Source organism: Bacillus sp. DX3.1 (assembly GCF_030292155.1).
Classification (GTDB): Bacteria; Bacillota; Bacilli; order Bacillales; family Bacillaceae_G; genus Bacillus_A.
Map to the genome: position 1 here is coordinate 3,938,286 of NZ_CP128153.1, position 115,343 is coordinate 4,053,628.

Below are 115,343 nucleotides of genomic sequence, written 5' to 3' on the forward strand. Positions count from 1 at the left end.
ACTTCATCATTCAACTGTATATTCTATCGAATAATCCGATATGACTCAAGGCTAACTTTCTTTTATGTAATCCAGTTCCACCGTTATAATGTCATCACAAGCTATCGAAATAATGGTTCCTTTTTGATCAATCGCCGTTACTTGCCTGTTATCCATCACACGATGCGCCACACGTTCTAACATTTTTCCATGATCCCGATAATAAAATTCTTTTATATCTTTAATGGTTTTTCCATTTTCTAAATGATACACCATCCTGTAACGTTTATAGCTCATTCTCCCACCCCGCCTTGTTCGTTTTTTCACATATACGTAAAAATGAGTTATTTCCCCTCATTACACCCTCTTAATTTCAATAAAATTCTACCAAAAATACACAATTTTATCAAACTGACTTTTTCAACAAAAATGTTGCGAAAATCCCTTTCTTCTTCAAAATTACATAAAATATAAGAATTCTTAACATTATTTTCATAATTTCCGCGCAATTTCTGCTACATTTCTCCACAAAAAAAGAACTCGCACATGGCGAGTTCCTTCTGTTATCATTTTACCCCGCTATTTGAGGGCAGTAACCCCCACCTCAAAGTTCTGTAGGAAGAAAAGAAGTTGGATGCGAGATAAACTGCCCGTTAAAGCCCAATTGTGAGGGCTAATGATCAGTAGGGATGAAGCCTCCTACTGATCAAAGTTCCACTTTATATTTGCTCAAACTTGTACAGGAGCTGGCTTTTGGTAGCGTAAAATTGGTTTACGAGCAGCCATTGTTTCATCAAGACGCTTAATCACTGTTGTATGGGGTGCTTCTTGTACAATTTCTGGATTTTCTTCTACTTCTTTCGCAATTTGAATCATCTTATCGATAAAGCCATCTAACGTTTCTTTCGATTCTGTTTCTGTCGGCTCAATCATAATACATTCTTCCACATTTAATGGGAAGTAAATTGTTGGTGGATGGTAGCCGAAATCAAGCAGACGTTTTGCAATATCAAGCGTACGTACGCCAAGTTTCTTTTGACGGCGGCCAGATAAGACAAACTCATGCTTACAATGTCTATCAAATGGAAGATCATAGAATGGCGCTAATCTTCTCATCATATAGTTTGCGTTTAATACTGCATATTCTGTTACCGCACGAAGGCCGTCTGGGCCCATAGAGCGAATATACGTATATGCACGAACGTTTATGCCAAAGTTACCATAGAACGGTTTTACACGTCCAATTGCTTGTGGACGATCGTAGTTAAAGTGGTAACCACTTTCTGTTTTCTCTAAAATTGGTTTTGGTAAAAATGGAATTAAATCAGCTTTTACACCTACTGGACCCGAACCTGGGCCACCGCCACCATGTGGACCCGTAAATGTTTTATGAAGATTTAAATGCACAACGTCAAATCCCATATCTCCTGGGCGTGCTTGACTTAGTACCGCATTTAGGTTTGCACCATCATAATACAATTTACCGCCTGCATTATGGACAATTTCTGCCATCTCTAAAATGTTTTCTTCGAATAAACCAAGTGTGTTTGGATTTGTTAACATAAGTGCTGCTGTTTCTTCATTCACAACACGTTTTAAATCTTCTAAGTCAACAAGGCCATGTTCATTTGATTTTACTGTAATCGTTTCAAAACCAGCTACCGTTGCCGATGCTGGGTTCGTTCCATGTGCAGAGTCAGGAACGATAACTTTAGTACGGTTATGATCACCGTTTGCTTCATGATATGCACGAATTAACATTAAGCCTGTCCATTCGCCATGTGCACCAGCTGCTGGTTGAAGTGTTACCGTATCCATCCCTGTAATTTCGATTAAATGTTCTTGTAAGTCATACATTAATTCCAGTGCACCTTGCACCGTCTTTTCATCTTGAAGTGGATGAATATGTGCAAAGCCAGGGAAACGAGCTACATTTTCATTGATTTTTGGATTGTATTTCATCGTACAAGATCCTAATGGATAAAATCCAGAATCAACGCCGTGGTTACGGTTTGAAAGTGCTGTGTAATGACGCATAATATCCAGTTCAGATACTTCTGGAAGCTCTGCATCTTCTGTACGAATATAATCGCTACCAAACACATCTTCTAATTTTACTTCTTCTACATCTAATTTGGGTAAGCTATATCCTACTCGGCCTTCTCTACTCATTTCAAAAATAAGTGATTGATCTTGGTTCTTCATTGGATAGCCCCCATTTCGTCTACAAGTGTGTCAATTTCTTCTTTTGTGCGAAGTTCTGTTACAGCTAGAAGCATATGATTTGCTAGTTCTGCATAATCACGACCAAGGTCATAACCACCGATAATATTCTTTTGTACTAATGCATCATTTATTTCTCGTACTGGACGTTTACACTCTACAACAAATTCATTGAAGAATGGGCCAGCAAATGTTACCGTGAAACCTTTTGCTTCAAATTGGCGTTTTGCGTATTGTGCTTTAGAAATGTTTTGACGCGCCATTTCCTTCACACCTTGTCTACCAAGAGCCGTCATTGCAACAGAAGCTGCTAATGCATTTAACGCTTGGTTTGAACAAATATTAGATGTCGCTTTATCACGACGAATATGTTGTTCACGAGCTTGTAGTGTTAATACAAAGCCACGTTTTCCATCTGAATCTACAGTTTGTCCTACAAGACGCCCTGGAATTTTACGCATAAATGCTTTTGTTGTTGCGAAATAACCGCAGTGTGGTCCACCAAATTGTGTTGGAATACCAAATGGTTGTGCATCACCGATGACAATATCAGCACCAAATTTTCCTGGTGGTGTTAATGCACCTAGTGATAATGGGTTAGAAGAAACGATAAATAATGATTTTTGCTGATGGACAATTTTCTCAATATCAGCTAATTTCTCCACTTGTCCGAAGAAGTTCGGATATTGAACGATTACGCAGGCTACTGTATCATCTACTTCGCTTTGTAATACATTTAAGTCTGTTACACCATCTTTATAGTCAATTTCAACAACTTCAAGACGTTGACCTTTTGCATATGTTTCAAGAACTGCTCTTGATTCTGGATGAACTGCTTTAGAAACAAGAATTTTCTTTTTACGTGTATGTCCTGCCGCTAGCATCGCCGCTTCTGCTAACGCTGTACCTCCGTCATACATAGAGGAGTTTGCTACATCCATTCCAGTTAATTCACAAATCATAGTTTGGAATTCAAAGATTGCTTGTAATTCCCCTTGTGAAATTTCCGGTTGGTATGGTGTATAAGCTGTATAAAATTCTGAACGGGAAAGAACATGATCAACAATTACTGGTGCATAATGATCGTATACACCTGCTCCTAAGAAGGAAGCATAGTCTTTTAAATTCGCATTTTTACGAGCAAGCTCAGACAGTTCTTTTAAAAGCTCTGGTTCTGATTTTGCTTGTTTAATTTTTAGTTCCCCTTTAAAACGAACACTTTCTGGAATATCAGAAAATAGTTCATCAATCGATTGAACACCGACCGTTTGTAACATTTCTCTTTTGTCTTCTTCTGTCATTGGAAGATAACGATGCAACATGAAATCTACCCCTCTCCATGGTTACTTTGAACGTTTGTAAAATGGTGTTGGAACGACTACTGCTTTCACGCGTTTGTTACGAATTTCAATTTCTACTTCTGTATCAACTGCTGCGTATTTTACATCAATTAGTGCTAAACCAATATTTTTCTTTAACGTTGGAGATTGTGTACCACTTGTTACTTCCCCGATTTTTTTATCGCCGACATATACCGGATAATGAGTGCGAGGGATACCGCGTTCAATTACTTCGATACCGACTGATTTACGAGGTGCACCATTTTCTTTTTGTTCTTTTAATGTTGCTTTTCCAAAGAAGTCCGCTTCTTTGTTCGGTTTTACTGCAAAACCAATTCCAGCTTCGATTGGTGTAATATCTTTTGATAGTTCTTGACCATACAGCGGAAGTGTTGCTTCAAAGCGAAGTGTATCACGTGCCCCTAAACCACATGGTTTTAAGCCGTCTTCTGCTCCTACTTCAAGAAGTTTCTCCCAAAGTTTCGCAGCTTCTTCACTCTTACAATAAATTTCAAAACCATCTTCACCTGTATAACCAGTACGAGATACAAGCGCTTCAATGCCGTCTACAAGAACAGGATTCTTGAATTTAAAGAACTTAATTTCTTTCAAATTTTCTGACATAACTTTTTGTAAAATACTTTCAGCTTTTGGTCCTTGAATTGCAAGCTGTGCAATTTCACTAGAAACATTAACTACTTTCGTATCACCAATTACATGGGATGCTAACCACTCATAATCTTTTTCAATGTTTGATGCATTGATTACTAATAAGTAGTCTTCTTCACCGCGTTTGTAGATTAATAAATCATCTACTGTACCGCCATTTTCATAACACATTGCTGTATATTGTGCTCCTCCTACCTTTAAGGTAGAAACGTCATTTGTAACGACACGTTGTAAAAATGCTAAACTATCTGCACCAGTTACTTCTACTTCTCCCATATGAGATACATCGAAAAGACCTGCTGCACTACGAACAGCCTCGTGTTCTTCTTTAATGCTTGAAAACTGAACTGGTAGCTCCCAACCACCGAAGTCAATTGTTTTCCCGCCATACTTCGCGTATACATCAAATAGCGGTGTACGTTGTAATGTAATCATGTTCTTTCCCCCTTATGCTGTCTATGACAAATCAATAAAAGTTGTTTTCCCATATCTAAACATTTTTAATTCTGAAAAGATAGGATATACGGAATCTCACGTTATTTTTTAATGAAAGCGTAAATAAAAACATACTTTCTTGGATAAAATACGAAAGATTCCACACATTTCACATCATTATCCTAACATTTTTCGATCTATTTCATCAATATTCTAGCATAAAAAATAATTTGGAATTTTTTATTCTTATACTTGCAAAAACGACTTCACCAAAAAATGCTAGAAATTATATTTTTTGGTGAAGGGTATAATAATAACCGTTTTAGTTTACAGAAGGTGGGAGAGTTTTAATGAATGTCGATATTTCCGTAGATCGGACATGGCAAAATAATTTTTTAAAACGAATTGATGAAGATGGCCCTTGGACAAATTGGGAACTATATAATTTAGCATATGAAACAGAAAAATCATTGCTTGTCCCTACATTTGATGGTTTACAAGCACCGAAACATTTATCCCATTTCACACCGCTCCCTCATCAGTTAGAAGTAGCACAAACTGTAATTGAACAAATGAATGGAAAAGCGATACTAGCGGATGAAGTTGGACTTGGAAAGACAATTGAAGCAGGTCTTATTTTAAAAGAATATATGGTGCGTGACCTTGTGAAAAAGGTGCTTATACTCGTTCCAGCTTCTCTCGTTTCACAGTGGGCATATGAACTCAACACAAAGTTTTTTATCCCTGCAGTTGCCCAGAGAAAAAGCTACTCATGGGAACAAGCTGACGTCATCGTTTCATCGATTGATACAGCGAAGCGTTCACCGCATCGTGATATCGTTTTAAACTTGGAATATGATCTCATCATTATTGATGAGGCACACAAACTTAAAAATAATAAAACAAAAAACTATGAATTTGCACAGCGTCTCAAAAAGAAGTTTTGTTTATTACTAACTGCAACACCTGTCCAAAACAAAATCGATGAAATCTTTAATCTTGTTTCCTTATTAAAACCCGGTCATTTAGGGAATCAATCTAACTTCGAAGAATATTATGCTTCTAAAAATCGCTCTGCAGAATCAGATGAAGATTTAAAAGCACTCATTAACAAAGTGATGGTAAGAAATCGGCGAAATGGTACAGGGATCGAATGGCCTAAAAGACATGTCCGAACAATATTTATTGATTTTAATGAGGAAGAGCAATCTTTATATGATGCAATTGAAAATTGGAAAGGACGAGATGCTTTTACCTCTGCCTTTTCATCATTAACTTTGAAACGAGAAGTATGCAGTAGCCGTGAAGCCGTTTATTACTCACTCAAAAAGCATGTAGAAAAAAGACAAAAAGAAAATGAGAATTATATCCCAGACCCATATATCGATGTTTTAATGGATAAAATCAATCATATTCCTTTTAATTCAAAAGCAAATCAAGCACTAGATCTTATAAAAGAAATTGACGATAAAGTCGTCATCTTTACAGAATACAGAGCAACGCAAATGTATTTACAATGGTTTTTAAAACAGCATGGGATTTCATCAGTTCCCTTTCGAGGTGGATTCAAACGCGGGAAAAAAGATTGGATGAAAGAACTCTTCCAAAATCATGCACAAGTGTTAATCGCAACAGAAGCAGGCGGTGAAGGGATTAACTTGCAATTTTGTAGTCATATGATTAACTACGATTTACCATGGAATCCGATGCGGCTTGAACAGCGGATTGGACGTATTCATAGGCTTGGTCAAAAAAATGATGTTCACATTTATAACTTAGCAACGAAACATACAGTTGAAGAACATATTTTGAAACTTCTATATGAAAAAATTAACTTATTTGAGCAAGTAATTGGCGAACTAGATGAAATTTTAACAAGAATCAATATGAAAAATATCGATGCTCATATTCAAGAAATTTTCGCACAGTCAAAGAGCGAAGGAGAGATTCGAATCAAAATGGAAAACTTAACATCTATCATCGACTTTGCAAAGCGAAATGAAGCTGAGGTGCAAGGCTATGCAGCAACATGAAATTCATGATTATTTATGGAACTTTTTCGAAGCAAACGACTGTGAAATTTCCCGGCGTTCCCGGCATCTACTAGATGTACAATTAACAATTGAGATGGATAAACTATTGATGAATCGCCCTTTTTATTGGCATTACCTTGAAAAAACAGGTGGCATCCCAAATCCGATGCGCCTCACTCTCATTACAGATCCAGAGAATGAAGAAGAAGAAGGTGAGCTTATTCACTACGGCTCTCCTCGCCTACATCAAATCTTTCAAACAACAAAAGAGCTCGGATCTTACATACGTTTATTCGAAGAAGTGAATTCAGGTAGTACAACTCATACACCACTTCATCCATGGCTTGGCGTCAATGTAAAAGTATGTTATCAATGTGATCGAAAGAAAGACATACTTCATTCTATCGGGATTCATCTTATTTCTGGAACAATGATTACAAACTTTCACGAAACATTAGCAAAGATTCGTCTCACACCTAAAATACCAGATTTCTGCTTTACGCTTACTCCCATTATTAAACCACAAAGCGGATTAAGTCGGGTGGAAGACGCACTGAAAGGACTTATTGAAGCTGATGATCATACATGGGCTGAGGAAGCAAACTTACGCTGGCATCACGATTTACAACTTCTCAACCGCTTTTACGAAGAAAGTGAGGAACTTCCAGAAAGCTATGAAATCGAAAAACAAGCACTACAGGAACAATATGAACCGCGCATTACGATGCAAATTATGAATGGTGGACTCTTTTATGTAACAGCCAATCATTTTCTTTCATAGAAAAACAATCTAGTCAATAGACAAAACCTGAAAATTTCGATAAAATCTCCTCGTGAATGAAATGAAGCGAGGAGATTTTTTATGTACGTTACATATTCCATGAAAGAAATTGAAGAAAATCGAAAGTACTATGAAATGATGTATGATGCTTCGCATCATTTAGTAAAGATGGATCAAGTGATGGATTGGGATTTTGTGACAAGGCGATTGGAAGTGTTCTATCCACATCGTATCGGTCGACCAACGAAAGATCCGATTATGTTAGTGAAAATCTTATTAATTCAGTATTTGGAAGGCTTTCGCTCGGTTCGTTTTACATGTAATCAAGTAAAACAGAATGCGACGTATCGTTGGTTTTTAGGGATTTCCTCGAATGAGAAGATTCCAGATCACTCAACAATCTCTAAGTTTCTCTCGCAACGTCTACGAAATGCGACGTTTTGGGAGGAGCTTTTTCAGCATTGCCTTCGTGTGATTCAACAAGAAGGGTTTATCGCAAACGAAACATGGGTGGCGGATGAAACAGAATTAAAAGCGAATGCGAATAAGCGTGTACGCGAAATCTTGGCGGAAGAAAAAGTAATAGAAGAAAAAGATGAGGATTTAGTGATGATTAACGATCACCGTGTGCGTCATGGGAAGAAACCTTTACAAGCGAAAGGCTCAAAAATAGAAGAAAAACAGACAAACATTAGCCCTGTAGATTCTGACGCTCGCTTGTCCGTCAAACACGATCAACGCGGACGCTTTGCCTATTTTGAGCACCGTATCGTGGATTCGCTTCATAACTTTATCATCGCCACAGATGTCACCGCCGCGAATGTGCCTGGGCATCGTAAATTGATCGGACAAGTTGAACGGTTAAATCAATTATTGGGGAAGTATGCGAAAGAAATCGCCCTTGATTCAGGCTACTACAACGCTTCCCTCGCGCGAAGGTTGTTTCAACGTGGCTTCTTCGTCTACATGTCTTATCGTCGATTTACAACGAAGGATCATCCAAAGTGCCGTCGTTATCAATTTAAACAAGTAAACGAGGATCTCTACGCCTGTCCTTGCGGTGTACCGTTTTATTATAAAACAACGAATCGTCAAGGTTATCATGAATTCAGACCACCTAAAGGAAGTTGTCAATCCTGTCCATTTGCGAAAAAAGAAAACCAAGATCGTGTGTTGCGAATTTCTATCCATCAAGAAATTTACGATCAGTTAAGAGAACAGCGCTTATCAATAAGAGGAAAAATTCTCCGTTCCGTTCGTCCGTCTACGGTTGAACTGAGTTTCGCACATAGTAAAGAACTCCACGGTTTGCGCTATGCACGATACCGTGGAGTTCAAAAGGTTAAAGTACAAGTTTTGATGACCGCCATCATACAAAACTTAAAAAAGTGGACCAAACTACGCTCGCTTAAGCAAGTTGGTTTACACCTAACACATCAAATTATAGAAGAAACCATTCTATAAAACAAATAGAAATCAAGAAAATGCCAAAAAAATTCGGCATTTTCTTAACATAATCTTTTTTCAACAACGTGAAAAACTCCTTCTCAAAGAGAAGGAGTTTTTCCTATATTTTCCCGTTATACTTCCGTCCATCATTATGTTCTTGCTGTTGTTTATTCGTCATACGCTTTTGATATTCTCGATCTTTCGCACTCACATGGTTTGCATCTGTTGGAAGATTTTTTTTCGAACGACCTACTCCATTACTCATCTCTTTCACCCCTTACTCTTCTATAGCAAAACTTCCCTACTTAGGGTTATTTGAACCAATCGGATTTTTACGGGCAGTTACCCTTCTTCACTTCCCTTGAATTTTAAGGTGAAAAATCTTATTACCCGTTAATGCACGATAGATTTCCTTTTATTTTCAGCTAGATACGTGTTCCTTATACAAATAAATAAGAGGAGCCTTTTGCTCCTCTTATTCCTTCACATATTTTTGAAACATATCATGTAAGCCTTGATTTACAAGATCAGAAATCTGTTCGTCAGATTTATGCGGATAACGATCACGCAATCTGATAGATGCCTTCACCATTAAATTTTCTAATACAGAACGGCCACCTTCTCCATAAATAATTTCAGCGTATTCTACAAGCCTTCCGTCTTCTAATGTTGCTGGATTATGATTAAAGAAAAATTTACTCATTGTCTCCACCTCTCTTATTTTGATAACGTTTACATTTATCTAGATTTTATATGTTATTTATTTCACAATATTGTATGCATGTATAGATGATTAGTTTCATTATAAAACAACATCGCCATAGGAATAACCTGAATTTCCGTCAAATTTGTGAACAAATTCAACAAAATGAAAGCGTTTTATTTATTATATAATAAAAGCGATTGCCACGCTAGAGGCAATCGCTTTTATTTCTCTTATTGTACTAACCGGTTTACGCTTCGTTTAGTACACGCTCCAGGCGTTTACGAAGCATTGGCATACCACTTCCACCTGCTTGGAAATGACGAAGTTGACCTTCTTTATCAAATACATAGTAGGCAGGAACATATTTGTTTTCAAATGTATCTGTAATCGTATGTTTGCTATCAACTAAAATCGGTTGAATAATATCGTGGCTTTCTGCCATTTTTTCGATTACTGCTAAATCTAAATCTTCTTCTGAGCGAGGCATATGAATCGCTACAACATTTAGACGATCATCGTACTCATCACGTAGTTCATTTACTTCTGGCATTGCTTCTTTACATAAGTAGCAACTTACAGACCAAAAGTGAATAAGTGTTGGCTTTTCCCCGATTAACTCTTCGCGCTTTACTGCGCTATTTAAAACTTCTGTTGCACCTTCTAATGCTGGCATTTGTTCACGTAATTTCATTCGACTCATTCCTCCTATCACTTATAGTGTTTCTTGTCCTGGTTTCCAGTTTGCTGGGCAAAGTCCGCCTGTTTGCAATGCTTGTAGCACACGTAGAACTTCGTCTACTTCACGTCCGATATTGTTATGGTGAACAACTTGGTACATTAATTCACCTTCTGGGCTAATGATAAATAATCCACGTAGTGCAATTCCTTCATCTTCTAATAACACACCGTAATTGCTTGATACAACATGATTTGTATCAGCAGCTAATGGATAGCGTAAGTCGCCTAAACCATTTTTTGTACGCTCTGTGTTGATCCATGCTAAATGTGTGTGAACTGTATCTGTAGAAACGCCGATTACTTCTGCGTCTAAATCTTCGAATTCATCGTAACGATCAGATAGTGCAATAATTTCTGTTGGACAAACGAAAGTGAAGTCCATTGGATAGAAATATAATACTGTCCATTTATCATTTTTCATATTTTCTTCTAAACTAACATTTTTAAATTCTTTATTTGGCATCACTGCATTCATTTCGAAACGCGGTGCTTGTTTTCCAACTAAACGTTTTGTCATATCTATATTCATCCTCCAAAAGTTAATTGAGATTTATTTCTAATTTATAATGATTACAATTTGTATTATAAACAAGTTATTAAATTAAAGTCAACACTAAATTAAAATTATTTTAATTTAGTTTCGATTATCAACTAATATTGTACAATATTCAGACATCGTATTGTACAATATAACCTATACTAAGGAGGCCTATTATAAAATGAAGCAAAACAAGAAAGTCTTATTTGATATAATCTTTTATCTCGTCTTCCCTTTTGTCATTTGGAAATTTGCTAAAACATATATTGATCCCTATTACGCGATGCTGATTTCTTCTGTACCTGGCATTCTTTATACACTCTATTGTTTTAAAAAAGAAAAGCAGTTTCACGTTACTGGTTTTTTTATTCTTATTACCCTTATCGCCAACACTACCGTTGACCTACTGTCTGGTTCTGCTGAAAAGATGCTTTGGAACGACGTATATTATCATATCGCGCTCGGATTGATTATCATATGTACCATTTTCATCAAAAAACCGCTTATGCTATACTTTGCAGCGGATCTTGCTGTACTGCAAGGATACGACCGAGATGAAAGCCGCACCCTCTATCGTGACAAGCAGATCCTTCCATCCCTTCAATATTTCACCTTGTTTTTCGGCTTACAATTTATTGTAATGAGCTGTATAAAAATCTATTTCATTTCTGTTTTCGGAGTAGATGGATATGGTGAAATGAAAGCTATTATGACGGCAATCGGCTGGGGTGTTTCCATTTGCATGGGCGCTGGATTCCTCTTAGTTGATCATAAAATTAAAAAAGTAACGGAATCAAAAGAATCAGTATAATAAAGTGAAACTTTGATTAGTGGGGGATTTTCTTCATTCCCCACTAATCATTAGTTGAACCAATCGAGGTATTACCCGCAAATAGCGGGATAAAAAATACCCCTGCACGATAACTGTGCAGGGGTATTTTTTATAGGGTTATTTATCGAATCGATGACGAGTATACACTCATCACAAAAATTTTACTATACCACTTAGTTTAATTACTAGCGGTAAATCATTCCAATTTATATTAACTTGATTTCTTTCTCTTTGTCTTTACTTTTTGATAAAACAAAGCTGCACTGAGCGGCATAACACCAAACCATTTGTTTAAAAACGGTTCTTTTTCAGCACGGCGCTGCTCTTTTTTTTGCTTTCGGTCCTCTTTTGGAGCATCCATATACGATACAAATTGTTGCGTAATAAAACGCACATAATCATTAGTAGACATATCATCACCTCTACTTGATTAGTATGCCCACTTTTTTATTCATTAATCTTGCGTTGCATTTCTTCAATAATCTCTTCCACTTTTTTATTCGTTGTATCAATATGCACAGTTGCTTCTTCATAATGGAATCGACGCTTCTCAAACTTCTGGGCAAACGCTTCTATATTCTTTTTTTGAAACAAAGGACGTGTCGTATCTTCACTCAGACGCTCTGCAATCACATATGGATCACAATATAAATACACAACGATTCCATTCTCTCTCATCCACTGTCTATTATTCGTACTTTCAACGATGCCCCCACCAGTTGTAATGATGATATCGCTTGTTGGTAAAGCTTGAAGCATTGCGCTTTCATATTGGCGAAAACTGATTTCTCCTTCTTCAGCAAAAATATCACGAATCAATTTCCCATATTTCTCTTCAATTCTTTGATCCGTATCCACCACAGGAATTCCAAGTCTATCACTTAACGCTTTTCCAATTGTTGTTTTTCCGACTCCCATAAAACCTGTTATATAAATGGCCTGCATTTCATTCCCTCTCTTCTACCCAATTCATAACGCTTTTGTTCTTTGTATTATAACGAAAACTCGCTTTATATGCTCGCTTTTGCTTTGTCACACATTGAAACGTAACAAAGACAACTTCGTCTTCAAATACATAATTCCCATTCGCTTCCCCTTTTTCATACAGGAATGAAAACACACCATTTTGTTCTTTTTGCTGCAAATCTTGTTTTATATCTGAAGCCGCTTGATCTATAAGTTCTTCCAAGGCAAATTTCTGTTCTGCTTCCGCATAAAATTTTTGATCTGACAGCAACATATTCGTCTCATAGATAAAAAAAGAAAATAGTAAAAAAAGAAGAATTAATGTTCCTGGCATTGCAAATCCATCTTGCTTCTTCATGTCAGCACCTTAATTGCAGCATAACGTGTCACTACACCACGGTGCACCTTACCGCTTATATCCTGCACATGTATGGATAACACATATGGCGTCAGTTCATAAGAAATCGTGCTTACTTTTTGCAATAACACTTCTCTACCTGCTCCATTTACTTTTCTCACAACATCATTTCCAGATATTTCATACGTTACGGTACCATCATTACTTATTTTAAAAAACATTTTCTCTAGTTCATTGGGCATTATTCCCTTTTTTGCAACTTGTACTTCTCGAAACTCTAGCTGTACTTGTTCTAGAAACACATCCCATTCCCAACTATTCATTTGTTTCGAGTATGGTTTTTCAATAAATAAACTGTGAAGACGCGGTACAAGAAGAACGAAAACGGATAAAAACAACAAACATAACACCATTTCCAACAATGTAAATCCTGCCTCTATCGTTCTACTTTTTCGCATAGCGGCATTGTTCCATCCTTCTTTGTTTGACATCTTTCCAAAACGTACAGACCTCTTCCCCTCGCCAATTCGTTCTATATACGATACCATCTATCGTCGTTTCTTTTTGCTGCGCCTCATGATTTTGATACGTATAGATGGCAGCTTCTTCTTTCAACAATAGTTGGGCTTTATACCGAAACTGGATATTTTTTCTTTCTTGCATGATAAGAAGTGTCTGCGGAAGTAATAGCGATACTGTCATCATTAATAAGCTCAAGGATACGAGCATTTCGAGCATAACTGATCCTCTTTGGCACTTCACGATACGTAAATCTCCCTCTTCCAAGCTGAAATACAATTTCATATGTGCGCGTGCGATAAGTAAGCAAGATTGTACCACCTTGGTTTATATTTCCACTTGCATTATAGGTCATAGGATTTGGAAAGGTATGTAAATCAACCTTTATATCCGCTTCATAATCTCGAACAATAATGGGTCGTTGCTCTACCGCTCCCCCAATGCTATACATGTGTTGTTCAGGAAACCATCGTAATGTATGACGGCTACGATGGCTCATTGCTAACTGCTGCATAAAAAGAATATCTTGAGAAAATTGTTTCAGAAACTGCTCCACTTTTTGTTTTTCATATAAAGGAGAAACATTAAAATATGTGACAACGCTTAATATGGAAATAATAAACAAGACGAGAAGCATTTCTAAAAACGTAAATCCATTTTGCTTCATGACTTAACAACGGATACTGTACCGTCTTCACTCGAAATGGTAATTTCCTCCCCTTTTGGACAAGTTTTAGAAGTAATATATTTTTCTTTTACTAAATCATCTACTGTTGGCACTTTATTATTTTGCAACTGATAGGATTGTACTTGTGCTTCTACAGACTTCACGTAAGCTTCACAACCTTTTCCTTGTACAGAAGAACGCTGCGTCACCACATTCGGAATAATCAGCAATAATAATACAGAAATAACAACCATGACTAATAACATTTCTAATAGGGTAAACCCTTTTTCATTATTCATTCAAGTCGCCTCCTAAATAGAATTCATCATTTGAAACATCGGCATAATCATGGCTAAGTACATCAGGACAACAATCACGCCAATACATGTAAACAAAAGCGGTTGAATAATGACTAAAATACGATTGACCTTCCCTTCCATTTTTTCAATTGTTAATTCACTATAATCACCTAATTCTGTCGCTAAGTTTCCATTTGCTTGCCCATGTGCAATGACATAAGACAGTTCACGCTCATAATAACGACTCTTCATAATGATAGAGTCCAACTGTTCTCCCGCTATTAATGACTCTTCAATACGAGCAGCTTCGCATTGAAAAAACGGATGATGTTTTTGTTCAATCATTAAAGTAAGAGCCTCAAGTACTGATAAACCACCTTGTAATAATCCGCTTAATTGAACGGAAAAATAATGAGAATTTATTAAAATAAGAAATGGTTTTATGATGGGAATGCGAATAAAAACATTCATTCTTTGAACCGGAGGAAGTTTTTTTATATAAAATACATATATGCATGTTCCAAGGACAATTAAGAGAAAAAAAACAGCTATCATATATGGGAGCACTTGAATAAACAACATAATGTAATCAGTAAAAGAAGAGGAAGAAGCTTGCAAAGAGCTGTACAAGGTTGAAAATTGCGGAAGTAAAACAAGATTGAACACAAGGAGAATTCCCACTAAGAAAAGAGATAAGAAAATGGGATAACGGAGCACTTTCATCATATCTTTTTGATGTTTATCTTTCCTATGCAGTAGTACACTTCCTTGTTGCAACGCAAAAGAAACGTCACCATGTCGTTGTGCATAAAATAAATAGCTTAGTATGTCTGGATGAAACATAAGTTGGTGAAAAGCATCATGCAAACTCTTCCCCTTTTTTAGTTCTTCGGCAATATACTGCAATTGTATTTGCTTTTGAGAAGATAACTGAAACTGAAGAAACTCTAATGCATGTAGAAGTGAATAGCCCTTTTCTAACAATTCTCCAAGTCTTTTTAATAACAATACTTGTTCATGTAACCTCCATACTTTTCGTTCAAACATACATATCCTCTTCTAAAAAGCCTAAGGCATACCCTTTTCTCACACACTCCTGTAGTGTTTCATAATGATACGTTACATGTTCTCCATTTGCTTCGCGAATGACTTGTTTCAGTTCATGACCATACAATAGCTCATAAATACTCGCCTGCCGTACTTGACGCATTCCTTTACATAACGGCGAACATTTTCCTTTGCAAAATGGACATTTTAATTCGACGAGACGCTGTGCTGCTACTGCGAGTAATGATTGTTCAATTTCTTGTAGCGTAATCCCATAATCCATGAAACGTAACACCGCTCCTTTCGCATCATTTGTATGCAGCGTTGTCATAACTAAATGACCCGTTAAGCTAGCACGCACTGCTACCTTTGCTGTCTCTTCATCACGAATTTCGCCAACTAAAATAATATCGGGATCATGACGCAAAATTGCTTTTAGACCTGTTGTATACGTGATACCTGCCTTTTCGTTGATTTGAATTTGTAATAACCCCTCCTTTCGTTTCTCAATCGGATCCTCAAGCGTAACGATACGACGCGTTTGTTGTTTTTTCGCTACTTCTAAAAGAGCATACATCGTTGTTGTCTTTCCTGATCCTGTTGGTCCAGTAAAAACTAACAGCCCGTGAGAATGATGTAAAAAAGAGAGAAGTGTTTTTGCTGAGCTTGGAAATAAAGAGAGGTGGGAAAGTGGTTGAACTGACGCTTGTAAGTGCAAGCGAATGACAAGACTTTCTTGATAAACCGTCGGCAATGTAGAGAGGCGTAAATGTACTTCTTGTCCATCAATTTGTAAATACAGTGACCCATTTTGTGGCTTACGCCTTTCACCTATATCCATGGACGCTAAAAATTTAAAATGCGAAACAAGTCTTTCTCCAAATTCTTTTGCAATACAATGCTTCTTTACTAAATCTTTTCCAATACGCAATTGTATAACTGCATCTTCCTGCCGCGGTACAATGTGTAAATCTGATGCTTGTAATACACACGCTTCTTTCATAATCGTATTCGCAAAACGTTCAATGGCATTCATCATCATCTCCTCCTCACTATGTATATATCATGAGAATTCTAAAAAGAAAAATAATGAATTTTGTTTTTTCAAAGCTTACTTTCCCTCTTTTGCTATAACAAAAAAGGAAATACACTTGTGAAATTATGAACAATTTCCGAATTATCGCCTGAAATTACCTATATGTAACGTTATCTATATTATAATGTTAATATCTTGGATAAAGTAATAAAAGGTGGAGATTCTTATGGAACAAGCTCTAAAAATTACAGGCGTATTATCTGATCCAACTCGTTATTATATTTATAAATATATATCTCAAAAACATAATTACGTAACAGTACAAGAAATCGCAGATGAATTTACTATACATCCAAACGTATCCCGTTTACATTTATCTAAATTAGAAGATGTAAATATGTTGAAATCGGAAACAAAGAAAACTGGAAAAGGTGGTAGACCCAGCAGATTATATGCATTATCTGACGACTTGATTCAGCTACAATTCCCATTCCGTGATTATCAATTACTTGCAAAAATTGCTTTTAATACATTAATTAGCCTTGGTGCAGCTGGTGAAAAAGCTTTATATGAAACTGGTAAACAATTTGGTACAGAGTTAATGGAACAGCATATGCAGCGTTTAAATATTAGTGAGGCCTCTTTAACGCTAGAGCAAAAAGTACAAATTGCCAAAGAGGCATTAGCAACTGCTGGTTTATCACCTTCTTTTGAATTAAGCACAGATGGCACAAAAATTTTCTATGATGTTTATAACTGTCCATTTAAAGAAGTTGCCATTCATCACCCAGAAGAAATTTGTAACATGCATGGTGATATGATGAAAGGAATCTTTGAAATCCTATTCCCAAACATGGAATTAACACGAAATGAAAGCTTATTAGACGGATGTAAATCATGTAATTATAAGATCCATCTATAAAACTCATTCTCCGGTAGAGTGAGGGGAAAAGGAGTCAACTTCATTTGACTCCTTTTCTTTTTTTTGCAAATGTTTACAATAGTAAGAAAAATAAACTATAATGAGGAGAGGTTTACTTTTATAGAAAAGGAGGGGAATTGCATGGAGCGCATGTTTCGCGTTCTCGGCTTTTGGACTGGAATTTTCTCGGTTATGTTTTACTTAGGGGATATGTACGCAACTGCACTATTGTTTCTAGGACAAACAGGATTCTTTGTACTTTTAAGTTATTTAAAATTGACAGAACGTATGTATATATACGTATTTGGGGCATATTTAACCGTCTTCTTCATTGGATTTACATACTATACGACATTTCTTCTTACCCCTGGTGCAGCACATTAAAAAGATGGCAAATTGCCATCTTTTTAATTTTTTAATTCCCTAGTTGACTTATAGGTTTTCTTGAAATATAGTTTATATAACAGATCGGAAAGAGGGGAAACAACATGAATACACTGTTAGTTGGAATTAACATTGCGGTCATGCTCGTATTAGTTGGCTTATTATATTATATGCAGCGCAAGCATGTATCTTTTAATAAACGAGTATTTACTGCATTAGGAGTCGGAATTACATTTGGACTTATATTACAATTTATCTATGATCCTACTTCTAAAGTCATTATTGAATCTAATAACTGGTTTAGCCTAATCGGTAGTGGTTACGTGAAATTGCTACAAATGATTGTTATGCCACTTATTTTAGTCTCTATCATTTCAGCTTTTACGAAATTAAAGTTAACAAAAAACCTTGGTAAAATTAGTGGTTTTATTATTGGTATTTTAATACTTACAACTGGTATTGCTGCTGCGGTTGGTATCGCAGCAAGTGCAGGGTTTGACGTACAAGCAACTGGATTGCAACAAGGTGATGCAGAATCCGCTCGCTTAAAATTAGTGGAAGAGAAATTTACTTCCATCGAACAAACACCAATTCCACAAAAATTATTAGAACTATTACCTACAAATCCATTTCTTGATTTAACAGGTGCACGTCCAACATCAACCATTTCGGTTGTAATCTTTGCAGCTTTTATTGGAATCGCTTTTATCGGAGTAAAAAGAAAATATCCAGAACAAGCAGAACTATTTGCAAAGATGCTAGATGCTGTGTATGCAATTGTGATGCGTATGGTAACATTAATTTTACGCCTTACTCCATACGGCGTGCTTGCTCTTATGACAAAAACAGTCGCTGGTAGTGATGTGGGTGCGATTTTAAAACTCGGTAACTTCGTTCTTGCATCTTACGTAGCACTCATTGTTATGTTTATCATTCACTTATTGTTAATTGCTTTATCTGGTTTAAATCCAATTCAATATTTAAAAAAGGTATTCCCGGTTTTAACATTTGCATTCACTTCTCGTTCTAGTGCTGGTGCAATGCCGTTAAATATTGAAGCACAAAAAGAGAAACTTGGTGTTTCAGAAGGAATCGCAAACTTTGCAGCTTCCTTTGGGGTATCCATTGGTCAAAACGGATGTGCAGGTATTTATCCAGCCATGCTTGCTATGATGGTCGCTCCAACTGTTGGAATCGATCCATTACAGCCTCAATTTATTTTAACGTTAATTGCCGTTGTTGCTATTAGTTCATTTGGTGTTGCCGGCGTTGGTGGTGGCGCAACCTTTGCAGCCCTAATCGTACTTTCTACGATGAATTTACCAATCGGCATTGTCGCTCTTGTAATCTCTGTTGAACCATTAATTGATATGGGACGTACTGCTTTAAACGTAAGTGGATCAATGACAGCTGGTCTTATTTCTAGCAAATGGCTTGGTGAATTAGACCATGATACGTATAATCAAACAGATGTAAAAACAGAAGAAGTTGCATCCTAATAAAAAACACTTGGATAAACATATCCAAGTGTTTTTTATTGAACGATTTACTTTATCTTCATCAATTAGTTTGCCTCAGCCGCCTCTTTTACAACTTAAGTAAGGAACATACCATCCTATTTCATATACTTGCACTCACGAAAGAAACAGCCACACTACAGGAAAACCTCCTTTATGTTTTTAAAGTATGCGCTCCATTTAAGCCCGTCCCTTTTACAAATAGCCATTTTGATCGCACCATTCATGAAATTTCCGCACATCTACACCTACTAAAACGATATCTTTTAATTCTACATCAATGTTTTGACCGTCAATGACAATGATAAAATTCGGTTCTTCCTGCGTTCCTTTTCGCTTCACAACCCCAATTTGATTCCGATATGGTCCGTCCTTTACGTATGCTTTTTGTCCTGTAATGTCAAAATTCAAGATTCTCACCTCTTTACCACGCTCAAATGGGCAGTAATACCCCACCTCAAATTTCTGTAAGAAGCAAAAAAGTTAGGTAGGGGAAAACTGCCCATTTGAGCGCTATTAGTTTCACTTTATTTGCACCATTTCTGTATATATATGATGAAAAAAGAAAAAAGTCCCTACTTTTTTCTTTTCCTCGTACTAACTGTCAGTAAGCCCCCACCCTCAATTCAAAAAAATCACACATTGAAGAAAAAATGTCCGCAAGAGCTCAATTCGTTCAACTAATCATCTGCCGGGATGAATCCTTTTCACAGATGGAAACTTCATTTTATTACAATTATTTTTTATTTATTTCATTTTGTTAAGTATACGTAAAAATTGCAGATAAACACCGATGATAACGCTTTCTTATTTGTAGTTTATGTTATAATAAACGAGGATAACTTCGCAAAGAGGGAGAAAAATGAATACAACAATTATTACAAAAATCATTGAAGCACTAAAATCATATGGATTTCAAGAAGTAACATACTGCGAGGAGACAAAGCAATTTTTGTTTCATAATTATACCGATATTATGAGTGGCTATGCTGAAATCACATACAGCAGTCAATTTGAAAAGTTTAATGTGCAAATTCATCCCATTGAAACGCATCATCAAGCAGAGTTACAAGAGGTCGAAAGGCACATTCAGTCCTGCATACGAAAAGTGGAATATTTAAATGCAATTCTTGCTGGAAAACGGAGACTAACAGACAAACTTATTATAATGTAAAAAAGAACGTGATGAGCACGTTCTTTTTCATTTACCCCCCACTACTGGAAGGCTCACTATATATTCATCTTTTCTTTCAACTGTACACCCGTAATATTTTCTAATAGGTCCATCGCTTCGTCTACTGTCATATCGAAAATCGTTTTATTCTCCTCTACATATGGAAACTGACGTAAACGTTTCTCTAACATTTTCACTGCGTCCGATGTAAATAAAGCACTATCAATGCCGAATTCTGTTTCAAGAAGAACAATCCAATCTAAAACGTGAAACCCTAATCCATTTAGAAATGAAATTAGTTTTTCTTCAGACTGTGCAGATAAGAATACGTGACGTTCCATTTCACTAAAGAGCTCATCTCCTAAAATTTCCGCTACTTCCTCATCATGTTCACGATTTATGATTTCTTCATATCCATAATCATCAACAAGCTCTTCTACTTCTTCTCCATCCATAAATAATAGCTGACTACGAAGTGCATCTTTTTTAAATTCGCTTTGTTGTACGACTGTTAAGAAACTTGTTTGCCATCCTTGCTCTAATTTCATATTTGTAACTCCTTTTTTCTTCTTAATTTTCACTACAGTTTTCTTTTATTTTCTAATTATATTCCCTCACATACCGCGATATAAGGGCTAGGTTCTTCTAACAGCGTCCATTGTTCCCACTTTTGAAACGGTTTATAATCATATCCATACTTTTGTAAAGTACGAGGTATATGAATCTTTTGAGTCGCTGTTATTATACCCCTTCCTTTTCCACTACATATGAAATAAACTGCTCTACTTTCCCTTGAAACATATTCACTTCTGGTAAATGATAAAACGTTGTTTGCAGTGGATTATTTTCATGATACACATATATTTTCTTTTCCCAAGCAAGTGCCATACCAAACTCCGTATGACTCCCATTTCCTCCATCCAATAAAAGCAGAAAAACATCAGCGTCTCTTATCGCTTGTTTTTCTGCTTGACCAATTTCCTGTAACTGCACTGCATGTGTTGCTTTTTCATTTTTTGTCCAATCATATGTATGCTGCCATCCTGCCACTTTCAATTTGCTCGCCACAAACTGAACAAGATGTTTATTTTGAAAGCCTGATGCAATATAGAAATTCATACGGATTAACTCCTTAATTGTATAAAAACAGAAGGGAAACTCCTTGTTAGCGCTCACGACAACAAAAGAGGATGATCTTTTACCAACTCCCCGAAAGAAGTCCCCCACCTTCAAAGCTTATTAGCGTTTAATTGGTGAGTAGTTGAATGATTCTCTCTTATTTTTTGTTTTTTATCACTTTCATCGGCTAACATTTCTAACTCAGCTGTTATTTCCGATTTTTCTAGATTTCGTTCTTGTGAAAATTTTCTTGCAATGTAAATAATAACACTACCAACGTACAACACAAAACATACAATAAGAGCAGTATTTTCATAGAGGCTCAGCTCCAACACAGTCACTCCTAATCCATTCGTATTTTTACGCCTAAGTAACTGGAATTCCCCTGTCAAATCTTTGTTATTGTAACATAAATTCAGTAATCCTTCGAATCTTTTGTTCTACTAAAAAAAGACATGATTTTTTTCAAAATCATGTCTCTGTAATATATTTAATGATTGTTTGCACTGCTTCTTTTCCATTATACTTTTTCATGTCTTTTCTGTAATTTTCACGATTACGATATAATTCTTCTATATGTTTCATAAGAGATGTAACTGTTACATCTTCTTCATATAAAACTGTTGCATAGCCTCGTTTTTCAAATGACTTTGCATTCAAAATTTGATCCCCTCTACTTGAAGCCTTAGATAAAGGGATTAAAAGCATTGGCTTTTGCAACATTAGAAATTCAAAAATAGCATTTGATCCCGCACGTGAAATCACAAAGCTTGTCGCTGCTAATACATCTGGTAGTTCTCCGTGTACATATTCAAATTGCTTATACCCTTTCGTATCATGCAACTGCTGGTCCAGGTTTCCTTTTCCGCACAGATGAACAATTTGATAGTTTGCAAGAAGCTGTGGCAATGCCTCGCGGACAGTCTCATTAATCTTCTTTGCCCCTAGACTTCCTCCCATTACTGTAATAACAGGTTTTTGAGAATGGAATCCTAGAAAACGCAAACCTTTTTCACGATTCCCTTGCAGCACTTCTTCACGTACTGGCGATCCTGTATAGATGACTTTTTCTTTTGGCAAATGCTTCCCAGCTTCTTCAAACGTAACAAAAATCTTAGAAGCAAAACGCAGTGCAATTTTATTTGCAAGCCCAGGCGTCATATCTGATTCATGCAAGAAAACAGGCACACGGTTCAACCATCCACCAATTACCACCGGGACAGAAACAAAACCACCTTTTGAAAAAATAACATCAGGTTTTAGTTTTCGAATACGTACATACGCATCCATTACGCCCTTCATAACAAGAAAAGGATCTTTTATATTTTTTAAATCAAAATAGCGGCGTAGCTTACCGCTTGCTATACCATAATACGGAATCCCTTCTTGTTCTATAATCATTTTTTCAATCCCTTGATGAGAACCAATATAAGAAATTTCCCAATCCATCTTTTGTAAATGTGGTATAAGTGCTAAGTTTGGTGTCACATGTCCTGCTGAACCGCCACCTGTAAAGACTATCTTTTTCATACGTCTCCCCCTTCTACACTATAGTACACTAAAATATCGTGCTTCGGGGTGAGCAAATACCATCGCCGTTACGGATGCTTCAGGCTCCATCATAAATCCTTCTGTTAAGGTAATTCCAATCTCTTCTGGAAGAATTAAACGAAATAGTTTTTCCTGATTAGCAAGCTCTGGACAGGCAGGATAGCCGAAAGAAACACGAATCCCCTGATATTTTGTACGAAATCGTTCATCCATCGTCATCGACGGTGAATCTGGAATTCCCCACCGATCGCGAATTAACATATGTGTTTTTTCTGCTAGTCCTTCTGCTAATTCCAGGGCTAATGATTGAATCGCATGACTGCGTAAGTAATCTCCTTTCTCTTTCCACTCTTCAGCAATGTCACGAACTCCTTGTCCAACTGTGACAGATAAGAATGCGACATAATCCATTTCGTCTCCAACTGGACGCAAGTAATCTCCTAATGTACGGTACGGTGCTTTTCCTTGTCTTGGGAAAGTAAAGTGCTCCAGTACACGAGTATGATCTTCCGGGTCATAAATGATAATATTTTGTCCATCACTTTGTGCAGGAAAGAATTGATATACCGCTCTTGGACGAAGCCAAGATTGACCTTCTTGTAATAATTCATCAATTAAATTATTTAATTCGTTCGCTCGTTTATCGCCTTCTTGTAACAATTTTTTTACACTTCCTTTTAAACCAAGGTGGTGTCCAATTAACATTTGTCGGTTTAAAAATGGCGCAAGATGCGAGACCGGAATATCACGAAGTACGACTCTTTTTGTTGAGTCTGGTACCATCACTTGCGCCGGCGGCAGTTTTTCAATCACAGCTGGTATTTCGATCTTTTTCTCCACTGGTTTCACAACATGAAGGTGACGTTCTTTTTTATCCTGCTTCATTTTTTCTCGTTCATCTTCTTTTTGTAATCGATTCATAAGATCCAATCCCGTCATTGCATCGCTCGCATATAACACGAGACCATTGTAGGAAGGAGAAATACGATTATCTGTAAACTTTCTCGTCAATGCTGCACCACCTACTACAATGGGAATATCAATATCCGCAGCCTTTAAATCTTCAGCAGTTGTTACCATCTGTTGCGCTGATTTTACCAGTAAGCCCGACAGTCCGATAATATCTGGTTTCTTTTCTTTTACCTCTTGAACAATGCGATCAGAACGAACATTAATGCCTAAGTTCACAATATCATAGCCATTATTAGATAAAATAATTTCCACGAGATTTTTACCAATATCATGCACATCACCTTTGACAGTCGCTAGCAATACCGTTCCCTTTTTTGCGCTGTCACTCGATTCCATATAAGGCTCCAAATATCCCACAGCTGCCTTCATGCTTTCCGCACTTTGCAATACTTCGGCAACAATTAGCTCATTGTTATTAAACAAACGACCTACTTCATCCATCCCAGTCATAAGTGGTCCATTAATAATATCGAGCGGCTTTCTCCCTTCAGTAAGAGCAAGCTGTAAGTCTTCGTGTAACCCTTGCTTCGTTCCTTCTATAATATAATTTGCTAGTCGTTCATCAAGCGTTAGTTTCTCCTGTACAACGGTTTCTTTCTTCTTCGTATTGCGGTAAAAGTTTGTAAATTCTTCTAATGTTTCTTTCGTTGTTTCAAATAATAAGGCATCTGCCATTCCTTTTTCTTTTTCTGAAATCGAAGCATATCGCTCTAATTTTTCTGTATTCACAATAGCATAATCTAATCCAGCTTTTGTCGCATGATATAAAAAGACAGAGTTTAACACTTCACGGCCCGCTGGTGGCAAACCGAACGATATATTACTTACACCTAAAATGGTTAAACACTCGGGCAATGCTTCTTTAATGAGGCGAATCCCTTCAATTGTCGCTGCCGCTGAACCGATATATTCTTCATCACCCGTTCCCACTGGAAAAACGAGGGCATCAAAAATAATATCTGATGGACGTATACCATATTTCGTCGTTAACAATTCGTAGCTTCGTTTTGCAATTTCCAATTTTCTGTCTGCACTTACTGCCATTCCTTCTTCATCAATTGTTCCAACTACAATAGCAGCACCGTATTTTCGAATAAGTGGTGTAACCTTCTCAAAGCGCTCTTCTCCATCTTCTAAATTAATAGAGTTAATGACACCCTTACCTTGTATATATGTAAGTGCTTTCTCCATTACATTTTCATCTGTTGAATCTATCATAATTGGAACCTTTAATACTTTCGTTACCTCTGCCAAAAAGTTTTCCATATCTTCTATTTCATCACGATCTGGATCAGCCATACAAATATCAATAATATGAGCATTTTTCTTCACTTGTGTTCTCGCTATTTCAGCCGCTTCTTCAAATTTCCCTTCTGCAATTAATCGTTTAAACTTTCTTGACCCAATAACATTTGTTCTTTCGCCAACGAATAGTGGCCGCATGGAATCATCATATTGCATTGCTTCAAGGCCACTAATCCCATGGCCTTTTCGCACATGATTCACGCGTGGCTGTAATGTTGCAAGTGAAGTTTTGATCGCTCGTATATGATCCGGCGTTGTTCCACAACACCCGCCGACAATATTTACCCAACCTTCTTCTGCAAATAATTTCACTTTTTCGGCAAGTGATTTTGGCGATTCATGATAATGTCCATCTTCATCTGGAAGACCTGCATTTGGATAACATGAAATGTGACACTCCGATAATTCAGAAAGAGAACGAATATGCTCTCGCATAAACTCTGGACCAGTTGCACAGTTCAAACCGACAGATAGTGGCTTCATATGCTCAATTGATAAATAAAATGCCTCAATCGTTTGACCTGCTAAAGTCGTTCCCATCGGTTCAATTGTTCCCGAAATCATAAGCAGCACCGTTTGTTTTGTTTCCGCAAAGGCTTGCTGGATTCCTAAACAAGCAGCCTTCACATTTCGCATATCTTGACTCGTTTCCACAAGCAATACATCCACGCCGCCTCGCAATAACCCTCGCGCTTGTCTCTTATATGCTTCGATTAGCCCATCAAATGTCACCCCACCTGTCACACTAATCGCTTTCGTTGTTGGCCCCATTGCACCGGCGACATATACTTCCTTACTGCTCTCTATCACCGCTTGTTTTGCTAGCAGCGCTGCTATCTCATTCAATTCTTCATCTAAATGAGATAACTCATAGTCGCTTAATACAATATTGGTCGCTCCAAATGTATTTGTCTCAATGATATCCGCACCGGCTTCTATGTATTCTTTATGAATTTGTAAAATGACATCCGGGCGCGTTTTCACTAAATATTCATTACATCCCTCATATTCTTCTCCTCCGAAGTCTTCCGCTACCAAATCTGCTTGCTGAATCATCGTTCCCATCGCACCATCTAAAATTAAAATTTCCTGTTGTAATCTCTCTTGTATTGGTCTCATAGATTTATTCCTTCTTTCGCTTTTTGCTTCTCTCTTACATACCCAGTAAGCTGCTCTGTAATTTCGTATTTTAAAAATGGTGTAATGAGGTAAATCCCGTTAAAGAATTCCATAGCAGCATCGATTAACTCTTGTGAAATACGGATTCCTTCTTCAATTGCCGCCTGCGATGTTTCATGACCCTCCATTCTTGTTCTGATTTCTTCTGGGAGCGTGATTCCGGGAACTTCAAAATGTAAAAAATCGGCATTCCGTTTACTTACTAGTGGCATAATCCCAATAAAAATTGGTTGTTCTAAATGTTTTGTAGCTTCATATACTTCCTCAATTAATGCTGCATCGTAAATTGGCTGTGTCAAAAAATACTCTGCTCCCGCTGCAATTTTTCTCTCCATTCGCTTTACAGCGGCTTTCAAATGTCTCACATTTGGATTAAAAGCTCCTCCAACTGAGAATCGTGTAGCGGGACCAATCGACTTCCCTAAAATAGAACGTCCGTCATTCATTTCTTTAATCATTTTGGTCAATTCAATGGAAGACAAATCATATACTGAAGTCGCTCCAGGGAAATCACCGACGCGTGCTGGATCACCTGTTAAAGCCAACACTTCTTCCATACCTAATGCAGACAACCCAAGTAAATGAGACTGCAGACCAATTACATTATGATCCCGGCATGTTAAGTGCGTCAGCACGGGGATATTATGTTTCGTTAATAATGCGCCCATGGCCATATTAGAAATGCGCGGTGATGCTAAAGAATTATCCGCTAATGTAACAGCGTCTGCCCCAGCTCTTTTTAATGCTCTTGCTCCTTCAAAAAAGCGTTGTGTATCCAGTGTTTTTGGTGGATCTAATTCAACGATAACCGTCGTTTGTTTCTTCGCTTTCTCGGCAAGCGTAACATGATTACCAGCGCGTTTCGTTTGCGTATGAATCACTTGTGGCCGCTGGACAACCTGCTTTTCTGTAACGGGTATTACATTTTCAAGAGCACGTTTCATCCCCTGGATATGTGCGGGTGTTGTTCCACAACACCCTCCCAACAAACGGATACCTTGCTCAATAAACTTTGGTGTCATCTCTTCAAAATACGCTGGACTTCCTTCATATACATAACGCCCTTCTACATAGTTTGGAAGACCTGCATTTGGATAAGCTGACAAATAACCTTTTTTCGGAATCGATATCATTTTGAAAGCTTCCGTCATATGAAGCGGCCCTAATTGACAGTTTAGCCCAACAACATTTGCTCCGTGGTCTAGAAGCTGAGCTAACATTTTATTTACATCATTGCCGTTTTGTGTTGTACCAGCTTCATGAAGAGCAAGCTGTGCAATAATTGGAATGGTTGTTTGTTTCCGCAACACTTTAACAGCATGCAGCAATTCAAACTCATCATAAAATGTTTCTAATAACAGTCCATCAACCTCTCCCTCAAGCAAGGCACCCGCTTGCTCAAGTAGCATAAACTCACGTTCCATATCAGTCGTTGTAACCGCTCCAATATGCTTCATCCCACCAATTGTCCCTAAAATTGCATTTCTATCTGTCACTGCCGATTTTGCAAGTTTAACCGCTTCCTTATTAATTTTGACAACCTGGTTCTCCAAACCATACATGCGCAGTTTAGCTTCATTTGCACCATACGTATTTGTTTGAATGATATCCGCACCAGCAGCCACATATTGTTTGTGAATTGATATAATACGATCTGGATCAGAAAGATTTAACTCTTCAAAACTACTTTGCAAACCATGAGAATGTAACAATGTCCCGACTGCTCCATCACCGATAACAATTCCTTTTGACAATAAATCTAGTAATTTCACCTGTCTCCCTCTTTTCTATCAATATAAAAACCCCCTCTTCGCCTTGAAGAGGGGGACATCATTAATCCTCCTCTTATCATGCAAAACAAGTTGTTTTGCAGGTATTAGCACCGTTTCAAACATTCTGTTTGAAGGTTGCCGGGTTTCACAGGGCCTTTTCCCTCCACCGCTCTCAATAAGAGTTCGTCTTTATTATTTAATTATGTAACTAAAAGGAAATACGTGTACCTTTTAACAATCTTTGTTAATTTTCTCATAAATTTAGCATGAGAGAAAATAAAAGTCAATAATTATAGAGAGAAAATAAAAATTATTTAAAATAAAGTTGCAATTCTCATAACTTTTATTGTAAAGTTAAAAACATAATAAAATTTCATACAAAATATTCTTATCTAGAGAGGTAGAGGGACTGGCCCGTTGACACCTCAGCAACCATTAACGTGACCGTTAATAAGGTGCTAATTCCAGCAAATTGTGAAAAGATTTGACAGATAAGAAGAAGACTATATTCGCATAAAAGCCTTCTTCTTAGAAGGCTTTTTTTATTTTTTCCCCACTAACGGGCAGTAATATCCCACCTAAATCAAAGCAGTTAGGTGGCGGATAAACTGCTCGTTAAAGCCCGATTGATGAGGGCTAATCATCCATGAGGAATACAGCCCCACTGATGAAAGTCTAACTTTATATAAGGAGGAATTATACATGTCAACAATCGAAACAAAACTTGCCCAAATTGGAAACCGGAGTGAAAAAACAACTGGAACAGTTAATCCACCTGTTTACTTTTCAACCGCATATCGGCATGAAGGAATTGGAAAATCCACTGGCTTTGACTATTCAAGAACAGGAAATCCAACACGTCTTCTATTAGAGCATGCCATCACTGATTTAGAACAAGGTAAGCAGGGATATGCCTGTAGTTCTGGAATGGCAGCTGTTCTTCTCGTTCTTTCACTGTTCCGTTCTGGTGATGAGCTTATCGTATCAGAAGACTTATATGGAGGCACCTATCGTCTCTTTTCTGAACATGAAGACAAGTGGAATATTCGATGTAGATACGTAGATACACAATCTATCGAGCAGATAGAACGAGCAATCTCTTCTCAAACAAAAGCTATTTTTATAGAAACACCAACGAATCCGTTGATGCAAGTAACAGACATTGCTGCTGTTGCAGCTGTCGCAAAGCGACACGGTTTACTTCTAATCGTGGATAATACGTTTTATACGCCATATATACAACAGCCACTAACAGAAGGTGCTGATATTGTATTGCACAGTGCAACGAAATATTTAGGTGGTCACAATGATGTTTTAAGCGGACTCGTAATTGCGAAAGGCGAATCTTTATGTGAAGAACTTGCTCACTATCATAATGCTTCCGGTGCTGTTCTCAGTCCATTTGATTCTTGGCTACTCATTCGTGGCATGAAAACATTGGCACTTCGCATGAAACAACACGAGGAAAATGCGAAAAAACTCGTTTCTTATTTAAATAGTGAAGACGGTGTAACCGATGTTTTTTATCCAGGAAGAGGAGGTATGATTTCATTTCGCCTTCGCGATGAAAAGTGGATTGATCCATTCTTACAATCTTTATCCCTTATTACATTTGCAGAAAGTCTTGGCGGAGTCGAGAGCTTAATGACATATCCCGCGACGCAAACGCATGCTGATATACCAGAAGAAGTACGAACAGCACGTGGCGTGTGTAATCGCCTCCTTCGTTTTTCCGTCGGCATTGAAAATGGCGATGATTTAATTCGAGACTTACAACAAGCAATTAAACATGTAAAAGAAGGTGTGAGAATATGAGTTATTCACTAGATACACTCTTACTTCATAACCAATATAAACATGATTCACAAACAGGTGCTGTTAACGTTCCCATCTATAATACATCGACATTTCATCAATTTGATGCAGATACGTTTGGAAAATACGATTATAGTCGATCTGGTAATCCAACACGTGATGCGCTTGAAGACATCATTGCTTTATTAGAAGGTGGATCAAAAGGATTTGCCTTTTCATCTGGAATCGCAGCGATTTCTACGGCCTTTCTACTTCTATCACAAGGAGATCATGTTCTTATTTCAGAAGATGTATACGGAGGAACTTATCGCATTGTAACTGAGGTGCTCTCTCGCTATGGTGTTTCGCATACATTCGTTGACATGACAAATATAGAAGAAGTGGAACGCAAAATTCAACCAAATACAAAAGTACTTTATGTTGAAACACCATCAAATCCATTATTAAAGGTGACTGATGTTCGCGCTATTTGTGAGCTAGCAAAATCCGCTGGGGCACTTACCTTCGTTGACAATACATTTTTAACGCCACTATTCCAAAGACCGCTTGAACTCGGAGCAGATGTTGTACTCCATAGTGCAACAAAATTCATTGCTGGTCATAGTGATGTTACAGCCGGATTGGCCGTTGTAAAAGATGAAGAGCTTGCAAAAAAACTTGGTTTTTTACAAAATGCATTTGGCGCTATATTAGGCCCACAAGATTGTTCTCTTGTACTTCGCGGTCTCAAAACATTGCATGTTCGGCTTGAACACTCTGCAGAAAATGCCAGCAAAATCGCACATTATTTACAACAGCATCCGAAAATACAAACTGTATATTATCCTGGTTTAGCATCTCATCCAGGATACGAAACACAGCAAACCCAAGCAACATCTGCCGGTGCTGTTCTATCCTTTACGCTGCAGTCTGAAGATGCCTTGCGACAACTTTTATCCCAAATTAAGCTTCCTGTATTTGCTGTTAGTTTAGGAGCCGTTGAATCCATCCTCTCCTATCCTGCAAAAATGTCACATGCAGCACTATCACAAGAAGCCCGTGATGAACGAGGCATTTCTAATTCATTGCTTCGCTTATCAGTCGGTCTCGAAAATGTAAATGACTTAATTGCCGATTTTGAACATGCCCTTTCTTATATAGAAGAGCCTGTAAAAGCATAAAGCCATTCTAATTAAATTCATTTGAACATAAGGATAAAACGGTAAAAAGAACCTGAGTTTTCCAGGTTCTTTTTAGATTTCAATCTGCATCGTATCATATGCAAAAACAATATTGAGGCCTTCTTTTTGAAGATCCTCCGCTATCTCTTGTAACTCATCATGGCCAAGATTATCAACTTCCTCAATATGTGTAATAATCGTTTGTTTTGCTTGTAACTGTTTTGCAACCGCTAATGTATCTTCAAAAGTCGCCTCACGTATACTTTCAATAAAAGCACGATCTTGCAGGCGTTCTTTCGTTTTCCAATTAAATTCGACCATTCCCATTGGCAACACTGCCAAATCTAAATTTCCAATCAAATGTGTTGGGGGCTCCCATCTATATAATTCATCAGGTGCTATCAACACCTTTTTATCATCTTCTTCTAATAAAAATGCATACACATATTCTTCATATAGACGAAATGGTGTTACTTTTATCTTATTCTTTACGAAAGATTGTCCATCTTGTAGTACGTTCAGATCAATCCATCCCTGTTGTTGCATAAACTGTAAATGATCCCATGATCCTAAAAATTGTTTCATATCTACCGCTACTTGCTCTGGTATATAAACCGTTGTTCCCCATGTTCTATTTATTTCAAACGCCATTGTTTCCCAAATTCTTCTTCCCATCGTATGATCAGGATGCCAATGCGAATAAATACCTGCTTCTACTTTTTCAATATGTGAACGCTCTAATTGCAGGCGTATCTCTTCTGGTGTATCAATTAATAGACGGAGATCATGAACAAATACACTAGGGCCCATCCGGCTATAAGGAACACCTTTTTCCCGCGCTTCCTTACTTACTTTACTATAGCTACCTGGTCTTGGTATCGGTATTGCTCCGCCTGTTCCTAAAAACTCAATTTTCATGCTATCCCTTCTTTCTATCCAGATTTATATTCTATAAAATAATAACAAATCCCTTTTTCTTATTATTTAAAAAATTTTGTATATTAATTTGAAAGAACGAAAAAATCATGATAAAATCGTGATATAAGTGTAGCTATATCGTCTCACTTTCAAAACATATTTTTCCTTTTATTGAAAAAAACAGCTTGTTACAAAACCTACAAATTTATCTAATTTATTTACATCATGTTCTCTTTTCTTACAGTTTCTTTACTTTAGAGCATTTTTTCTGCAACAACTATTTTCTTTTCTTTAGATTTTTGGTATGTATAGTATGGTATAACAGCCACATGGAGGTGGAAAAGAACATGTTAGAAACCTTTCAAAAGGAATTAGAAGTATATGAAAGCAATGCAGAACTATTGAAAGTTCTTGCTCACCCTGTTCGCTTATGTATTGTAAAAGGATTAATTGAACGTGGTCCAAGCAACGTTTCTACAATGTACACTGGCTTAAACATGCCACAATCCACAATTTCACAACATTTAGCAAAATTAAAAAGTGCTAAAATTGTTTCAAGTGAAAGAAAAGGATTGGAAATTTACTACAAAGTAGAAAATGAAACAATTATTCAACTTGTTCGTGTATTACTAGGTTAGGGGTAACCAAACAAAAAAGGGGCGTATTCTATATTTTCTATCTCATATCTTTAATATAAATATATATCATGAGAGAAAATATACAATACTGTATATCCTAAAGTCGTATCAAAAAAACAAGACACAGCAAGTTTCTGTGTCTTGTTTTTTTACTATACATACAAATAACGATTCAAATTTAAATGTGGCATACCTTTTTTCTGCACAACAACATCAAAGGCGTCACTCATCCCACCTTGCAAAATCATGGAACGAATCGCTCGATTTTGTTTTTGTTTCTCAGAAAAAGGATCAAGGTCTTGATGATCCACTAGCTGTTCAAATATACCCGCTGCTAGTAAAAATTCTCTTTGCTTTGTATGCCATACTGTATGAAGGCCTCGCTCTTCTCCAATTTCTTTCAATTCATCCCAGTGAATATGTGTTGTTACATCTATCTCTCCTGGATATCGAAGTGGATTATGAACAAGCCTGTGCTTATAATATCCACGTAAGCTCCCCTGTCGGCGCGCAGGATGCATCCATTCTGCATTTGTATACCCATAATCAACCGTTATGAAAAGTCCTTCTGCGAGCCATTTTGTAATCCCTTGTATATAAAATCCCATAGCAACTGGCACTTCAAAGCGCTGCCCTTCATAGAGTTCTATATGATGCCTTTGTAAATAACACCGTATTGCTTCATCTTTAAGCGGTCGTAGCACTTCCGTAAGCTCGCCTTCATCATTATAAGTAACGCGCACTTCATACAAGTTGCTCTCTCGCTTCTCAATAACTTCAACAGGAAACGCATCAAACAATTCATTTGAAAAAACAATACCCGCAAAAGAATCCCCTAATTCCTCATAGGATGTATATTGTGAAACATGTTGAAATGAGGAAAGTTGACGTTTTTGTAGCTTTCTATGAAAGGGACTCACTTCAATAATGGAATAACGTAAGTTCGCAAACGTGTCCAGGGATAGTGCTTGCCATTCCTGTAAAACATCATAGGCAAATTTCCCTGTTCCTCCGCCAATTTCACAAAAGTGAGGAGGAACTTCCCCGTTTTCTACAAGCCGAATAAAAAAACGAGCGAACGTCTTCGCAAATACAGAAGAGACATTACTACTTGTAAAAAAATCCCCTTCTCTCCCGATCTTCTCACGTTCTTTCATATAATACCCGTGCTCAGCATCATATAATGCAAGGCTCATATATGTACAATATGAAATTGAGTAATCTATCTCTCTCTTCATCGCTCCTCTTAGAACGTGCTCCATCCCCCTGTGCTCCTTATTGTAAAAATGGATTATTTTCTTTTTCAAAACCAATATTTGTTTCTGGACCATGTCCACATAATACTGCGGTATCATCAGGTAATACAAATAATTTTTCTTCAATACTTCCAATTAATTCGGCAAAACTACCACCCGGTAAATCTGTACGACCAATGCTCATTTGGAATAATACATCTCCTGAAAATACGGCATTTGCCTCTTTACAATAATATGAGATACTTCCTGGAGAATGCCCTGGTGTCTCAAACATTTCAAATGTAAAAGATCCAATGGTTAACGTTCCTTCTTCATCAATCATATGGTCAGCTGGCTTTGCTGTAATACTACGATTCATCATAAAGATTTGTGAACCATTTACAGCACCATCTCCTAACCAATCCGCTTCTACTTTGTGCACATATACCGGAATTTGAAAGGCATCTCGCACTGCATCGACCGCACCAATATGATCAAAATGAGCATGTGTTAACAACACAGCTAGCGGCTTTAATTGTTCTTCTTTCAAATACGTTACAAGTTTCTCACCTTCACTACCTGGGTCGAAAATAATACATTCTTTTTTTTCATTGCTTAAAATATATGCATTTGTTTGTAATGGGCCTAATGGCATTTGTATCCACTTCATTTTTAAATCTCCTCCAGTTATTAAACTTACTTTTATGATACAACATTTCTTTCTCTTAGGAAAAGAAACGATGTTACCTCGACAATCATTTGTAAAACATGTACAATTAAAATGAAGAAATATTACAAAAACTCAAACGAAAGAATGAGAGAGCAGAGGGGGATATGTATGGGTCTAGTTATCATTTTTGCGTTAGTCACTCTGTTAGCTGTCTTCGCTACTCTTAGAACGTTACGTGAAAAAAATATGCTGGCAGGTGGCTTTTCTGTCGCAACCGTACTTGTTTTCGGGTGGTTTACAATCATGACTGTCCTCGGTAATGGCTACCCACCAACTCATTAATTCACTTACAGTTCTACTATCCATCATGATTTTTCGCATAAAAAAAGGAAGGGTTCTCCCTTCCTTTTCTCATTATCCCGCTATTCGCGAGCAGTAATACCCCCACCTTAAAGTTCAGCAGACAGCAAAGAAGTTAGGTAGGGGATAAAGCCCCCTACTGAGTAAAATTTCACTTTATTTTGCTTCATACATATGTTTCTTTACAAGCCAAGCTCCACCGATCACACCTGCATCGTTACCAAGTGTTGCAATTGCTAACTTCGTGCTCTTAACAGCACGTGAGAATGCATATTGCTCAAAATAACGTTGAATTGGTTGTAGTAATGCATCGCCTGCTTTCGATACGCCACCACCAATTACAATCTTTTCTGGGTTTAACGTACTAGAAAGGTTAGCTACTGCTAGTCCTAAATAAGAAGCTACTTTTTCAACAACTTGAGTTGCTAATGCATCACCTTGTCCAAGCGCTTCAAAAACATCTTTAGATGTGATACGTCCCTCTTCTTCTAGCATAGAGCGAAGTACACTTTCTTCTTCTGTCTCCTTTAATTTTTGCATGGCAACCCGTACGATACCTGTTGCGGAAGATACCGTTTCTAAGCATCCAGATTTGCCGCAGTTACAAGGAAATGCATTTTCTGTCACCACTGTAATATGCCCGATTTCACCAGCAGCACCGCTTATGCCGTGTACAATTTCACCATTTGCAATTACACCGCCGCCAACACCTGTTCCAAGTGTCATACAAACAAGGTCTTTCGCTCCTTCGCCAGCACCTTTCCACATTTCACCAAGCGCTGCAAGGTTTGCATCATTATCAACAACAACAGGTAAACCTGTTTCTACTTCTAATAAGTCTTTTAACGGATAGTTTTTCCACCCTAAGTTAACCGCTTCATAAATTGTTCCAGAAGCTACATGCACAGGACCAGGAGCACCCATACCAATACCAATTAGCTTGCTTTTTAATTCTCTTAGTTCTTCTAACTTTTTATCAATTGCCTTCGCCACATCTAATGTAATATGTTTCCCTTGCTCACTTGTATTTGTTGGAATTTCCCACTTATGTAAAATTTCACCGTATACATTAATAAATGCTAATTTAATCGTTGTCCCACCGAGATCAACACCAACTAACCATTTCTCTTCCATTTCGTTAACCTACCTTTATCTATTTCTTGTTCGTCTCTTTTTGAATCTCTTGCTTCAATAAAAATAAGGCTGTTTGATAGTCTTTTGGCTCGATCAGCTGTGATTGATTTAATTCACGAAGTTCATCTTGCATCAATTGTAAATCTGCAATTCGATCCCCTGTATAAATGATCGTCCCAAATTTTTTTAGTAATTGCTGAATATCATAAATAGATATCATGTCATCACCCTCTATATCCACTTATTATAGAAATATAATAAGAAAACGTTCACATATTTTATTATAATCAACAAGAAAAAGCCTCGTCAATTTTTATTTGTCTACACAAGTCAAAATTGAACAATTGTTTCTTTTTCTGTAATAATTTTTTGTACAACTTGATCAAATGGTTCCATTGGAATATTTTCGACAATTTGAAATTCGAAAGCCAATGATAACGTTTTCCCTTTATAGTTTACAAGGTAACGATCATAATAGCCTCCACCGTATCCAATACGATCTCCTCGTCTTGTATAAGCAACCCCAGGCACAAAAAGAAGATCGATCTCTTGCGCTTCCACTTCTTTTGTTATAGAAGGTATCGGTTCGCGTAAATTCATATATACTGTTTCTAACTGTTCAAAGTCTGTAATCTGATGAAAGGTCATCGTTCTTGTCTTTCGATTGCACTTTGGGACAACAACCTTTTTCCCTTCTCGCCATGCCTTTTCAATCATTTCGTATGTATTCACTTCGTGTTCCATTGAAAGAGTAATCCCAATTGTTTTTGCTTCCATCCATTCTTTTTGTTCATATAAAGAAGCCACAATTTGTTCTGATAAAGTTTTGTACTGTTCTTTCGGTAAAGAATTCATTTGTTTTAATATTTGTTTACGTAATCGTATTTTCTCCTCTTTCACACGATCCTCCCCCTATAAAGTGAAACTTTTATCAGTGAAGGTTTTCTTCATTCCTCACTGAGAATTAGCCCTCACCAATCAGGCTCTTATAGACAGTTTATCCCCCACCTAATTTTTTTGGTTTCTCATCAATTTTAGGTAGGGAATTACTGCCCGTTAGTGCAAGATAAAAAAGAAACAGTAGGAAAATATTCCTACTGCTTACTTTGTTTCACGGTGTAACGTAGACTTCTTGTCACGCTTGCAATACTTTTTAAGCTCAAGACGCTCAGTGTTGTTACGTTTATTTTTCTTTGAGATATAGTTACGATCTCCGCATTCTGTACATGCTAGAGTAATATTTACACGCATTCTTATTTCCCTCCAGTCACTAATAACTTAAATCAGACTATACCATAATACCACTTTTAAAATAAAATTTCTACACCTTTTGATATTGTCTAATTTTTTCTATAAGAGTTTTCATATTTTCCTTTGCTATTACTGGGTTTCTCGCATGAGAATATACAAGAAATTTAGGTTGTTTTGTATCAGAAACTATATACGACCACTCTTTTTCTGTATATTTGAACTGTATTCCTTCTAATATTTCCACCTCTTTTTTTTCCGTATCTTGTAACAACATTCCCATTACTTTCCCTTTTTCTTTCCACGTACACACAACTTCATCACATAATAAATATAGTGGCGAAGATTGCTCTAACATAACGGATACAGTTTTCCCTTGCCTTGCAATCAATTCAAATAATTTTCCGATGCGATATAAAATATCTTGCTGCCACCTCATCTGAGACTCATTTTTCTCATTATGCATATAAAAAAGAAGATAACACTCTTCTAGTTTTAGTGATAATGGATATACACATTCGGCTGTCTCAAGTAATAAATCCGGTACATCTATTTCTTCACAATTTGTATTCCGGTAAATTTTACCTTGATTATCATATAATTCAAACGTGCTTCCTTGTTCGTAAACCATAAGGGCCATATGAGCTCTGCTAGACTTCATTAGTAATTTAATGTGGTCTTTTTGTCCATCCGCATAAATCCACGTTATCGTGCAACCAAGTTTCTGCAAGAAAGATAACAGTAACGGTTGAAACATTTCATCCCGTTTATTAACGAGTAAGTGAAACTGTTGCTTTTGTATGCTAGCAATATTTAAATAAGAAGCTACTTTTTCAACATACTTTTCTAAACAGACATGCACCACTTCATTTCGTCCCATTTCTTTATTGTATACGTAATGAAATGACTCTGACATATACAAGTGCTCGATTTCTTTTTGCTGTTTATGCGATAACCTCGTCCCTTGCTTCCCATACAACTCTATCACAATTCCTTCCTCTTGCTCTTGACGAACAAAAACTCCTCCTGAACATCCCAATTCGCTAATCGTATATCGAAAGGCCGAGTCGTTCATTTCTTGACACTCCATCGTATACACGCCGACACTATGAATCGCATGTAAAAATAATTTTTTATAAGCATCTGTTGCTACATCCGTTTGACTCCCAACCAGTATACGTTCACCTTTTGAAAAAAGAGAACCATATGCCATTGCTACTTTCACAACGACTTGAGGTGTAATCTCTATATTACTCCTGCCTACTACACGACTTTTTTGTAACCAACCCGATGTATTCTCACGTTCAGTAATCCCAGATGAAGCAATAATAGAATGACTATCAATGACTTTATAGGGCCATACCTTTCCATTTTGTTTTATCACTGTATTTTTTCCAATCCGGCAACGATCCGCTACAACACTTTTTTCAAATAAAGTAACGTCTTCTTCAATAACTGCACTTTCTCCAACAGTCGTTTCCAACAACTCACAGCGTTTTCCTACATACGTATGCGAAAGTACAATACTTTTTTTAAGGTGCGTGTAATCTGCTATAATACTTTGCTTACCAATGATAGAATAAGGTTCAATAATAACACCCGTTCCAATCGTTGCTCTTTCTCCAATAAAAGCAGGTCCGTGAATTTTCGTTCCCTTTTCAATCGTTACCTCTTCGCCCATCCACACCATTGGTAGCACTTCGGTATAAGAAATCGGCACTTGTACTTTCTTCGTAAGTAAATCAAATTGTGCTTGTCGATATTGATCAAACGTACCGATGTCTAACCAATATCCTTGTGCTACATATCCAAACATCGCTTTTTTATTTTCTAATAAAGGAAATACATGATGACTAAAATCAAAAAATTGGTCCGGTGGAATGTAAGAAAAAATTTCGGGGTTCATAATATAAATTCCAGTATTTACAACATTTGAAATCACTTCGTTCCAACTTGGCTTTTCAATGTATCGTACAATTTCATGTTGCTCGTTCATAACAACTAAACCAAATGAAAGTGGATTTGGTACTTCCTTGACAAACATTGTAACCATTCGATTACTAGATTGATGAAATTCAATTCCTTCTAATAAATCAAAATCAGTTAATGCATCTCCGCTAATGATAACAAAAGGTTCATCTAAAAACTCCTCAGCTTGTTTGATACTTCCTGCCGTACCAAGCGGTGGAGAATCTTCAAAGTAATGTAACTTTACTCCCCATTTACTACCATCACCAAAATAATGTTGAATAGCGGTACTCATATACTGAACAGTAATCGCGATTTCTGTAATACCATGACATTTTAATAATTCAATGCTATATTCCATTACCGGCTTTTCGATTAACGGTAACATTGGCTTTGGAAGATTACATGTTAATGGTCTTAGGCGCCTTCCTTTTCCTCCTGCTAAAATAACCCCCTTCATATACATTCATCCTCCACTTTTATAATGTTGAACGACTTTGTATAACATATGTATGTCACTTATGAAGAAATTAACTCTTTCGTTTTATTCTGTTGCATCCTTAAAAAAAAGTAAACGCTTTCTTTTTTCTTCATCTTCCTCTTACAAAGTGAAACTTTGATCAAGTGGGGATTTTCTTCATCCCCACTGATCATTAGCCCTCACCAATCGGGCTTTTACGAGCAGTTTATTCCCCACCTAGCTTCTTTGCTTCTTGCAGAACTTTGAGGTGGGGATATTACTGCACGTTAATACGGGATAAATAACATATATTTAGTTGCTGTACTCATAAAAATCCGATTCCTTAAGCTAACAATCACCTTGCTATATCACACATTATCATACATCTTATCATCATAGATAGCAGGAGACAACGAGCTTTTTTTGTCATGTTTTGACTAAAAAAAGCAGGTGATAGAGCATCACCCGCTAGAAACCTCCTATTATTCATTTAACAGATAATGTTTCCCTTTCACCAAATAGAAAACATTTTCAGCAATATTTGTAGTATGATCTGCTACTCGTTCCATGTAACGCGCAATAAAAGATAGCTGTGTAATTTGTGTAATCGCTTCAGGATGCTGCGGAATGGAAGATATAAATTCACGAATCGCTTTCCCGTATATTTCATCAACGAAATCATCCATTTCCGCAATTTTTTTAGCGTATGTTAAATTCTCTTCTTGATACGCTTTCAATGCCAAATCTAACATATCCGTTGCAATCGTATACATCTCTTCTATACTATGCAGGCTCACAGATACATCTTTTTCTCCAAGTCGAATGGTTGATTTTGCAATATTTACCGCATGATCTGCAATTCGCTCTATATCCGTTGCTGTTTTAATCGAAATAAAAATTCTTCGTAAATCACTTGCAACAGGTTGCTGCTTTGTAATTAACATAAGTGCAAGATCATTAATCTCCTCTTCCAAATTATCCATACGATAGTCACCATCAATTACTTCAAGTGCTTTTTCTACATCTCTTGTACGAAGTCCTTCCATCGCAATAGAAAGTGCTTCTCTTGCTAATTCACCAAGTTCAATAACCTTTTGTTGCAATGTTTGTAAGTCGTAATGAAATTGTTCACGTACCACGTTATTTCCCCCTTTAACTGTTAAAAGTAATAAATGCCCCTTAATAATAAGAGGGGCATTTTCTCTCATATCATAGAAAGGACCGTATTAACCGAATCGTCCTGTAATGTAATCTTCTGTTCGTTTATCTGTTGGAGTTGTAAATAATTTATTCGTATCTGTATATTCAACAACCTCACCACTTAAGAAGAAAGCTGTTTTATCAGAAATACGTGCCGCTTGTTGCATATTATGCGTTACAATTACAATACTAAAATCTTTCTTTAACTCTTGGATCAATTCTTCAACCTTTGATGTAGAAATTGGATCTAACGCTGATGTCGGTTCATCCATTAAAATTACATCTGGTTCAATCGCTAAACAACGTGCAATACATAAGCGTTGTTGTTGTCCACCAGACAAGCCATATGCATTATCATGTAATCGATCTTTTAATTCATCCCAAATCGCCGCACCACGTAAACTTTTTTCAACAATTTCATCAAGTGTTTTTTTATCACGAACACCATGAATTTTTGGCCCATATGCAACATTTTCATAGATGGATTTTGGAAATGGATTTGGTTTTTGGAATACCATTCCAACATGCGTACGTAGTTCTTCAACAGGATATGATTTTTCAAAAATATTTCGATCTCGATACTCAATTACTCCAGTTGTTCGAACAATCGGCACTAACTCTACCATACGATTTAATGTTTTTAAATACGTTGATTTCCCACAACCACTTGGTCCAATAATTGCCGTTACTTCATTCTCATGAATACTTAAGTTCACATCTTTTAATGCATGATCTTCCCCATACCATAAGTTTAAATTTTTTGTATCAAATACAACCTTCTTCGTTGCTGGTGTAACTTTCTCTTCATTTTTCACCTGTACATTTACTACCGTTGCTACCATTTTGAATTCCCCTTTCATCCACTTCCTGCTTACTTACGATTTCGTAACCATATGGCAACTGCATTCATGAAGAGCAACAATATTAATAAAACAATCATACCTGCTGCTGCTACGTGCTGAAATTCCTCTTGTGGTCTACTCATCCAATTAAAAATTTGAATTGGTAAAACAGTAAATCTATCAAACATATTAAGTGGGATATAATTTGCAAAAGCAAGTGCCCCAATAACAAGAAGCGGTGCAGCTTCTCCAATCGCCCTCGATAATGCCAAAATACAGCCCGTTAAAATCCCCGGCAAAGCGGTTGGCAACACAATACGATACATCGTTTGCCATTTCGTTGCCCCTACTCCATACGAAGCCTCTAACAAGGAATGTGGCACCATACGAATTGCCTCTTGTCCCGCCACCACAACAGTCGGTGACACGAGCAGGCTCATTGTGAGCGCTGCTGCTAATATACTCTCACCTAACTGAAAACCATATACAAAAATGGTTAAACCAAGCAATCCAAACACAACAGATGGCACACCAGCCAGTGTTTGAATATTTAATTGTATGATCCTTGTCGATACAGATTGCCTCGCATAATGCTCCAAATAAAGAGCTGTTCCTACACCAAATAAAAAAGAAACCGGTATAACAATACTCATAAATAAAATTGTTCCTGCCAATGCAGCTGCAATACCAGATTGCTTCGGATTACGTGAAGCAAAGTTCATCAAAAATTCCAATGAAAGGTAACCCATACCCTTCTCAAAAATTTGATAAAGCAACAAGATCAATATGCAAATCGAAAACAACATTGTCATATAAAAAAGCGACTTATACATTCGATCTTTCCAAAAACGAGCTACCATATTTTCTTTTATTCTCTTATGATTTAACATTCCCATCTTATATCGTCCCCTTAAAGCGACGCATAATCTGCTGTGAAATCATATTCATAATTAGTGTAAACATAAGTAACGTCGCTCCTACAGCATACATGCTATAGTATGTGATCGTTCCATGAGGTGCATCTCCTAAACTCACTTGTACAATGTAAGCTGTTAACGTTTGAATGGAATGCGTCGGATCAAGCGATACATTCGGCGTTGAACCACCTGCAATCACAACGATCATCGTTTCTCCAATTGCACGTGAAGCTGCTAATACGATAGCTGCCATAATGCCAGTGAAAGCAGTTGGAAATATAACCTGTCGCATCGTTTCAAAACGAGTCGCTCCTAAAGCAAGTGAACCTTCTCTTATCCCGCTTGGCACAGCCCTCATCGCATCTTCTGAAAGAGAAGCGATCGTTGGCACCATCATAAACCCAACGACGATACCGGGACTAATCGCATTGAAAAACTGTAAGTCTGGAATAATAAGCTGTAAGCTAGGTGTTACAACCGTTAAAGCAAAAAAACCATATACAATTGTAGGAATGCCCGCTAATAGTTCCAACAATGACTTTAGTACTTTTCTTACAAAGCTTGAAGCATACTCATTTAAGAATATGGCACACCCCAATCCAATTGGAATCGCAACAACCATAGCAATGGTTGTTACAAGTACCGTTCCACATATGAGTGGTAACACACCAAACTTTGGATCTTCAAAAAAAGGTAACCATTCTTTCTCTGTGAAAAAAGAATAGATCGGTATTTCACGAAAAAACATGACTGTTTCATTCGCTAACGTAACAATAATTCCAATTGTTGTAACGATAGATACGCTAGCAATGATCTTTAATAGGAACGGAACCATTTGATTGATTCGCTGCGCTTTTTTTCTTTTGATTGTATTTCTTTCAATCAAATGTTGAACAGAAATTGTAATCTGACTCTTGTCATTACGAGCCAAAGATGAAAACCCCTTTCCATCTCGACATTATCTTTGTATTTCTGTTAACATTCGCAGCTGTTCATTATATTTGTATTGCGGTAACTTTACATAACCAACTTCTTCAACAAGCCTTCCCCCATGTCGCATCATAAATGATACATAATCTGCCACACCATTCTTATTTCGAATAGAAGCATGATTTACATAAGCATATAATGACCTGGACAGCGGTTTATATGTCCCAAATTGAATGGTTTCTTTTGTTGGCAATACACCGTTTACTTTTATTGCTTTTACTTTATCTCGATTCGCCATATAGTACGCATATCCAACAAATGCAATTGCATTTTGATCATGCATCACACCTTGAATGATTACTTGATCGTCTTCAGATAAAGAAACCGTTTTTGTAAGACGATTGTTTTGCAAGACGGTACTTTGAAAATAATCATATGTGCCTGAATCTACACCTGGTGCGTAAAATTGTACCTTTTCATGCGGCCATTTCGGATGAATATGTGACCATCGTTTCGTTTTTCCATTTTCGCTCCATAACAGGCGTAACTCTTCTATCGTCATATTATCTGCCCATGTGTTCTGACGATTCACGATCATTGTGAGACCATCATAAGCAATTTCAAACGGTGTATACAAAATAGATTTTTCTTTCATGAATTTCTTTTCGGCTTGTTTCATCGAGCGTGAAGCATTATTAATATCCACTTCACCTTTTCCAAAACGATGAAACCCTCCTCCTGTCCCAGATATACCAATAGAAATTTTTACACGTGGCTCTTTCTTTGTATATTCTTCTGCTACTGCTTCCATAATGGGGAAAACGGTTGAGGATCCATCAATCTTCACTTCCCCCATTCCATCAGTCGCATATGCGATAGGTAGACAAGAAAAAATAAAACATGTTGATACCACCAGAACCTTTATATGTTTCCTCGTGCATTTCACGCGTGTTTCCTCCTAGAAGTATCCTGAATAACAGGGTTACAAATATAAGAATAATGCCGAACTATTAATTCGGTTTTAATAGTTTGTAAAAGTTTTGTAAAGTTCAACATAGCGTACTACAATAAAACTTCTCATTTTCTATTTCAAAACTGCTGCGCTTACGCTATCGGCTTGTCCACCACTACTAAAATATATGCAAGAAATAAAAAAAAAGCACACTATCTTTTCAGATAGTGTGCCAAATTTATATATTTTTTACTCTTCTTCGTTCGCTTTTTTTCCTTTTTCTTCTTTTGGCGCTTCACCTGTTACTTCTTGTTTTTTCAAGTCGAAGTAGGCGTCTGTAATTTCACGACTAATTTTTTTATTAACTGGGTTTTGATCATTAGACAGCCAAGGAACAACAACCGAGAAAGCAATTTCAGGATCTGATGCAGGAGCATATCCAACGAACGTTAAGTTAAATGTTGTTGGTGATTGACCACCATTTCGCTCTCTAACAGTTTTATCTGGACCTGCATACGTAGCCTGCGCAGTTCCTGTTTTCCCAGCCGGATCATATGTCGCACCTGCAAAGCCACCATTACTGTAACCTGTACCATCACGTGTTTGCGTTACCATCTTAAATCCATCTTGAACTCGTTTAATGTAATCTGGGTTCATATCGATACGATTTAATATTTGCGGTTCCACAGACTGAACAACTTTGCCTATATCTTCTGGTTTCGTCGTTGGTTGGCGTACTTCTTTCAAAATTTGCGGCTTCATACGATATCCACCATTTGCAATTGTAGATACATATTGTGCTAATTGAAGCGGTGTATACGTATCGTACTGTCCAATCGCTAAATCAAGTAATTTACCAGCTTGTCCATTTATACCTTTTACACCTGCTACTTCATTAGGCAAATCGATTCCGGTTGGAACTCCTAAACCAAATTGACTAAAGTAATAACGCATTGTATCGAAATCCTTTTGTTTAACACTAAGCGAACCATTTGGAACATAATCTACGCCAGCCATATTCATAGCAATCTTAAACATGTATACGTTAGAGGATCGCTGAAGAGCTGTTAAATCATTAATTGCACCAAATGTTTTCCATGATTTCTTCACCTGAGTACCTTTGAATTTAATCGGTTCATCGACAAGCACGGATCCCGGTTGAATCGCATCCGTTTGATAACCCGTTAACACTGTTGCCCCTTTTACGGTAGAACCCATTTCATATGAGCTTGTCATCGTACCAAGTGCATAGTCTTTTATTTTCGTTTCTCCATCTTCATTGACAAACTGCTTTCCAGCCATCGATAATACTTCACCATTTTTCGGATTCATCATCACGACGAAAGCACGATCCATATAAGGAGCCGTTCCCATCGCTTTTGCTGCTTTCATTTCTTTTTCAATAATTTCTTCAACCTTTTTTTGAAGCTCCATATCAATCGTTAACGTTAAGTTATTACCACTTTGCCCTTTTGAAAGATACGTTGTTTCCAGAATATTACCGTCTTTATCTGTAATATTTTTCACTTCTGCCTTCGTACCATGAAGCGTATCCTCATATTGCTGCTCAATATAACTTTTACCAACGCGGTCGTTACGATTATAGTCTCGAACAAGATAATAACCTAACCGTTCTTTTGGTAAACCTTCATCTGAGCTTGTTACACCACCAAGTACCGTTCGGAACATATCATTATACGGGTAATTGCGATCCCAATCGACCGTCGTGTCCACGCCAGGTAGCGCTGCTAAATTTTCACTAACGACTGCATACTCTTCTGGTGTTACATCTTTTTTAATAATTTGCGGCGTCATCGCATATCCGCTATCCATCTTGCTCTTAATCGCAAGTACTTCTAAATCTGCAGGTGTTAATTCATTCAAATCTATTTCTGTGACGCGATTACGTTGACGCTCTGCCATTTGTTTATCATCAATTTTTTTCTCTTTAAATTCAGCTTCATCTTTCGCTGTAATTTTCGCTTTTGCTTCCTTTTCATGTAAAGAAATCCAATAGTCTTTTTTATCACGCTCTGTTAATTTATCTGGCGCTACTTCAATTAGCTTCGCAAGCTTTTTCGCTGTTTCTGAACGTTCTTCTGAAGTTGATCCCTTCATTCTTGTATACGTAATAGTACGAAGAGGAGTATTATCCACAACAGCACGACCGTATCTGTCAAAGATTTTCCCACGCGGGACCGGGTTACTTACCGTTAAGTTTTCCTTTCGCTCAACCTCATTTTTATAATCTTCACCATGTACAATTTGTACCATTCCTAGCTTTACAATAATCGCTGAGAACATTAAAAACACACACAAAAACAACACGTTTAGCCTAAACGGAACGTGGGTCTTCTTTTTTTTCTTTTTCTTACTCATACGAACCCCCCTCTACCAACAGCTATGTAATATGAAAGGGACACCTTATTACAGGTGTCCTCACTACTGTTTTACATGTCCTTTTATTCTAGCATAAAATTGCAGGGAAGTTAACCTTCTCGTTCGGTATGATTTAGTGTTGTTTCAGGGGCTGGAATACTTGTTCCATTCCTGTTTTGATCCCCATATTTGACATTTCTAACTGCAAAATAAATGAGGAAATGTCCAACTCCGAGAATACATAATAAAACCGGCAAACTTTTTTCTGGCGGAAAAAATGATACTGCACATAAAAAACTTAAAACCGAGCATATTCTTCCTCCATTTAACCATAGTTCACGAACAACAATATACTCGACACGCCACTCTTTTGCCTGCTTCGCTCTTCCAATCACATCATATGTCATGGATCCATATGGAACGAGTAGAATTGGATAAGCAATTGCGATACATGCTGCGTAAATGAGCAATTTTACATATGTAACTTGAAAAACAACTAAAAATACAACGGCGTATAAAATAATTCCGCCCAGCAAAATCGCTTTTTTTCTCCATTCCTTTTTTAACATACGAGCAACCAAATAGTAGCATACAAACGATACAGCTGAATTAACTAAGCTATACTTTCCTAAAGCAAACTCACTTCCTGATGCTAAATAGACGTATACGGAAATAACAAAGATGAAAGTTCCTTCTCTTAAGCCTTGAAAAAAGTGAGCAAGTGTAATTCTCCCCCAGTTTTTATCGTGCTTTCGCTCCTTTAACACTTGAACAATTTCATAGCGCCCTTCACATTCTCTTTTTGATAAAAAAAAGCTTATGACAATGGCAATTGTAAATAAGGTTAATGAAAGAACAAACACAACGGTATAGCCACTCCACTTATCCATACGCGAAATCATATATCCCGCTGCAATCGGCCCAATCATTCCAGAAAAGGATGTCAGTAGACCGAGAAAACCATTAAAAAAATCACGTGTTTCGGGCTCAGTAATTTCAAATGTAAGCAAATTAAATGCAAGCCAATAAAAACCATATCCAATTCCAAGAAGACTGCCAATTAATAAAATATATTGCGAGGCATGTGTTCCAGTTAGTAAAACAACAATAAAAAAAGCGGCTAATGTTCCTACACCGATTCGCAGTAAAATTGCACGATCAATCCGTTTTGCCAATTTTCCTGCAAGGAGAAATGTTAACGGCTGCATTACAACACTTGCCAAATTGTACAATCCAATATTCAAATAGTTTTGCGTTTGCTTCCATAAATAAATGTTAACAAACGTATTGGATAAGGAAATTGCTAACGTGTATAATCCCCCCATAACAAGTAACAATACTAAATCACGATTCACCTCAACATCGCCAATTACATGTTTCCACTTCATAGCTAACTCTCCTTTACTTCATGTTCTATTCTTCCAAAGACGAACACAATTATGTAAAAGAAAGTAAACAAAAAAGCTAGGAGAAAATGCCTCCTAGCTTTTTTAATATTCGTTTTAAAAAATTATAAAGCGATATTATTTAGCGTCTTGGTAACGTTTTTCAGCTGCGTTCCAGTCTACAACGTTCCAGAATGCACCGATGTAGTCAGGACGACGGTTTTGGTAATGTAAGTAGTAAGCATGTTCCCAAACATCTAAACCTACAACTAGAGCTTTACCTTCTGTTAAAGGTGAATCTTGGTTTGGTGTGCTAGTTACTTCTAATTCACCGTTGTTTACTACAAGCCAAGCCCAACCAGAGCCGAAGCGAGTTGCGCCAGCTTTAGCGAATTCTGCTTTGAATGCATCAAAGCTACCAAATTTCGCTTCAATTGCAGATGCAAGTTCACCTACTGGTTGTCCACCACCGTTAGGTGATAAGATTGTCCAGAAGAAAGAGTGGTTTGCATGTCCGCCACCATTGTTGCGTACTGCTGTACGAATTGCTTCAGGCACTTCGTTTAAATTTGTAACTAATTCTTCTACGCTTTTGCCAGCTAATTCTTCATGACCTTCTAATGCAGCGTTTAAGTTTGTTACGTAAGTATTGTGATGTTTTGTATGATGGATGTTCATCGTTTCTTTGTCGAAGTGAGGTTCTAAAGCATCATACGCATAAGGTAAATTTGGTAATTCATGTTTTGCCATTGTTACATTCCTCCCATTTATATGTATTGCCGAAAAATGACTTGGCATACGAATTCATTTTACCCCAATTATGATGGAGTGAAAACAAATTAAATCATGTTGCCTTGCTATCATTAACGTAGCAAATTTTCCATTTCTTTTCAAACAAAATGCTCAAACATTTCGTAAAAAAAGCTTCCTTCTACAAGGAAGCTTATTACCTATGTCATAAAAATTTGAAATGGACATGGACCCTGTAGGACTCGAACCTACGACCGGACGGTTATGAGCCGTCTGCTCTAACCAGCTGAGCTAAGGGTCCAAGAAATATGTATAGAGTAATTGAACCTAAATTCTCAACACTCTAATCAGCTGCGTTACACCGCAACAACTCCACAGGTAGAACTCGAACCTACGACCACTCCCTGTTTAACAGCCGATAGCTCTATCACTAAGCTACTGCGAAGTATATGGATAAGAAATGTAAGATAAATTTACCATATAAAAAAGAAAAGTGTCAATCGTATTTTCATCTTTCACGAACGGACACTTGGATCTAAGCTCCACATAAAGTCAAACTTTGATCAGTGGGGGACAAACTGCCCGTTAATGCGGGATAAATGAAAGTTCCACTGTATACCAGACATGATATAGCTTGTGATTCCTTAGATACGTAAGTTACAATGATTTTATACATTAGTGCATAATACACAACAAAGGAAGTGAATGTATGTCCATATTTACACAACTATTTAAAAGCTTATATTCGCCAAAAGATATGGCGCTTTTTCGTTTTCAAAAAATCGGGAAAACGATTCTTTACATAATGTTACTGTGCTTAATCGCTGCCGTACCACAGACTCTATCAACTGGAAGTGCTATTCAAGATCTTTTTAATGTTGTGAATCGAGCGATTGAAAAAGACATTCCTGATTTTAAAGTTGTGAATGGTGAGCTACAAGCAGATATTGACAAACCCATTGTAAAAGAAGATGGAAACTTCATTTTCGTATTTGATCCTAAAGCAACGGATACGAATGAATATACCAATCAACAAGGAATATTCATTTTGAAAAATAAGGTTGTAACTAATAATAATATCCAAACACAAACTTATTCTTATGACGAATTGGGAGGCATTACTTTTGAGAAAAAAGATGTTCAGGACATTGTTTCTTTTGTGGATAGTATCTATCCAATTCTTATATTCGTTATAGGAGCATTGATCTATCTCTTCCAATTATTCATATCTTTCCTTGGAGTTACATTATTAGCGTTTTTCGGCTCTGCGATGAGTGATCAACGTAAATTATCTTATAAGCAAACTTGGACATTAACTGCTTACAGCTATACAATTCCAACCGTCTTCTTTATGATTATGGACTTATTAAAAATAAATGTACTAGGAACACTCTTTATTTACACCGCTGTTATTCTAACCGTCCTTTATTTAATAATCAAAGAAATACCAAAACCAAAAGAAAAAGCTGAACTATAAAAAAATGCCATTTTGGCATTTTTTTTTTGGACAAGCATATATTTCTCAACAAAGGAGTGAGAAATATGAGGCGACTTGGTATGCTTTTATTTGTGTTAGTTCTTGGTTACGTTTTTTATTATGATATAAAAATTGGTACCTTACCGATGTTAAATACATACAAAAAAACGACTGCAGCTCAACCAGTAAAAAAAGAAAAAGAAACTTCAAAAAAAGAGATAGATACATCCTATAAAATGATTGAAGTAAAAACAGGTGATACCGTTTTATCAGTTACAGAAGCAATTAATAAGAAAAAAGTTCCTTCTATTGAAAAAGTAATCGATGATTTTAAACAGTTAAATAAAAATACGTCTGCTACTAAAATACAGATTGGGAAATCTTACAAATTCCCATTATATTAATGAACAATCACATAATCCTTGTCAATTGTATAAAACCGCTGATACAATAGTAAAAGTGAAACCGAGCAATTGGGTTTTAATTGTCTTATATCACATACAATATACTCGATATTAGGCTGTAAAATAAGAAACTTCTTTTATAAGGAGAGCGATCTATTCGTGAATGAAATGACTCATCGTACAAAAACACGTCCTGTTAAAGTCGGCAATTTAACAATTGGCGGTAATAATGAATTAATTATACAAAGTATGACAACAACAAAAACGCATGATGTAGAAGCAACAGTTGCTGAAATTAAACGTTTAGAAGAAGCCGGTTGTCAAGTTGTCCGCGTAGCCGTTCCAGACGAACGCGCAGCAAATGCAATTGCTGATATTAAAAAACAAATTAATATCCCGCTTGTTGCTGATATTCACTTTGATTATCGCCTAGCATTAAAGGCAATTGAAGGCGGTATTGATAAAGTACGTATTAACCCAGGTAATATTGGACGCCGCCATAAAGTTGAAGCGGTTGTAAATGCAGCAAAAGAACGCGGCATTCCGATTCGTATCGGCGTAAATGCTGGTTCATTAGAGCGTCATATTTTAGAAAAATATGGATATCCAACAGCTGATGGCATGGTAGAAAGTGCATTACATCACATTAAAATTTTAGAGGACTTAGATTTTCATGATATTATCGTATCAATGAAAGCATCCGATGTAAATTTAGCGATTGAAGCATATGAAAAAGCAGCACGTGCTTTCAATTATCCTCTGCACCTAGGTATTACAGAATCCGGAACACTATTTGCAGGAACAGTAAAGAGTGCCGCTGGTCTTGGGGCCATTTTAAGTAAAGGTATCGGGAACACACTACGCATTTCATTAAGCGCTGATCCCGTTGAAGAAGTAAAAGTAGCACGCGAACTATTAAAATCATTCGGCCTTGCATCTAATGCCGCTACACTAATTTCTTGCCCAACTTGCGGTCGTATTGAAATTGACCTTATTAGCATTGCAAATGAAGTCGAGGAATACATCTCCACACTTAAAGTACCAATTAAAGTTGCTGTACTTGGCTGCGCTGTAAACGGACCTGGTGAAGCTCGTGAAGCTGACATCGGTATCGCAGGCGCGCGCGGAGAAGGTCTATTATTCCGTAAAGGGAAAGTTGTTCGAAAAGTACCAGAAGAAACAATGGTAGAAGAACTGAAAAAAGAAATCGATGTCATCGCTGCAGAAATGGCTGCAAATCTTGAAAAAGAAAAACAAGAAAAATAATAAAAAGCTTGTCAGTTATTAAACTGACAAGCTTTTTATTTTGCACATTTCGGACAACGTCCATATATCTCAAACTTATGTCCTGTTACTTCATAGCCCGTAAAGTCTTTATTCATAAACTCCATTGGACATGATGTAATTTCTTTCGTACCACCGCAATCTAAACAAATGAAGTGATGGTGATGTTCCATAACAGAACATGTAAAGCGAAAATGTTTCTCTCCCTTTAGCTCCGTTTGTTCTAGCACACCAATTTCAGCAAATACAGTTAGATTTCGATAGATTGTATCAAAACTTAATCCTGGATAATCATCCTTCATGTGTTCTAAAACGTCCTTTGCAGTTAAATATCGATTGTGAGCCGCAAATAAACGTAACATTTCTTCCCTTTTTCCAGTGTGTTTATAGCCTTTCTCTTTCATAAGGCCTAAAGCTTGTGTCAGATTCATAACTATCCCTACTTTATGCAGTTTTTTTCTTCTTCCATAAGATTGCACCGATTAAAATAAGAACCGCTAACATAACAATTGTACCACCTGGAGCTAAATCGAGCTGATAAGAAGCGAACATGCCACCTATTACAGCAATTTCACCAAATATAATGGAATAGAAAATCGTTTGTTTAAAGCCTTTTGCAATGCGAATACTTGCTGCAACCGGTAATGTCATTAAGGATGATACGAGAAGAATTCCAACAACACGCATCGATACCGCAATGACAAGCGCAACTAAAATAATAAAAATAAAGTGAATCCACTTTGCACGAAGACCTGTTGCTACAGCATATTCTTCGTCAAACGATAATAAGAACAGCTCTTTATATAATAAAATAATTGTTGCAATGACTGCGATTGCCACAATACCGATAATGATTAAATCACTGCTCGTTACAGCACTTACACTACCAAATAAATAACTAAATAAGTCTGTATTAAACCCGTTCGCAAGTGAGATAAAAATAACACCAATCCCAATACCTGCTGATAATATAATCGGAATTGCCAATTCTTGATAATGCTTATAGACAGTGCGCAGCTTTTCAATCAGCAAGGCACCACCAATCGAAAAGACCATTCCCATATATAAAGGATTCAAAAATCCTGCTGTAAAAACCGTTTTTTCCAGTAATAAACTCGCTGCAATCCCTGATAGCGTAACATGACTTAACGCATCCGCGATAAGCGATAAACGACGAATCACAACAAACACACCAAGCAACGGAGCAACCAATCCAATTAAAATACCAGCATATAAAGAATTTCGTAAAAAATCATATTGCAAAAAATCCTGTATCATCGTATCCCTCCGTGATGCTCATGATCATGCTCTAAACGATGAACATGATGTCCATATAAAAGCGACATTTCCGCATCTTCTAACTCTCGAAACTTCTCTACATTCCCATGAAAATGTAAGTGCTGATTTAAACACGCAACATGTGTCACTTTCTCCGTCACAGCTCCCATATCATGGGTAACAAGAATGAGGGTAATACCGAGATGTTTATTTAAACCTTCTAGCATTTCATAAAAGCTTTCCACATTCTTCACATCAATGCCGACTGTAGGCTCGTCCAAAATGAGCAATTCCGGATTGCTTACAAGTGCACGTGCAATAAATACGCGTTGTTGCTGTCCGCCGGATAACTCCCCAATATTTCGATTTTGAAACTCGCTCATTCCTACATCAGCAATCGATTTTGCTACTTTCGCCTTATCCTCTTTTGTTAAGAATCGAAACAGTCCTTTTTTTGAAACAAGCCCCATTGAAACAACTTCAAACACAGTAGCGGGAAAACCGGAGTTAAAACTGTTCGCCTTTTGAGACACGTAGCCAATTTTATTCCACTCTTTAAACTTCTTACTATCAATGTCAAATAACCGAATACTTCCTTTCTTCGGCTTTAAAACACCTAATATGCATTTCAATAACGTCGATTTCCCAGACCCATTCGGCCCAACTAAACCTAAAAAAGCTCCCTTGGGAACTTGTAACTTAATGTCCTCTAATACATTTCGTTCTTCATACCGAAATGTCAATCCTTCAATTTCTAATATATTATTCATAGCATCTCACCTATTTTAATTCAGAATGATTCCGATTTACTTCTATTTGAATTATAGTATAGCTTATCACGAGTTGTAAACCAATCTGCCCTAAAATTTATCCTTTATTTTAAGTAGATGTTCAAAAACTCCAGTAAAGATAGCTATCGCATTTCTTCGTTGCGTCGCCACTTCGGTACTCATGTAGTTCAATCTACACTCCGTATCCTCCTGGCTTCCGCGCCTCAAACTGCTCGGCTCTCTTTATCCTCCTTTTTGAACAAGCACTTTAAGCAACCTTATTATTATAACAAAAAGCAGAGAAAATCTCTCTGCTTTTAGAGAATGTTCAAAAACTCCAGTAAAGATAGCTATCGCATTTCTTCGTTGCGTCGCCACTTCGGTACTCATGTAGTTCAATCTACACTCTGTATCCTCCTGGCTTCCGCGCCTCGAACTGCTCAGCTCTCTTTATCCTCCTTTTTGAACACGTACTTTTTAGTGAATTGCTGATTTAAATTTCCCACCATTTGTCTCTTGTGTATTCATAATCGTAATAAAGGCATTTTCATCAATTTCATGAACAATTGCCTTTAATTTTGTTACTTCAAGACGCGTAACAACTGCATAAATAACTTCCTTCTCGTTGTCCGTATAACCACCTTTAGCAACAAGCTTTGTTGTCCCACGACCAAGGCGATGTAAAATGGCATTCGATACGTCTTCATAATGATCCGATACAATCATGACTGCTTTTGTCTCATCTAATCCTTGAATGACGGTATCAATTGTTTTAAATGCGATATAGTACGTCATAACGGAATACATTGCTTGTTCGACGCCAAATACAAAAGCTGCCCAAGCAAAAATAAATAAGTTCACAAACATAACAAATTCGCCAACAGAAAACGGTAATTTCTTTGTTAATAAAATTCCCATAATTTCTGTTCCATCTAATGAACCACCATGACGAATGACAATCCCCACACCAATTCCTAAAATAAGACCGCCAAAAACAGTTGCTAATATAGGTTCTGTCGTAAATGGTTTAACTGAATGTAGTGTCGTCTCAATAAAAGCTAAAGCGACAATTGCAAAAGCAGAGGATAACATAAACGTCTTACCGATTTGTTTATAACCAGAATACATAAACGGTATATTGAGGATTACAACCAACGTAGAAAAACTTAACCACCATATATTAGGTGTGAGATAATCTAGTATGAGGGAGATACCGATAATGCCACCATCAATAATTTTATTTGGCATTAAAAATAGTTCGATTGCTACCGCGGCGCATGTTGCTCCAAAAACAATCATAATTAAACGATACATAAGATGAATAATACTTTCTTTTCGATGTTGTTTCTGCGACATAAGCCCTCCTTATAGTTTCTTTATGTAGTTTTGTAGTTTTGCAGTTTTGTACTTTCATTATAGCATATTCTTCTTTTCTCTATGAAAAAAAACAACTGCATCGTGAATATATACAAGCTTTCTATACATATATTTCGATATAAGAGCGACTGAAGGAGGGCTACATAATGAACCTCATCAAGCACATTGTAAACAAAAAGCTAAATCATATTTCAACAAAAGAATTATTGAAATATAGCAAAGAATATGAAGTTCCCATTACAACGGAACAAGCAGATAAAATCGTCATTTTAATGAAAGGAAAAAATATTAATATTTATGATACACAGGAAAGATTGGAACTTTTAAAGAAAATCGCAAAAGTAACTTCTCCCGCTACCGCTCAGCAAGTAAACATTTTATTTCAGCAACTATTAAAATAATAAGGAGGGGATCCCCCCTCCTTTACTATCCTTTAATCTTCTCAAGAAGACTTTCATCAAATGTACCACTCTTCAGCATTTCAATTTCGAACTTATATGGTGGTTTTTTATCTTTCTTATCTTCACCGACATACGGCGTTTCAAGAATTTTCGGTACATGCTGTAATTGCGGATGATGCACAATATGATGCAGTGCCTTATAACCGATATAACCGAAACCAATATTTTCATGACGGTCTTTTCCCGCACCACGTACATTTTTACTATCATTAATATGCAATACTTGCAAGCGATCAATCCCAACGATTTTATCAAATTCATTTAACACGCCATCAAAATCGTTAACAATATCATAACCGGCATCGTGCGTATGACACGTATCAAAACATACAGACAGCTTTTCATTATATTTTACACCATCGATAATTTTCGCAATTTCCTCAAAGTTACGTCCACATTCCGTTCCTTTTCCAGCCATTGTTTCTAGCGCGATATTCACCGTTTGTTCTGGCGTTATTACTTCATTTAACCCTTTAATAATTTGTTGAATACCAGCTTCAGCACCCGCGCCAACGTGAGCACCTGGATGTAGCACAATTTGCTTCGCTACTCCTAATGCTGACGTTCTTTCAATCTCCATCCGAAGAAAATCGACGCCTAATTGGAATGTTTCTGGTTTTGTTGTATTCCCAACATTAATAATATACGGTGCATGGACAATAATTTCCTCAATACCATGTAGCTCCATATGTTTACGTCCTGCTTCTATATTTAAGTCTTCAATTGGTTTTCTTCTCGTATTTTGCGGTGCACCTGTATAAATCATAAATGTTGTAGCACCGTATGAAACAGCCTCTTCACTGGCTGCTAATAACATCTTCTTCCCGCTCATGGAAACATGAGACCCAATCTTTAACATATAATCACCTCTTCAATATGCAATAGCTATAATAATAGCATAAGTTGTAGAAATATGTAGTGAATTGTTCACTCACAAAACGAAATAAACCAGCAGTAAATTTCCCTACCGATGGCTAGAATCAAGCAAGTTCTTACAAGCCGAGATTCCACTTTCCCCATATAAGATAAAAAAAGATAAGGAATGCCCTTATCTTTTTTTATTACTATACTTGTTCTTCACTTTTTCACGTTCAGTCGCAAGTTTTCTCTTATAGTTAGGCTTTACTTTTTTCGGTTTCTTAACAACTTTTGTTGCCATAACATCTAGTTCATTATTTGGTTTTTTACGACTTTTACGACGACGACGTTCACCTAAGTCTATCCATTCATCTCCACGTAAGTCTACATGATTAAATGTGATATTACGTTGTTTTTCTAAACTGTCTAACGCTTCTTCATTTGCTGGATCATAAATAGTCGCTGCAATGCCAGAATATCCTGCACGAGCTGTTCTTCCTACGCGGTGAACGAAGAAATCTAGATCGGATGGAAGTTCATAATTAATGACATGGCTAATTCCTTCAATATCAATACCACGTGCTGCTAAATCTGTAGCAACAATGTATTGAAATTCTAAGTCACGAACTTGTTTCATCATTTTTCTACGATCACGCGGCGATAGATCTCCATGAATTCGTCCGACTTTTAATCCACGCTCGGCTAATCCGTCTGCAACTTCGTCAGCCTTCTTCTTCGTATTTGTAAAGATAATCGCTAAATACGGCTTATATTGAAGCAACATATTTTTCACTAATTCAATCTTGTTACGATGTCTAGAAGGAATTAAATAATGTTCAATATTCCCTGCTGCAACTTGCTTTGGATTAATATGAATATGCTCTGGATTTTCCATATACTTCTTCATAAAAGGCTTTAATTTTTGCGGAATTGTCGCAGAGAAGACAAGCATTTGTAAATTTCTTGGCATACGAGCTGCAATTTTATCTACATCTTGAATGAATCCCATATCAAGCATTAAATCTGCTTCATCGACAATAATAGTAGAAGCCGTATGCACAAATAGCGCCTGCGCTTCTACTAAGTCTTTAATACGCCCCGGCGTTCCAACGACAACATGCGGTTGCTTTTTAAGCTTTTCGATAGATCGTTGTTTGTCCGTTCCTCCGATAAGGCAACGTGCTGTAATCAGTTGATCTTCTGCACAAAACTTCGTAAGCTTTACAATCTCTTGATAAATTTGTTGTGCTAGCTCACGAGTAGGAGCTGTAATGACAAGCTGTACTTCATCTCGACTTGCATTGATTCGATTTAAAGTTGGAAGTAAGTATGCATGTGTTTTCCCAGAACCCGTTTGGGACTGCCCGATTACACTCACACCTTTTTTCACGACCGGAAAAATTTTCTGTTGAATTCCTGTCGGTTCTGAAAAGCGTAGTTCACGAATTGCATCTATTAAAAATGGTTGAAAATTATATTGTGTAAATGTTTGTACTGTCATAAGTTCCACCTTCTTTCTTAAATTTCTACTGCGCGCACAAATCAGTCAAGTCTCCATTATATCGAAGTCTAATAGTAAAATCCATCTTTAGTTTAGGTTTTCCATCCAAAAACTAACCTTCTTTCTTTTCACTGCATACTGTATGTGTATATACCTAACTGAAGAAAGGAGGATTTCTCGTATGTATCCGAAATCCCCTATACAACAAATGTATGTACAGCAGCGCCAACAGCACTATACACCGTACCCAATACCCAATTTACCTCCTATGATGCAAAAAAAGAAAGGCTTTCTCTCTAAGCTATTCAAAAAACAAGATCCCACCCATTCATATATGCAAATGGTCCCGCCCTATCGACAAATGGAGCAACAACCAACGATGCACTATCAACAAAACCAACCATACATGCAACATCAGCAGCAAATGATGCCCCCACAAATGAACGCACCAAATGAAATGCGTGGTCCAGCAGAAGTCGCATCTGGTGCTGGTGGCATCGGTGGCTTCTTTTCTAACTTGCTTTCCAATCCTACCGGTATGTTAAATAACGTCGAGAAAGTTGTCCAAGTAGCCCAATCAGTCGGTCCTGTCGTCGAACAATACGGTCCCATCGTTCGCAGTATACCAAGCATCGTAAAAATTCTCACTTCTAGAAAAGGTGCTACGGAAGAACAAACGGAAGAAGTGGAAGTGATAACTATACCACCCCCTCATAAAAAAAAGAAAATGATAATGAAACCAGTTGTTGAAAAAGAACATCCCGAAGAGAATATTCCACTTCCGACACCTAAGCCTAAACTATATGTCTAACAACAATCCTTTGTTTTCTGTCCGCTCCTCCTTTATAATGTAATGGACTATGCACAAAAGGATTCCTTGTTTAGAAGGAGAGGATTACTCATATGAAGATTGTTAAAATTTCCCCTCGTGGTTATTGCTACGGTGTTGTAGATGCGATGGTCATTGCACGCAACGCGGCACTAGATAAAACATTACCTAGACCTATTTATATTTTAGGCATGATCGTTCACAACAAACATGTAACAGATGCATTTGAAGAAGATGGCATCATTACATTAGACGGTCCAAGTCGACTAGAGATTTTAGATCAAATCGATTCCGGCACGGTCATTTTCACCGCACATGGTGTTTCTCCAGAAGTAAAACAGCGTGCAAAAGAAAAAGGCTTAACAACAATCGACGCAACGTGTCCAGATGTGACAAAAACACATGACCTAATTGAAGCAAAAAAAGCAGAAGGCTACCATGTGATTTATATTGGAAAAAAAGGGCATCCAGAGCCAGAAGGTGCAGTTGGAATCGCTCCTGATATCGTTCATCTCATTGAAAGAGCAGCTGATTTGGAGACACTAGAAATTCCAGGTGACAAAATTTTAGTTACCAACCAAACAACGATGAGTCAATGGGACGTTCAGCACCTTATGGAGGACATCCAAGCAAAATTTCCAACCGCTGAATTTCATAAAGAAATTTGTTTAGCAACGCAAGTACGTCAAGAAGCAGTAGCGAAACAAGCGGATGTTGCTGACCTAACAATCGTTGTTGGTGATCCAAAAAGTAACAACTCGAACCGACTAGCTCAAGTATCACAAGAAATTGCTGGTACAAAAGCATACCGCGTTGCGGATGTAAGTGAAATTCAGTTAGAGTGGCTACAAGGTATCGAAAATGTTGCGATTACAGCAGGTGCTTCTACACCAACGCCAATTACAAAAGAAGTAATTGCCTTTTTAGAACAGTACGATCCAATGAATCCAGCTACGTGGGAACGCAAACGAAACGTACCGCTTCAAAAAATCTTGCCACGTGTAAAAGTAAAAAAACAATAAAAAATCCGTTGCTATGTACATAGCAACGGATTTTTTTATACAAATGTAAACGGATCTGTATGTAATCTAGAAGCATGAATTTGCACAGCAAACTTTTTCTCATTTGCTTTTTGTTGCAATTGTTTTTGTACACCTTGTTTCATAACTTTTTCAACGTTATGGCCCGGATCAACAATATTTAGTCCAAGCATCATCGCATCATGTGCAACATGATAATACATATCGCCCGTCACATACACGTCGGCTCCTTTCATTTTCGCTTGATTGATATACTTATTCCCATCACCACCAAGCACCGCTACTTTTCGTACTTTATCATCTAATGCTCCAACAACTCGTGCACCTTTTACATCAAGTGAATGTTTCACATGCTCCGCAAACTGCTGTAGGCTCATTTCCTCTTGTAAATATCCAATCTTACCAAGCCCTAATGTCTCACCTTTATTATCAAGCGGATACACATCATACGCAACCTCTTCATACGGATGAGCAGCTAACATCGCTTTCACCACTCTTCGTTGTAAGGACGCTGGAATAATCGTTTCAATCCGCACTTCTTCCACACGTTCTAAGCGTCCTACCTCGCCGATATACGGGGTTGTTCCTTCTTGGGGTATGAAAGTTCCTGTACCTTCACTATTAAACGTACAATGGCTATAATTGCCGATATGACCCGCTCCAGCGTCACCAAGAGCCGTGCGCACAGCATCTACATGCGTTACTGGAACAAACACAACAATTTTTTTCATTTCTTCTGCATATGTTGGAACAAGCACTTCTGTACGTTGTAATCCCAACGCTTCAGCAAGTAAATCGTTAACGCCACCTTTTGCCACGTCCACATTTGTATGCGCTGCATAAACAGCGATATCATGTTTAATACATGTTTCAATGATTCTTCCATACGCTTTGTCTGTATGAATTGCTTTTAGTGGATTGAAAATAAGCGGATGATGGGCAATGATTACATTTGCTTCTGTGTCAATCGCTTCCTCCACAACCTCTTCCGTTACATCAAGGGCAATGAGCACATTCCGGACAGGTTTATTTAATGCACCGATCTGCAAACCTATTTTATCGCCTTCCATTGCTAAATGCTTCGGATACATCCCTTCAAATAAAGAAATAATTTCATGACCATTTGGAATTTTACTCATGATAAGACCTCCTCTATCATTTTCATTTTCGCTAATACTTCTTCACGTTTTACTTTCGTATCTTCTGATGCTGTCGCACGCTCTAACTGCTTAATAATATTTTGGAAATTTTTCAGTTCACTCTCCCATTTCTCTACAAATGTATCGCTCTTTTCTTTCATTAAAAAGGGTCCGATAAATAAGCTGGCCTGTTTGTTTTCATGATAAGGGGCTAGCGGATCACCTTTTTCTCCAACTACAATCTCATAAATCTTACCGTCTTCTTTTATAATTTTTTCATGAATAAGCTCCCAACCATTTTCGACAAACCATTCACGAATGTGATGTGCAGCAATATTCGGTTGTAAAATTAACCGAGTCACACCGTTTAGCTTTTCTTTTCCATTTTCTAAAATGTCACGAATTAATGCTCCGCCCATACCAGCGATTGTAATGACATCTACTTCTCCCGGTGTAATAACTGCTAAACCATTTCCTTTACGAACATCCACTTTCTCTTGTAATCCACACTCCGCTACTGTAGCCTGTGCAGAACGAAATGGTCCATCTACCACTTCTCCTGCCACTGCCTTTGTAGCAATGTTATTTATAATCGTATAGCACGGTAAATAAGCATGATCTGAACCAATATCCGCAATCGTAGATCCAACTGGAATCTCCCGTACCACTTCTTCTAGTCTTTTTGAAAGCTTTACTTCATTCATTTATTTCCATTACTCCTTCTCTTATCAGTCTTTCTCCATGATAATGAATTAACAGTAGTTGTTGCAAGTAAAGAAACAAAACTTCAATTCCTTTATAAGTACATGTTCAAAAAGGAGGATAAAGAGAGCCAAGCAGTTCGAGGCACGGAAGCCAGGAGGATACGGAGTGTAGCTGGAACTACATGAGTACCGGACTGGCGACGTAACGAAGAAATGCGACAGCTATCTTTACCGGACTTTTTGAACATCCTCTATTAATCGTATTTTAGAAAGAAAAGAAAAACAAGCCCTTTGCTTATAAGCAAAGAGCTTCTATGTATAAACCTTTATTTTTTCTTCGCTAACCAATCTGCCACTTTAGAAGCTTGATCTGCTGGAATTAAGTTTGCAGGCATATTTCCTTTTCCTTTTGAAATTACTTCTTTAATCTCATCCTTTGAAAGTTTCCCACCAACTTTTTGTAAGTTCGGTCCAACTGCTCCTTGCAACTGATCCCCATGGCAGCTCGTACAGTTTTGCTTAACAATATCTTCCGGTTTTGATACCGCTTGTGTTGTTTTTCCCCCATTATTTTTCGCATCAGCTAGCTCTTTGGATTTATTCAATCCCTGAAACGAAAAGACAAACATAATGACAATACCTAGCGCAGCAATGAGAGCAAATGGAATCAACGGATTACGTTTCATATTTCTTCTCCCCCCTCTATACCCCCTAATAATTAGATGATTCAGTTATTTCTATTGTACTTGAAAACGTTCTATCAGAAAAGACAAAACTGTCAGTTGTTTCAAATATTACATAAATTCTGTTTATTGATTCTTACTATTTTATCACATATTATTTTGATAAATCTCAACGTTTCTCATCATATTTTTTTCTTTTCTACATATATTTTTGTATAGAATAAACGAAATTAATCGAAAAATCGAAAAATGAGTATTTGCAAATCAAAAGACAATTCTGTAAAATAAATTACAAGAATTGTAATCGCTACCGATAGCTAAATTTTAACAAAAATTAACAAATTAAAAAAGTTTACTTCACAATTGTGAAGTAAACTTGAAAAGAAACCTATTCTAAGAAATCCTTTAGACGCTTACTACGGCTTGGATGTCTTAGTTTACGAAGCGCTTTTGCTTCAATTTGACGAATACGTTCTCTCGTTACGCCGAATACTTTCCCAACTTCTTCAAGCGTACGAGTTCGTCCATCATCTAAACCGAAACGAAGACGAAGAACATTTTCTTCACGATCTGTTAATGTGTCTAACACATCTTCTAACTGTTCTTTTAGCAATTCATACGCTGCATGGTCCGCAGGTGATGTTGCTTCTTGGTCTTCAATAAAATCGCCTAAATGTGAGTCATCCTCTTCACCAATTGGTGTTTCAAGAGAAACTGGCTCTTGGGCAATTTTTAAGATTTCGCGTACTTTTTCTGGTGCAAGGTCCATTTCTTCTCCGATTTCTTCTGGAGATGGTTCACGTCCTAAATCTTGTAACAATTGACGCTGTACACGGATTAATTTATTAATTGTTTCAACCATATGAACTGGAATACGAATTGTTCTTGCTTGGTCTGCAATGGCACGCGTAATTGCTTGGCGAATCCACCAAGTCGCATACGTACTGAATTTAAAGCCTTTACGATAATCAAACTTTTCAACAGCTTTAATCAGACCCATGTTCCCTTCTTGAATCAAGTCTAAGAACAGCATGCCACGGCCTACATATCGTTTAGCAATACTTACAACAAGACGTAAATTCGCTTCTGCAAGACGGCGTTTTGCTTCTTCATCGCCTTCTTCAATACGTGTTGCAAGTCGAATTTCTTCTTCTGCAGACAGTAAGTCGACGCGACCAATTTCTTTTAAATACATGCGAACAGGGTCATTAATTTTCACACCTGGCGGCACACTTAAATCATTTAAATCGAATTCTTCTTCTGTCTTTGTTATCTGGTGAGTATTAGGACCTTCTTCGTTGTCGCCAACTAGATCAATCCCTTGTTCACCTAAATATTCGTAATATTCATCCATTTGGTCGGATTCAATTTCAAATCCATTCATGCGTTCTGCAATCTCTTCATATGTAAGAACGCCACGTTTTTTTCCGAGCTCAGTGAGTTGCTCTTTCACTTGCTCAAGGGTCATATCAGTTTCAATTTGTTTAGAACGAGCTGGTTTATCAGCCATCTGTTCCCCTCCTTACGCGAGATACAAACATTCATTATAATAAATTTTTATACAAAAAGCTATCTTCTTGCTTTCTGATTTTGTAAATACGCTGCATAAAATTTAGCAGCTTCCACTGGATCTGCTTTTTCCATTTGCTTTAATGCAAAGATGGTTTCCATCTTCTTAAGTTTTTGCTTGTGGCGCCGCAGCGCTTCTAAATGACCTTGCAATACTTCATCTGCATATTCTGGATTAATAAATTCATCCGTTGAAATATTGGTTATAATATTTTTCAATTTCTCATCAGAGAGCCAGCTCAAAAAATTACCGACTGAAGGTTCATTTCCCTTTTCATAATATGCGTATAGTTCATATAAAATCCCTTTATGTTCTTCCGTATGGAAATCTTCTATATAAGGTTCAATACGGAAAGCAACATCTGCACTTTGCAACATATGGTAAATGAGCTCTCTTTCCGCTCTTTCAAAACCTGAAAACTTTGGTTTAGCATGAACAATTTGAGGAGGCTTAGAAATTTGCTTCGTTTGTTTTTGCTGTATCTTTTGTTCTTTGCGATATTGGTGTAATTGACCTAAAAGAGTTTCCATTGAGTAAGCAAACTCTTGCGATAATGATTTTAAATATGACTCTGCTTGCATGGCATCTTGTAATAACGCCAACTCTTTTAAAACACTTTTTACATAAGCTTCTTTACCAGACTCATCTTGCAAATTTTTCCCTAAACGAAGGTAATTTATTTTGAAGCCTACAAAGCTTATACTCGCTTTTACAAGATTTTCAAAAGCCGCTGTTCCATATTGTTGTACGTATTCATCAGGATCAACTTTATCTGGCAATGAGACAACCTTTATTTGACAACCAACTTGCGATAACAATTGCCCTGCTTTCATCGTCGCTTCTCGTCCTGCTTTATCACCATCATAGCAAAGAACAACAGTTTCAACATTGCGTCGCAGAAGTTTCGCCTGTTCTTCTGTTAGAGCTGTTCCCATTGTTGCAACGGATTCTTCAACACCACTTTTTACAGCAGCTAATACGTCAGCATAGCCTTCAAATAAAACAACTTGTCCTCGTTTTCTGATGAACGGCCGGGCTTGGTGGAAATTGTACAGCAACTTACTTTTATAAAAAATAGGTGTTTCTGGGCTATTTAAATACTTTGGGGTATCATCCCCTAACGCCCTTCCACTAAACGCTGCTACTTTTCCTTGCAAGGTGTGAATCGGAAATATAATTCTTCCTCGAAAACGGTCATGATGACTACCATCTTTTTCACTCCGCACAAGCAATCCAGCTTGTTCCATGGTTGATAGCGAAAATCCTCTTTTTTGTAATATTTTCGCCGCAGCATCCCAAGCAGGAGATGCATAACCAATTTCAAACTTTGCAATCATCTCTTTTGTAATACCTCGATCTAGCAAATAAGCAAGAGCTTGATTTCCCTCTTCTGTATTTACTAAAAGATGGTGATAGTATTTTTTCAAGAGTTCATGCGCCTGTAGCATAATGACGCTACCATCAGATATATTTTCTTGCTGTTCTTGCCCTGACGTATAGTCGACAACTGGAATATTATTTCTTTCTCCAAGCTTTTGCACAGCCTCTATAAAAGAGAGTCCTTCCATCTTCATGAGAAACGAAAAAACATTTCCTCCTTCTCCACATCCAAAACAATGAAAAATTTGCTTGTCAGATGAAACAGAAAATGAAGGTGAGTTCTCGCCATGAAATGGACAAAGCCCAAAATAATTGCGCCCTTGCTTTCTGAGCTGAACATATTCACCAATCACTTCCACAATATCAGATGATGTCCGAATCTGTTCAACAACTTCTTCGGGAATTCTGTTCCCCATAACTCCATCTCCGTGTCGTATTTTGTATTCGATACAAATTAAAGAATTCCTTTATAATTCGACAATATTTTTTCCGAATTTGTTAAAAAACATTGCCGGTCATGCTTAGAAAATGATTTTGGACCTTTTGTATAGGTCCCATGTCTACGTAATTTCGCAGATACATATCGACTATATAAAATTGTATCCATTTGCTCATCTGTCACAAATGTGCCTCGTGGAGATAATACATATACTCCTTTTTTCACCAGAAGACCAGCAAGCCCCATATCCTGTGTGATCACGAGATCTGTAGCTTTAGCGAGTTTATAGATATGAAAATCCACCTCATCTTGCTCAGAATCTACATAGATCCAATTACCTTGCTGTTTTCTCGACCGATGGGCATAGGATGCGACAAACAAAATTTCGACATGAAATTTTGTTCCAACTTGCACAATTTCATCCTTCACAGGACATGCATCTGCATCAACTAAAATTTTACTGATGTTTTGCATATTTCTGTATTCTACATCCCTTCTGTGAATCCTTCCATAATGTGCGTTTTCTTGATTAGATTTTTGTCGATTTTACGTAAATGAGATCTTTTCCGTAAATCCTATCCCTAGTTTATTCTGAAAAATTAAAGTCTAAACGTAAAATATACGTTTTTATCACAATTTTTTATTATAATATATTTCCCTCAACTTCGCTACATATCCTTTAAAAAATTATTATGAGCGAAAAAAGCACATTCACCTTTGGTAAATGTGCTAAAACATTTTTTGGTTTTGCACTGCATTCACAATGATATTCGCCGTTTCCTCAATCGCCTTGTTTGAAACATCAATTACTTGACAGTTTATTTTGCTTACCACTCGCTCAAAGTGATCTATTTCTTCTTTAATACGATTAATGTTAGCATAAGTTGCTCCATCACTCAGACCAAGCGACTTTAATCGTTCTTTCCGAATATGATTTAACTTATCCGGTGTAATTTTTAAACCGAAACATTTTTCTTTTGCAACGCGGAATAATTCTTCCGGAGGATCCACTTCTGGTACAAGCGGTACGTTTGCAACTTTTAATCTTTTATTATGAGCAAGATATTGCGAAAGTGGTGTTTTTGATGTGCGTGATACACCAATCAAAACGATATCTGCTTTAAGAATTCCACGTGCATCTCTTCCATCGTCATATTTGACAGCAAATTCAATTGCTTCAATCTTTTTGAAGTATTCTTCGTCTAATCTTCGAACAACACCTGGTTCATGTCTTGGAACTTGACCTGTGATTTCTTCAATTTGATCAATAAGAGGCCCTATAATATCATAAGCCTCTACGCCTTCTTTCACTGCTTCTGCTAACAAATACTGACGCATTTCAGGCTTTACTAACGTAAAGCAAATAAGCGCTCGATTACTTTTAGCAATCGAAATAACCTCTTTTAACGTCCCTGTATCTTCTACATACGGTACACGTCTAATATCAGGAGCAAATGGAAACTGGCCCATTGCAGCTCGAACAACTAAATCAGCCGTCTCTCCCACAGAGTCAGATACGACATATACGATCTTATTCTTCATTACATTACCTCACTTTAAACAAATTACACTTATTCATTATTTACTAAATTTACAAACGCACCCGTAATATTTGTTTTTGTAATTCTACCGACAACTTCTAAACCTTGTTTCGTGTCTTTTACAACTGGTACAGCATCAATCTGTCTTTCTATTAATTCCATTGCTATATCATATAGACTATCTTCCCGATGACACATCGCAATATTTGGCATCCTTGTCATGATAATATTAACCGGCAACGATGTTAAATCCTGCTTTCCTAAGCTTGCTCGTAATAAGTCTTTACGAGAAACTACACCGACTAAAAACGTAGCTTGATCTACAACAAATAAAGTACCCACATCTTCTAAAAACATGGTACAAATCGCATCGTATACCGAAACATTTTTATCGATAACGACTGGCCTAGATTGATAATCTTGCACCTTAATTTTTTTGACAGCTTCTGATAATAGCTGCCCTCCGGTTTTTCCTGTATAAAAATAACCGACACGTGGACGCGCTTCTAAATAGCCAGCCATCGTTAAAATAGCTAAGTCGGGCCGAAGCGTCGCTCGTGTTAAATTTAATTGTGCAGCGATTGCCTCCCCAGTAATAGGACCGTGATCTTTTACAATCTGAACGATATGTTCTTGCCGTTTATTCAGTTCTATGATAATCACCACCTTCAATACAAAACGAAAAAAGTTATACTATCTCTTAAATATTATATACTAAATATGCTTTTCGAAAAAGAAAGTATGTAAAAAGGACCCGTTTATGGTCCTCATTATATTTGAAATTTATCAAGTTGCTCCAGAAAACGCCTTGATTTCAAATAAATTCCACAATATTCATCATAATATGTATTTAATACTGTACGCATTTGCCGTTTTGTTTCATCTTTCACTGACACATTACCAAGGCGAGCTAAATCAAAATGATAAAAAAGGCGCAGTAATTTATGAACAGCCTCCCCAACCGGAATGCGATATGGATCTTGTTCAGCATGATGCTTACACAGAAAACCGCCTTCTCGAACGGAGAAGGCGACAAAATCTGCTTCTTGGTGACAAATAGCACATGTATCAAAATAGGGTTGCATACCTAATACTGGAAGCATTTTCGTTTGATAAATTAACGCTAAAACTTCAGGATCGACACCCTCACACATGTAATGCAGTGATTGATATAGCATCTCAAATAAATATGGGTTATGCTTTTTATCTTCCGTTGCTTTATCAGTCAACTCAACAATAAATGATGCATATGCAGTTAAAAATATATCTTCACGAATTTCTTTCATGGATGAAATTATTTCACCTTGTTGCAAAGTCCCAAGTCCAGACCCCATTTGAATTAGAAAGTAACCATGAGTCATAAGTTGCGAAATAGACGCTAGCCTACTTTTTGGTTTTTTCGCACCTCTCGCCATTGCACTTACTTTTCCAAGCTCACGAGAGAATATCGTGACAATTTTATTTGTTTCTCCGTAATCTGTGGTCCGGATGATAATTCCTTCAATCTTTTGAAACATGTTCATCACCATCCAAGGTTTGAACAAAACGGGTCAAGAAATTGGAGAGTCTAGATGCGCTAGCTCCTCGTCATGTTGATCCATTTCATCATTTACGTCTTTTTCCATTTCCTTCAAAAGCAAATACGTTTCAATGCTTCCTGTCTTGGAGAAAAACTTCCAGGTAAAATCTAGCATAAGAATCCACCTTTCTCAGTAAGCGTAGCATATAAACCAATTTCTTTTGTTGTTATTAAAATGACCCATTTTGTCCATTTTCATGTGAGAAAAATTTTTCTAATTATTAGTGGAGATTTTCTTCATCTCCACTAATAATTAGCCCTCGCCAATTGGGTAGTTAATCCCCCACCTAAACGCTTTGGTTACTCATCAGTTTGAGGTTAAGGTATTACTGCCCATTAGTGCGGGATAAAGCTCTTTATTAATATTCATCTTCACGGAAACCAAGATCGCGAAGATGGGACATTTTATTACGCCAATCTTTTTGCACTTTTACCCATACCTCTAAAAATACTTTTGAACCGAGAAGTGATTCGATATCAAAACGAGCTCTCTTCCCAACTTCTTTCAGCATCTTTCCTTGCTTCCCGATAATAATTCCTTTTTGTGATGGACGCTCTACAATAATTGTCGCATTTACATAAACTGCTCCGCCTTCACGCTTTTGAATCGCATCGATGACAACCGCTACCGAGTGAGGTACTTCCTCGCGTGTTAAGTGCAGCACTTTTTCACGAATAAGCTCCGAAATAATAAATCGTTCCGGATGGTCCGTCACTTGGTTTTCTGGATAGTATTGCGGTCCTTCTGGTAAATATTTTTTAATTGCTCCAATTAACGCTTCAACATTGTTACCATCTAACGCTGAAATCGGTACAATTTCTGCAAAATCATACAGCTTACGATATTGATCAATTAATTCTAGCAATTTTTCCGGATGAACTTGGTCAATTTTGTTGATCACTAAAAATACAGGTTGCTTTGTTTCTTGTAATTTTTCAATGATAAACTCTTCACCACGACCATAACCTTCAGCTGCATTGACCATAAATAAAACAATGTCAACTTCTTTTAATGTCGTTTGAGCCATCTTCACCATAAAGTCGCCTAGCTTATGCTGTGGCTTATGTATTCCTGGCGTATCAATAAAGATTACCTGCGAATCATTTTCTGTATATACACCTTGAATTTTATTACGTGTTGTTTGTGGTTTGTCACTCATAATCGCAATTTTTTGACCGATAATACGGTTTAAAAATGTTGATTTCCCCACGTTGGGTCTTCCGATAATGGAGACAAAACCTGATTTATAACCTTTTCTATTCATGTAAATCCTCCGCTAAAAATGCTCCTGGTAACAATTCTCCGACTGTCGTCTCTTCTATGTCACCATTTAAATTTGATAAGTATACTTTCGTATCCTGTTTACATAATTCTACCATAACTTGACGGCACGCTCCACAAGGAGGTACCGGACGTTTTGTATCCGCTACAACCGCGATTGCTGCAAATGCTGTATCTCCTTCAGAAACCGCTTTAAATAAAGCTGTTCTTTCTGCACAGTTACATAATCCGTATGACGCATTTTCAACATTACACCCACGGTATACTTTTCCCTCTGCTGTTAATAAAGCAGCCCCAACTTGAAACTTAGAATACGGTACATACGCCTGTTTCCGTGCTTCGATTGCTTCTTGAATTAATTCTTTATTGTTCATACTCTCGCGTCCTTTCCGTTCACGATGTGAAAAGTTAAAGAGGATATTCAAAAAGTCCGGTAAAGATTGCCGCCCTATTTCTTCGTTACGTTGCCACTCCGGTACTCATGTAGTTCCATCTACACTCCGTATCCTCCTGGCTTCCGCGCCTCGAACTACTCGGCTCTCTTTATCCTTCTTTTTGAACATGCACTTAAATTGAAAACTTCCATCAGTGGCGATTTTAACGCCCTCCCAAAGCGTTATAAAGGCTTTGGAATGCAACTATACCATATAAGGCAAAAAGATAATAGCACCAATTATAACGGCTATAACTGCAAATAATAACACTGCACCTGCAGCAACATCCTTAGCAATTTTAGCAAGCGGTTTAAAATCCCCTGTAGCTAAATCGACTGTTTTTTCAATCGCTGTATTTATCATTTCCAAACTCATTACAATTCCAATCACAATTAATAATATAAGCCACTCTAGTGTCGTGACATGGAAATAAAAGCCGCAGCATATAACAATAACTGCGGCCAAACAATGAATTTGCATATTTCGCTCATGACGAAGGCAAAAGAATATACCCGCTATGGCATACCCAAAACTATTTATAAGTTTTCCTTTTTTCATCTACCTAATCCAAAAGCCTGTAAAATTTCTTTTTGCTTTCCAAACATTATCTTTTCATCTTCTTCCGTCATATGGTCGTATCCAAGTAAATGCAGAAATCCATGCAACGCTAAAAATCCTAGCTCACGATCAAAGGAATGTCCATATTCTTCAGCTTGTTCTTTCGTTCTTGGAATCGAAATAATAAGATCCCCTAGCATACGGGGCATTTCCACACCGACAATTTCTATTTCACCTTCACCCATATCTTCCATCGCAAAGGAAATAACATCTGTTGGCTGGTCTTTATCGCGATAGTCACGATTGATTTCTTGAATGCGTTCATTATCAACAAATGTAACAGAAAGCTCTGTTCCATCTTCTATATTTTCCATTTGCGCAGCTTTCTCTAGCAATTGCCCAATCATGTTCACATATTCTTCTTTTACTTCTTCTGTTTCATCAAAAAAATCAATTAATAAACTCATTCTGTCACCTTTTCTTCCGGCAGTTCCGGATACTTAATACGAGAATGGAAAATTCCATTTAATGTTTCACATAATGTTTTCCCAACAATTTGTAATTCTTTAAATGTCAAATTACATTCACTAAATTGTCCATCCTGCAAACGATCTTTAATGATACTTTGAACCAAATTATTAATCTGCTCTGGTGTCGGTCCATTCATAGAACGTACTGCTGCTTCTACACTATCCGCAATCCCAACGATAGCGGATTCTTTTGATGTCGCTTTTGAACCTGGATAACGGAACATTGCTTCTGTATATTTTTCTTTATCTTCTTTTATTGCTTTATAGTAGAAATATTTCAGTAATGTCGTCCCATGATGTTGCCCTGCAATATCGATAATCTCTTGCGGGATATGATGTTCTTCTAGCATTTTCACTCCATTTGTAACGTGAGCTATAATAATGTCTCTACTCGTTTCAGGATCCAAATTATCATGCGGATTCTCAATGCCCATTTGATTCTCAATAAAGAAACGCGGCTGCAACGTTTTACCAATATCATGATAGTATGCACCAACACGTGCTAACACACCATTTGCACCAACAGCCTCACAAGCCGCTTCAGAAAGGTTGGCAACCATCACACTATGATGATATGTTCCTGGTGCTTCTAATAAAATTTTACGAAGGAGCGGATGGTTTGGACTAGAAAGCTCCATCAGCTTCATACTCGAAACAATTCCAAGACCACTCTCTAAATATGGTAAAATTCCCATGGCTAAAACGGATGAGATAATTCCGGAAGCAGCAGCCATTAATAATTGCGATCCAATTTCAAGAGGCGAAAAATTACCATTACGTATTAATAATAACGCTGCCAACACAACTACATTTAAAACAGACACAAGTATACCTGCTTGTAAAATCATTGTGCGTCGATTTTTTTCTCGCAAAAAGATACTAACAGATAAAGAACTTAGCAAAACATAGATTCCAACATTGTAATTCAGCGTACTCGTCACGCCTTCGTTAAACAAGATACTACCGCACACTGAGAAAATCACACTCGTTATGAAAACAAAGCGATCGCCAATCATTAGCTTGACAAGTATGGTCCCCATTGCAACCGGAGCAATATAAGCGATACCAGCGTATTCTAATTTTTGAAACAAACTAATAATCTTCATCAATACAACTGTAATTGCTACAATTGTTGTATAGGCTAAAATATATGGTTTTTCTTCTCTTTTTAATTTTAAAAACGATTCAAACTGCTTATGCATGAAGAATAAGAGTACACCAATAAAGAGTGCTAATCCTACAAATGGTTGGAATGTATTCCCTTGTTCAAGTAGCCCCACTAATTTCAACTGATCATACACTTCTCTTGTAATTGTGTCGCCTTCCTTCACAAGGATTTGCCCTTGAAGAATATAAACTGGCGCAACTGCGTCTTCTGCTAATTTTTTCTGTTCTTTTGTAGAAGTTGAATCATAGAAATAATTTGCTGTAATTGCATATTTCCCAAGCACGTTAAGCGCTTCTTTTAAATCGCTACTCACATTAACATTGCTTATTTCAGTAACAAAACGTTCTCTCGCATCATTTTCTTCGTCCATTTTAATATGTGAAGTCATTATACTATTAATTGCTGTCACCGCTGCATCCCTTGCCAATGTCAACTGATCCGGTTCTGCATTCACAAAATTTAATAAGACTGAATCTGACAAGCTTTTTGTTAAATCCGTAGGCAATTTCTTTTTCAACTTTTCTAATCGGTCCGCAGCAGAAATCTTTTTCTGTTCATCAGGACCAGTAGCCTTTATCTCAGCATCTACTTCTTTTATCGCATCAAATACAGAATTTACAATATCGACTTTATTTTGCTTGTAATCACTTCGATATGTATATTGATCCTCAACCTTTTGAGCTGCTTCTCTCTTCTTCTTGTCCGTCGTTACTTTATCTTCAATTTTGACAGGAGAGTGGATTGTTTGTTTTGAAATAGATAGCATTTTAACATCTAGTTGTTCTGGTTTTACATTGTTCATCAGTGCAAAAAACAACACTGCCCCTAATAAAATGTAAGAAATCCAGCTTAGTTTTTTCGAATGTTGTATATTACGAAACCACTTAGAAATTTCTTGAGACCTTGACATGATTGCAATACCTTCTCCTCTCCAGACATAAAGTGAAACTTCCTTCAGTATAAATTTTCTCCATGTCCTACCGCAGGTTAGCCCTCACCAATCGAGCTCATAGATACAGTTATCTCCTACCATACCTCTTTGAGCGGGAGCTTTACTGCCCGTTAGTGCAGGGACCATTCTTTAATGATAGTAAAAAACAAGCTATTCGCCAACCTTTTCATTTATCTCTAACATACAAAAAGAAATGATCCTTTCAAATAGGATCATTCCATTTTATCATATGCCTCGATAATACGCTGCACAAGCGGATGCCTTACAACATCGGATTGTTCCAATTTAACAAATGAAAGACCTGACACGCCAGATAATACAGTTGCCGCAACTGACAGTCCAGACTTTACACCTTTTGGTAAGTCGACCTGCGAGGGGTCTCCCGTAACAACCATTTTCGAACTAAAACCTAAACGAGTTAAAAACATTTTAATTTGGGCCCCAGTTGTATTTTGCGCCTCATCTAAAATAACGAAAGAATCATCTAGAGTCCGGCCTCTCATATATGCAAGTGGAGCTATTTCTATTGTACCTCTTTCCATCATTCGCTGCGTGTATTCTTGCCCAAGAATATCATGAAGCGCATCATAAAGCGGACGTAGGTATGGATCTACTTTTTCTTTTAAATCACCTGGTAAAAAACCTAAACTTTCTCCAGCTTCTACAGCAGGTCGTGTTAAAATGATTTTTTTAACATAGCCTTGTTTTAACGCACGCACAGCCATTACCACAGCTAAATACGTCTTCCCTGTACCAGCAGGGCCTATTCCAAATACAATATCATTCTTCTTCATCGCATGAATGTATTGCCTTTGTCCCATCGTTTTCACACGAATCGATCTGCCCTTTGCTGTTTTAAAAATTTCCTCTTCGTATAATTCTTCAAAATGAGCTATTTTTCCTTGCCGCCCAAGTTGAATTGCATATACTACATCCCGTTCAGAGATTGACACACCTTTACGAATAACAGCAAGGAGTTGCTCTAATATCCCTTCAACAAGGATCACAGCTTCATCCGTTCCAGATACACGAACAGATTCACCTCGGGTTACAATAGTTACAGCAAGTTCTCGTTCCATTACTTTTAAATTTGCATCGTTTACTCCAAACAGAGCAATTGCTTCATTATGGTTCTCTACTTGTTGATTCATTTCTACTAATTGTTCTGCCATTAGTCATTCTCCTTGAATATCGGATTCAGATATCGGTTGTGGCTCTGCGATATTTTCAATCACTGTATAATGTAATGCTACTCTTAGATGACCTGCCTCAACCTCTTTATGCAAAATCTTGTCACTTACAATCATAGCATGTTCATCCAATTTTTTCTTTAGTTCTTTTTCCCCCATCTCTTTTGCTTCTCGCATCGCTTGTTTTTCTGTATATTCACGGTTCACTTCTTCCTCTTCGCGCACAATTTCCTTCTCATAGGAAACAGGTAGTGTAAAACCAAAAAGTTTTACATCATGCTTCACTTTTTCAGTGCGAGACCGCTTATACTTATCATGCTGAAATCCCCATATTTTTATTTTAGCACTCCCAAATCGAATATAATGTTCATTATATGAATTTCCTGTATACACTTGAAATGTTGTGTTCAAAGGAACTGTCACTTCAGACTTGTACCAAGTTTCCCCAAATACAATCCCTTTTGCAGAAACAATTGTTGGATTCTCACTATTTCCGTACACCCCTGATACAAGAAGTTGTCCTTTTTGTACATAATCATTTTTCATTACAACCGATTTTCCTATTTCCACAAATGTTTTTGTGATAACTGCCTCTTTTTTTGCAACTAAATTTTGTGGTTTCTGTTCTTTTTCCTTCTCTGGTTCATTTTTTTCAACTATTTTAAAGTGATATGTTGTCCCTTTTATCTCTAATCCAGCCCATGTAATTGCATTAATATTATCCGTCAAATGACGCTGAACATCTTCTACACTAGGCATTTGAAATTGCAGTCTGCCTTTTTTCACTCCCATTTTGTCCAATTCTTTCATGAGAATATATTCTGTTTCTGGCTTTGCCCCTGTAATTTCAATTTTCCATACCATATTCGATAACACTATCACACCGAAAAAAAATATGAGAAAACCAATTAGAAAACCGCTATTCCGCAGCAAACGTTTATTCCAAAAAGGGAATCCGTAACGACCAATAAAATATAACTTACATTCATTTTTTCGATAAATCGGCCTCAGCCGCTTCACATCACGAAGTAATATACAAAATACCAATGTATCTTCCGCAACCTTCTTCACATCCCACACAAGCAAGTTTCTGCGCACACACTCATTAATAAAGCGTTCCGCTCCCCTGCCTTCAATCCGCACTTTTACATACCCAAGCCATCGTGTAAACCATTGATTTTTCATCGCTCGCCCCCACTATTTTTCTAGAGAAGGTACAGAATCTATTCAACGCTTACCTGCACCCTCTTCACTTTCCCATACTCAAATAAAGTGAACCTTTAATCAGTGGGAGGGCTTCATCCCCACTGATTATTAGCCCTGACCAATCGAGCTTTTACGAGCAGTTTATCCCCCACCTAACTTCTTTGCCTTTTGCTGAACTTTGAGGTGGTGGTATTACTGTCCGCGAATAGCGGGATAACTAGTAAGAAGCAAAACAAGAAGAAAAACACACTAGCCGCATGCACTCATTTCATTCAAATATCCCCAACTCTTACGAGTAATAAGCCCTACATCAAAATGCAGAGGAAACAACGAAGTTAGAAGGAGAATAGCTTCTAATTGATGAAAGCCAACAACAAATTTAGGATGAATCGGCACCCACTACTTCTGGACGTTTCACTTTATTTATCTGTCTTCTCATTTTCTAAAAACGTCACTTGTTCAATTATCCCTTCCAGCAAAAGCTCTTCCGGCAGAATCGTTTTTATAACAAATGACTGTCCTTTAATTAATAGTTGCCCCTGCTTTAATAACAATCGGACTTCTCTATCTGTAAACACTAATAACCCTCGATGATTTTCTATATAAATATGTACTTGCCCGACAAGGGTAATACGAGGTAGATCCATTAGTACATCCACTGGTAGGTCTATCTGCTTTGTAAGCCAATTTTTCATTTGTAATATTTTCTTCATCCCCAAGACCCCCCTCTCATCCCATATGTATGAAAAAAGAACTTGTAATATCACGTCCAAACAGAAAAAAGCATAAAAAAGCGTCTCATTTCTCATGAGACGCTTTTTTATGCTAATAGCTGTGAAACAAGCTTATTTACTAGTGATCCGTCTGCTTTGCCTTTTACTTTCGGCATAACAGCACTCATCACTTTACCCATATCAGCTTTAGAAGCAGCACCAACTTCAGAAATAGCTTGCTTGATTACGCTTGCTAATTCTTCTTCCGTTAGTTGCTCTGGCAAATACGTGTCTAAAATCTGAATTTCACTTTTCAGTTTATCAACAAGGTCATCACGACCAGCATTTTTAAATTCAAGGAGGGAGTCCTTACACTGTTTTACATGACGAGTTAAAACTGTTAATTCCTCTTCTTCAGTAAGAGGGTGTTGCAGTTTAATACTTTCATTTTGCAAAGCAGCCTTAACCATACGAATGACGGTTAATTTTTCTTTTTGTTTACTCTTCATCGCTTGTTTCATATCATCGTTTAAACGACCGAGAAGACTCATAACTTACACCCTCTCTTAGAACTTACGCTTTCTTGCCGCTTCAGATTTCTTCTTACGTTTTACACTTGGTTTTTCATAAAACTCGCGTTTTCTTGCTTCAGCAAGTGTACCAGTTTTAGAAACCGATCTTTTAAAACGGCGAAGTGCATCCTCCAAAGACTCGTTTTTACGAACGACTGTTTTTGACATTCTCTTTCCCTCCCTCCGAAACATCACACTTACATACTAAATTCAGCATGCAAAAAGAAACACTTCTTCAGCATGTCTTTTACGATTATAATACATTTTGTCACTTCAGGTCAACTATTTGGCAGAATAAAAGAAGAGCAAGTGCTCTTCTTTTTTCAAAATACATACATATAAAAGATAAAAATCTATTACAATGTAACTTGATTTTGCACAAATATCCGGATTTCTTATACAAAAACAAAAAGCTCTCTCTATATGAAAGGGCTTTTGACTTTGAAACCAAATAATCACTTTTACATGATTCAGAACACAAGAAGGCAAAGAACGCCTTCTGCGCGAAAGAACTTTAGCCGCTGGGACTGAAACAGTCGGATTCGCTTTTAAACCTACCCAGCTACAGTGCCTAGACCCTCGTGTCAAAGAGCCTTCCACACAAGAAAGAACCTTGCCTGTCGGGTGTTCCAATGCCCTCCGATTCTGAACGAGCGGCTTCCGCTTTTAAATCTATCCAGTTCCAGCGGCTAGAACAATCGGTCGTTTCACTCTTTCCTACGAGGCAAAAACGCCTCTACGTCAAGAGCTCCAACGTCCTCATGTTCTAATCGAGCCGCTTACACTTTTATTTTAATAATCAGTCGTTGCTGTTTTCCCACTTACAAGTGCTACGCCAGCACTTGTACCGATGCGCGAGGCACCTGCTTCTACCATCGCATCCATGTCTTGTCCATTACGTACGCCGCCAGATGCTTTTACACCGATTTTCGGTCCAACTGTTTTTCTCATTAGTGCTACATCTTCTACTGTCGCACCGCCTGTTGAGAAACCAGTTGATGTTTTTACAAAGTCTACGCCCGCTTTTACAGAAAGTTCACAAGCACGAACTTTCTCTTCATCTGTTAATAGACATGTTTCAATAATTATTTTTACAAGCGCTTTTCCTTTTGCAGCTTCTACAACCGCGCGAACATCACGCTCTACTAACTCATCATTTTTATCTTTTAATGCACCAATGTTAACTACCATATCAACTTCCGTTGCACCTTTTTCAATTGCATCTTTTGTTTCAAATGCTTTTGTTTCTGGTGTACTTGCTCCAAGCGGGAAGCCAATTACTGTACAAACTTTTACATCTGTACCTTTTAATATTTCAGCTGCTGTTTCTACCCAAGTAGGATTTACACATACAGAAGCGAAGTCATGTTGCTTTGCCTCTTCACATAGCGTAACAATTGCTGCTTTTTTTGTATCCGGTTTTAGTAATGTGTGGTCAATTAATTTTGCATAGTTCATTCTTAATATGCCCCTTTCTCCACCAACAAGCTTTTATACCTGTCGGTTGTCTGACGACCATAAACGTTAGCATTATATCATAAAAAATTGTGATTTCATATCTTAACTTCTCCACCAAAGAAAAAAGCATGCAAATCCTTTTTATTTGCATGCTTTTTCATTACGCACTTGCTGATTCTTTTTTATTTGTATCTTCAAGAACACGAACAAATTGCGCTTCATTGTATGGATAACCAGCTTTTGTAATTTTCACTTTTACTAATTGACCAATTAATTCTTCAGATCCTTCAAAGACAACTTTTAAATAGTTATCTGTATACCCTACATATAATCCTTCACGATCCGCTTCTTTAAATGACTCTTCTGGAATAATTTCAAGAACCTCTCCTTCAAATTGAGAAGCATATTCCTTCGCTAACTGATTAGATAATTCAATTAAGCGGTGTACACGATCATTTTTTACATCTTCAGGAACTTGATCATCCATACGTGCTGCTGGTGTTCCAGTACGTTTTGAATAAGGGAAAACGTGAAGTTCAGAGAAACGATTTTCTTTAATGAAATTATACGTTTCCATAAACTCTTCTTCCGTTTCACCAGGGAAACCAACGATTACATCTGATGTAATTGCTAAGCCCGGTAACGCTTCTTTTAATCGATCTAAGCGCTCTTGGAAAAACTCCATCGTATATTTACGTCGCATACGTTTTAATACCGTGTTAGATCCAGATTGTAACGGAATATGCAAATGACGTACAACTGTTTCAGAATCATTTAACACTTGAATCACTTCATTTGAAATTTGGCTCGCTTCGATTGAAGAAATACGCAGACGTTTTAAGCCGTTCACCTGCGCTTCCATATCTCGAAGTAATCCAGCTAGGTTATAATCTTTCATATCTTCTCCGTACCCACCTGTATGAATCCCTGTTAAGACAATCTCTTTATAACCAGCGTCTACTAATTGCTGTGCTTGGTGGATTACTTCTTTACCATCACGAGAACGCATTAAACCACGCGCCCAAGGAATGATACAAAACGTACAGAAATTATTGCAACCTTCTTGTATTTTTAAAGATGCACGTGTACGGTCAGTGAAGTATGGTACATCAAGTTCTTCGTATACACGCGTTTTCATAATATTACGGACAGCATTGATTGGCTGACGTTCTTTACGAAACGCTTCGATATACCCTAGCATTTTTTCACGATCTTGCGTACCAACAACGATATCCACACCTGGGATCGCCATAATTTCCGCTGGAGATGTTTGTGCATAACAACCTGTTACACAAATAACCGCATCTGGATTTTGACGTACAGCACGTCTGATTACTTGGCGACTTTTTTTATCCCCAGTATTTGTTACTGTACATGTATTAATTACATACACATCAGCTTTCTTTTCATATTCAGTCCGCTCATAACCACCTTGTTTAAACAGTTGCCAAATTGCTTCTGTTTCATAGTGGTTTACTTTACAACCTAACGTGTGAAACGCAACAGTTGCCATCGATAATCACCCCATTAATTCAAAATGATACGAAGCAGCACTTAACGCGTAAAGCGGTGCCGTTTCTGTTCGTAAAATCCTTGGTCCTAAACTACATGCTACAAATGTATGTTCACGAAGCGCAGAAATCTCTTCCTCTGATAAACCACCCTCTGGGCCAAATACAAGCAATAGTTTTTGACCAGACTCAAGTTTCGCTAAAGCTTGCGCAAAGTTAGATTTCTCACCTTGTTTTGCCTCTTCTTCATACGCAACAAGACAAACATCATAATCATTACTCATCGCAAGAAGCTGTTTAAATGATACGGGGGCATATACATCCGGAATTTCACTTCGATGTGATTGTTCTGCTGCTTCTTTCACAATTTTTTTCAAACGCTCAACTTTTTTATCTGCTTTTTTTGCATCCCATTTTACAATAGAACGAGATGCTTGAAATGGTAAGAATGCGGCCGCTCCAAGCTCAGTTCCTTTTTGAAAAATTAGCTCAAGCTTGTCTCCTTTTGGCAGTCCACTTGCAATCGTCACGAACACCGGAAGTTCGCTTGACATCTCTACCCATTCTACAATAGCCGTATCCACAAATTCACTGGTAATTTCAGCAATTGTACATCTTGCTGTTTTCCCGTTAACACAGCAATAAACGTAATCTCCTGCTGACATGCGCATCACTCTGGCAATATGATGTACATCATCACCTACAATACGAATGCTTGCATCATTTACATGTCTCTCTTCTACAAAATAACGTTGCATCTCATCACCTTAGTAGAGTTTCGTTCCTTTCGTAAGTATTCACTTACGAAAGGAACGAAACGTTATCATTTTTACATAACAAACGGCAAGTCCCTCACTACACAAAGCGAGAGACTCTTCCGTTCATTATAAAATACACACTATATATTACGCGTTACGTGCAATGATTGCTACCCAATCTTCCACTCTTAACACTTCTTCAATTGTGAAACCTGCTTGTTCTAACGCTTCCGTTATAACCTTTTCCTTCATCTCAATAATGCCAGATGTAATGAAAAACCCACCTGGCTTCACAACTTTTGCTGCATCTTCTGGGAAGAGAAGAATAATCTCCGCAAGTAAGTTCGCTACAATTAAATCAACAGGACCTTCAATACCTTCCAGTAAACTATTTTGTCCAACTGTTACAGTATCTTCCGTGTGATTTAAACGCACATTTACCTGCGCACTTTCTACTGCAACTGGATCTAAATCATATGCCTGAATAGATGATGCACCTAGTTTTGCAGCCGCAATACTTAATACACCAGAACCTGTTCCAACATCAATCACTGTATCTCCAGGCCTAACTGTCTTCTCTAACGCACGAATACACATTGTTGTTGTCGGATGTGTTCCTGTACCAAACGCCATACCTGGATCTAATTCAATAATTTTTTCTTCTGCTGAAGAAGGTGTATATTCTTCCCAAGTTGGTACGATTGTGAATGTATCAGAAATTTTAACTGGATGATAATATTTTTTCCAAGCAGTAGCCCAATCTTCTTCATCTACTTCATTAATGGATATGTGTCCTGTACCGATTTCGATGTCGTAAGAAGGAAGTGCATCAATAGATGATTTTACACTTGCAACTGTTTCATGTAAAGAATCCGTTTGTGGGAAATACGCTTTTATCAAAACGCCTTCTTCCGGATATTCAGCTGGATTAAGCGCATAAATTTCACCATATTGTTGTTCACGCTCTTTTGTTAATTCTGCCGGATCTTCAATCGCTACACCACTTGCTCCTGCTTCGTGTAAAATATGAGAGACTGCTTCCACTGCTTCCTCTGTTGTATGAATACTAATTTCTGACCATTTCACAATTTACCAACTCCATTTTTTATTTCCATTATTCCCCTTTAAAAGCTCGTTTAAGCTTTCTAAATAGGCTATCATCTTGATCTTCTTGACCAGCAAATTCACGCAGTAGTTCTTTTTGCTGTGATGTTAATTTCGTTGGTACGACAACACGAACCACTACATACTGATCACCTTGACCGTATCCGCGCACATTTGGAGCTCCTTTTCCTTTTAAGCGGAATTCTGTTCCTGTTTGTGTTCCTGCCGGAATTTTTAATTTTACTTTTCCATGAACAGTCGGAACTTCCACTTCAGCACCAAGTGCTACTTGCGCAAACGTTAATGGCATTTCACATATAATATGATCACCATCACGCTGGAAGAATTCATGATCTCGTACATGAACTACAACATATAAATCCCCAGCCGGTCCGCCGTTCACACCAGCTTCACCTTTACCAGTCACACGAATTTGTTGACCATTATCAATACCTGCTGGAATTTTAACGTTAATTTTTTTACGCTTACGTACTTTTCCAGAACCATGACATGTCGTACACTTCTCTTTAATAATTTGACCTGTTCCTGAACAATGTTTACAAGCTTGACGATTTACAATACGACCGAAAGGCGTATTTTGTTCTACACTTACTTGCCCTGTTCCTGAACAATGCTTACATGTGTCTTTTGAAGTTCCTGGTTTCGCTCCGCTACCATGACATGTATCACAAGGATCTTCCGCCGGAATTTCAATATCGAATTCCTTACCAAAAATGGCTTCATCAAAGTTTAAAGAAACTTGATATTGTAAGTCAGCTCCTTGACGCGGTGCATTTGGATCACGGCGTCTACCGCCACCGCCACCGAAGAATGAGCTAAAGATGTCTTCGAAACCGAAGCCCCCACCAAAGTCGCCACCGCCGCCAAAGCCTTGATTTGGATCGACATGACCAAATTGATCGTACTGCGCACGTTTTGAATCATCACTTAATACCTCATACGCTTCTTGTACTTCTTTGAATCTTTCAATTGCATTTTCTTCTTTACTTACATCTGGGTGATATTTCTTCGCCAAACGACGATATGCTTTTTTAATCTCATCTTTTGAAGCACCCTTGCTAATGCCTAGTACTTCATAGTAATCTCGTTTACTCATAAGTTTGCAACCCCCGAATCCTTTCACATAAACGTAATTTTAACACCGAAAGAAAGTGCTTTGCAACACTGTTTCCTCACTTACAGTCTGCAAAAAGAAAAACATTAGACTCTCACGCGAAAGATTTGGCATACACCAAGTACTCTGTTCGTGAAAAAAGCCAAAGCCAAGGCACGCTTGACTTTGACTTTTTGTCATCTTATTTATTTTCTTTTACTTATTACTTGTCTTCTTTTACTTCTTCAAACTCAGCATCGACTACATTGTCATTTTTTGCGCCCGCATTGCCTTGTGCGCCTTCTGCTTGCTGTGCTCCTGCAGCAGCTTGAGCTTGCTCATATAATTTTACAGTTAATTGTTGTACGATTTCTTGAAGTGCATCTTTTTTCGTACGGATTTCATCAAGATCATTTTTCTCGATTGCCGCTTGTAATGCCTCTTTTGCTTCTGTTGCTTTCGCTACTTCAGCTGCATCAACTTTACCTTCTAAATCTTTTACAACTTTATCTGTTTGGAAAACAAGTTGATCAGCTTCATTGCGAAGCTCAACTTCTTCTTTACGTTTTTGGTCAGCATCAGCATTTGTTTCTGCTTCTTTTACCATGCGATCTACTTCTTCATCAGAAAGACCTGAAGAAGATTGAATTGTAATTGTTTGTTCTTTACTTGTTCCTAAATCTTTTGCACGTACGTTTACGATACCGTTCGCATCAATATCGAATGTTACTTCGATTTGCGGGATACCACGTGGTGCTGGTGGAAGATCTGTTAATTGGAAACGACCTAGAGTTTTGTTATCTGCTGACATTGGACGCTCACCTTGCAATACGTGAATGTCTACCGCAGGTTGGTTATCAGCAGCAGTTGAGAATACTTGTGACTTACTTGTTGGGATTGTTGTGTTACGTTCGATTAATTTTGTGAACACGCCACCCATTGTTTCAATACCTAATGAAAGTGGAGTTACGTCTAATAATAGAACGCCTTTTACATCACCAGTAAGTACGCCGCCCTGTACTGCAGCACCTAATGCTACAACTTCATCAGGGTTTACACCTTTATATGGTTCTTTACCAGTTTCACGTTTAATTGCTTCTTGTACAGCTGGGATACGAGTAGAACCACCAACAAGAATAACTTTATCTAATTCGCTTGGAGCAAATCCAGCGTCTTTTAATGCGCGACGAGTTGGCTCTAATGTTCTTTCAACAAGGTTAGCTGAAAGCTCTTCGAATTTCGCTCTTGTTAAAGTTAATTCTAAGTGTAATGGGCCAGCAGCTCCAGCACTAATGAATGGTAATGAAATTTGTGTTTGCGTTACACCAGAAAGATCTTTTTTCGCTTTTTCAGCTGCATCTTTCAAACGTTGAAGTGCCATTTTATCTTGGCTTAAATCAATGTTATTTTCCTTTTTGAACTCAGCTACTAAATGATCGATGATAACTTGGTCAAAGTCGTCACCACCAAGACGGTTGTCACCAGCAGTAGAAATAACTTCAAACGTTCCATCTGCTAATTCAAGGATAGATACGTCAAACGTACCGCCGCCTAAGTCATATACTAAAACTTTTTGTTCTTCGTCTTGTTTTTCTAGACCGTAAGCAAGCGCTGCTGCTGTTGGTTCATTAATAATACGTTCTACTTCTAAACCAGCAATGCGACCTGCATCTTTCGTTGCTTGACGCTCTGCATCGTTGAAGTATGCTGGTACAGTAATAACTGCTTTCGTTACTGTTTCACCTAAATATGCTTCAGCAGAAGCTTTTAAGTTTTGTAAAATAATCGCAGAAATTTCTTGAGGTGTATATTCTTTACCTTCAACATCTACTTTGTAGTCTGTACCCATATGACGTTTAACAGACATGATTGTATTTGGGTTCGTAATTGCTTGACGCTTTGCAACTTCCCCAACTTGACGTTCTTCATTTTTGAAAGCTACAACAGAAGGAGTTGTACGATTACCTTCTGGGTTTGGAATAACCTTTGGTTCTCCACCTTCCATAACAGCTACACAAGAGTTTGTTGTACCTAAGTCAATACCGATAATTTTACTCATGGCGAAACCTCCTACATTTATGTAATTATTGATTTACTTTTACCATTGATGGGCGAATCACACGATCTTTTAACTTGTAACCTTTTTGGAATTCTTCCACGACCGCGTTTGATTCGAATGCACTGTCTTCTACTTGCATGACAGCTTGATGTTCGTGCGGATCAAACGGTTTTCCAACCGCTTCAATCGCCTCAACACCTTCTTTTGTCAGCGCTTCTAGCAATTGACGATATACCATGTCCATTCCTTGTAATAAGGACTTCATCTGCTCATCATTTGCTTCCACTTGCATTGCTCTTTCAAAGTTATCAAGAGCTGGTAAAATATCTGACACAAGACTTTGTGATCTATATTTTTCAGCCGCTTGCTTATCAAGTTGAACGCGGCGCTTATAGTTTTCAAAATCAGCTTGTAAACGAAGCGTGCGACCTTCCGTTTCCGTCAGTTTCGCTTGCAGTTCATCTACTCTTTCTTGTAAAAGAGCAGCTTCACTTTTTTCTTCTACTACAGTTTCTTCACTGTTTTCTGTTGTAACAGCTTCTTCTGTTTGTGCTTCTTTTACTTCTTTTACTTCTTCTACCACTTGTTCATTACGCTCTTCCACAAATTTCACCTCCTTAAAAAGCACAGGACCCGCACAAAACGCGCGAATCCGAGCACAATTTGTATACTTACACACCAACAGTGAAAAAATGCACTGCCAGTAGTTTTTATTATTTTGATTTATAAAATCCATTTAAACCATCTGTAAATTGTCTTGTAAACAATTGTAACAAACTAATCACGCGAGAGTATTGCATTCTCGTTGGTCCTAGAATTGCAATTGTTCCAAGCTGTTCCTCTCCAATGGAGTACGTTGCAGAAATCAAGCTGCAATCTTCCATAGCTGTCGAAGAATTTTCACGGCCAATTTTCACCTGAATGCCCACTTGCTTGTTGCGCAAAATATCATAAAATTCAGCTTCATTGTCAATCATTGTTAGCAAGGAGCGCATTTTTTGAATGTCGTGAAACTCCGGCTGTGAAAGCATATTTGCTTTTCCACCAAAATATATTTTTTCCGACAAAGGAACTTGAAATGTACCATCCAACATTTTCATAGCACTATCATAATTGTGGACATATTGACGCAGAACCATCACAATTTCTTTAAAGATTTTGTTATGCAATTCTGCCATCGGTACACCAGATAGCTTTTCATTTAAAATGTTAACCATTTTTTCTAAATCTGATAAATCAACAGATTCCGGAACGGTAATCGTTTTACTTTGCACATGTCCTGTGTCAGTGACAATAATTGCGACCGCTGTTTGATGACCCAGTGGAACAATTTGTACATTTTTTAACTTATTTGTACTCACTTTTGGCCCAAGAACAATCGCCGTATAATTCGTAAGTTCTGATAAAATTTGAGCGGATTGCTGTGCAATTTTTTCCGCTTCAAAAATTCTTTCAGCAAACAGGTCTTTAATCTGTACAATATCTTCACTCGGTACATGTTGCGGTGCTAAAAGATGATCCACATAAAATCGATACCCTTTCTCGGAAGGGACACGTCCAGAAGAACTGTGTGTCTTTTCAATAAACCCAAGTTCTTCTAAATCAGCCATTTCATTTCGAATAGTAGCTGAACTAAATGTAATTTCTTCTTTCTTAGCCAACGTTCTTGATCCAACAGGTTGCGCTGATCCGATAAAGTCATCGATAATCGTCTGTAAAATTAAGAGCTGACGTTCCGTAAGCATCTCATCATCACCTCTGTTAGCACTCTTTGTCTTCGAGTGCTAAATCTATTAATAACTTACCAAAATTGACATTCAATTGTCAACGGAAACGTCATGAAATAAAGTGAAACTTTTAGCAGGGGTGATTTTCCCACTGCTAATTAGTTGAACCAATCGAGCTCTTACAGACGATTCCCCCTCGCTTCACTTCTTTGTACCGTCCGTTAGAGCGGGGGAAATGAAACTTTTTACCAATCGCTTTATACCAAGTTAATCCATTAAAAATGATTGAAACACTTCATTCCCGAGTAGCTTTCCTTTTCTTGTTAGGGAGACGTGTGTATTTGCTTCCTGAAGCAATCCATGTTCTTTATTATCGAGCAACTGCTTCCCAAATATTTCATTCATCTCTACGCCAAATTTCTTCATAAATTCTAACTTAGAAACTCCTGCTATTTTTCGCAATCCTAAAAATAACTCTTCTTCCATTTGTTCTTTTCTTGTTACTTCATGGATATCTAAATACGGGAATCCTGTCTCATCGATTTTGGAGAAGTATTGTTTCAACGGTCCAACATTTTGAATTCGTTGACCATTTACGTAACTATGGGCTCCAGCTCCAAAACCATAATACGCTTCATTATTCCAGTATGTGAGATTATGTCTACTTTCATAGCCTTCTTTTGAAAAATTACTAATCTCATACTGTTTATAACCATGTTTCTCCATTTCGTCCATCACAATTTCATACATTTTTGCTTCGTGATCTTCTCCTGGAAGTCTCAATTTTCCTTTATTCATTAAGTTATAAAAGACCGTTTTCGGTTCAACAATAAGGGAATACGCAGAGAAATGTTGTACACCAAGTGTGAATGCAATTTCCAACGTTTCTTTTACATCTTCTATCGTTTGTGTTGGCAGTGCATATATTAAATCGACATTAATATTTGTAAAACCAACTTCCTGCGCTTCACGAATCGCTAAGAATGCATCTTCCTTCGTGTGTCCCCGCCCAATTTTCTGTAACAATTCATCTCGGAAAGTTTGAACACCAAAACTAACCCGATTTACACCGCCATCCAGTAGCAGATTTAGTTTCTCTTTTGGTAAATCTCCCGGATTTGCTTCAAAAGTTAATTCACAATTCGGAGCAAATGGACGTAAACGACGATTAATAATGGCAAGGAGTTTTTCAGTCTGTTCCATATTTAGTGCCGTTGGCGTTCCACCGCCAACAAAAATTGTCTTCATGTTCTCAAATGGTACCTTTTCGACTGTATTTATAATTTCTTTCTCTAAGTATTGTAAATATTGATCAACCGGCTGACGTTCAATAAATACTTTGTTAAAATCACAATAGTGACAAATATGCTGGCAAAATGGGATATGAATATATGCAGCTTGTATCAAACTATGCTCCTACCTTTCTAAAAAGAAACCTCTGCACTTCGGAGGCTTATTTACTTCTGTAATCCTGTGCAAATTTGTTCCATTCGCATTTTTCCCCAATCATACATCATTTCAACGATTGGTAAAAGTGTCGTGCCTAGGTCCGTCATAGAATATTCTACACGCGGAGGTACTTCCGGGTACACAGTCCGATTAATGATTCCATCTTCTATTAATTCTTTCAATTGATTGGACAATACTTTATGTGAAATATTTGGAAACAAACGTTGTAATTCACTAAAACGATGAGATCCTTCTACTCCTAAATGCCATAAAATCACAACTTTCCACTTCCCACTAATAATAGAAAGCGTCAATTCCTTCTCACAATTAAAATCACCATTTTGAATTTTATCTTGAATTTCTTTTCGAATGTTCTCAGACATCGATAGTCTCCTAACTTTCAGCATACTAACAAAAAGAAGCCGTACAAACGGCTTCTTTTTGTTTTATTAATTATCATCCATTTTCAATACAGCCATAAATGCTTCTTGCGGTACTTCTACAGAACCAACAGACTTCATACGTTTTTTACCTTCTTTTTGTTTATCAAGAAGTTTACGTTTACGAGAAATGTCACCACCGTAACATTTTGCAAGTACGTTTTTACGCATCGCCTTAATTGTAGAACGCGCTACAACTTTGTTCCCAATCGTCGCTTGAATAGGCACTTCAAACTGTTGCCTTGGAATTAACTCTTTTAACTTTTCTACGATTACTTTACCACGGTCATATGCAGAATCACGATGCACAATGAAAGATAAAGCATCCACATTTTCGTTATTTAATAAAATATCCATCTTCACAAGTTTAGACGGTTTATAACCGATTAACTCGTAGTCAAATGATGCATAACCTTTCGTATTAGACTTCAATTGATCAAAGAAGTCGTATACGATTTCAGAAAGTGGAATTTCATATGTCAACGTAACACGTGTTTCATCTAAGTATTGCATATCAAGGAATGTACCACGTTTCCCTTGGCAAATTTCCATTACAGCTCCAACGTAATCGTTCGGAACCATAACAGTCGCTTTTACAAATGGTTCTTCCACACGATCGATCGTTTGAGGATCCGGCATATTAGATGGGTTATCTACAATCATCTCGTCTCCATTTGTTAAATGCACTTTGTAAATAACGCTTGGTGCAGTTGTAATTAAATCAATTTTAAATTCACGCTCAATACGTTCTTGAATAATTTCCATGTGAAGTAATCCTAAGAATCCACAGCGGAAACCAAATCCAAGTGCTTGAGATGTTTCTGGTTCAAACTCAAGAGCAGAATCGTTTAATTCTAGCTTTTCTAACGCATCACGTAAATCATTATAACGTGCAGAATCAATTGGATATAAACCACAGAATACCATCGGGTTTAATTTACGATAACCTGGTAACGCTTCTGCAGCTGGACGTTTTGCATGTGTAATCGTATCACCAACACGCGTATCGCCTACGTTTTTAATAGATGCTGCTAAGAATCCTACATCACCTACTGTTAACTCTTCACGTTGCGTTGTTTTCGGTGTGAATACACCTACTTCCGTTACTTCAAACTCTTTACCAGTCGCCATCATACGTACTTTATCGCCAACTTTTACTGTACCGTTTACAACACGGATGTAGGCAATTACACCACGGTATGGGTCATATAAAGAATCGAAAATCATACATTGCAACGGTTCTTCAGAGTCCCCTACTGGAGCTGGTACTTTTTCAACGATTTGTTCTAAAATCTCTTCGATTCCGATACCAGCTTTCGCTGAAGCAAGTACAGCTTCTGATGCATCTAAACCAATTACATCTTCTACTTCTTGACGTACGCGCTCTGGATCTGCACTTGGTAAATCTATTTTATTAATAACCGGTAAAATTTCTAACTCGTTATCAAGTGCTAAATATACGTTTGCTAACGTTTGCGCTTCAATCCCTTGCGCTGCATCGACAACAAGGATCGCACCTTCACAAGCCGCTAAACTACGAGATACCTCGTATGTAAAATCGACGTGTCCTGGTGTATCAATAAGGTGAAGAATGTACTCTTCGCCGTCTTTCGCTTTATACGTTAATTGAACTGCATTTAACTTAATTGTAATTCCACGCTCGCGCTCTAAATCCATAGAGTCAAGTAATTGAGCTTTCATTTCGCGCTGTGTTAACGCGTTTGTTTTCTCCAAAATACGATCTGCCAACGTTGATTTTCCGTGATCAATGTGAGCAATGATAGAGAAGTTACGAATTTTGGACTGCCTTTTTGCTCTTTCTTCTTTATTCATCTATGTTCTCAACTCCTAATAGTCTCGCCAATATACACTAGCACTGATTATATCAATACAACAGCAAAGATTCAATGAAAACTCGTGCCATGCGAAAGACAAATCATTCTATTTTTATCATATGCAAGTAAAGGACAAGAGACAAATCTTTTTCCAACAGAAAAACGGTTGTCTTACAATTAAGATAAGACAACCGCTTTTTATTCTTCAAATTGGTAGAAAATCTCTTTTATCTTTCCAATTACTGTGTCTGTGCCAAACCGAGCAATATTTTGAGTGAATGATGCGAGTCCTCTCCCAAATCCTTCTATAACATTAAAGCTCCTCAGACCTTCCAGCTGTTTTTGCTTTTCAATAGCCGAAAACGCCCCTCCTAAAATCTCTGTCTCTACGCTCCCATTCGCTGTTCCTGTCATTTGAGAAATTTGTTCATACGTTGGATTACGATAACCCTTCATGCTTTTTAAACCATAGTTCGTGATTCCCATACCAACGAACATGACAAAAAGAAAGAGAATGACCATACTCATACACTGGAGCGTAAATCGACTCAAATTTGTTCGCTCCTTTTCGTCAATGCGTGTATGCACCTGTATTATCTTGATCGACCTGATGATGCAGCGCCGCATTTAAACCGCTCGCGATTACATTTGCCATATCTTCAATAAATGCGTCCACTTCTTTTGGTGTCACCATTAAATTATGACCAAGTGGCGCTAATACTTCATATATCAATTTTCGCTTTTCTTCGTCTTCTAACGTGCCTACTGCTCCTAAAAACATATTTCGGCTTTTTGCATCCGGCATATCTTCTTCCGTTAATTTCTTCTTTTCTCCAAATGTAAAACCAGCTGGTAATAAAGAACGAGACGGCTTGTCTCCTTCTTTCAGTTCACGTCCAAAATGCTTTAAAATAAAATCAATTGTATCACTCGTAATCGAAACCGCATCAACAACCGTCGGAACACCAATTGCGATAACGGGGATACCAAGCGTTTCTTTACTCAACTCTTTTCGTTTATTACCCACGCCAGATCCCGGATGAATACCTGTATCTGAAATTTGTATTGTACTATTTACACGTTCAATGGAACGTGCAGCAAGGGCGTCAATTGCAATTACAAAATCCGGCTTTATTTTTTCAATGATACCGTAAATGACATCACTTGTTTCAATACCTGTAATACCCATCACACCTGGGCGAATCGCACTGACAGGCCGAAACCCTTCTTCTACACTTTCAGGCTGCAACTTAAATAAATGGTGCGTCACAAGCACATTCTCTACAACGATTGGTCCCAACGCATCAGGTGTTACATTCCAGTTCCCTAATCCAACAATTAAACAGCTTGCCTCCTTGCTAATTCCAATTTCTTCTAATAAATAAGAAAACTCTTTCGCAAAAATACGTTCCACTTTTTGCTGCAATTCTGTATCTTGTTGACGAATCCCTTGCACTTCAAGCGTTAAATAATTTCCAGGTTTCTTGCCCATTGATTCAGAAGCACTCTCATCAATGATTACTTTTGTAATGATAATTCCTTCTTCTTCTCGCTCTTTTACAATAACGCCTTGAATTCCCGTTTGTTCTTGCTGACGTTCCTGTAACATTTGATGCGCCTCTACTGCAAGGTCTGTCCTAACAGCATATTTACTTAAATCCAATGGTTCTTTCATCGTATCTCCTCCGCGATTAATAGTAAATATCGTTAGATTTCCCAAAATTATATACAGTCATTCTTTCCCTTACATGAAATTTCATTGATCTCACTATTGCAATTATCTTCTCCGTTTGATAGAATATCACTTGTTCTATGTAAGTATCGAGTCACTCGATCGCACCAGGGAGGTGAAAAGTATGGCAAACATTAAATCTGCTATCAAACGCGCTAAACTTAGCGAAGAGCGTCGTTCACATAACGCTTCTATCAAATCTGACATGCGTTCTGCTGTTAAAACTGTAGAAGCTTTAGTTACTAATAACGATCTTGAAACAGCTAAAGAAGCTTTCAAAACTGCTTCTAAAAAACTTGACAAAGCAGCTCGTAAAGGTCTTATCCACCAAAACGTTGCTTCTCGTCAAAAATCTCGCTTAGCGAAAAAAGTAAACGCGTAAGGCGTTTAAAAACGATCCATTTGGGTCGTTTTTTTATTTACCCCGCATTAACAGTCAGTAATATCCCTACCTCAAAGTTCGGCAGGAAGCAAAGAAGTTAGGTGAGGGATAAACTGCCCGTAAAAGCCCGATTGGTGAGAGATGATGATCAATAGGGGATGAAGAAAACCCCATTTTCCCCTCTCTTATTTACACCAATCTGTTCCATGGCATAGAAAAAAGTCCACACAACGAATGGCATGAACTTTTTTTATTTTATCCAGCTGTGGCAGCTAGAATCTCCGGCCATTTCACACTCTTGGTCGAAGCCAAAAGCGCTTCTCGGTCGAGTGCTCCAATGACCTGCGATTCTGAGCAAGCTGCCTCCGCTTTTATTTTATCCAATATGATTTAAACGCATTAAGAAAAATTCTAAAACAAGTTTCTTGTCCATTTTCCCCGTCTTCATGCTATAATCTGCTTCAGCTAACTCAAAAATCACTTTTTTCAATTCTTCAAATGAGAAGAATTTCGTTTGATTCATCGCTAATTTCACTCGATACGGATGGACACCAATATGTGAGGCAATTTGATTTTGTCCATATCCACGCTGTTGCAATTCTTTCACTTGATACAATAAGCGAAATTGACTTACCAATAATGCCAATAGTTTAATCGGCTCCTCTTGCTGTGTAAACAATCCGTCTAAAATTTGCATAGCACCAGCAATATCTTTTTTCACTACTTTTTCTGTTAAAGCAAATACGTTTTGTTCGACCGATTTTGGCACAAGCTCTGCCACGAGTTTTGTCGTAATTTCACCGCCCATACCAACATAAAGGGTCAACTTATCCATTTCCTTTGACAGCATCGTTACGTTGCTCCCTACAAGTTCTAAAAGTAAACTAACGGCTACTTCCTCTATATGAACATGCACTTCGTCTGCACGAGCTACAATCCATTTACGAACATCCTGTACTTGCATCGCATTTGCTTCTACTACATCAGCTGTTTTCTTTAATAATTTCGTGATTTTTTTGCGTTCATCTAGCTTTTCATATGGAGCGACAAATACAACAATTGAAAATGGAGATGGTTCAGCAATATACTCCTCTAAAATCTTTATATTTTGTTCTAATTTTTCTTTTTGTGATGTTAAAAACAACGGAGACTTTATAAGTATTATTTTGCGATCTCCAAAAAAAGGAAGCGTTCGCGCATCCTCTATCACGTCTTCCAAGTACGCTTCTTCTAAATCATACGTTACAACATTAAACTCTCGATCCTCTTCAGCCAATGCTTCAGATGTTACAAGCTTTATCGTTTCATTTATAAAATACGCTTCTGTTCCATATAATAAGTACAATGGTGCAAACTGCTTTTTTTTAATTTTCTTATGTATATCACTCATACTTTTTCCTACTCCCTAATTTGGCAATATATCTTTATACTAATGCGGTATCTTTCGTTTTACAAGTAAGTACAAAGGAACAGGCGCTGTTACCTGCCCCTTTATCTATATAAAACGCCACTCAATAAGCCCCGGGAATCTTATTGATGAGCGGTGACTACTTTACTTGTATTATTTACAGTAGTTGTATAAGTATAAATGCCAACTGTTAACACACTTGGAAGTTAACTATTATTTTGCTAAGAAGCCTTGAAATGCATCTTCTATCATTGTAGGTTTTCTTTATCTATACGGATCGTTAGTGAAACAAATGAAATTCCGGGTCACTATTCGTACGGAATGCATTTCTTTTTTCAAATGAATATGTTCTATTTATCTTCATATGGAAATTGTAGATTTTTTTCTGACAATATTTTATACTAAAATGGAATGTTGGGGGAGGGATTCTAAATGAATGAATTTGAACAAAACGTTCAAAGCAAACGCAATGACGCTATTGATTCAGGGGTAGGTTTTATCGTTTCATTTGGTTTTTTCGCAACACTTTTTATTATTGCAACAATTATTAAATTTATTGGTTCTTAAAGTGCGTGTTCAAAAAGGAGAATACGGAGTGTAGATTGCGCTACATGAGTACCGGACTTTTTGAACTTCCTCTTAAAGGTTGCTAATAGCAACCTTCTTTTTTACTATGCTTCATCCTATGTCAATTTACCGTGAAACGTTCCCCGTTCTCCTTGAAAAATATATACAATAGCCCCTTGCTCATCGGTTCGCCATACATCAATGTCCCTTTCCACAAAACGCTCTAAAACTTCCTGATGCGGATGACCATAGCGATTCCGATCTCCTACCGAAATAATCGCTTTTTGCGGCTGAATCTGGTCTAAAAAAACAGATGACGATGATGTTTTACTCCCATGATGACCCACCTTTAAAATATCAACTTGTAACTGTGGATATTGCTCTATGAGATTTTTTTCTCCTTTTTCCTCTAAATCCCCTGTAAACAGCCATGTGAATCCACCTAATTTTGCTTGTAACACAATCGATGTTTCATTATCCCCCTTCTCTCGTCCTTCTGGTAATAAAACAGAGAACAATGCTCCGCCCTCTCGCCAACTTTCCCCTTGCCCTACAATTTTCGTCCGTATATGCTTTTGCTTGGCAAACTGCTTCAAGTCCTTCTCTAGCGGTGTTTCTTCTATCTTCGTTCCAAATACAATCTCTTCCACAGCGATAGACTGTACTAACTCTTTTGCTGCTCCCATATGATCAGCATCCCCATGCGTTACAATTAACTTATCAATCTTTCTAACACCTTCTTTTTGTAAAAACGGAAGGAGTATATCATGTCCCACAGAAAACTCATGCTTTTTTTTCTGCCATTTTTCTTTTTTTACCGGAAGGGTTCCCCCTGTATCAATGAGATAGACCCCTTTTTCATACGGCAAACGAATCAAAATCGCATCTCCTTGTCCAACATCAATAAAAGTAACACTTCCACTGGCACGAAAATAGGAAGAGATGTAATGACATGTACTGATAAAGAGAAAAAGACTCACAAAGAGAAGCCGAAATTTCTTCCCAATCAACCCTTCCCAAAAAATGAATACACAAATAATACTAAAACAATATAAAGCCACAAGGAACGGAGGAGGTTGCCCAAAAATAAGACGGATAAACGGGAGGGTTTCACAATACTGAAGAACATCATTTGAAAACGTTAAGCACACTGATAATCCATGCGCAATCCATATAGATATAGAGGGTACAACTAACATACAAACAAGAATAACGAGGCAACAAGGTAACACAAAACAAGATAAGAACGGGACATATATCATATTGAGAAGAACACTATATGGGGAAAAATAACCGAAATGATATAATAAAATAGGAGTACTAGCAAGCTGTGAAATAACCGAAAGATAGATTGCATTTCGAATGAGGCCATTTTCACGATGTAAAAGCCGACTTGCTGAAAGTAATAATGCAAAACTACCAACAAATGAAAATTGAAATCCAATATCAAATAACACATAAGGGTTATATAAAAACATCAGCATAGCCGTTATACTAAGGGCATCCAGGCTTGAAACACGAACAGAATGCATCAGTGTAGCTAATAACATTACACCCGTTACAGAGGCTCGTACGACAGATGGAGAAGCCCCTGCTAAAAACATGTACAAAGGAATACAAACAATGAGGCAAATCGTGGTCATTTCCCGTGTCATTCCGATTCGTAGTAAAATAAAATACCCAATTGCAATTAGCAGTACAATATGCGAACCTGAAATCGCCAAAAGATGGGTAAGGCCAAATTGTTGATATTGTTCTTCTACTTCAAATGACATCAGCTGCCGGTCTCCAAATACTAAAGCATTCATAAACGCTCCAGTTTGTCCGGGGAACATTTCTTCCACCGATGAAACCGCGCTTTGCCGCAGTGAAAATATCCACTGCACAAACGTCGAAGATTCTTGCATACAATTTGAAATTGATCCCGCTTCAAATAAAAAATGAATCTGTTGCTTGTATAAATAGTCACGATAGTCAAACCCATAAAAATTCCGTGCTTGCGGTGGTTCCTTTAATTTCCCATTGAACGTACAGCTCATACCAATCCACAACTGCTTCAAGCTTTCTTTTTGTTCATACGACTGTATTTTATAAAAGAGTTGCAACGTATCTCTATCATTTACCTCTATTTGAAAAGAAAGTCGATCACCGTTTATCAGAGGGGATGTTTGAATAACACCTTTTACAGTTTCACTGTTTAAGGATTGTCGAGGATGGTTTTGCCTTTCTATATATGCTACGTAGAAAGAACTAACTATATATGTGAGGATACATATAAGGAGGACTTGACGAGAATTTCGATATATACAAAACAGGACATAACAGCCAAACAAACTTATATACAACATTGAAAACGAGGAACAGGCTGTTGCAATCCCTATAGCAAACGAAATTGCAACATACCCCCATTGTCCACGCAACTCATACTCCCCCCTTACAGAAGATGTTTAAAAAGTCCGGTAAAGATAGCTATCGCATTTCTTCGTTACGTCACCACTTCGGTACTCATGTATATAAATCCATTTTGATCTTTCGACATATAAGCCGCGGCTATGGATAACAAAAGGTGACCTGCACTCGTTTTCTCTCTTTGTTTTCACTATGTCTGGGCAGGAAAAGGATCTGACCGCTTCTATGCATGGCCGGATGCTCTCTTCCACCTAAAAAGAAGGGTTTTATGTCGGTTTTTTAATTTGTATTTATATAGTTCAATCTACACTCCGTATCCTCCTGGCTTCCGCGCCTCGAGCTACTCAGCTCTCTTTATCCTCCTTTTTGAACAAGCACTTACAGCATATCTTTTGCTTTAGCGAATACTTGTTGTAATTCATCCATTGTAAGATCATCTTTCTCTAAAGATGCAAAAAGTTCTTTTACTTGTATAATACGTTGTTGCTGTTCTAACGTTGTAATATCATATTCAAGCGGGACATGTTTCACTTTTACATTTGCTTGCTGGAATAATTCAACAGCATACGGATGGTTTTTATAGTCTTGCGCATAATACACAGCCGTAATACCACTTTGAATAATCGCTTTACAGCATTGCAAACAAGGAAAATGCGTGACGTAAATTTCTGCACCGTCTGTTTTTGCACCAAATTTAGCACATTGCAACAGCGCATTCATCTCCGCATGAATGGTACGGACGCAATGATTATCAATGACATAACAACCATCGTCTATACAATGCACACCACCTGTAATCGAACCATTATATCCACCCGCAATAATTCGCTTATCACGGACAATTGTCGCCCCTACCGCAAGCCTTGTACATGTGCTACGCAGTGATAACAAATGGCTTTGTGTCATAAAATATTGATCCCAAGAAATTCTTTCCATATCTTCACCTACTTTTTCATCTACTTGTAGTGTAGCGAAAGAGGAAAAAGTTCGTCAATCTTTTATGGAATAATTATTTGATCTTTTATTTTTTCAAGAGACTTTTCTCCAATTCCATCCACTTCCAATAAATCCTCCACTTTTTGAAACGGTCCACGCTGCTCACGATATTTCATAATATTTTCTGCTTTTCGAGGTCCAATACCCGGTATTTTTTCAAGCTGCTCTTTTGATGCCGCATTAATTTGAATTTTCCCCTCTTGTTGTGAAGACGGGCTAGTTCCCTGCACTTGGTCTCCTTTTTTCGGAACATAAAGTAGCATTTGATCTTGAACGACCTGCGCTAAATTCACCTTTGCTACATCTGCTTCTGGTAAAAAACCTCCTGCTTTTTCAATGCTATCCTTTACACGCGCTCCAGTTTGCAACTCATATACGCCTTCACGGTGTACAGCTCCTTTTATATCAATCATAATTGTTTTTTTCTGTTGTTTTGACTCTTCTAATTTTAATTTACTTTTCCTCTCTTCAGCCTTCTCATTTGTTTCCAGTTTTACGACTTGCTGCTCAGGTTGGTGCTTTGTCTGCCATATAAATAATAAAAAAACTACTCCAATAGCCCCTAATAAAGCAAACCACTTCTTTTGAAAATTCATCATCATTTTATACCTCCAATTCATAATTTCACAACATGATTCATATTGTTTAGGAGAAAGATGTTACGAAGGAGGGGATGAAACATTGAACATAGGAATCATAGGGACAGGAAACATGGGGAACATACTCATCGATGCATGCTTGGAAACCCGTGCTGTCAAGCCTTCGTGCCTTACTATTATTAATCGTACGCTCGCAAAAGCATATCATATAAAAGAAAAGTATCCTTCTATTCATATAGCAAAGACGATACAAGAAGTAATTGAGCGTTCACAACTTATTTTCATTTGTGTAAAGCCTTTAGATATATATCCGATTTTGACAAAACACGCCGCTCATTTTACAAATGAAAAATGCCTTGTTTCTATTACAAGTCCAATATCGGCTTCTCAATTAGAAAAGATTGTACCGTGTCACGTAGCACGTATTATTCCAAGCATCACAAACCGAGCGTTCTCTGGTGCTTCACTTTTTACATTTGGGAAAAACTGTTCAAACGAATGGGAACAAAAGTTGTTTCGTTTATTTAAAAACATTTCTACCCCTATTGTGATTCGAGAGGATATCACACGAGTTTCATCTGATATCGCAAGTTGTGGGCCTGCATTCTTCAGCTATTTATTACAATGTTTCATCGATGCCGCTGTAGACAAAACCAATATTACCCATGAAGAAGCAACTACTTTAGCAAGTGAGATGATTATTGGGATGGGGAAACTACTAGAAAAAGGAATCTTCACATTACCAACTCTGCAAGAGAAAGTATGCGTAAAAGGCGGTGTTACCGGAGAAGGGATTCGCATTTTAGAAGATCACGTTGGAGACATGTTTGAGAAATTATTCGAGCGGACACATGAAAAATACGATGAAGATATAGCAGAGGTCGAACAGCAATTTAATAAGCACACGTAAATAATACGCCATGATTATACAAAATCCTCTTATTGATTCTCATCTTTTTTCACAGTACATTTCGTTTTAACATTTTTTTTATATTTTACATGTATCTTTTTCAACTCTTTCTATACGTAAATTGACATATTCCACTCTAAACAAAAAAGCAACCAAATTGGTTGCTTTTTTTGTTTAGCCGTTCTTTTTCGCCATAAAAAAGATTCGTTCTGTTTGTTCCGTTATTTCCGTGCGTTCAAAATCACCCGTTACACGAAGCACTGTAAATCCAGCTTCTTCAAGCCATTTCGTCAGCAATTCAACAGAATATGCACGTTGCATATGAAATTCATCAAAACGATGATACACTCCCACCTCTTGATCCTGCACAAAAAATGTAAGATCATGTTCAACACTATTCGGCTCTTCACCAGGGAAGCAATTCCAAATAAGAGCAACTTCTTCACCATTCACTGTATATGTTTCATTTTGAAACACATGATGAATTTTATAAAATGAGTGTACATCAAACAAAAACAAACCATCTTTTCGCAAATGATGAAACACACGTCTAAACGCTTCTTGCACATCTTCCTCTTGCAATAAGTAATTTAATGAATCACAAAAAATCGTCACACAATCAAACTCACCCGGAACATCCAGTTCACGCATATCTTGTTGATAAAAGGGAATAAAGTGTCCTTCTTCCCCAAGCTTTTGTTGTGCAACTGTTAACATTTCTTCCGAAAGATCAACACCAATGACGTCATAACCTGCCTTGACAAGTGGAAGCGTTACATTCCCGGTTCCGCAAGCTACATCAAGAATTTTCGCGTCTTTCATCCCTGCCTGCCGTAAGCTTTCCTCAGTGAATTCTACCCATTTATCATAGGGAACATCGTTCATGAGTTCGTCATATAGCAAAGCAAATTGCTCGTATCTCATTGGCTTAACTCTTTTGTAATATCTTCACGTGGTACATCGCCCCATAGACGTTCTAAATTATAGTGATTACGCTCATCCTTATGGAATACATGCGCCACTACATCACCAAGGTCTACTAAAACCCAGCGCGCTTCATCGAAACCTTCCATACGTTGCACATCAATTTCAAACTCGTGTGCTTTCGCCTTAATTTCACGAGCAATCGCTTGTACCTGTTTATCTGAATTACCATGGCAAATAATGAAATAATCCGCAATCGGCGAAATACCTTGCATATTTAATACAACCATATCTTCTGCTTTTTTATCATCAGCTGCTTGTGCTGCCAATACTAATAGTTCTTTATCTTTCATTCAGTAACTTCCTCCTTTAGGGCCGCATTGTATGTTTGAAATGTTAGCGGATAAATGGTTTGATCCTTTTCCATTAAAAATTGAATCGTGCGCTTTAATGCAAATAATAATGCTTTATTTATATCTTCACGCGCCAATTCACGTGCTTCTTCAACACCTGGAAATTTACGACCCGGTTCAATATAATCCGCCACATAAATGACTTTATCAAGCATCGTCATACTTTCATGACCGCTTGTATGATATGTAATGGCTTGTAAAATTTCATGATCTGTAATACCGACTTCTTTTTCTACTAAGTATGCCCCAACCGGAGCATGCCATAACTCTTTATTAAACTGAAGTAAATCTTTTGGCAATTCTTCTCGTTTAATAATTTCTTCCATTTCTTGAATCGGTCTACATTTTGCATAATCATGAAAAATAGCAGCCATCTCTGCTTTTTTCTCATTAACACCATATAGCTTCGCAAGTTCAATTGCAGTTTCCATTACGCCAATTGTGTGAATATAACGCTTTTCATGCATTTGTTGTTTCACAATTTCAAGTGCTTGCTTACGATCCATACAACCCATTCCTCTCAATATATGCCTGTACTTGTTTCGGAAGCAAATACTTGCACGTTTTCTTCTTCACAAATCTTTCACGTAAAAGCGAAGAAGAAACGGCAAATTCCGGAATCTCTATTGTGACAATTTGATAAGGCGTATGCAATGTATAACCCGGCCTCGCAACCCCAACAAATGTTACGAGTTGGAGTAATGCATCGATGTTATACCATTTTGGTAAATACTCCACCATATCTCCGCCAATAATAAAATAAAACTGTATGTCCGAATGCTTCTCTGTCAATTGTAACATAGTGTCATACGTATAGGATGGGCCCTCACGGTTCAGCTCTTCTAAACAAATGGAGAAATGATCCTCTTGTTCAATTGCTAGCTCTAACATGTTCAATCGATTTTCTACACTTGTAATACTGCGACCCTGTTTATGAGGCGGAATTTGATTTGGTAAAAACCAAATTTCATCAAGCTGCAATGCATCGTATACCTCATTTGCAATCAACAAATGTCCATGATGCGGCGGATCGAATGTACCACCAATGATTCCAACCTTTTTCAAAGGAAACTCCCCCTTCTACCCCGCATTAACAGGCAGTAAGACCCCACCTCAAAATTCGAGATATTTAGGGGATAACTGCATGTTAAAGCCCGATTGGTTCAACTAATCATCAGGGCATCCCCTGATGAAAGTTTCACTTTATCCCGCACGTAACGGACATGGATTGTGGAAACGATTTATACACATTCAATCCGGAAAACTTTCCCTTTATGGAAGTTTGATTTGTTTGTTTTCTCTTGACTCTTTGTATAAAACAATTGTGCCTCCAATTACTTGTACAATTTCTGCTCTTGCCCCTTGCGCAAGTTCTTCTGCAACTTCATGACGATCAAATTCACAGTTTTGTAGTACACTCACTTTGAATAGCTCACGAACTTCTAATGCTTCTCCAATTTGTTTTACCATATTTTCATTTACGCCGCCTTTTCCTACTTGAAAAATCGGTGTTAAGTGATGTGCCTTCGCACGTAAAAATCGTTTTTGTTTTCCTGTTAACATATATTTAGCCTCCAAGCTTTTTCTTTACTAGTTGTTTCATTCGTTCAACGTCTGGTAAGCGTCCTGTCCACATTTCAAACGCCAGTGCTCCTTGATAAACAAACATATCAATTCCATTTTGTACAATTGCCCCCTGCGCTCTAGCATCTTGCAGTAACTTTGTCTCTAACGGATTATAAATGATATCCGAAACAATTGCTCCTTGTTTGAGAGAACCAATTTGCAGAGGGGTATTTTTGACATGTGGATGCATACCTACCGTCGTTGTATGAATGATAATATCATAATTCACTTGCTCTTGTGTTGCTTGCTCTAAAGAAAGAGCATGCGACCCAATATTCGTTTGACATCCAGCAATAAGCTGGGCTGCCTTTTCCACTGTACGATTCGCAATATCAATTTCTTTTACACCTGCATCTATAAGTGAAAAATAGATAGCACGGCATGCGCCTCCTGCACCAAGTAATAAAATACGCTTCTGGTGCAAGGGCTCTTTACTAAGAGATTGTAATGAACGTACATAGCCGATTCCATCTGTATTATAGCCGATTAATTTTCCGTCTTTATGAAGCACTGTATTAACAGCACCAATTTGCCCTGCTAACGGATCAATGTTATCCAAGTACTCCATGATAGAAACTTTATGCGGAGTTGTTACATTAAAGCCCGAAACTCCTAATGCCTTCAACCCTTTCACCGCTTCTGCCAACGCATTCTCTTCTACGCGAAACGCGTGATAATGAGCATCTATACCGCAATATTGAAACGCATCGTTATGCATGAACGGTGATAATGAATGTCCGATTGGATTTCCAATTACGCCATATAATTGTTTCATAAGCTCTCTCCAGTTTAAATTAAAGATTTACGTAATGAAACACTAACTCCTTTTGGTACATGCGCTACAATTTTCGCTCCTGGCTCGTTCACAGTAACCCAGCCTAATCCAGAAAATACAACATCTGTTTTCGGCTCACGAATATTAAATTCGTATTTCACAAGCCCAGGCATGTTTTCTAGTTCTTCTGGAGTTGGTGGATTTAATAATTCTCCAGCATGTTTTTCATACAATTCATCTGCTTTTTCAAGCTTCGTACGATGAATTGGTAGACGGTTTGATACGTGGCAAGTGAATGCACGGCGACCACCACTTATATAATCAAACCTTGCTAATCCGCCGAAGAATAATGTTTGCTCTTCGTTTAATTGGAACACCATCGGTTTAATTTCTTTCGTTGGTGTAATAAGCTTTAAGCTTTGTTTTCCAACGTAATGTGCCATTTGATGATGATTAATAATACCCGGTGTATCAAATAAAGAAGATGTCTCATCTAATGGAATATCAATTAAATCTAGCGTTGTCCCAGGGAAATGAGAAGTTGTAATCACATTTTCTGTTTCCTCACTAAATTCTTTGATCATACGATTAATAAATGTAGATTTCCCAACATTTGTACAACCGACAACGTACACATCTTTTCCATCACGATACTGTTCAATCGCATCAGCAAGTTCGCGAATACCCAATCCTTTTTCTGCACTAATTAAAAAGACATCTTCTGGTTTCAATCCAAGTTGTTTTGCACTATAGCGCATCCAATGTCTTACTTTATCGGACTTTACCGATTTTGGAATTAAATCTGCCTTATTTCCGACAAGTAATACTTTGTTATTCCCTACAAAACGATGTAATCCTGGTAACCAGCTACCATTAAAATCAAAAATATCTACAATTTTAACAACGAGTGCATCCGATTGTCCGATACCATTTAAAATGCGTAAGAAGTCATCATCTGTTAAAGACACATCTTGAATTTCATTATAGTGCTTTAAGCGAAAACAACGCTGACAAATGACTTGTTCTTTCTCTAAAGACGTAGTCGGTGCATAGCCTACTTCATTTTTATTTTCTGTTTGAATTTCTACACCGCAACCAATACATTTAATTGTTTCAGTCAAACTTTATTCCTCCCAGTGAATTAAACCTTTTTTCTTCATATTTCTCATAAGTCTTCGTTCAATTTTCCGATTAAAACGTGTGACTAGTCCATCTGTTTGTGCAACTGGTACAACTAAAATCGTGTACAAACCAACTCGATTGCCGCCAAGTACATCCGTTAACAGTTGATCTCCGATTACAACAACCTCATCCGCCTGTAAATTCATCTCCTGAATTGCTCGTTTAAAAGCACGAACAAGTGGCTTACGGGCACTATGAATAAAAGGAATACCGAGTGGATCTGCAAAGTCTTTTACACGTTGCTCGTTATTGTTCGAAACAACAGTCACTTGAATGCCCTGCTCTTTCATTTTCAAAAACCACTGTTTTAACTGTGGTGTTGCATCGGGACGATTCCATTCAATTAAAGTGTTATCCAAGTCAGTAATAATTCCTTTTATCCCGCGTTCTTTTAAGTCTTCTGGTTGAATATGATATACGTTTTTCACGTATTCATTTGGTAAAAATAGTTTCAATTTCTTTCACCTCTTTGAGGAGTTTCGTAAAATTTTTCGACAACATTTTTCGATAGCTTACTTGTGGATAAAATTGTACACATTTTCCACGCTCATTTATCAGTCAATTATGAATTTATTAACAATTCATACACATCTTATCCACGGTGCTGTGTGGATAACCACCTGTTTGTGACAACAAAAGATTTTTGATACAGTAGATGCAACAAAGAACCTATCCTTTTCGCAGGAGGTGGCTCACCTTGAAGGCAAAACATATGGAACAGTTATCTACGGAATTACTCACTGAGTCTTATTATAAAGCAAAAGAACTAAAATTAAATCCCGACTTCATTTTACTTATAAAACAAGAAATTATTCGGCGATCATTAGAGGACAAGCTTGTTAAATCGTCTTGAGTACATATAGATTACTGCTTCACTTGTAAAAAGAGCCATCTCTAAGATGGCTCTTTTATAAAGTGAAACTTCCATCTGTGGGAGCTCTTCATCAACCACGGATGGTTAGTTGAACCAATCGGGTACTTATGGGCAGTTATCTCCCACCTAACTTCTTTGATTCTTCACAATCTTGAGGTCGAGGTTTTACTGCCCGTTAGTGCGGGATAATCGAGTTGCGATTTTTTCACCAACGCGAACTTCTTGGCCACTCGTTAGTGTTGAGTCTACTTCAATCATCTCTTTTTCAAACAGTAAAACAACTGTTGATCCAAATGTAAAGTATGCCATTTCTTCACCTTTTTGAACAGTACTTCTCTCGTGAAGAAGCTCAATACTGTTTACAAACATAGCGCCTACTTTTACAAGAGCCATATGTTTTTCTTCACTATCCACCTCAGTTACAGAACGATAATTCTTTGACAACGGTTCTTTTCCATACTTCATGCCCGCTTCATTAACAGGATATGATTTTCTACCAAGTACAAAGCGCTCTGTCACAGTACCCGAAAGCGGACTATGAATGCGATGATAATGACTTGGACTTAAATAAATAACCATGTATGTACCACCTGCATATTGCTTTGCTCGGCTCTCATTACCTAGCATATCCACAATAGAATAACGCTTGCCTTTAATGTCGAATGTTTTCGTCTCTTCAATCGGTCCATAGTCAGCAAAAACGCCATCAACAGGACTTACAATACTAGATACATCTGCATCAATGAATCGTTTTCCCTCTTTTAATTTACGCGTAAATAATTCATGCAATGTTCGATACTCTTTTAAATCCTTCTCCATCTCATCTTGCTGAAGTTGAAATACTTTTGCATAGGATGAAATGATAATCGAGCTCAAACGAGACTGTGCAAATTTACGCAGTACATAAGAAGTAAAACGTCCATTGGTAAGTTCAATCATGAATCGATATAACGTACGTCGCAAACCGCGAAACCTCCTAATAAGCCTTAATCTAACAATTAAGCTTAGTTTCCCCTTCTTTTCTTTCTATATCATAAAGTGAAACTTCCATAAGTGGATGTTCTCCCCACCTATGGTTAGCTGAGCCAATCGGGCGCTTAAGACTAAATGAATTCCAATTAGCCTTCTTAAATTCTTTAGCACCTTTTAATATTACAGATAGAGCCCATCATTTTCAACAGTGAACAGACATTTCTTATAGGAGTTTCTTATTTATCTTGCATTAACGGGCCGTAATACCCCCCACGACTCATGCAAGTTTCACTTTATTCTCTTCAAAAAAGAAAAACGGCTGCGATCCAATCGCAACCGTACGAATCATTCCTATGACTTTCCCTTCTTTTCCTTTTCTGCTCGCACGAATTCATGAAACATTTTCATCAATGCCCGCTTCTCAATCCGGGAGACATAACTTCTTGAAATACCAAGTTCTTTTGCAATTTCCCGTTGTGTTTTTTCCTTATCAAGACCAAGGCCGAATCGGTTTACAATCACATCTTTCTCTCGCTCATCTAAAATATCTATATATTCTTTAATCTTTTCGAGTTCCATACTGAGCTGAATCATATCAATTACATCTTCTGCTTCGGATTTTAAAATATCAATCAAAGATATTTCATTTCCTTCCTTGTCCTGTCCAATCGGGTCATGAAGTGATACGTCTTTTTTTGTTTTCTTTAACACGCGCAGATGCATTAAAATTTCATTTTCAATACAGCGAGCTGCATATGTTGCCAATTTCGTCCCTTTCCCTGGAGAATAGCTTTCAATTGCTTTAATCAGCCCAATCGTTCCAATAGAAATTAAATCTTCCGAATCTTCGCCTGTGTTTTCAAATTTTTTAACAATATGCGCGACAAGCCTTAAATTGTGTTCAATTAAAAGATTCCTCGCATGTGCATCTCCTTGCCCCATAAGTTCTAAATACTTTTTTTCATCATCTGATGACAACGGCTGTGGAAATGCATTATTTTTGACATAGGAAACAAATACAAACACTTCGCGAATCATGTATCCAATTGCGGCGAACAGACTCAAACTCTTCACCTCCGCAAAAATAATGGTCTTTACTATATGTATGTGGGCGTGTGATTGTTTGTGTCTGTACCCATTTAAGAATAGCGATGCATAAAAAAATTCTTGTGGCATAACCACAAGAATTTTTTCGAACTCGCCCTATTTACTCCAAATTATCTCTCCAGTATGTGCATCAATATACCGCATTTCCCGTCTTATAAAATAATCGATATGATACGCTTCACTACTCTCTGTTGTCGTTTGCTTATAAATTAGCTCATACTTGGATTGATTATCATCACCAGTATCAAACCACTCCAACTCTACGCGAAGTGCATTTCGATATGTTTTTAACGCTTGTTCTTTTCTTATTTTTGCATTAGTTTCATAAACAAGCAGCTCTTCTATCACACTTGGAGACACACCGCTATACATCGTAACATCACCAGTTTCTGCATCTATATGAATCATGACTAATTCACTATTAATCTGAATGCCATTTATATACAAATCAAAGTGAAACCTACCTAGGCTATCCTCTTCATCATAATTGTCCCAAAGACGAAGATATTGTTCAGCATTTGGAATGACTTGTCCTAAAAACTGAAGTGCTTTTTCTAAACATTGTTCTCGCGTTAATGTTTCTTTTCCCTCTTTTTGTCCATGACTAAAATAGTGGAGCAATACATTTGTCTTTTTATCGATTCTGACCATAACAGGATTTCCATATCGTAATATAAGTAAATGCTTTTTAGAAAAAGCATCTAATGAATATTCATTATCTTCCTGTTCACCTTGCAGTGATTCTTTAGGAGCAAACACCATCTTTTTCTCTGTATCGGAATCTTCTTCAGACACTTTCACAAGACCTCTCTCTTCCAATGCAAGTAAACTATATATATCTGTTTCTGGGGTTTGCTTATACTTCGGCGCACTAACTGCAATCGTAGGAGCTGATTCATAATGGCTCTTATCATGTTTGTCCTTTCCTGTACACGCATCAATAAAAGCAATTGATGGTACCGGTTCATAAACCAGTCGGTATCCGCTTGCTTCTTTTCCACTCTCATATTCATATAATTCAGGAAGTAGGTGTGCAAACACCAGTCTCATATCTTGTCTCTTTTTCAATTGCTGCACTACTATTTCTTTTTCTACAATTGACGCTGGCCACACTGGCTTTTCTTTCACTCCATGGTTACGAAACTTTATAATTCTTCCATATGGATGGATACGCACTTTACAACCTGTATGCGGTAAAGAATAACCATTCACTTCTTGAGAATAATGGACCTCTTGCTTTCCACGCCATTCTTTCACATAAACCGCTGTATAGGCTTCATATGACTGCGGAATATATTGCTTTATAAATGAATCAGCTATTTCTTTTGCTTTTTCTGCACTCATTACTTCATCACTGTTTTGAAAAAATTCTTCATCATCTATATCTAACTCAATTAACTCACCTGTATGTCTATTTAAACAAATATGTATTTGTTTCTCATTGTTATCTTGATGTTCCCAAAATAATAAATGAAAGGGTTCATTTACTGTTTTATCATCTACGACAAGATTATATTCATTCGAAATTTCGATAATATGGGCGACTTGCTTTTTTCGTTCTTCATTTATTTTATTCATTAAACACTCTCCCTTCTGTTCACACTGTAAATTATACCATATTTTACCATTAAAAAATACAAAAAACAGCTAGAACAATCTAGCTGTTTTACTTACTTCGTTTCACGATGCAGTGTTACTCGCTTTAATCGTGGACAATATTTTTTTAGCTCAATACGTTCCGGATTATTTCGTTTATTCTTCTTCGAAATATAATTGCGATCGCCGCACTCTGTACAGGCTAATGTAATATTTACACGCATATTTTCATCTCCTTACTTTATAACTCTCCAATTCAAGATGTACTTATTAGTAATCATTCTAAAAAGACAAAAAACCGAAACAATTAGTTCATACGAAGTTCACATCAATCTATTAATATTGAAGTGTACATAGTAACCTTACTAACAATTCACTTTATTGATATATGAACGCTATTTGTAAAGGAGGCGAAAAAATGAAAACAAGCTATCGTTTTATGATCTCATCATTTGCAGCATGTGCTTACATGATTTGGTATTTAGTATAAAGAACAACCTGATTTGTAAATCTGAAAAGGTGTGTATATAAATGGAATATAATCAATCAACCGTTAACTATTGGAAAGCATTTGTATTACCTTATACATTTGCCCTAGAAGAGTTAAAAACAAAATTCGAAATTATGAACCGGGAAGCTCAATTTTTAGAAGACTATAACCCGTTTGAACATATAAAAACAAGATTAAAACAACCTGACAGTATTATAAAAAAGCTTGAGCGAAAGAATTTAGCACCAACGATTAAGAACGCTCAAACTCATTTACAAGATATTATTGGTATTCGTATTACGTGTTGCTTTGTAGAAGATATTTACTACTTAAAGCAAGTAATCGAAAATCGTGAGGATATGGAAATTGTAGAGGTAAAAGACTACATTGCAAATCCAAAGCAAAATGGTTATAAAAGCCTGCATATGATTATTAAGTACCCATTAGCATTAAATTCAGGTACAAAAGACGTCTTTGCCGAAATTCAATTACGTACACTTGCTATGGACTTTTGGGCAAGTTTAGAGCATAAACTCTATTACAAATACGAAGGAAATATTCCCGATTATTTAAAGAGTGAACTTCATGATGCAGCAATAAAAGCGGAAGAGCTTGATAATAAAATGGCAACAATTCGCCAAGATATCGATGAAATTGAAGCCTGCTCACAACAAATTTTACTACCATTTTAAAAAAAGGTTCTCCTTATACGAGAACCTTTTTTCTTTATTTCTTTTCTATCACACGAACCTCTTCTATTTTCCAATGCTCATCTTCTTTTCCTAGTGCATAACGTACCTTTTTCTGAAGAGATTCACCATTTTTTATTTCTTTTTCGTCCGTTTCAACTACAACATAATTCTCCTTAAAATTTTTCACCTGCACATTGTTTAACTCAATTTTTCCATTTTCTCTCTGAAATGCAGCCTCTTTTTGCGTTCGCAAATCTTCAGCACCTACAATTTTTGTCGAGAACAATGCCATATGTTGTTCAAAGTTTTTTTCATTTGTCGTTTGGATAAATGTTTCAATGACACTTCGAATTATTTGTTCTTCTTCTTTTGTTACGTTTAGCTTAGTTTCTTGGTGTGCTGCTATTTTGTTCTTTATATCCTTCTCTTGACTTTCTTGTTCCGACTGACATCCTACTAGTAATAACCCAAATGCAGCGAAAATACCTAGTTTCTTAATGAACTGTTGCATCATACATCCCTCCAAAAAGAAAAAGCGAGGCAAACCGCCTCACTTTCTTTTACTATTAGCGTCTACCTTTATTAGGGTCACCGCCACCAACAATATCGAAGACACGTTTTGCTAAGTTCGTATTTTCTTGAACACCAGAGAATAAATATTTACCTGGTCCAAATGCATATACACCAACATCTTCACCAGTATGTCCACCTGTTGTCCAGCCTGTGAATGAACGTTTATTAAAGATTTCTTCAATCGCATTATCAATTTTTGTTACATCTTTTGTTGAAGCAATATCATTTACAGATTTAATTTCTTCCGCTGTTAATTGTAAATCAATATATTTTTTCAATGTTTCTTCTACATTTACACCTTTTGCAATTTCATTTGCCATAAAGTCTGGTGTACGTTTTGCAGCTTTTAGTGCATTTACATCAAAGTTATACTCACCGTCTACACCAAGAGAGAAGCCACCTGTAGCATGGTCAGCTGTAGCAATAACTAATGTATGCTTGTCTTTTTTCGCAAATTCAATTGCTGCTTTATATGCTTTTTCAAAGTCTTCCATTTCACTCATAGCACCAACGACATCATTATCATGTCCAGCCCAGTCAACTTGGCTACCTTCAATCATTAAGAAGAAGCCCTTGTCATTTTTATTTAACCGATCGATTGCCACATTTGTCATTTCTTCTAATGAAGGTGTTTTTTCAGTACGATCAATCATTTTATCTAAACCGCCTGGTGCAAATAAACCAAGAATTTGATCATTTTTATCATTTAATAATTGCTCACGATCTGTTACATAGCTATAACCAGATTTCTTAAATTCTTCTGTCAGGTTGCGATCTTTTCTTACAAAGTTCTTCTCACCACCACCAAGAAGAACATCTACTTTATGCTTTCCATTAATTTTTTCATCAAAGTAATCATTTGCAATCGCGTCCATATTTTTACGACTAATATCATGCGCACCGAAAGCAGCTGGTGTTGCATGTGTAATCTCAGAAGTTGCCACTAAACCCGTTGACTTTCCTTTCTCTTTCGCTTGTTCAAGCACTGTTTTTACGTCCGTTTTATCATTATCAACCGCAATGGCTGCGTTGTATGTTTTCACACCCGCTGACATCGCTGTTGCTGCAGAAGCGGAGTCCGTAATATTTTGGTGTTCATCTTCTGGGTACGTCAGTTGTGTCCCAACAAGATGCTTATCAAATTCTGTTTTTTCCATTTCAAACGTTTTTGGATTGTCTTTCATATAACGATGAGCAGTCATATACGAAGGTCCCATGCCATCCCCAATTAATACGATTACGTTCTTAATTTTTGCATTGTCTTCTTTTCCGTCCGCCTTAATTACATCTGAACGTGTAACCCCCCACGTTACTACCGAAGTAAGTGCTAACGATGTAACAACCGCAAATGGCCATGCTTTCTTCATGAACTTTTTCACTTTTAACGTCCCCCTAATAGATTATTAAGTTCCCACTACCCAATTTAAAGGAAAACTATTAAGGAAAAGTCAGTTATATGTAAATATTGTGTTAATTTATGTTAATTTTCGTTATAATTTGCATATTTTTGTCTTATGGCATCAAATTCGATCCCCTTTACCAAATATACGTCAAAAGATGTGGATTTCGATGAATTAAAAACAGCGACTTTACATTCTAGCTATTAATAGCCGAATATTTACTTTTTTCATGATAAAATATTTTTAATAAGTTAGAAATGTGGTGATTCTATATGGAGATACAACAACTAAATAAATCTAATATTCCTGATCTACTTTCTCTTTGCAAAGCCGTAGGATGGTTACAGCATGAATCATTTATGAAAACACAATTTGAAATGTATCTTTCAGTAGGAACGCTATTTGGATGTATACATAATAAAACGCTAATTGCTGCTGGCGGGGTATTTCCTTTTGAGTCTGGTTTTTCATCCATCGGTATGTTAATCGTTCATCCTAACTTTCAGAAACAAGGACTTGGCCGTACTATACTAGATGTTTGTGTGCAACACGCCCCAGCTTCTCTTCCTATTATGCTCGTCGCAACAGACGTTGGCGTACCTTTATATCAAGCAAATGGTTTTACGACAATCACAACGATCCATCGCTTTGAAAAACTTGTTACACATACACCTATGAATACCTCTCATTTGAAACAAGTTCATCAACATGATCTTGACTCTCTCCTTAAGCTCGATCAAGTGGCAACAAGCGTACACCGTCCACACCTCTATTCGCTATTACTAGCTAGAGCAACATTCACATTCAAAATAGAAAGAAACAATAGAATAGAAGCTTTCGCATTATGTATGCAAAAAGGCGATACACTATGCGTGACCCCTCTTATCGCAAAACAGGAAGAAGACGCCATACAGTTATTACAGATGATTTGCAAAAGCTGGAACGGAACAATTCGTATTGATATTCCGCATTCACAATTTACATTTCGTGAACACCTTCAAACAGAAAATTTCCAGGAAACACTTCTTTCACCTCTTATGATAAAAAATGGAAGTCACCTTTCTGGAAATCGTAATATATTGTTTGCTATGATGGATACAGCGTTATGTTAGAAAGGGGACACCTATTTGAAGCGGCTTAAATATTATATGGTGAGTTGCCTTACTCTTACATTATTAGTGGGATGCAGTGCAACAGAAAAACCAGCAGAACAAGTGAAACAAATAAAAGATACAATTGCAACAAAATTAACTGCAGATGAAAAAATGGTCGAAATAGATGGACAAACCATTTACTTTAAGCAAATTGGTGAAAAGAAACCACCTTTACTTATGCTTCATGGATTTGGTGGCTCTTCCAACGGCTTTCGTGATGTTTACTCAGAATTAGCAAAAGATCATACGATTATTTCCGTTGATGTTTTAGGATTTGGACGCTCTTCCAAACCGATGGATTTTCCATATTCTTTTCCCAATCACGCAAACTTATATTATAAATTAATGAAAAAACTAGGCTATGATACATTTTCAGTACTTGGTCACTCCATGGGAGGAGAAATTTCTCTTAATTTAACATACTTATATCCAGATGCAGTTACCCATCTCATTTTAACGGATGCCACAGGGGCCGGATCACTAACGAATAGAAAAGGCTCACCTAAACCACAGTTATCAAATGATTTACATACTGTTTCCTCTATTACGGATTATGATGAAAGCAAAGTGAAATTTAAGCGTGATGATACAGAGCATTACGCACAAATGAAAATGTGGCCCAGACGTCTTAAGATTAATGCGAGTGAAATCAAACTTCCAACCTTAATTATTTGGGGTAGAAATGACGATAGTGTTTCATGGAAAGAAGGAGAGTCC

General features: G+C 37.3%; 121 protein-coding genes, 1 tRNA gene, 1 pseudogene and 2 riboswitches (1 of these 125 only partly in view). Of the genes and pseudogenes, 25 read left to right on the forward strand and 98 right to left on the reverse strand.

Going from position 1 to position 115,343, the window contains the following annotated elements; translation table 11 throughout:
- Window positions 1-51 precede the first annotated feature (51 nt).
- From QRE67_RS19735 to gcvT, 4 genes are all read right to left on the reverse strand, one after another.
- Window positions 52-276, reverse strand: coding sequence for a DUF3929 family protein (locus QRE67_RS19735; RefSeq protein ID WP_286121910.1), 225 nt, complete (start codon window positions 274-276; stop codon window positions 52-54).
- 432 nt (window positions 277-708) lie between these two features.
- Window positions 709-2,184 (reverse strand): aminomethyl-transferring glycine dehydrogenase subunit 2, encoded by a 1,476-nt coding sequence (gene gcvPB / locus QRE67_RS19740; protein ID WP_286121911.1) that lies wholly within the window; start codon window positions 2,182-2,184, stop codon window positions 709-711.
- Window positions 2,181-3,524 (reverse strand): aminomethyl-transferring glycine dehydrogenase subunit 1, encoded by a 1,344-nt coding sequence (gene gcvPA / locus QRE67_RS19745; RefSeq protein ID WP_286121912.1) that lies wholly within the window; start codon window positions 3,522-3,524, stop codon window positions 2,181-2,183. The genes gcvPB and gcvPA overlap by 4 nt, the downstream gene beginning before the upstream one ends.
- A 21-nt stretch (window positions 3,525-3,545) precedes the next feature.
- Window positions 3,546-4,646 carry a glycine cleavage system aminomethyltransferase GcvT gene (gene gcvT, locus QRE67_RS19750; RefSeq protein ID WP_286121913.1) on the reverse strand — a complete coding sequence of 367 codons (1,101 nt, stop codon included), beginning with the start codon at window positions 4,644-4,646 and terminating at the stop codon, window positions 3,546-3,548.
- A 350-nt stretch (window positions 4,647-4,996) separates the two neighbouring features.
- On the opposite strand from gcvT, the gene QRE67_RS19755 reads away from it, so the two are divergent.
- From QRE67_RS19755 to QRE67_RS19765, 3 genes are all read left to right on the forward strand, one after another.
- Window positions 4,997-6,679 carry a DEAD/DEAH box helicase gene (locus QRE67_RS19755; RefSeq protein WP_286121914.1) on the forward strand — a complete coding sequence of 561 codons (1,683 nt, stop codon included), beginning with the start codon at window positions 4,997-4,999 and terminating at the stop codon, window positions 6,677-6,679.
- Window positions 6,666-7,460: a YqhG family protein gene (locus tag QRE67_RS19760; RefSeq protein ID WP_286121915.1), complete on the forward strand. Its 795-nt coding sequence runs from the start codon at window positions 6,666-6,668 to the stop codon at window positions 7,458-7,460. Before QRE67_RS19755 ends, QRE67_RS19760 begins: the two co-directional genes overlap by 14 nt.
- 81 nt (window positions 7,461-7,541) lie before the next feature.
- Window positions 7,542-8,924, forward strand: coding sequence for an IS1182 family transposase (locus QRE67_RS19765; protein ID WP_286120780.1), 1,383 nt, complete (start codon window positions 7,542-7,544; stop codon window positions 8,922-8,924).
- Between the two features lie 103 nt (window positions 8,925-9,027).
- Here QRE67_RS19765 and QRE67_RS19770 read toward each other — a convergent pair whose 3' ends face one another.
- From QRE67_RS19770 to QRE67_RS19785, 4 genes are all read right to left on the reverse strand, one after another.
- The gene (locus QRE67_RS19770; RefSeq protein ID WP_286121916.1) at window positions 9,028-9,174 is read right to left on the reverse strand and encodes a hypothetical protein; all 147 of its coding nucleotides are present in this window, start codon (window positions 9,172-9,174) and stop codon (window positions 9,028-9,030) included.
- A 210-nt stretch (window positions 9,175-9,384) separates the two neighbouring features.
- On the reverse strand, window positions 9,385-9,612 hold the full coding sequence (locus tag QRE67_RS19775) for a hypothetical protein (RefSeq protein WP_286121917.1): 228 nt from the start codon (window positions 9,610-9,612) through the stop codon (window positions 9,385-9,387).
- 250 nt (window positions 9,613-9,862) lie between these two features.
- Window positions 9,863-10,306, reverse strand: a complete 444-nt coding sequence (locus tag QRE67_RS19780; RefSeq protein ID WP_286121918.1) for a TlpA family protein disulfide reductase — start codon at window positions 10,304-10,306, stop codon at window positions 9,863-9,865.
- 21 nt (window positions 10,307-10,327) lie between these two features.
- On the reverse strand, window positions 10,328-10,870 hold the full coding sequence (locus QRE67_RS19785; protein WP_286121919.1) for a peroxiredoxin: 543 nt from the start codon (window positions 10,868-10,870) through the stop codon (window positions 10,328-10,330).
- Between the two features lie 202 nt (window positions 10,871-11,072).
- Here QRE67_RS19785 and QRE67_RS19790 point away from each other — a divergent pair, with 202 nt between their 5' ends.
- The gene (locus tag QRE67_RS19790; protein ID WP_286121920.1) at window positions 11,073-11,702 is read left to right on the forward strand and encodes a VC0807 family protein; all 630 of its coding nucleotides are present in this window, start codon (window positions 11,073-11,075) and stop codon (window positions 11,700-11,702) included.
- A gap of 232 nt (window positions 11,703-11,934) precedes the next feature.
- Here the strand turns inward: QRE67_RS19790 and QRE67_RS19795 are convergent, their stop codons facing one another.
- From QRE67_RS19795 to comGA, 9 genes and pseudogenes are all read right to left on the reverse strand, one after another.
- Window positions 11,935-12,135: a YqzE family protein gene (locus QRE67_RS19795; protein WP_286121921.1), complete on the reverse strand. Its 201-nt coding sequence runs from the start codon at window positions 12,133-12,135 to the stop codon at window positions 11,935-11,937.
- A gap of 35 nt (window positions 12,136-12,170) precedes the next feature.
- Window positions 12,171-12,668 carry a shikimate kinase gene (locus tag QRE67_RS19800; protein WP_286121922.1) on the reverse strand — a complete coding sequence of 166 codons (498 nt, stop codon included), beginning with the start codon at window positions 12,666-12,668 and terminating at the stop codon, window positions 12,171-12,173.
- 1 nt (window position 12,669) lies between these two features.
- Entirely contained in the window at window positions 12,670-13,047 is a 378-nt protein-coding gene (gene comGG, locus QRE67_RS19805) for a competence type IV pilus minor pilin ComGG (RefSeq protein ID WP_286121923.1), read from the reverse strand.
- Window positions 13,044-13,505: a competence type IV pilus minor pilin ComGF gene (comGF, locus tag QRE67_RS19810; protein ID WP_286121924.1), complete on the reverse strand. Its 462-nt coding sequence runs from the start codon at window positions 13,503-13,505 to the stop codon at window positions 13,044-13,046. Before comGF ends, comGG begins: the two co-directional genes overlap by 4 nt.
- Window positions 13,492-13,785, reverse strand: a complete 294-nt coding sequence (locus QRE67_RS19815; protein ID WP_502873992.1) for a type II secretion system protein — start codon at window positions 13,783-13,785, stop codon at window positions 13,492-13,494. Before QRE67_RS19815 ends, comGF begins: the two co-directional genes overlap by 14 nt.
- Window position 13,786: 1 nt before the next feature.
- Window positions 13,787-14,233, reverse strand: a pseudogene (gene comGD, locus QRE67_RS19820) (competence type IV pilus minor pilin ComGD); the annotation flags it as partial.
- Window positions 14,230-14,532, reverse strand: a complete 303-nt coding sequence (comGC, locus tag QRE67_RS19825) for a competence type IV pilus major pilin ComGC (protein WP_286121926.1) — start codon at window positions 14,530-14,532, stop codon at window positions 14,230-14,232. The gene comGC and the pseudogene comGD, both read right to left, overlap by 4 nt.
- 12 nt (window positions 14,533-14,544) lie before the next feature.
- Window positions 14,545-15,579, reverse strand: a complete 1,035-nt coding sequence (comGB, locus tag QRE67_RS19830) for a competence type IV pilus assembly protein ComGB (RefSeq protein WP_483298689.1) — start codon at window positions 15,577-15,579, stop codon at window positions 14,545-14,547.
- Entirely contained in the window at window positions 15,572-16,615 is a 1,044-nt protein-coding gene (comGA, locus tag QRE67_RS19835) for a competence type IV pilus ATPase ComGA (RefSeq protein WP_286125334.1), read from the reverse strand. The genes comGB and comGA overlap by 8 nt, the downstream gene beginning before the upstream one ends.
- A gap of 226 nt (window positions 16,616-16,841) precedes the next feature.
- Here comGA and QRE67_RS19840 point away from each other — a divergent pair, with 226 nt between their 5' ends.
- The 3 genes from QRE67_RS19840 (at window position 16,842) to QRE67_RS19850 (ending at window position 19,420) form a co-directional block, all read left to right on the forward strand.
- Window positions 16,842-17,537, forward strand: coding sequence for a helix-turn-helix transcriptional regulator (locus QRE67_RS19840; protein ID WP_286121927.1), 696 nt, complete (start codon window positions 16,842-16,844; stop codon window positions 17,535-17,537).
- Window positions 17,538-17,678: 141 nt separating this feature from the next.
- Complete coding sequence (locus QRE67_RS19845) at window positions 17,679-17,921, forward strand: DUF2626 domain-containing protein (RefSeq protein ID WP_286121928.1); 243 nt, start codon at window positions 17,679-17,681, stop codon at window positions 17,919-17,921.
- Between the two features lie 104 nt (window positions 17,922-18,025).
- On the forward strand, window positions 18,026-19,420 hold the full coding sequence (locus QRE67_RS19850) for an L-cystine transporter (protein ID WP_286121929.1): 1,395 nt from the start codon (window positions 18,026-18,028) through the stop codon (window positions 19,418-19,420).
- 213 nt (window positions 19,421-19,633) lie between these two features.
- Here QRE67_RS19850 and QRE67_RS19855 read toward each other — a convergent pair whose 3' ends face one another.
- The gene (locus QRE67_RS19855) at window positions 19,634-19,849 is read right to left on the reverse strand and encodes a DUF3912 family protein (RefSeq protein WP_286121930.1); all 216 of its coding nucleotides are present in this window, start codon (window positions 19,847-19,849) and stop codon (window positions 19,634-19,636) included.
- Between the two features lie 451 nt (window positions 19,850-20,300).
- Here QRE67_RS19855 and QRE67_RS19860 point away from each other — a divergent pair, with 451 nt between their 5' ends.
- A complete protein-coding gene (locus QRE67_RS19860) occupies window positions 20,301-20,612 on the forward strand; it encodes a hypothetical protein (protein ID WP_286121931.1) in 312 nt (103 codons plus the stop codon).
- Window positions 20,613-20,668: 56 nt separating this feature from the next.
- On the opposite strand, the gene QRE67_RS19865 is transcribed toward QRE67_RS19860, so the two are convergent.
- From QRE67_RS19865 to QRE67_RS19890, 6 genes are all read right to left on the reverse strand, one after another.
- Window positions 20,669-21,160 (reverse strand): hypothetical protein, encoded by a 492-nt coding sequence (locus QRE67_RS19865; protein WP_286121932.1) that lies wholly within the window; start codon window positions 21,158-21,160, stop codon window positions 20,669-20,671.
- Between the two features lie 193 nt (window positions 21,161-21,353).
- Window positions 21,354-21,731: a nucleoside 2-deoxyribosyltransferase gene (locus tag QRE67_RS19870; protein ID WP_286121933.1), complete on the reverse strand. Its 378-nt coding sequence runs from the start codon at window positions 21,729-21,731 to the stop codon at window positions 21,354-21,356.
- 110 nt (window positions 21,732-21,841) lie between these two features.
- Window positions 21,842-22,123: a DUF3966 domain-containing protein gene (locus QRE67_RS19875; protein ID WP_502873993.1), complete on the reverse strand. Its 282-nt coding sequence runs from the start codon at window positions 22,121-22,123 to the stop codon at window positions 21,842-21,844.
- A 79-nt stretch (window positions 22,124-22,202) separates the two neighbouring features.
- Window positions 22,203-23,261, reverse strand: a complete 1,059-nt coding sequence (murG, locus tag QRE67_RS19880) for an undecaprenyldiphospho-muramoylpentapeptide beta-N-acetylglucosaminyltransferase (RefSeq protein ID WP_286121934.1) — start codon at window positions 23,259-23,261, stop codon at window positions 22,203-22,205.
- Window positions 23,262-23,279: 18 nt separating this feature from the next.
- Window positions 23,280-26,678 (reverse strand): methionine synthase, encoded by a 3,399-nt coding sequence (gene metH, locus QRE67_RS19885; protein ID WP_286121935.1) that lies wholly within the window; start codon window positions 26,676-26,678, stop codon window positions 23,280-23,282.
- On the reverse strand, window positions 26,675-28,510 hold the full coding sequence (locus QRE67_RS19890) for a bifunctional homocysteine S-methyltransferase/methylenetetrahydrofolate reductase (RefSeq protein WP_286121936.1): 1,836 nt from the start codon (window positions 28,508-28,510) through the stop codon (window positions 26,675-26,677). Before QRE67_RS19890 ends, metH begins: the two co-directional genes overlap by 4 nt.
- Window positions 28,511-28,580: 70 nt before the next feature.
- A riboswitch (SAM riboswitch) is annotated at window positions 28,581-28,692 on the reverse strand.
- Window positions 28,693-28,895: 203 nt separating this feature from the next.
- Window positions 28,896-29,008: riboswitch (SAM riboswitch) on the forward strand.
- Window positions 29,009-29,212: 204 nt separating this feature from the next.
- Between QRE67_RS19890 and QRE67_RS19895 the strand changes: the two genes are divergently transcribed.
- Together QRE67_RS19895 and metC are read left to right on the forward strand one after the other, a co-directional pair.
- Window positions 29,213-30,325 carry a methionine biosynthesis PLP-dependent protein gene (locus QRE67_RS19895; protein WP_286121937.1) on the forward strand — a complete coding sequence of 371 codons (1,113 nt, stop codon included), beginning with the start codon at window positions 29,213-29,215 and terminating at the stop codon, window positions 30,323-30,325.
- Complete coding sequence (gene metC, locus QRE67_RS19900) at window positions 30,322-31,485, forward strand: cystathionine beta-lyase (protein WP_286121938.1); 1,164 nt, start codon at window positions 30,322-30,324, stop codon at window positions 31,483-31,485. The genes QRE67_RS19895 and metC overlap by 4 nt, the downstream gene beginning before the upstream one ends.
- A 72-nt stretch (window positions 31,486-31,557) precedes the next feature.
- Here the strand turns inward: metC and QRE67_RS19905 are convergent, their stop codons facing one another.
- On the reverse strand, window positions 31,558-32,403 hold the full coding sequence (locus QRE67_RS19905) for an MBL fold metallo-hydrolase (protein WP_286121939.1): 846 nt from the start codon (window positions 32,401-32,403) through the stop codon (window positions 31,558-31,560).
- 347 nt (window positions 32,404-32,750) lie between these two features.
- On the opposite strand from QRE67_RS19905, the gene QRE67_RS19910 reads away from it, so the two are divergent.
- A complete protein-coding gene (locus QRE67_RS19910; protein WP_286121940.1) occupies window positions 32,751-33,041 on the forward strand; it encodes an ArsR/SmtB family transcription factor in 291 nt (96 codons plus the stop codon).
- Window positions 33,042-33,193: 152 nt separating this feature from the next.
- On the opposite strand, the gene QRE67_RS19915 is transcribed toward QRE67_RS19910, so the two are convergent.
- A complete protein-coding gene (locus QRE67_RS19915) occupies window positions 33,194-34,303 on the reverse strand; it encodes a class I SAM-dependent methyltransferase (protein WP_286121941.1) in 1,110 nt (369 codons plus the stop codon).
- A gap of 13 nt (window positions 34,304-34,316) precedes the next feature.
- Complete coding sequence (locus QRE67_RS19920; RefSeq protein WP_286121942.1) at window positions 34,317-34,946, reverse strand: MBL fold metallo-hydrolase; 630 nt, start codon at window positions 34,944-34,946, stop codon at window positions 34,317-34,319.
- 168 nt (window positions 34,947-35,114) lie between these two features.
- Between QRE67_RS19920 and QRE67_RS19925 the strand changes: the two genes are divergently transcribed.
- Window positions 35,115-35,288 carry a DUF2759 domain-containing protein gene (locus QRE67_RS19925; protein ID WP_286121943.1) on the forward strand — a complete coding sequence of 58 codons (174 nt, stop codon included), beginning with the start codon at window positions 35,115-35,117 and terminating at the stop codon, window positions 35,286-35,288.
- Between the two features lie 174 nt (window positions 35,289-35,462).
- Here QRE67_RS19925 and glcK read toward each other — a convergent pair whose 3' ends face one another.
- The 14 genes from glcK to QRE67_RS19995 form a co-directional block, all read right to left on the reverse strand.
- Window positions 35,463-36,440 carry a glucokinase gene (glcK, locus tag QRE67_RS19930; RefSeq protein ID WP_286121944.1) on the reverse strand — a complete coding sequence of 326 codons (978 nt, stop codon included), beginning with the start codon at window positions 36,438-36,440 and terminating at the stop codon, window positions 35,463-35,465.
- 19 nt (window positions 36,441-36,459) lie between these two features.
- The gene (locus tag QRE67_RS19935; protein ID WP_286121945.1) at window positions 36,460-36,660 is read right to left on the reverse strand and encodes a YqgQ family protein; all 201 of its coding nucleotides are present in this window, start codon (window positions 36,658-36,660) and stop codon (window positions 36,460-36,462) included.
- Window positions 36,661-36,770: 110 nt separating this feature from the next.
- Entirely contained in the window at window positions 36,771-37,340 is a 570-nt protein-coding gene (locus tag QRE67_RS19940) for a 5-formyltetrahydrofolate cyclo-ligase (RefSeq protein WP_286121946.1), read from the reverse strand.
- A gap of 201 nt (window positions 37,341-37,541) precedes the next feature.
- Window positions 37,542-37,691 (reverse strand): 50S ribosomal protein L33, encoded by a 150-nt coding sequence (gene rpmG, locus QRE67_RS19945; protein WP_001265618.1) that lies wholly within the window; start codon window positions 37,689-37,691, stop codon window positions 37,542-37,544.
- Window positions 37,692-37,761: 70 nt separating this feature from the next.
- Window positions 37,762-40,116, reverse strand: coding sequence for a sugar phosphate nucleotidyltransferase (locus QRE67_RS19950; RefSeq protein WP_286121947.1), 2,355 nt, complete (start codon window positions 40,114-40,116; stop codon window positions 37,762-37,764).
- A 482-nt stretch (window positions 40,117-40,598) separates the two neighbouring features.
- Window positions 40,599-41,255 (reverse strand): phosphate signaling complex protein PhoU, encoded by a 657-nt coding sequence (gene phoU, locus QRE67_RS19955; RefSeq protein WP_286121948.1) that lies wholly within the window; start codon window positions 41,253-41,255, stop codon window positions 40,599-40,601.
- Window positions 41,256-41,342: 87 nt separating this feature from the next.
- A complete protein-coding gene (pstB, locus tag QRE67_RS19960; RefSeq protein WP_286121949.1) occupies window positions 41,343-42,158 on the reverse strand; it encodes a phosphate ABC transporter ATP-binding protein in 816 nt (271 codons plus the stop codon).
- A 29-nt stretch (window positions 42,159-42,187) separates the two neighbouring features.
- Window positions 42,188-43,054: a phosphate ABC transporter permease PstA gene (pstA, locus tag QRE67_RS19965; protein ID WP_286121950.1), complete on the reverse strand. Its 867-nt coding sequence runs from the start codon at window positions 43,052-43,054 to the stop codon at window positions 42,188-42,190.
- Between the two features lies 1 nt (window position 43,055).
- A complete protein-coding gene (gene pstC, locus QRE67_RS19970) occupies window positions 43,056-44,006 on the reverse strand; it encodes a phosphate ABC transporter permease subunit PstC (RefSeq protein ID WP_286121951.1) in 951 nt (316 codons plus the stop codon).
- Window positions 44,007-44,033: 27 nt separating this feature from the next.
- Window positions 44,034-44,951, reverse strand: a complete 918-nt coding sequence (locus tag QRE67_RS19975) for a PstS family phosphate ABC transporter substrate-binding protein (protein ID WP_286121952.1) — start codon at window positions 44,949-44,951, stop codon at window positions 44,034-44,036.
- Window positions 44,952-45,206: 255 nt separating this feature from the next.
- Complete coding sequence (locus QRE67_RS19980; protein ID WP_286121953.1) at window positions 45,207-47,336, reverse strand: peptidoglycan D,D-transpeptidase FtsI family protein; 2,130 nt, start codon at window positions 47,334-47,336, stop codon at window positions 45,207-45,209.
- Window positions 47,337-47,446: 110 nt separating this feature from the next.
- The gene (locus QRE67_RS19985) at window positions 47,447-48,724 is read right to left on the reverse strand and encodes an MFS transporter (protein WP_286121954.1); all 1,278 of its coding nucleotides are present in this window, start codon (window positions 48,722-48,724) and stop codon (window positions 47,447-47,449) included.
- Window positions 48,725-48,859: 135 nt separating this feature from the next.
- Window positions 48,860-49,471 (reverse strand): superoxide dismutase [Mn], encoded by a 612-nt coding sequence (sodA, locus tag QRE67_RS19990; RefSeq protein WP_286121955.1) that lies wholly within the window; start codon window positions 49,469-49,471, stop codon window positions 48,860-48,862.
- A gap of 227 nt (window positions 49,472-49,698) precedes the next feature.
- Window positions 49,699-49,772, reverse strand: a tRNA-Ile gene (locus tag QRE67_RS19995).
- A gap of 408 nt (window positions 49,773-50,180) precedes the next feature.
- Here QRE67_RS19995 and QRE67_RS20000 point away from each other — a divergent pair.
- From QRE67_RS20000 to ispG, 3 genes are all read left to right on the forward strand, one after another.
- Complete coding sequence (locus QRE67_RS20000) at window positions 50,181-50,948, forward strand: DUF1189 domain-containing protein (RefSeq protein ID WP_286121956.1); 768 nt, start codon at window positions 50,181-50,183, stop codon at window positions 50,946-50,948.
- Between the two features lie 65 nt (window positions 50,949-51,013).
- Window positions 51,014-51,352, forward strand: a complete 339-nt coding sequence (gene yqfZ, locus QRE67_RS20005; RefSeq protein WP_286121957.1) for a protein YqfZ — start codon at window positions 51,014-51,016, stop codon at window positions 51,350-51,352.
- A 168-nt stretch (window positions 51,353-51,520) separates the two neighbouring features.
- Complete coding sequence (gene ispG / locus QRE67_RS20010; RefSeq protein ID WP_286125336.1) at window positions 51,521-52,618, forward strand: flavodoxin-dependent (E)-4-hydroxy-3-methylbut-2-enyl-diphosphate synthase; 1,098 nt, start codon at window positions 51,521-51,523, stop codon at window positions 52,616-52,618.
- Between the two features lie 35 nt (window positions 52,619-52,653).
- Here the strand turns inward: ispG and QRE67_RS20015 are convergent, their stop codons facing one another.
- The 4 genes from QRE67_RS20015 to QRE67_RS20030 form a co-directional block, all read right to left on the reverse strand.
- A complete protein-coding gene (locus QRE67_RS20015) occupies window positions 52,654-53,067 on the reverse strand; it encodes a Fur family transcriptional regulator (protein ID WP_286121958.1) in 414 nt (137 codons plus the stop codon).
- 13 nt (window positions 53,068-53,080) lie between these two features.
- The gene (locus tag QRE67_RS20020) at window positions 53,081-53,914 is read right to left on the reverse strand and encodes a metal ABC transporter permease (RefSeq protein ID WP_286121959.1); all 834 of its coding nucleotides are present in this window, start codon (window positions 53,912-53,914) and stop codon (window positions 53,081-53,083) included.
- The gene (locus QRE67_RS20025; protein WP_286121960.1) at window positions 53,911-54,684 is read right to left on the reverse strand and encodes a metal ABC transporter ATP-binding protein; all 774 of its coding nucleotides are present in this window, start codon (window positions 54,682-54,684) and stop codon (window positions 53,911-53,913) included. The genes QRE67_RS20020 and QRE67_RS20025 overlap by 4 nt, the downstream gene beginning before the upstream one ends.
- 477 nt (window positions 54,685-55,161) lie before the next feature.
- Window positions 55,162-56,040, reverse strand: coding sequence for a YitT family protein (locus tag QRE67_RS20030; RefSeq protein ID WP_286121961.1), 879 nt, complete (start codon window positions 56,038-56,040; stop codon window positions 55,162-55,164).
- Window positions 56,041-56,207: 167 nt separating this feature from the next.
- Between QRE67_RS20030 and QRE67_RS20035 the strand changes: the two genes are divergently transcribed.
- Window positions 56,208-56,462, forward strand: coding sequence for a DUF2624 domain-containing protein (locus QRE67_RS20035; RefSeq protein WP_286121962.1), 255 nt, complete (start codon window positions 56,208-56,210; stop codon window positions 56,460-56,462).
- Between the two features lie 25 nt (window positions 56,463-56,487).
- On the opposite strand, the gene QRE67_RS20040 is transcribed toward QRE67_RS20035, so the two are convergent.
- Both QRE67_RS20040 and QRE67_RS20045 read right to left on the reverse strand, forming a co-directional pair.
- Window positions 56,488-57,381, reverse strand: coding sequence for a deoxyribonuclease IV (locus tag QRE67_RS20040; RefSeq protein WP_286121963.1), 894 nt, complete (start codon window positions 57,379-57,381; stop codon window positions 56,488-56,490).
- Between the two features lie 189 nt (window positions 57,382-57,570).
- On the reverse strand, window positions 57,571-58,881 hold the full coding sequence (locus QRE67_RS20045) for a DEAD/DEAH box helicase (RefSeq protein WP_286121964.1): 1,311 nt from the start codon (window positions 58,879-58,881) through the stop codon (window positions 57,571-57,573).
- 181 nt (window positions 58,882-59,062) lie between these two features.
- Here QRE67_RS20045 and vrrA point away from each other — a divergent pair, with 181 nt between their 5' ends.
- Together vrrA and QRE67_RS20055 are read left to right on the forward strand one after the other, a co-directional pair.
- A complete protein-coding gene (gene vrrA, locus QRE67_RS20050) occupies window positions 59,063-59,692 on the forward strand; it encodes a VrrA/YqfQ family protein (protein WP_286121965.1) in 630 nt (209 codons plus the stop codon).
- A 92-nt stretch (window positions 59,693-59,784) separates the two neighbouring features.
- Window positions 59,785-60,732, forward strand: coding sequence for a 4-hydroxy-3-methylbut-2-enyl diphosphate reductase (locus QRE67_RS20055; RefSeq protein WP_286121966.1), 948 nt, complete (start codon window positions 59,785-59,787; stop codon window positions 60,730-60,732).
- A 35-nt stretch (window positions 60,733-60,767) separates the two neighbouring features.
- Here the strand turns inward: QRE67_RS20055 and QRE67_RS20060 are convergent, their stop codons facing one another.
- The 33 genes from QRE67_RS20060 to gpr form a co-directional block, all read right to left on the reverse strand.
- Window positions 60,768-61,889 carry a Nif3-like dinuclear metal center hexameric protein gene (locus tag QRE67_RS20060; protein WP_286121967.1) on the reverse strand — a complete coding sequence of 374 codons (1,122 nt, stop codon included), beginning with the start codon at window positions 61,887-61,889 and terminating at the stop codon, window positions 60,768-60,770.
- Entirely contained in the window at window positions 61,886-62,593 is a 708-nt protein-coding gene (locus QRE67_RS20065) for a tRNA (adenine(22)-N(1))-methyltransferase (RefSeq protein WP_286121968.1), read from the reverse strand. The genes QRE67_RS20060 and QRE67_RS20065 overlap by 4 nt, the downstream gene beginning before the upstream one ends.
- 326 nt (window positions 62,594-62,919) lie before the next feature.
- The gene (gene cccA / locus QRE67_RS20070; protein WP_286121969.1) at window positions 62,920-63,279 is read right to left on the reverse strand and encodes a cytochrome c550; all 360 of its coding nucleotides are present in this window, start codon (window positions 63,277-63,279) and stop codon (window positions 62,920-62,922) included.
- A gap of 385 nt (window positions 63,280-63,664) precedes the next feature.
- Window positions 63,665-64,786 (reverse strand): RNA polymerase sigma factor RpoD, encoded by a 1,122-nt coding sequence (gene rpoD, locus QRE67_RS20075; protein WP_286121970.1) that lies wholly within the window; start codon window positions 64,784-64,786, stop codon window positions 63,665-63,667.
- Between the two features lie 59 nt (window positions 64,787-64,845).
- A complete protein-coding gene (gene dnaG, locus QRE67_RS20080; RefSeq protein ID WP_286121971.1) occupies window positions 64,846-66,642 on the reverse strand; it encodes a DNA primase in 1,797 nt (598 codons plus the stop codon).
- Between the two features lie 38 nt (window positions 66,643-66,680).
- A complete protein-coding gene (locus tag QRE67_RS20085) occupies window positions 66,681-67,139 on the reverse strand; it encodes a YaiI/YqxD family protein (RefSeq protein WP_286121972.1) in 459 nt (152 codons plus the stop codon).
- A 255-nt stretch (window positions 67,140-67,394) separates the two neighbouring features.
- Entirely contained in the window at window positions 67,395-68,207 is an 813-nt protein-coding gene (locus tag QRE67_RS20090) for a pyruvate, water dikinase regulatory protein (RefSeq protein ID WP_286121973.1), read from the reverse strand.
- 29 nt (window positions 68,208-68,236) lie between these two features.
- Window positions 68,237-68,869: a transcriptional regulator CcpN gene (gene ccpN, locus QRE67_RS20095; protein ID WP_286121974.1), complete on the reverse strand. Its 633-nt coding sequence runs from the start codon at window positions 68,867-68,869 to the stop codon at window positions 68,237-68,239.
- A 107-nt stretch (window positions 68,870-68,976) separates the two neighbouring features.
- A complete protein-coding gene (gene recO / locus QRE67_RS20100) occupies window positions 68,977-69,723 on the reverse strand; it encodes a DNA repair protein RecO (protein ID WP_286121975.1) in 747 nt (248 codons plus the stop codon).
- Between the two features lie 33 nt (window positions 69,724-69,756).
- Window positions 69,757-69,900, reverse strand: coding sequence for a YqzL family protein (locus QRE67_RS20105; RefSeq protein ID WP_000883923.1), 144 nt, complete (start codon window positions 69,898-69,900; stop codon window positions 69,757-69,759).
- 244 nt (window positions 69,901-70,144) lie between these two features.
- A complete protein-coding gene (gene era / locus QRE67_RS20110; protein WP_286121976.1) occupies window positions 70,145-71,050 on the reverse strand; it encodes a GTPase Era in 906 nt (301 codons plus the stop codon).
- Window positions 71,043-71,441 carry a cytidine deaminase gene (locus QRE67_RS20115; protein WP_286121977.1) on the reverse strand — a complete coding sequence of 133 codons (399 nt, stop codon included), beginning with the start codon at window positions 71,439-71,441 and terminating at the stop codon, window positions 71,043-71,045. The genes era and QRE67_RS20115 overlap by 8 nt, the downstream gene beginning before the upstream one ends.
- Window positions 71,442-71,705: 264 nt before the next feature.
- Window positions 71,706-72,059 (reverse strand): diacylglycerol kinase family protein, encoded by a 354-nt coding sequence (locus QRE67_RS20120; protein WP_286121978.1) that lies wholly within the window; start codon window positions 72,057-72,059, stop codon window positions 71,706-71,708.
- Window positions 72,056-72,526, reverse strand: a complete 471-nt coding sequence (gene ybeY / locus QRE67_RS20125) for an rRNA maturation RNase YbeY (RefSeq protein ID WP_286121979.1) — start codon at window positions 72,524-72,526, stop codon at window positions 72,056-72,058. Before ybeY ends, QRE67_RS20120 begins: the two co-directional genes overlap by 4 nt.
- Window positions 72,523-74,667, reverse strand: a complete 2,145-nt coding sequence (locus QRE67_RS20130) for an HD family phosphohydrolase (protein ID WP_286121980.1) — start codon at window positions 74,665-74,667, stop codon at window positions 72,523-72,525. The genes ybeY and QRE67_RS20130 overlap by 4 nt, the downstream gene beginning before the upstream one ends.
- A gap of 254 nt (window positions 74,668-74,921) precedes the next feature.
- A complete protein-coding gene (locus QRE67_RS20135; protein ID WP_286121981.1) occupies window positions 74,922-75,881 on the reverse strand; it encodes a PhoH family protein in 960 nt (319 codons plus the stop codon).
- A 3-nt stretch (window positions 75,882-75,884) separates the two neighbouring features.
- A complete protein-coding gene (yqfD, locus tag QRE67_RS20140) occupies window positions 75,885-77,084 on the reverse strand; it encodes a sporulation protein YqfD (protein ID WP_286121982.1) in 1,200 nt (399 codons plus the stop codon).
- A gap of 440 nt (window positions 77,085-77,524) precedes the next feature.
- A complete protein-coding gene (yqfC, locus tag QRE67_RS20145; protein WP_286121983.1) occupies window positions 77,525-77,818 on the reverse strand; it encodes a sporulation protein YqfC in 294 nt (97 codons plus the stop codon).
- A gap of 107 nt (window positions 77,819-77,925) precedes the next feature.
- Window positions 77,926-78,369 carry a GatB/YqeY domain-containing protein gene (locus QRE67_RS20150; RefSeq protein ID WP_286121984.1) on the reverse strand — a complete coding sequence of 148 codons (444 nt, stop codon included), beginning with the start codon at window positions 78,367-78,369 and terminating at the stop codon, window positions 77,926-77,928.
- 15 nt (window positions 78,370-78,384) lie between these two features.
- Complete coding sequence (rpsU, locus tag QRE67_RS20155; protein WP_000048061.1) at window positions 78,385-78,558, reverse strand: 30S ribosomal protein S21; 174 nt, start codon at window positions 78,556-78,558, stop codon at window positions 78,385-78,387.
- A gap of 624 nt (window positions 78,559-79,182) precedes the next feature.
- A complete protein-coding gene (gene deoC, locus QRE67_RS20160; protein ID WP_286121985.1) occupies window positions 79,183-79,848 on the reverse strand; it encodes a deoxyribose-phosphate aldolase in 666 nt (221 codons plus the stop codon).
- Window positions 79,849-80,008: 160 nt separating this feature from the next.
- Entirely contained in the window at window positions 80,009-81,361 is a 1,353-nt protein-coding gene (gene mtaB, locus QRE67_RS20165; RefSeq protein ID WP_286121986.1) for a tRNA (N(6)-L-threonylcarbamoyladenosine(37)-C(2))-methylthiotransferase MtaB, read from the reverse strand.
- 6 nt (window positions 81,362-81,367) lie between these two features.
- Window positions 81,368-82,117, reverse strand: coding sequence for a 16S rRNA (uracil(1498)-N(3))-methyltransferase (locus QRE67_RS20170; protein ID WP_286121987.1), 750 nt, complete (start codon window positions 82,115-82,117; stop codon window positions 81,368-81,370).
- Window positions 82,118-82,264: 147 nt separating this feature from the next.
- A complete protein-coding gene (gene prmA / locus QRE67_RS20175; RefSeq protein ID WP_286121988.1) occupies window positions 82,265-83,203 on the reverse strand; it encodes a 50S ribosomal protein L11 methyltransferase in 939 nt (312 codons plus the stop codon).
- 28 nt (window positions 83,204-83,231) lie between these two features.
- Window positions 83,232-84,338 carry a molecular chaperone DnaJ gene (dnaJ, locus tag QRE67_RS20180; protein ID WP_286121989.1) on the reverse strand — a complete coding sequence of 369 codons (1,107 nt, stop codon included), beginning with the start codon at window positions 84,336-84,338 and terminating at the stop codon, window positions 83,232-83,234.
- Between the two features lie 220 nt (window positions 84,339-84,558).
- A complete protein-coding gene (gene dnaK, locus QRE67_RS20185; RefSeq protein ID WP_286121990.1) occupies window positions 84,559-86,394 on the reverse strand; it encodes a chaperone protein DnaK in 1,836 nt (611 codons plus the stop codon).
- A gap of 25 nt (window positions 86,395-86,419) precedes the next feature.
- A complete protein-coding gene (gene grpE, locus QRE67_RS20190; protein WP_353507085.1) occupies window positions 86,420-87,007 on the reverse strand; it encodes a nucleotide exchange factor GrpE in 588 nt (195 codons plus the stop codon).
- Window positions 87,008-87,107: 100 nt separating this feature from the next.
- A complete protein-coding gene (gene hrcA / locus QRE67_RS20195; protein WP_286121992.1) occupies window positions 87,108-88,139 on the reverse strand; it encodes a heat-inducible transcriptional repressor HrcA in 1,032 nt (343 codons plus the stop codon).
- Window positions 88,140-88,388: 249 nt separating this feature from the next.
- Entirely contained in the window at window positions 88,389-89,528 is a 1,140-nt protein-coding gene (hemW, locus tag QRE67_RS20200) for a radical SAM family heme chaperone HemW (protein WP_286121993.1), read from the reverse strand.
- Between the two features lie 50 nt (window positions 89,529-89,578).
- On the reverse strand, window positions 89,579-89,953 hold the full coding sequence (locus QRE67_RS20205; protein ID WP_286121994.1) for a winged helix-turn-helix transcriptional regulator: 375 nt from the start codon (window positions 89,951-89,953) through the stop codon (window positions 89,579-89,581).
- Between the two features lie 66 nt (window positions 89,954-90,019).
- A complete protein-coding gene (gene lepA / locus QRE67_RS20210; protein WP_286121995.1) occupies window positions 90,020-91,843 on the reverse strand; it encodes an elongation factor 4 in 1,824 nt (607 codons plus the stop codon).
- A gap of 200 nt (window positions 91,844-92,043) precedes the next feature.
- Window positions 92,044-92,472: a DUF3679 domain-containing protein gene (locus QRE67_RS20215; protein WP_483298690.1), complete on the reverse strand. Its 429-nt coding sequence runs from the start codon at window positions 92,470-92,472 to the stop codon at window positions 92,044-92,046.
- Entirely contained in the window at window positions 92,417-93,520 is a 1,104-nt protein-coding gene (gene gpr, locus QRE67_RS20220) for a GPR endopeptidase (protein ID WP_286121996.1), read from the reverse strand. The genes QRE67_RS20215 and gpr overlap by 56 nt, the downstream gene beginning before the upstream one ends.
- Window positions 93,521-93,701: 181 nt before the next feature.
- Between gpr and rpsT the strand changes: the two genes are divergently transcribed.
- Window positions 93,702-93,959 (forward strand): 30S ribosomal protein S20, encoded by a 258-nt coding sequence (gene rpsT / locus QRE67_RS20225; protein ID WP_286121997.1) that lies wholly within the window; start codon window positions 93,702-93,704, stop codon window positions 93,957-93,959.
- Between the two features lie 376 nt (window positions 93,960-94,335).
- Here the strand turns inward: rpsT and holA are convergent, their stop codons facing one another.
- A complete protein-coding gene (gene holA / locus QRE67_RS20230; RefSeq protein WP_286121998.1) occupies window positions 94,336-95,349 on the reverse strand; it encodes a DNA polymerase III subunit delta in 1,014 nt (337 codons plus the stop codon).
- A gap of 450 nt (window positions 95,350-95,799) precedes the next feature.
- Here holA and QRE67_RS20235 point away from each other — a divergent pair, with 450 nt between their 5' ends.
- Window positions 95,800-95,934: a YqzM family protein gene (locus tag QRE67_RS20235; RefSeq protein WP_001001652.1), complete on the forward strand. Its 135-nt coding sequence runs from the start codon at window positions 95,800-95,802 to the stop codon at window positions 95,932-95,934.
- A 116-nt stretch (window positions 95,935-96,050) separates the two neighbouring features.
- On the opposite strand, the gene QRE67_RS20240 is transcribed toward QRE67_RS20235, so the two are convergent.
- The 3 genes from QRE67_RS20240 to QRE67_RS20250 all read right to left on the reverse strand — a co-directional run bounded on the left by QRE67_RS20240 (window position 96,051) and on the right by QRE67_RS20250 (window position 99,941).
- A complete protein-coding gene (locus QRE67_RS20240) occupies window positions 96,051-98,354 on the reverse strand; it encodes a DNA internalization-related competence protein ComEC/Rec2 (RefSeq protein WP_286121999.1) in 2,304 nt (767 codons plus the stop codon).
- A gap of 367 nt (window positions 98,355-98,721) precedes the next feature.
- Window positions 98,722-99,279 carry a ComE operon protein 2 gene (locus QRE67_RS20245; RefSeq protein ID WP_286122000.1) on the reverse strand — a complete coding sequence of 186 codons (558 nt, stop codon included), beginning with the start codon at window positions 99,277-99,279 and terminating at the stop codon, window positions 98,722-98,724.
- A 62-nt stretch (window positions 99,280-99,341) separates the two neighbouring features.
- Window positions 99,342-99,941, reverse strand: coding sequence for a helix-hairpin-helix domain-containing protein (locus QRE67_RS20250; protein ID WP_286122001.1), 600 nt, complete (start codon window positions 99,939-99,941; stop codon window positions 99,342-99,344).
- 79 nt (window positions 99,942-100,020) lie between these two features.
- On the opposite strand from QRE67_RS20250, the gene comER reads away from it, so the two are divergent.
- On the forward strand, window positions 100,021-100,848 hold the full coding sequence (comER, locus tag QRE67_RS20255; RefSeq protein WP_286122002.1) for a late competence protein ComER: 828 nt from the start codon (window positions 100,021-100,023) through the stop codon (window positions 100,846-100,848).
- A gap of 174 nt (window positions 100,849-101,022) precedes the next feature.
- Here comER and QRE67_RS20260 read toward each other — a convergent pair whose 3' ends face one another.
- The 8 genes from QRE67_RS20260 to QRE67_RS20295 all read right to left on the reverse strand — a co-directional run bounded on the left by QRE67_RS20260 (window position 101,023) and on the right by QRE67_RS20295 (window position 106,223).
- The gene (locus QRE67_RS20260; RefSeq protein ID WP_286122003.1) at window positions 101,023-101,772 is read right to left on the reverse strand and encodes a class I SAM-dependent DNA methyltransferase; all 750 of its coding nucleotides are present in this window, start codon (window positions 101,770-101,772) and stop codon (window positions 101,023-101,025) included.
- A complete protein-coding gene (gene rsfS / locus QRE67_RS20265; RefSeq protein WP_286122004.1) occupies window positions 101,769-102,125 on the reverse strand; it encodes a ribosome silencing factor in 357 nt (118 codons plus the stop codon). Before rsfS ends, QRE67_RS20260 begins: the two co-directional genes overlap by 4 nt.
- Window positions 102,122-102,691: a bis(5'-nucleosyl)-tetraphosphatase (symmetrical) YqeK gene (gene yqeK, locus QRE67_RS20270; protein ID WP_286122005.1), complete on the reverse strand. Its 570-nt coding sequence runs from the start codon at window positions 102,689-102,691 to the stop codon at window positions 102,122-102,124. The genes rsfS and yqeK overlap by 4 nt, the downstream gene beginning before the upstream one ends.
- Window positions 102,681-103,250 (reverse strand): nicotinate-nucleotide adenylyltransferase, encoded by a 570-nt coding sequence (locus QRE67_RS20275; RefSeq protein ID WP_286122006.1) that lies wholly within the window; start codon window positions 103,248-103,250, stop codon window positions 102,681-102,683. The genes yqeK and QRE67_RS20275 overlap by 11 nt, the downstream gene beginning before the upstream one ends.
- Before the next feature lie 207 nt (window positions 103,251-103,457).
- On the reverse strand, window positions 103,458-103,748 hold the full coding sequence (yhbY, locus tag QRE67_RS20280; protein WP_286122007.1) for a ribosome assembly RNA-binding protein YhbY: 291 nt from the start codon (window positions 103,746-103,748) through the stop codon (window positions 103,458-103,460).
- A gap of 4 nt (window positions 103,749-103,752) precedes the next feature.
- On the reverse strand, window positions 103,753-104,586 hold the full coding sequence (gene aroE, locus QRE67_RS20285) for a shikimate dehydrogenase (protein WP_286122008.1): 834 nt from the start codon (window positions 104,584-104,586) through the stop codon (window positions 103,753-103,755).
- Window positions 104,587-104,600: 14 nt separating this feature from the next.
- Entirely contained in the window at window positions 104,601-105,707 is a 1,107-nt protein-coding gene (gene yqeH, locus QRE67_RS20290; protein ID WP_286122009.1) for a ribosome biogenesis GTPase YqeH, read from the reverse strand.
- 3 nt (window positions 105,708-105,710) lie between these two features.
- Window positions 105,711-106,223 (reverse strand): YqeG family HAD IIIA-type phosphatase, encoded by a 513-nt coding sequence (locus tag QRE67_RS20295; protein ID WP_286122010.1) that lies wholly within the window; start codon window positions 106,221-106,223, stop codon window positions 105,711-105,713.
- Between the two features lie 242 nt (window positions 106,224-106,465).
- On the opposite strand from QRE67_RS20295, the gene QRE67_RS20300 reads away from it, so the two are divergent.
- Window positions 106,466-106,621 carry a sporulation histidine kinase inhibitor Sda gene (locus QRE67_RS20300; RefSeq protein ID WP_286122011.1) on the forward strand — a complete coding sequence of 52 codons (156 nt, stop codon included), beginning with the start codon at window positions 106,466-106,468 and terminating at the stop codon, window positions 106,619-106,621.
- A 186-nt stretch (window positions 106,622-106,807) separates the two neighbouring features.
- Here QRE67_RS20300 and QRE67_RS20305 read toward each other — a convergent pair whose 3' ends face one another.
- The 4 genes from QRE67_RS20305 to rpmG (QRE67_RS20320) form a co-directional block, all read right to left on the reverse strand.
- The gene (locus tag QRE67_RS20305; RefSeq protein WP_286122012.1) at window positions 106,808-107,605 is read right to left on the reverse strand and encodes a phosphatidylserine decarboxylase; all 798 of its coding nucleotides are present in this window, start codon (window positions 107,603-107,605) and stop codon (window positions 106,808-106,810) included.
- Window positions 107,606-107,965: 360 nt separating this feature from the next.
- A complete protein-coding gene (sigK, locus tag QRE67_RS20310) occupies window positions 107,966-108,679 on the reverse strand; it encodes an RNA polymerase sporulation sigma factor SigK (RefSeq protein WP_286122013.1) in 714 nt (237 codons plus the stop codon).
- Between the two features lie 138 nt (window positions 108,680-108,817).
- Window positions 108,818-110,299 carry a YcdB/YcdC domain-containing protein gene (locus QRE67_RS20315; RefSeq protein ID WP_286122014.1) on the reverse strand — a complete coding sequence of 494 codons (1,482 nt, stop codon included), beginning with the start codon at window positions 110,297-110,299 and terminating at the stop codon, window positions 108,818-108,820.
- A 92-nt stretch (window positions 110,300-110,391) separates the two neighbouring features.
- Window positions 110,392-110,541 (reverse strand): 50S ribosomal protein L33, encoded by a 150-nt coding sequence (gene rpmG, locus QRE67_RS20320; RefSeq protein WP_001265617.1) that lies wholly within the window; start codon window positions 110,539-110,541, stop codon window positions 110,392-110,394.
- 307 nt (window positions 110,542-110,848) lie between these two features.
- Between rpmG (QRE67_RS20320) and QRE67_RS20325 the strand changes: the two genes are divergently transcribed.
- Window positions 110,849-111,499, forward strand: coding sequence for a GTP pyrophosphokinase (locus QRE67_RS20325; protein ID WP_286122015.1), 651 nt, complete (start codon window positions 110,849-110,851; stop codon window positions 111,497-111,499).
- A 34-nt stretch (window positions 111,500-111,533) separates the two neighbouring features.
- Here the strand turns inward: QRE67_RS20325 and QRE67_RS20330 are convergent, their stop codons facing one another.
- The gene (locus tag QRE67_RS20330; protein WP_286125338.1) at window positions 111,534-112,010 is read right to left on the reverse strand and encodes a hypothetical protein; all 477 of its coding nucleotides are present in this window, start codon (window positions 112,008-112,010) and stop codon (window positions 111,534-111,536) included.
- A 55-nt stretch (window positions 112,011-112,065) separates the two neighbouring features.
- Window positions 112,066-113,451, reverse strand: a complete 1,386-nt coding sequence (locus QRE67_RS20335) for an alkaline phosphatase (protein WP_286122016.1) — start codon at window positions 113,449-113,451, stop codon at window positions 112,066-112,068.
- 293 nt (window positions 113,452-113,744) lie between these two features.
- On the opposite strand from QRE67_RS20335, the gene QRE67_RS20340 reads away from it, so the two are divergent.
- Window positions 113,745-114,584, forward strand: coding sequence for a GNAT family N-acetyltransferase (locus QRE67_RS20340; protein WP_286122017.1), 840 nt, complete (start codon window positions 113,745-113,747; stop codon window positions 114,582-114,584).
- A 15-nt stretch (window positions 114,585-114,599) separates the two neighbouring features.
- Window positions 114,600-115,343: the 5' portion of an alpha/beta fold hydrolase gene (locus tag QRE67_RS20345; protein WP_286122018.1), read on the forward strand. Its footprint extends 138 nt past the window's final position; 744 of the gene's 882 nt are visible here — the first part of the coding sequence; its start codon is at window positions 114,600-114,602; its stop codon lies off the right edge, out of view.

Excerpts from the sequence above, each read along its gene's own strand:
- rpmG (WP_001265617.1), bottom strand. The coding sequence starts at position 110,541 with ATGCGTGTAAATATTACATTAGCCTGTACAGAGTGCGGCGATCGCAAT.
- dnaG (WP_286121971.1), bottom strand. The coding sequence starts at position 66,642 with ATGGGGAACAGAATTCCCGAAGAAGTTGTTGAACAGATTCGGACATCA.
- QRE67_RS20170 (WP_286121987.1), bottom strand. The coding sequence starts at position 82,117 with ATGCAACGTTATTTTGTAGAAGAGAGACATGTAAATGATGCAAGCATT.
- QRE67_RS19770 (WP_286121916.1), bottom strand. The coding sequence starts at position 9,174 with ATGAGTAATGGAGTAGGTCGTTCGAAAAAAAATCTTCCAACAGATGCA.
- QRE67_RS20000 (WP_286121956.1), top strand. The coding sequence starts at position 50,181 with ATGTCCATATTTACACAACTATTTAAAAGCTTATATTCGCCAAAAGAT.
- glcK (WP_286121944.1), bottom strand. The coding sequence starts at position 36,440 with ATGGAAGAGAAATGGTTAGTTGGTGTTGATCTCGGTGGGACAACGATT.
- yqfZ (WP_286121957.1), top strand. The coding sequence starts at position 51,014 with ATGAGGCGACTTGGTATGCTTTTATTTGTGTTAGTTCTTGGTTACGTT.
- rpoD (WP_286121970.1), bottom strand. The coding sequence starts at position 64,786 with ATGGCTGATAAACCAGCTCGTTCTAAACAAATTGAAACTGATATGACC.
- gcvPB (WP_286121911.1), bottom strand. The coding sequence starts at position 2,184 with ATGAAGAACCAAGATCAATCACTTATTTTTGAAATGAGTAGAGAAGGC.
- comGG (WP_286121923.1), bottom strand. The coding sequence starts at position 13,047 with ATGAAGAAGCAAGATGGATTTGCAATGCCAGGAACATTAATTCTTCTT.
- QRE67_RS20040 (WP_286121963.1), bottom strand. The coding sequence starts at position 57,381 with ATGTTAAAGATTGGGTCTCATGTTTCCATGAGCGGGAAGAAGATGTTA.
- comGB (WP_483298689.1), bottom strand. The coding sequence starts at position 15,579 with ATGTTTGAACGAAAAGTATGGAGGTTACATGAACAAGTATTGTTATTA.
- QRE67_RS19935 (WP_286121945.1), bottom strand. The coding sequence starts at position 36,660 with ATGATATCTATTTATGATATTCAGCAATTACTAAAAAAATTTGGGACG.
- QRE67_RS19915 (WP_286121941.1), bottom strand. The coding sequence starts at position 34,303 with ATGGAGCACGTTCTAAGAGGAGCGATGAAGAGAGAGATAGATTACTCA.
- QRE67_RS19765 (WP_286120780.1), top strand. The coding sequence starts at position 7,542 with ATGTACGTTACATATTCCATGAAAGAAATTGAAGAAAATCGAAAGTAC.
- yqfD (WP_286121982.1), bottom strand. The coding sequence starts at position 77,084 with ATGAAAAATCAATGGTTTACACGATGGCTTGGGTATGTAAAAGTGCGG.
- rpmG (WP_001265618.1), bottom strand. The coding sequence starts at position 37,691 with ATGCGTGTAAATATTACTCTAGCATGTACAGAATGCGGAGATCGTAAC.
- QRE67_RS20130 (WP_286121980.1), bottom strand. The coding sequence starts at position 74,667 with ATGTCAAGGTCTCAAGAAATTTCTAAGTGGTTTCGTAATATACAACAT.
- QRE67_RS20120 (WP_286121978.1), bottom strand. The coding sequence starts at position 72,059 with ATGAAAAAAGGAAAACTTATAAATAGTTTTGGGTATGCCATAGCGGGT.
- QRE67_RS20250 (WP_286122001.1), bottom strand. The coding sequence starts at position 99,941 with ATGATGATGAATTTTCAAAAGAAGTGGTTTGCTTTATTAGGGGCTATT.
- ispG (WP_286125336.1), top strand. The coding sequence starts at position 51,521 with ATGACTCATCGTACAAAAACACGTCCTGTTAAAGTCGGCAATTTAACA.
- QRE67_RS20015 (WP_286121958.1), bottom strand. The coding sequence starts at position 53,067 with ATGAATCTGACACAAGCTTTAGGCCTTATGAAAGAGAAAGGCTATAAA.
- aroE (WP_286122008.1), bottom strand. The coding sequence starts at position 104,586 with ATGAAACAATTATATGGCGTAATTGGAAATCCAATCGGACATTCATTA.
- gcvT (WP_286121913.1), bottom strand. The coding sequence starts at position 4,646 with ATGATTACATTACAACGTACACCGCTATTTGATGTATACGCGAAGTAT.
- QRE67_RS19735 (WP_286121910.1), bottom strand. The coding sequence starts at position 276 with ATGAGCTATAAACGTTACAGGATGGTGTATCATTTAGAAAATGGAAAA.
- QRE67_RS19910 (WP_286121940.1), top strand. The coding sequence starts at position 32,751 with ATGTTAGAAACCTTTCAAAAGGAATTAGAAGTATATGAAAGCAATGCA.
- QRE67_RS20030 (WP_286121961.1), bottom strand. The coding sequence starts at position 56,040 with ATGTCGCAGAAACAACATCGAAAAGAAAGTATTATTCATCTTATGTAT.
- murG (WP_286121934.1), bottom strand. The coding sequence starts at position 23,261 with ATGAAAAAGATAGTCTTTACAGGTGGCGGTTCAGCAGGACATGTGACA.
- QRE67_RS19920 (WP_286121942.1), bottom strand. The coding sequence starts at position 34,946 with ATGAAGTGGATACAAATGCCATTAGGCCCATTACAAACAAATGCATAT.
- dnaJ (WP_286121989.1), bottom strand. The coding sequence starts at position 84,338 with ATGAGTAAACGAGATTACTATGAAGTACTAGGCATTAGCAAGGGTGCT.
- cccA (WP_286121969.1), bottom strand. The coding sequence starts at position 63,279 with ATGAAACGTAATCCGTTGATTCCATTTGCTCTCATTGCTGCGCTAGGT.
- metC (WP_286121938.1), top strand. The coding sequence starts at position 30,322 with ATGAGTTATTCACTAGATACACTCTTACTTCATAACCAATATAAACAT.
- QRE67_RS20325 (WP_286122015.1), top strand. The coding sequence starts at position 110,849 with ATGGAATATAATCAATCAACCGTTAACTATTGGAAAGCATTTGTATTA.
- QRE67_RS19785 (WP_286121919.1), bottom strand. The coding sequence starts at position 10,870 with ATGACAAAACGTTTAGTTGGAAAACAAGCACCGCGTTTCGAAATGAAT.
- QRE67_RS19925 (WP_286121943.1), top strand. The coding sequence starts at position 35,115 with ATGGGTCTAGTTATCATTTTTGCGTTAGTCACTCTGTTAGCTGTCTTC.
- QRE67_RS20105 (WP_000883923.1), bottom strand. The coding sequence starts at position 69,900 with ATGCTAGATTTTACCTGGAAGTTTTTCTCCAAGACAGGAAGCATTGAA.
- QRE67_RS20235 (WP_001001652.1), top strand. The coding sequence starts at position 95,800 with ATGAATGAATTTGAACAAAACGTTCAAAGCAAACGCAATGACGCTATT.
- dnaK (WP_286121990.1), bottom strand. The coding sequence starts at position 86,394 with ATGAGTAAAATTATCGGTATTGACTTAGGTACAACAAACTCTTGTGTA.
- QRE67_RS19860 (WP_286121931.1), top strand. The coding sequence starts at position 20,301 with ATGAATACAACAATTATTACAAAAATCATTGAAGCACTAAAATCATAT.
- QRE67_RS19895 (WP_286121937.1), top strand. The coding sequence starts at position 29,213 with ATGTCAACAATCGAAACAAAACTTGCCCAAATTGGAAACCGGAGTGAA.
- QRE67_RS19980 (WP_286121953.1), bottom strand. The coding sequence starts at position 47,336 with ATGAGTAAGAAAAAGAAAAAAAAGAAGACCCACGTTCCGTTTAGGCTA.
- QRE67_RS20060 (WP_286121967.1), bottom strand. The coding sequence starts at position 61,889 with ATGAGTAAAATTCCAAATGGTCATGAAATTATTTCTTTATTTGAAGGG.
- comGA (WP_286125334.1), bottom strand. The coding sequence starts at position 16,615 with ATGAATGCCATTGAACGTTTTGCGAATACGATTATGAAAGAAGCGTGT.
- QRE67_RS19815 (WP_502873992.1), bottom strand. The coding sequence starts at position 13,785 with ATGCTCGAAATGCTCGTATCCTTGAGCTTATTAATGATGACAGTATCG.
- QRE67_RS19800 (WP_286121922.1), bottom strand. The coding sequence starts at position 12,668 with ATGCAGGCCATTTATATAACAGGTTTTATGGGAGTCGGAAAAACAACA.
- mtaB (WP_286121986.1), bottom strand. The coding sequence starts at position 81,361 with ATGGCAACTGTTGCGTTTCACACGTTAGGTTGTAAAGTAAACCACTAT.
- QRE67_RS19950 (WP_286121947.1), bottom strand. The coding sequence starts at position 40,116 with ATGAAGGGGGTTATTTTAGCAGGAGGAAAAGGAAGGCGCCTAAGACCA.
- rsfS (WP_286122004.1), bottom strand. The coding sequence starts at position 102,125 with ATGAAAGATAAAGAACTATTAGTATTGGCAGCACAAGCAGCTGATGAT.
- comGF (WP_286121924.1), bottom strand. The coding sequence starts at position 13,505 with ATGCGAAAAAGTAGAACGATAGAGGCAGGATTTACATTGTTGGAAATG.
- QRE67_RS19755 (WP_286121914.1), top strand. The coding sequence starts at position 4,997 with ATGAATGTCGATATTTCCGTAGATCGGACATGGCAAAATAATTTTTTA.
- QRE67_RS19775 (WP_286121917.1), bottom strand. The coding sequence starts at position 9,612 with ATGAGTAAATTTTTCTTTAATCATAATCCAGCAACATTAGAAGACGGA.
- QRE67_RS19840 (WP_286121927.1), top strand. The coding sequence starts at position 16,842 with ATGGAACAAGCTCTAAAAATTACAGGCGTATTATCTGATCCAACTCGT.
- QRE67_RS20330 (WP_286125338.1), bottom strand. The coding sequence starts at position 112,010 with ATGCAACAGTTCATTAAGAAACTAGGTATTTTCGCTGCATTTGGGTTA.
- vrrA (WP_286121965.1), top strand. The coding sequence starts at position 59,063 with ATGTATCCGAAATCCCCTATACAACAAATGTATGTACAGCAGCGCCAA.
- QRE67_RS19850 (WP_286121929.1), top strand. The coding sequence starts at position 18,026 with ATGAATACACTGTTAGTTGGAATTAACATTGCGGTCATGCTCGTATTA.
- QRE67_RS20260 (WP_286122003.1), bottom strand. The coding sequence starts at position 101,772 with ATGAGATACGAGCAATTTGCTTTGCTATATGACGAACTCATGAACGAT.
- QRE67_RS20020 (WP_286121959.1), bottom strand. The coding sequence starts at position 53,914 with ATGATACAGGATTTTTTGCAATATGATTTTTTACGAAATTCTTTATAT.
- QRE67_RS20085 (WP_286121972.1), bottom strand. The coding sequence starts at position 67,139 with ATGCAAAACATCAGTAAAATTTTAGTTGATGCAGATGCATGTCCTGTG.
- yqfC (WP_286121983.1), bottom strand. The coding sequence starts at position 77,818 with ATGAAGAAAATATTACAAATGAAAAATTGGCTTACAAAGCAGATAGAC.
- gcvPA (WP_286121912.1), bottom strand. The coding sequence starts at position 3,524 with ATGTTGCATCGTTATCTTCCAATGACAGAAGAAGACAAAAGAGAAATG.
- pstA (WP_286121950.1), bottom strand. The coding sequence starts at position 43,054 with ATGGGAATGTTAAATCATAAGAGAATAAAAGAAAATATGGTAGCTCGT.
- QRE67_RS20065 (WP_286121968.1), bottom strand. The coding sequence starts at position 62,593 with ATGAATGAAGTAAAGCTTTCAAAAAGACTAGAAGAAGTGGTACGGGAG.
- QRE67_RS19795 (WP_286121921.1), bottom strand. The coding sequence starts at position 12,135 with ATGTCTACTAATGATTATGTGCGTTTTATTACGCAACAATTTGTATCG.
- QRE67_RS19905 (WP_286121939.1), bottom strand. The coding sequence starts at position 32,403 with ATGAAAATTGAGTTTTTAGGAACAGGCGGAGCAATACCGATACCAAGA.
- QRE67_RS20035 (WP_286121962.1), top strand. The coding sequence starts at position 56,208 with ATGAACCTCATCAAGCACATTGTAAACAAAAAGCTAAATCATATTTCA.
- QRE67_RS20245 (WP_286122000.1), bottom strand. The coding sequence starts at position 99,279 with ATGGAAAGAATTTCTTGGGATCAATATTTTATGACACAAAGCCATTTG.
- recO (WP_286121975.1), bottom strand. The coding sequence starts at position 69,723 with ATGTTTCAAAAGATTGAAGGAATTATCATCCGGACCACAGATTACGGA.
- QRE67_RS20045 (WP_286121964.1), bottom strand. The coding sequence starts at position 58,881 with ATGACAGTACAAACATTTACACAATATAATTTTCAACCATTTTTAATA.
- comGC (WP_286121926.1), bottom strand. The coding sequence starts at position 14,532 with ATGAATAATGAAAAAGGGTTTACCCTATTAGAAATGTTATTAGTCATG.
- lepA (WP_286121995.1), bottom strand. The coding sequence starts at position 91,843 with ATGAATAAAGAAGAAAGAGCAAAAAGGCAGTCCAAAATTCGTAACTTC.
- QRE67_RS20090 (WP_286121973.1), bottom strand. The coding sequence starts at position 68,207 with ATGAAGAATAAGATCGTATATGTCGTATCTGACTCTGTGGGAGAGACG.
- QRE67_RS19845 (WP_286121928.1), top strand. The coding sequence starts at position 17,679 with ATGGAGCGCATGTTTCGCGTTCTCGGCTTTTGGACTGGAATTTTCTCG.
- QRE67_RS20215 (WP_483298690.1), bottom strand. The coding sequence starts at position 92,472 with ATGCGGCGCTGCATCATCAGGTCGATCAAGATAATACAGGTGCATACA.
- ybeY (WP_286121979.1), bottom strand. The coding sequence starts at position 72,526 with ATGAGTTTATTAATTGATTTTTTTGATGAAACAGAAGAAGTAAAAGAA.
- QRE67_RS19760 (WP_286121915.1), top strand. The coding sequence starts at position 6,666 with ATGCAGCAACATGAAATTCATGATTATTTATGGAACTTTTTCGAAGCA.
- QRE67_RS20055 (WP_286121966.1), top strand. The coding sequence starts at position 59,785 with ATGAAGATTGTTAAAATTTCCCCTCGTGGTTATTGCTACGGTGTTGTA.
- QRE67_RS20315 (WP_286122014.1), bottom strand. The coding sequence starts at position 110,299 with ATGAATAAAATAAATGAAGAACGAAAAAAGCAAGTCGCCCATATTATC.
- QRE67_RS20340 (WP_286122017.1), top strand. The coding sequence starts at position 113,745 with ATGGAGATACAACAACTAAATAAATCTAATATTCCTGATCTACTTTCT.
- QRE67_RS20135 (WP_286121981.1), bottom strand. The coding sequence starts at position 75,881 with ATGGCAGAACAATTAGTAGAAATGAATCAACAAGTAGAGAACCATAAT.
- QRE67_RS19985 (WP_286121954.1), bottom strand. The coding sequence starts at position 48,724 with ATGAAGTGGAAACATGTAATTGGCGATGTTGAGGTGAATCGTGATTTA.
- yqeK (WP_286122005.1), bottom strand. The coding sequence starts at position 102,691 with ATGGATCGTAAGCAAGCACTTGAAATTGTGAAACAACAAATGCATGAA.
- rpsT (WP_286121997.1), top strand. The coding sequence starts at position 93,702 with ATGGCAAACATTAAATCTGCTATCAAACGCGCTAAACTTAGCGAAGAG.
- deoC (WP_286121985.1), bottom strand. The coding sequence starts at position 79,848 with ATGAACTATGCAAAATTAATTGACCACACATTACTAAAACCGGATACA.
- QRE67_RS20115 (WP_286121977.1), bottom strand. The coding sequence starts at position 71,441 with ATGAACAATAAAGAATTAATTCAAGAAGCAATCGAAGCACGGAAACAG.
- gpr (WP_286121996.1), bottom strand. The coding sequence starts at position 93,520 with ATGAAAGAACCATTGGATTTAAGTAAATATGCTGTTAGGACAGACCTT.
- metH (WP_286121935.1), bottom strand. The coding sequence starts at position 26,678 with ATGAGACCAATACAAGAGAGATTACAACAGGAAATTTTAATTTTAGAT.
- QRE67_RS20025 (WP_286121960.1), bottom strand. The coding sequence starts at position 54,684 with ATGAATAATATATTAGAAATTGAAGGATTGACATTTCGGTATGAAGAA.
- QRE67_RS19865 (WP_286121932.1), bottom strand. The coding sequence starts at position 21,160 with ATGAAATTAGAGCAAGGATGGCAAACAAGTTTCTTAACAGTCGTACAA.
- pstB (WP_286121949.1), bottom strand. The coding sequence starts at position 42,158 with ATGGTAGCAACGGTAGTAAATGTACAGGTGAAAAATGAAGAGAAAGTT.
- sodA (WP_286121955.1), bottom strand. The coding sequence starts at position 49,471 with ATGGCAAAACATGAATTACCAAATTTACCTTATGCGTATGATGCTTTA.
- yhbY (WP_286122007.1), bottom strand. The coding sequence starts at position 103,748 with ATGTTAACAGGAAAACAAAAACGATTTTTACGTGCGAAGGCACATCAC.
- QRE67_RS19870 (WP_286121933.1), bottom strand. The coding sequence starts at position 21,731 with ATGAATTTCTATATTGCATCAGGCTTTCAAAATAAACATCTTGTTCAG.
- QRE67_RS20150 (WP_286121984.1), bottom strand. The coding sequence starts at position 78,369 with ATGAGTCTTCTCGGTCGTTTAAACGATGATATGAAACAAGCGATGAAG.
- hrcA (WP_286121992.1), bottom strand. The coding sequence starts at position 88,139 with ATGCTTACGGAACGTCAGCTCTTAATTTTACAGACGATTATCGATGAC.
- rpsU (WP_000048061.1), bottom strand. The coding sequence starts at position 78,558 with ATGTCAAAAACAGTCGTTCGTAAAAACGAGTCTTTGGAGGATGCACTT.
- era (WP_286121976.1), bottom strand. The coding sequence starts at position 71,050 with ATGAATAGAAAAGGTTATAAATCAGGTTTTGTCTCCATTATCGGAAGA.
- QRE67_RS19780 (WP_286121918.1), bottom strand. The coding sequence starts at position 10,306 with ATGAAATTACGTGAACAAATGCCAGCATTAGAAGGTGCAACAGAAGTT.
- QRE67_RS20205 (WP_286121994.1), bottom strand. The coding sequence starts at position 89,953 with ATGTCTGAGAACATTCGAAAAGAAATTCAAGATAAAATTCAAAATGGT.
- QRE67_RS19790 (WP_286121920.1), top strand. The coding sequence starts at position 11,073 with ATGAAGCAAAACAAGAAAGTCTTATTTGATATAATCTTTTATCTCGTC.
- holA (WP_286121998.1), bottom strand. The coding sequence starts at position 95,349 with ATGAGTGATATACATAAGAAAATTAAAAAAAAGCAGTTTGCACCATTG.